Consider the following 107,973-nt stretch of genomic DNA (forward strand, 5'->3'; position numbering starts at 1 on the left):
GCCTGGTGTATCGCGCGTCTGGGAGGCTGGAACGGCTATGCAAAGGAGCGACCACCGGGGCCCATCACCTTCTGCAACGGCCTCACGCGCTTCCACGCCATCGCAGACGGCTTCGCCCTTGCCAAACCAAACTGACCCCGAAGCAAATGTGTGCGCACGCTAGCCCCCTTGTGGGAGAAGGGAAGAGCGCTCACTCCGTCTTCACCAGCACCGCGCTTTCGAACTCCAGGACCATGTCGCCGGTCGACTCAAAAGCCTCGCATCGCAGCGCCAGCAGCCGCCAGCCGGGGCGTGAGGCGATCGGGCGGTGCGACAGCGCGGTGCGCGTGAAGGTGATGGTTTGCCCGGCATGGACCGGCTTCAGCCATTTCAGGTTCTTGAAACCGGGCGAGGGGCCGAATTCCGGCATCGGACCGGGACCGCTCCACGCGGCAATCTCGGCATCCATGCGGTTTTCGAGATTGAGCTTCATCCAGATCGCCGCCGTGTGCCAACCGGACGCGCAGAGCCCGCCGAGCACGCTCTTCTTCGCTGCGTCCTCGTCGATATGGAAGATTTGCGGGTCGTATTTGCGGGCGAAAGCCTTGATCGCCTGGGGCTCGAATGTGTGCGAGCCGAGCGTCACGGTGGTGCCGATGCGGAAGAATTCGTCCAGTGTCATGCTTGGCCCCCCGCGGCATCGCGCGTGAGGAACATGACGGAATTCTCAAGCTCGAAGACGCTTTCGCCGCGCTGGTTGAACATCTCGCCGCGCATTGTCACGAAGCCGAGTTGCGGCTTCGATTTCGACAGGCGCTTGGCAACAACCACCAGGGTGCCGGTGAGCTGGTCGCCGGCCAGGACTGGCTTCTTCCATTTGACGTGGTCGACACCGGGTGCGCCCTGGCAGGTGGAGTCCAGCAGGAACGCATCGCACAGCATTCGCATGAACATGGCGCAGGTGTGCCAGCCCGAGGCGGCCAGCCCGCGCAGAATGCTGGCCTTGCCGGCTTCCTCGTCGAGGTGCATCGGCTGCGGGTCGAATTCTGTGGCGAATTCGACAATCTCGGCGGCGCTCACCAGCTTCGAGCCAAGATCGAGCGACGCGCCCTCGACGAAATCCTCATAGGCCCAGGTTTTTGGTTTTGCAGTCATGGTCTGAAATCCGGCTCACGAACCCGCGATCCCTATGGATCCAGGTTTCCGGATGCAGGCCGCGGTCCATTTGGTCAAGAGATTTCTATAACGCCAGACCCTGGCTGCACGGCCTTTGACAAGCGGGTCAGAGCCAGCCGCGGCGGCGGAAATACCAGAACGGCAGGATCGCCGACAGCACCATCATGGCAATGGCGAAGGGGTAGCCCAGTTCCCATTTCAACTCGGGGATGACGTCGAAGTTCATGCCGTAGATCGAGGCGACCAGCGTGGGCGGCAGGAAGATGACGGCGGCGACCGAGAAGATCTTGATGATGGCGTTCTGCTCGATCGAGATCATGCCAAGCGTGGCGTCGAGCAGGAAGGAAATCTTCTGCGACAGGAAGGTGGCATGGTCGGCGAGCGACAGCACGTCGCGCGACAGCGTCTTGATGCGCGCCTTGGTGTCCTTGCTCATCTTGGTGCGGGTCGAGGCATGCGCGAAAAACCCGGCCAGGCGCTGCAGCGAGATCAGGCTGTCGCGGATCGAGGAGGCGATGTCCTCCTTGCGGCCGATGGCTTTCAGGAGTTCCTGGAAGTCACGATTGCGCTTGGAAACCTTGGTCGACCGCGCCTCGAAGATGTCGCGCGAGATCGCCTCGATGTCGCGGCCGGCGCGTTCCAGAATATCGGCGAGGCGGTCGACGATCGCCTCCAGCAAGCCGACGAGGATGGTGTCGCCGCTGGTGCAGCCGGTCGCCACCTTCTCGGCGCGCTGCGGAAAGGTCTTGAAGGCCTTCGGCTCGTGGTAGCGCACGGTGATCAGCCTGGTGCCGGCGAGCACGAAGGTGACAGGCGACATCAGCGGATCGTCGATTTCCGTCTGGGCGGGCAGCGTGGCGGTCATGAAATAGGCGCCGTCCTCGACATAGAGGCGGCTCGAAATCTCGATCTCCTCCATCTCCTCGCGCGTCGGAATGGCAACGCCGAGCCAGGTCTCGATCGCCGCTTCCTCTTCCTTGGTCGGGTTGAGCAAGTCGGCCCAGACGACATTGTCTTGCAAGAGGTCATCGACGGCGCGCAGCCGATCATTGTCCACGACGAAGGCCTTGATCATCGCCGGTCTCCCTTGCTGGGGCCAAAGGGTGCGTTCGGATTGACGCGCTGTTTCGGATTGCACGGTTCTCGGCGCCAGCGCCGGCCGCGTGCCTGCCGCTTAAACCTGTGACGTGACAAAATCAAGACAAGCGGCTGTCCGGCGTATGAGCACCGGGAGCTCGGAAAACCTCGTCGATAAAACCTTCGTGGATAGCCCGCCGGGATGTTTTGGACACCCGGCCGATCGAGGCGTCAGGTGTTGAACTTGAACAGCAGGATGTCGCCGTCCTGGACGACATATTCCTTGCCTTCGTCGCGCGCCTTGCCGGCTTCCTTGGCCGCCACTTCGCCGCCAAGCGTGATGAAATCATTGTAGGCGATGGTCTGGGCGCGGATGAAGCCGCGTTCGAAGTCGGTGTGGATCACACCGGCCGCCTGCGGTGCCTTGTCGCCCTTGTGGATGGTCCAGGCCCGCGTCTCCTTCGGCCCGACGGTAAAATAGGTGATAAGCTGCAACAGCTCGTAACCGGCGCGGATGACCTTGTTCAGGCCGGGCTCGTCGAGGCCGAGCGAAGACAGGAACTCCATCTCCTCCTCGTCCGAAAGTTGGGCGACTTCGGCCTCGATCGCGGCCGAGATGACGACGGTGCCGGCGCCCTGCGCGGCGGCCATCTTCTCGACGGCCCTGGTGTGTTCGTTGCCGGTGGCGGCGTCGGCCTCCGCGACGTTGCAGACATAGAGCACGGGGTGCGAGGTCAGAAGGTTCAGGCCCTGCAGAATACGCAGGTCTTCCGCCGAAATGCCTTTGAGCAGGATGCGGGTCGGCTTGCCTGCCTGCAGAAGCTCGAGCGCTGCCTCCATCATCGGCAGCACGGTCGTCGCTTCCTTGTCCTTGCTGCCGGCGCGCTTGCGGAATTGCACGATGCGGCGCTCGAGGCTGTCGAGGTCGGCGAGCATCAGCTCGGTCTCGACCGTCTCGGCGTCGGCGACGGGGTCGATGCGGCCCTCGACATGGGTTATGTCGTCATCCTCGAAGCAGCGCAGCACATGCACGATGGCGTCGACCTCGCGGATGTTGGCGAGGAACTGGTTGCCCAGCCCTTCGCCCTTCGAGGCGCCGCGCACCAGGCCGGCAATGTCGACGAAGGAGATGCGGGTCGGGATGATCTCCTTCGACTTGCCGATGGCGGCGATCTTCTGCAGGCGCGGGTCGGGCACCGCGACCTCGCCGGTGTTCGGTTCGATGGTGCAGAACGGATAGTTGGCGGCCTGCGCCGCCGCCGTCCTGGTCAACGCGTTGAAAAGCGTCGATTTGCCGACGTTGGGCAAGCCAACGATGCCGCATTTGAAACCCATTTTTGTCCGGTCCTATCGGGAAAATAGAAATTTGATCAGGGCTATGGGCGATCGGGGTGATCAACGTCAAGCCCCGTGGCGCCGATCCCGCTCAGTCCTTGCCGCCGAACAGCTTCTTCAGCATGGCGGCCATCGGGCCGGTCTCAGGCAGTTTGGCGGGGGCCTGTTGCGGGCGTGCCTGGCGGATGTGACTCTGCTGTTTGGTGGCCTGCTGCTTGGGCGCCGGCTTTTCCGGTTCCGCGCCGCCCTTGCCCTGGACGGCGAGGCTGGCCTTGTTCATGAAGCCGGATTCGTCGCCCTTGGCGATCATCGCGGCATTGTCGGCGATTGCCGCGAGCAGCGGTTCGAGCCATTCGCGGTCGGCCTTGTCGAAATCGCCGAGCACATGGTGCTGGACCATTTCCTTGATGCCGGGATGGCCGACGCCGATGCGCACGCGGCGATAGGCGTTGCCGACATGGCCGTCGATCGAGCGGATGCCGTTATGGCCGCCGGCGCCGCCGCCGGTCTTGATGCGCAGCTTGCCTTCGGCAAGGTCGATCTCGTCATAGAAGACAGTGAGTGCGGAAAGCTCGAGCTTGTAGAAGCGCAGCGCTTCGCCGACCGACTGGCCGGACAGGTTCATGAAGGTCTGCGGCTTGATCAGGACGATCTTTTCGCCGCCGAGCGTGCCTTCAGAAATCAGGCCCTGGAACTTCTTCGACCAGGGCGAAAAGGAATGGCGGCGGGCGATTGCGTCCGCCGCCATGAAACCGACATTGTGGCGGTTGTTGGCATATTTCGCGCCCGGATTGCCGAGACCTGCAAACAGCAGCATCGCCTGCTCCGGGCGTGAAAGAGTTACTTCTCTTCGGCGACGGGAGCCGCTTCAGGTGCAGCCACTTCAGTCGTCTCTTCCGCCTCCGGCTTCATCGCCGACGAACCGGCAATGGTCGCGACGGTGAAGTCGCGGTCGGAGATCACAGGCTTCACACCAGCTGGCAGCTTGACCGCCGAGATGTGGATCGAGTCGCCAATGTTGGCGCCGGTGAGATCGACGGTGATGAATTCCGGGATCGCATTGGCCGGGCAGTGGAACTCGACTTCGTGACGCACGATGTTGAGCACCCCGCCGCGCTTGATGCCGGGCGACTTGTCCTCGTTGATGAAGTGGACAGGCACGTCGACATTGACCTGGGTGTCCTTGCCGATGCGCAGGAAGTCGACATGGACAGGGAAATCCTTGACCGGGTCGAGCTGAAAGTCCTTCGGCAGGACCTGGATCTTCTTGCCGTCGACATCGATCGTGGCGATCGTGGTCAGGAACCCGCCGCCATGGATCTTGTAGTAGATGTCCTTGTAGGTGAGCGCGATAGCCAGGGGAGGCTGCTTGTCACCATAGATTACTGCAGGCACTTTACCGTTGCGGCGAACTGCACGGGCGGACCCCTTACCGACCTGTTCGCGTGCTTCGGCCTTGAGCTCGTAAGTGTCGTGGCTCATGGCATTTCCTTTCGGTTTGTTCTGGAGCGCTCACGGTTGGCAGAGTGCCTGGACCGTAAACGTCGAAAGCCGCCGGGTGAGGCGGCCTTCCGCCGCGTTGCCTCCAAGGGTGTCTACGCGGGTGGCGGCTCTATAGCGGAAGGCGGCCGGAGGCGCAAGCCAAAGGCAATCGGCAGAAGTGCGCCTGAAATTCCGGCCTCATGTCATTTCCGGGCGAATGCCGAATCTAGCCCATTGGTTAAACCTTAATTAAAATATTTAGTATCATTTAAGTGTCTATTAGTCGGTGCCGGTGACCAAGGGGATGCTGTATGGCGCGAAACATGGACGCGAAGCTCGACGAGCATAGCCTGATAACGTCGAAACTGGTCAAGAGGCATCGCGGGACGTCGCCCGATATTGTCGATGCGGGCGAACTGAAAGAGCGATCCGCGGAACTCGCACTTGTGCTTGATCTTGCTTACCAGGCGTTCAGGAGGGAGGGGCCGGCTGGATTGGTAGTCGACCGTTTAGCGGGCCGGCTCCACGAGCTTCGCAGGCATTCCGCTCCCGCTATCTGGCAGCAACTCATTCCGTTGGCCCAGCAGCATCGCGTTGCAGAGTATCTGATGCAGGATCCGTTCACGCGCTGGTCGTTCGAAAAGCCGCGAGGGTATTCGGGCGACGCGAGCCTGCTGGACATTTACTACAAGCACCCCAGCGCAGACCAGGAGGTGGCTTCTTCGACCCCGCTTGGCCGGGAGATTTACGCCTACACCAGCGAGGCAGCGAGTTCCGCGGCTGGACGCGAGCGTCGCGACATTCTCGCCAGAACGGTGGACGAAACGGCCCTTCGGGTCGAGAATGCCGAAGTGCTTGCGATTGCCTGCGGCCATCTTCGCGAAGCGGAACTCTCCGAGGCGCTCGCCGGGGGAAAATTAAAGCGCTGGATCGGATTGGACCAGGACCCGATCAGCGTAGCCATCGTCAACCGCGATCTGGCCGGTACCGCGGTCGAGGCGGTGGATGGCTCCGTGCGTGGCATTCTTCGCCGCGCCTACAAACTTGGCACGTTTGATCTCGTCTATGCGTCGGGTCTCTATGATTACCTGCCGGCGGCCATTGGCATCCGCCTGTTTCAACGCGCCATGGAAATGGTCAAGCCCGGTGGCGAATTCCTTTTTGCCAATTTCAGCGACGAGATCACGACGGACGGTTACATGGAAACCTTCATGGATTGGCCGCTGATCCTGCGTTCGGCTGACGATATGTGGGACATCATCAAAGGCGCGGTCGACATGAATCATGTCGAAGCTGAAGTCTTCCATGGATCAAACCGAAACATCGTTTACGGCAAAGTCCGGAAAGTGTGATCCCCTTGGGATTCAGGCTTCGGTGCTTGTTTAGCGGTGGGTCGACGAAGATGTTGCTTGTCGAAGCTCACAGTCCGTCATTAGACCGTGACTTCAGGAGGACAATCGGGCAGCGGTCATCAATCTTAATTTAGGAAAGTTGTATGTATCGTGCGAAACATTCCGTAAGCGCGATGCATTATGGTGCTGATCTTGGGAGCCTTGGCGCGGCTGCGATGCGGAAATCGGGCCATCGATTGAAGGCAGGGCGGTGAATTCCTGTTTGGCCGGGCGAAACTAGGATCGGTACATGACCCACACGTTGGCCGATGTGGTTGAGGACGATGTCCCTCAGCAAAGGGAAGAGACCTGGTCGGAAGTGCGCCAGCTCTACCGACAGGAAGGTGAGCATGCCCGCAGAAAGGCTGCCCGGCAGGGGCTTTGGCTCGCGGTCGCGGTCTATCTGCAGTTCTCCATCATCGACATACTGCTGATTCCGGACGTTGCCGCTTACACGATCGCCGCCCGCTTCGCGGTCAGCGTGACGGCGCTTGCCGTCGTCGAAATACAGTCTCGCATGAATTTCAGGACGGAGTCAGTTGAGTTTGCCTGCGCGGGGGCCCTGGTCTCGGGCTATGTAGGTTGGCTGGTTCCGGCAATCATGACCGGATATGCCCAGAATTTCTCCTATTTCATGATTTTTGGCGCGATCTTCATGATGGGTGCCAACCTGTTCTTCCGGTTCCAGTTTCTTCTTTCAATTGTGTCGTCGGGCATAGTCCTGATGGCCTTCTTCGTCGCTCTGTATTTGTTTCCAGCGACCGGTTCCTATCAGATCGCAATGGGCACGTTTTACATTTCTTGTTTCACATTCACCTCGTATGTGAACTGGAAACTGAATGAGGAGCGCTACAACGTCTTCCTGAACGCCCTGGAAGCCAAGATCCAACACAACGAGGCGACCGAACGCGGTAAGGCCCTGCTGAGATTGTCGCGGACCGATCCGCTTACGGGTCTGGAGAACCGGCGGGCGATCGACGAGAAGCTGCGGGACTACTGGAATGATTGGCAAAAGGTTGGCACCAGTTTTGGGGCGATCCTCATCGACGTGGACTTCTTCAAGAAGTTCAATGACTGCTACGGCCATCAGGAAGGCGATCGCTGCCTGATCCATGTCGCCAATGCCCTTAGCGAAATGATCAGGCGGTACAATGGCTCCATCGGCCGCTACGGCGGTGAAGAGTTCATTATCCTGGCTCGCGTGGAGAACAAAGAGCAGATCCTGGAGATCGCGGAAGCCATTTGCAGCACGGTGGAGAACCTGGCGCTCACCCACGAGCTGCGGCGCGACGGCGTCTCGATCGTGACGGTGAGCGTTGGCGCTGCATTCACCAGGACGCAGACCGGGGCTAAGCTGGAGAAGATCATCCACGAGGCTGATCGCGCACTCTATCTGGCAAAAGCCGGCGGCCGAAACTGTGCCCGGCTGTTCGACCCAACCGATCCCCAGAGCAGCGACGAGAGCGAGAACATTGCGGCTTTGCTGAAGATCGCAATCGGCCAGAACCTCGTTTCACTCGTTTATCAACCTATCCAGGATGTCAAAACGGACCGGGTCGAAGCCGTAGAGGCTCTGATGCGCCTCAAAATGCTGGACGGTACATCGGTTCCGCCGAGCCTGTTCATTCCCGTCGCGGAACGAACCGGCGCGATCCTGGAACTAGGGCGCTGGGCAATAAGAACGGTGTGCGCCGAGCTCCTTGCGGACGACCACGTCCGTGTCGTCAGTGTCAACGTCTCTCCGATCCAGCTCAAGACACCCGGTTTCGCAACGTCTGTCGCGACCATTCTGGGCGAGACCGGCGTCGCTGGCAGCCGGCTGGCCTTCGAAATCACCGAAGGGCTGGAGATGGAGATGCATTCGGACATTCTTCGCTGCATCAGCGACCTGAAGCTGCTCGGGATCAAGATTTGGCTTGACGACTTCGGGACGGGCTTCGCGGGCCTTTCGTGGCTTCGCCTGATCGATTTCGATACGGTGAAGATCGACCGCTCGTTCCTGCACGACTGCAGCGCCCCCAACGGCAAGGCAATGCTCCAGGACATTATTACGCTGGTTCGAAATCGCGGCCACAAAATCCTGGTCGAAGGGGTGGAAACCGACGAACAGATGGCTCTCATGCGCGAATTCGGCATAGACAAGGTCCAGGGCTTTCATGTCGGCCGTCCCGCCCCCGCCGTCAGTTTCCAGGCAAAGCGGGCCATGCGCAAACGCCCATTTGCCGTGCTTAAGTCCGCATGATGACGGTGCGGGCGGTGGCACTGTGGCTTGTTCCCGACGTTTGGCTCGGACCGCTGCGTGACCCACCATGGGTCAAAAGCTGAAGTTTGAACCGCGCTCGTTTCCAGCGCCTGTTGATCGCCGCCGGCCGTTAACGAGGCGGGCCGGGCTACCGGCCACCGCTCAACGCGTTGCGCAGTGCCTGGATCTGCCGGTTCAGCGCGTCGAGCTCGCCCACCGTCATCCCTGAGCGCTCGATCAAGGTTTCGTTGAGGCAGTTGCACTGGACCAGCAGCGCGCGCCCGGCCGCGGTCAGATCGACCTGCACCTGGCGCTCGTCGACCTGGCTGCGCTGGCGGGTCACGAGTCCGGCCTGCTCCATTCGCTTTACCAGCGGCGTGACGGTGCTCGATTCCAGGGCGAGCCGGTGGGCGACCGTGCCGACCGACATGCCGTCCGCCTCTGCCAGCGCGTTGAGCACGAGGTACTGCGGGTATGTGATCCCCATCTCATCCAGCATCGGCTTGTAGGTGCGGTTGATCGCCATGCTGGTGGCGTAGAGCGTGAAACAGAGCTGATTGTCCAACGGGAGAGGCACGGCGAATTCCTTCTTGCCGACACGACCATTAATTCGATACCACGAAAAATGATATCGCGATATACATCTCTATAGACAGGAGTTTTGGGTTGCGCTATCTATTTCGTTGTCGCGATATTGTTTATCGCGAGAACAACAGAACGGAGATTGAGATGACCTCGCACACCAAGCCCAGCTCCGGCAGCGGCACGATCACCACCAAGGACGGGACGCAAATCTACTACAAGGACTGGGGGACCGGGCAGCCGATCGTCTTCCATCATGGATGGCCATTGAGCAGCGACGACTGGGACGCCCAGATGCTGTTCTTCCTGTCACAAGGCTACCGTGTCATTGCCCATGATCGCCGCGGTCACGGCCGCTCGACCCAGACGGATATCGGCAACGAGATGAATACCTACGCCGCCGATGTCGCGGAACTGGCCACTTATCTGGATCTCAAGGGCGCCATCCATGTCGGTCATTCGACCGGTGGCGGTGAGGTGGCGCGCTATGTCGCTCAATATGGCTCGGGTGGCCGTGTCGCCAAGGCGGTGCTGATCGGCGCGGTGCCGCCAATCATGCTCAAGACCGCGGCCAATCCCGGCGGCCTGCCGATCGAGGTTTTCGACGGCTTCCGCTCCGCCCAGGCAGCCAGCCGCGCCCAGTTCTTTCGCGACATTCCGGCCGGTCCGTTCTACGGTTTCAACCGACCCGGTGCGCAGGTCTCTCAAGGGGTCATCGACAATTGGTGGCGCCAGGGCATGATGGGCGGCACCAAGGCGCACTACGACTGCATCAAGGCCTTCTCGGAAACCGACTTCACCGAGGATTTGAAGGCGATCGACGTGCCTGTGCTGGTGATGCATGGTGACGACGACCAGATCGTCCCAATAGCCGACTCGGCGCTGTTGACGATCAAGCTGCTCAAGAAGGGCGAGCTCAAGGTCTACAAGGGCTTCCCGCACGGCATGGCCACGACCCATGCCGATGTCATCAATGCCGACCTGCTGGCGTTCTTCAAGGCCTAGAATCGTCCAGTTAGATAGACAAAGGCACCCGCCGTCAGGCGGGTGCTTTGTGCTTTCATCGAAATGTCCGCGGGACAGTGCCTATTTGGCGAGAAAACCAGTGATCAGCTTGACGGTGGCGTCGGGGTTTTCCTCCATGATCCAGTGACCGGAGTCGGGCACGATGCCGCCCGTGACGTCGGTGGCAACAAGCCGCAGGATATCGGCCTGCGTGGTGCCGGCGGATTTTTCCCCGCCAACTGCCAGCACCGGCATGGTCAGTTTACCGCCGGCGGCGAGCATCGCTTGGTTGTCGATCGCGTCCTGGTCAAAGGCCTTGAACTGCTCGAAAGCGTCATGCATCGCATGCGGGCGGGCATAAAGTTTGGCATAGTGACCGCGCGTTGCCTCGTCGATCTTCTTGGGGTTGGCCGACAGCTCGTTGTAGAAGCGGTCGAGATAGATGCGCTCGCGACCCGCGACCAGCCGCTCCATGTCTGGGCCGCGGAAGTTGAAGTGCCAAAGCAGCGGGCTTTGCTTGATCTTTTCCCAGTCGCCGATTCCGGGCAGCGGCGCATCGATGATGACCCAGTTGGTGATGCGCTTGGGATATTGCGCGGCAAGCGCATAGCCGACCATGTTGCCAATGTCGTGCGTGACCAGGTCAGCCTTGTCGATCTTAAGCGCGTCCATCACCCCGGCGATGTCGACGGCCTGGTTCTTCTTGGTGTAGCCCGCTTCCGGGTGAGCGGACAGACCCATGCCGCGCAGATCCGGCACGACGACGGTATGATCCTTCGCAAGTGCGGCCGCTGCCGCGCCCCACATATCTCCGGTATCGGCAAAGCCGTGCAGCAGCACGACGGCGGGACCCTTTCCGCCTACGCGCACATAGAGTTTGGTGCCATTGGTTTCGACGGACCGCGTCTTGAAACCCGGTGGAAAAGCAACGATGCGTGCCGTAGCCGGCAAGGTAACAAGAAGCACACCCAACACGGCCAACACGATCTTGCGCATATCATTCTCCAGAGACATTGAGTAACCAAACCTACAGTCTACAGCGCGCGGCTGACAAGCCGCCGTCAGGCGGTGCCTTTCTGCTGTCAGGCGATGCTTAAGCCGCCGTCGATCAGCATTTCCGCACCGACCATGAACGGGATTCGTCGGAGGCAAGAAACACCACCGCATTGGCAATTTCCTCGGCGGTTCCGAAACGGCCGGCAGGTACCAGGCCGACGACGGCTTTCGCGCGCGCCTTCGCCGCTTCGGGGTCCAGCCCAAGCTTGTCGTTGAGTGGCGTGTCGATCGGGCCGGGGCTGATCACATTGGCGCGGATGCCGCGCCCGTGCCGATGCCGCCGGTAATCAATGCGGCCTTGCCTTTCAGTCTGGACATGGCGATTGCCTTCCTGGCGCGGAGCCTTCATTAATCTCCTAACGGCTTTTCACCCGGCGTATGGTGAAAGAATCAAAGAGGGCGCAGCAAATGCCGCGCCCTCGTATCAATTCCGGAAGATAAGCTGATTTTTAGCTGGTCGCCGCCTGTGCCTTCCTGGCTTCTTTCATGTTCGGCAGGAACACGGTCAGCAGCCCAAGCAGCGGCAGATACGAGCAGATCTGGAAGACATAATCGATGCCCTTCACATCGGCGACCACGCCGAGCACGGCAGCCGCGATGCCGCCCACGCCGAAGGCGAAGCCGAAGAAGATCCCGGCGATCATGCCGACACGTCCCGGCACCAGTTCCTGGGCGAAAACGACGATGTTGGAGAAGGCCGATGACAGGATCAGCCCGATCAACACCGTCAGCACCATCGTCCATTCCAAGTTGGCGTAGGGCAGGGCCAGCGTGAAGGGCAGCACGCCGACGATGGAGAACCAGATCATGGCCTTCTGTCCATAGCGGTCGCCGAACGGGCCGCCGAGCAGGATGCCCAGCGCCGAGGCGCCGAGGAACAGGAACAGCATGACCTGCGACATCTGCACCGAAACCCCGAACTTATGCATGGAATAGAACGTGTAGTAGCTGGCGAGGCTGGCGATGTAGGCGTTCTTGGTCAGCACCAGCAAGGTCAGCACCGCCAATGCCCACATGACCTTGCGGCGCGGGAAGGGCGAGACGAAGCTTGCCGTCTTGCGGTTGCCCTGTGCGGCGCGCAGTCGGCTGTACCAGCCGCCGACCCGCCACAAAACGATGATGCCGATCAGCGAGCCGACGGCAAACCACGAAATGCTGGTCTGGCCGAAGGGCACGACGATGAAGGCAGCCAGCAGCGGCCCCATGGACTGGCCGAAATTGCCGCCGACCTGGAACAGCGACTGCGCCAGGCCGAAGCGGCCGCCGGAGGCGAAGCGGGCGATGCGCGAGGATTCCGGATGGAAGATCGCAGAGCCGATGCCGATCAGCGAGGCGCCGATCAGAAGCAGCGAATAGTGCCCGGCATAGGCGAGCACGACCAGGCCGATCAGCGACGACGCCATGCCATATGGCAGCGAATAGGGCATCGGCCGCTTGTCGGTGATCATGCCGATCATCGGCTGCAGCAGCGATGCGGTCACCTGGAAGGTGAAGGTCAGGAGGCCGATCTGCCAGAAATCGAGGCCGTAATTCTCTTTCAGCAAGGGATAGATGGCCGATAGCAGCGACTGCATGATGTCGTTGATGCAGTGGCAGAAGCTCACCGCCAGGATGACGGTGAAGGCCGTCGCCTGGGCTGAAGCGTGACTGGCGCTCGCCGGTGGGGCGACGCTGGCGGCTGTCGTATCGGTCAAGGTAGGCTCCGTGGTCTTTTTGGCGGGTAGGCCCGCAGCGCAAACTCGCGGCACTGCTGAAGGCCGCCTTAACGGACGCTCCCGTGGAGCGCCTTGAAGGACGCCCCTACGGAGCGCCTTGGGACGGTTGCCTTATAAGCTGCTTGCGGGGTGACTTCTTTCGTGGTTTGGTCCAATAGTTTCGCAAGTGGGCCATACAGGATGCCGCACGGCAAAGAAGTCTTTCACGCCGGTAGTGTCGATCTCGAGCAGTTGCACGAGCGCCGCTGGCAGTGGCTGGAGCAAGTCGCCGGGCCGGCGGTGGCGCTGCCGACCGAATATCCTGACGGTTACCGTGTGCCGCAGCACCGCCACAGCCGCAGCCAGTTGCTGCATGCGCTGGTCGGCGTCGTGCTGGTGACGACGCGCTACGGGCGCTGGATGGTGCCGCCCGACCATGCGATGTGGATTCCAGCCGGCACGGAGCATTCCGTCGAGATGCTGGGCGATGTCTCCATGCGTTCCGTCTATGTCATGCCGCAGGCGATCCCCGGCCTGCCCGAAGGCTTGCGCGTCGTCGGCGTCACCGACCTGATGCACAGCCTGATCGTGGAATCGGAAAAGCTGCCGCGGGGCAGCGAACTGGAAGGTCGCGGCGGGCTGATCATGAATCTCCTGCTGCATGAGATTCCGACCCTGCCGGAACGGCCGCTCGGGCTGCCGTTCCCGTCCGATCCCAGGCTGTCGGCTCTGTGCCGGCGCTTCGTCGCCGCACCTTCGCCGCACGCAACGATCGACGAGTGGGCCGATGCCGCCGGCATGAGCCGCCGCTCCTTCACCCGCGCCTTCCAGCGCCAGACCGGGCTGTCTCTGTCGACATGGCGCCAGCAGGCCTGCCTGTTCGCGGCCCTGCCCAGGTTCGCCGATGGCGAGCCGATCACCAGGGTGGCGCTCGATCTCGGCTATGACAGCGTGCCGGCCTTCATCACAATGTTCAAGCGCATGCTGGGCGCCTCGCCGCGCGGCTATATGCGCGGCGCACGTGAAAGCGGTGAAAGCGCGCGTCGCCTGATCAGTCCGGTTCGGCTGGAAAGCCCCGCGCCGTAGGGGCAGGTATCGGTCTTAGTCGAAGAGACTGGACACCGATTCCTCGGTCGCCGTGCGCGAGATGGCTTCGCCCATCAGGTCGGCGATCGAGATGACGCGGATGTTGGGCGCGTCGAGCACGCCTTGCGTCGGCTGGATGGAATCGGTGATCACCAGTTCCTGCAGCTTCGAGCCACTGATGCGGGCAACCGCACCGCCCGACAGCACGCCGTGCGTGATATAGGCGGTGACGCTGGTGGCGCCGTTGGCCAGCAGCGCATCGGCGGCATTGCAAAGCGTGCCGCCGGAATCGACGATGTCGTCGATCAGCAGGCAATCCTTGCCGGCGACCGCGCCGATGATGTTCATGACTTCCGATTCACCGGGACGCTCACGGCGCTTGTCGACGATGGCGAGCTGCGCGTCGAAGCGCTTGGCCAGCGCGCGGGCCCGCACCACGCCGCCGATGTCGGGCGACACCACAACGACATTGCCGAGCTGCTTGTATTTTGCCTTCACGTCGCGGGCCATGACCGGCACGGAAAACAGATTGTCGGTCGGGATGTCGAAAAAGCCCTGGATCTGGCCGGCATGCAGGTCGAGCGTCAAGACGCGGTCGACGCCGGCGCGGGTGATCATGTTGGCGACCAGCTTGGCCGAGATCGGCGTGCGGCCGGAGGCGCGGCGATCCTGCCTGGCGTAGCCGAAATAGGGGATGACCGCGGTGATGCGCTTGGCCGACGAGCGCATGAAGGCATCGATCATGATGAGCAGTTCCATCAGATGATCGTTGGTCGGGAACGAGGTCGACTGCAGGATGAAGACATCCTCGCCGCGCACGTTCTCCTGGATTTCAACGAAGATTTCCTGATCGGCGAAGCGCCTGACACTGGCCTTGCCCAGCGGGACGTTGAGGTACCGGGCGACCGCTTCGGCCAGCACCCTGTTGGAATTGCCCGCGAAGAGTTTCATGCACGGTTCCTGGTGGAGGATGGCGGGACCTGACGGACTCGCCTGCGCCCTTTAACCGGGCTTTTAGCGGCCCGCGCCGGTATTGCAAGCGCCGAGATCGGGAATCCGCCGGCTAATCTCAAGTAAAGCCTCGCGCCATCGCCGGTGGGCAACAGGGAGCAGCGGGCTTCCGCTGTTCCTTCTTCTCGTTGGGCATCGGATTTTCCCAAAACCGTCTCCACTTTTGGGTCCGATGCCTCTAGCCCGCCTTGCCGCCAAGCCAGGCCGCGAACTGGTCGATGGTCTGGTCGGCGATCGTCTGCATGGTGGCCGGCGAGACCGCCTTCCAGCTGTCGCCGCCGCTGCCGCCGGAATTGACCGAAGGCGCCTTCTGCTGGCCATTGATGCGGTGCAGGCGGTTGCCGGCCGGGTCATAGACGTCCCAGACATAGATGACGGTGGTGTCGGTGCCTTCAGACATCGTCGAGAAATAGCCTTTGAGCACATGCGTCGGGGTCTGGTCGGCGCTGCCGGCGAGCGTAATGCCGCGCTGCCGGGCGCGCGTCTGCAGCTCCGCCGTCAGCGGTGTCGCGGCCTCGACCGAGGCGCCGACGATCGGGGCGATCTGCAGACGGGTCTTCGCCAGGACGGCGGCGCTTTGCGCTGGTGTGACCGGTGTGGTGGCGGTTGTGGGAGCGCCCGCCACGGTGGTGGCAGGCGACGCCGGCGCCGGAACCGCTGCTGCCGTGTTGCCTTGCGTGGCGGGCAGCGTCTGGGCCGATGTCGCGGGCGGGGTGATGGCCGACGGTTCGAGCACGTCCTTTGCGTTGGTGCAGGCGCCAAGAGCCAATGCCACAAGCAATGACACGGTCGTCACATGCGATCGTCTCATTTGCCTTCTAACTCCTTGGCGAAGAACGCCTCTCATTATGGATTCACTGTACGATCAAGTCGAGATCATGGCGGGACAGCGGCTTGGGCTGGGATTCGGTGGTCAGGTAGGTGCGGCCAAGCGTCATCGCCGTCTCGGTTTCGGAATCCATGATGATCATGTGGGCGAACAGCGTCATGTTCGGCGCGATCGGTTCTGGGTTGCCCTGGTAAAACATCGGCATGTCCATCCAGGACGGCGTGAAACGGGCGCCGACCGAGTAGCCGCAGGCGTTCAGCCGGTGCTTGGTCAGGCCGTGCGCCTCCATGGTGCGGGCGTGGGCATCGAACACGTCGCCGAAGCTGTTGCCCGGCGCCATCGCCTTCTCGACGGCCAGAAGAGCGGCGCGGGCGGCGTCGAACAGCTCCTGATGGCGCTTCGAGACCTTGCCTGTCAGCACCGTGCGCATCATCGGTGCATGGTAGTGGTTGAAGACGCCGGCCCATTCAAGCGTCAGCTGGTCGTTCTTGGTGAGCTTGCGGCGGCCGGCCTTGTAGCGGCACAGCAGCGCGTCGACGCCGGAACCGATGATGAACTCGTTGGCCGGATAATCGCCGCCGCCGGCGAAGACCGCGCCCTGCATGGCGGCCAGGATCAGGGCTTCGTCGCCGCCCTGCTTGATCAGCGGCAAGGCCGCGTCGAGCGCGTCGTCGGAGAGATTGGCGGCTTTCTCGGCCTTGGCGATCTCGGCCGGACTCTTGAACAGGCGCAGCCGGCCGACGATGCCGGATGCATCGGCGATCTGGCCAAAGGTCTGCAATTGCTCATCCAAGCGGCGGCCGTTGAAGGCGGTCAGGCCATGGGTGTCGTATTCGACGCCGATACGGGCGCCGAGCAGGTCGAGCTCGTTGAGCAGGTTGCGCAGGTCGACCGCCGGGTTGGCGCCGTTGCGGTCGGTCCACAGAACGATGTTGTCGATGATCGAGGTCTGGCGCGCCTGGCGCAGATCGGCCGAGCGGGTCAGAAGCACCATCGAACCGTCGGCCTTCACCACCAGGCACTGGAAGAAGCAGAAGCCGAACGTGTCGTAGCCGGTCAGCCAGTACATGCTCTCCTGCGCGAACAGCAGGATGGCGTCGAGCTTCTTCTCGGCCATCTCGATCATCAGCCGGTCGCGCCGCGCGTCGAATTCGGATCGTTCAAAATGCAGCGCCATTATTCCCTCTCCAAAACGATTGCCGAAACCTGCCGGCCGTAATCGGGCTCCTTGCGGTGCGTGGCGCGCCGGTAGGAGTAGAACAGATCTTCCTCGGCATAGGTGCAGCGTCCGAGGCCGTCGGCTGCTACACCGGCCTTGGCCAGACGGTCGACCGTGTAGCGGTTGAGGTCGAACATCGCATGGCCGGCGTTGGCGGAAGGCGCGAAATAGCCGATGTTTTCGGCGTCGGCCTCGACAAAGCGGGCAACGAATTCCGGCCCGACCTCATAGTTATCAGGGCCGATCGAGGGGCCGAGCACGGCGACGATGTTTTCGCGACGGGCGCCGAGGCTTTGCATGGCGAGGATGGTGTTTTCGAGCATGCCTGTGAGGGCGCCTTTCCAGCCGGCGTGTGCGGCGCCGATGATGCGCGCCTGCGGGTCGGCGAACAGGACCGGACCGCAATCGGCGGTCGAGGCGCCGATGGCGATGCCCGGCCGGTCGGTGACGATGGCGTCTGCCTTGGGGCGTTCGCCGGCAAAGGGTTCCCGGGCAATGACGACATCGGGCGAATGGATCTGCCAGGCGGTCAAGAGATGGGTTGCCGGTACACCCATCCAGGCTGCGACGCGGCCGCGGTTCTCGGCCACCAGCGCCTGATCGTCATCCGATCCGGTGCCGATGTTGAGGCCATGATAGATGCCGCTGGAGACACCGCCAATGCGGGTGAAATAGCCGTGGCGGATGCCTTGTGCCCGCGCCTTGTCCAGCAGCGGCGACCGAACGGGATCCGGTTTGGTCTGATTCAGCATGCGGGCGTTGTTGTCCGTGTGGGCGGTTTCGTCAAGAAGAAGGTGCTTCGTCGAGAAGAAGGCGAGGCTGGCGGTCCGGCCGCTTTTTTTACCGGACGGGAGATTGGGAGGGGCGGCGGTGAAAAGTCAATCCGCCGCGAAGGGCGTTGTTGCGGAGAGTGGGGCGGCCACGCCGCGCGGCAGCACCGCAAGCACCTTGAACAGTTCGCCCATGGCGTGCGGGCCGGCGAGGCGCTCGACGGCTTCGGTAATCTTGTCGCGCGCCGCCTGGGAGGCATCGGCGCCGAGCCGGCCGGCGCGTTCGAGAATGCCCATGCCGAGCAGGAAATCGCCCTGCGTCGACAGATGGGCGCCGAGGCCCTGCGCGCGAACGGCTGCGGCAAGGGCGCCGAAATCGACATGGGTGGTGAGGTCGGCCCCGCCGGGATTGGCCAGCACATCTTCGTGATTGTGGCCGCGCAAGGCCTGCAGCGTGTCCCCGACGCCCGGCTGGAGATGGCCATAGTCGAGGAACAGGCCGGCACCGCCATGCTTGGATATGCGCTCGGCAATGGTCGCCATCAGCGCCGTGCGGGCCGGCGCCACTTCGACGATAGCGCCTTGCGGTGCGTCAGCGGCATCGGCGGGCAGCAGGGTCGGATCGACCGAACCGGCACCGGCGAAGAAGCGCAGCTCATTGGTGTCGTCGAGGCCGACCATGCGCTCGCGCCAGCCGGCGCCGGCGCGGACGAACTGGCGGACGGGCACGGCGTCGAACAGTTCGTTGCCGACTATGAACAGCGGCTGTTGCGGCAAGGTCTCGATGGTCTCGTGCCAGCCGATCACGAAGGGTGTGACGCCAAGCGTCTGTTTCTGCACCTCGGCCAGACGCGGGCTAGTCTCGATCATGGCGAAGGCGGCGCCGTTGGCCAGATCAGGATCAAGCCGCGACAGGGTGCGCAGCATGTCCTTCATCAGCGTGCCGCGGCCAGGGCCGATCTCGGCGATGGTGGCCGGCAGCGGCCGGCCGCTCGCCAGCCAGGCCTGGTACATCCACACAGCGACCAGTTCGCCGAACATCTGGCTGATCTCCGGCGCGGTTATGAAGTCGCCGGCCGTGCCGAAGGGCTCGCGCGTCGTGTAATAACCGTCCTGCGGGTCGAACAGGCACAGTGCCATGTATTCGTTGATCGGGATCGGCCCCAACGCCTCGATCAGGTCGACGATGCGGGTTTTCAGCCGTGTCATGCCGGCCGCGGCTGCGCCACCGGCTTGGCGGTCAGCATCGCCCAGATGCCGGCCAGCACCATCGGCGTCGACAGGATCATGCCCATGGTCAGCCAGTTGGTGCCGAGGAGATAGCCGAGCTGCTGGTCGGGCTCGCGGAAGAACTCGACGAAGATGCGCGACAGGCCATAACCGCAAATGAAGGCGCCGCCGACGAAGCGCGGCGTCTTCAGCTTGAGGCGCGAATGGGTGAGGATGCGCAGCACGAGGAACAGCGCCACGCCCTCGAGCAGTGCCTCGTAGAGCTGGCTCGGGTGGCGGGCAAATGGCCCGCCATTGGGGAATTCGAATGCCCAGGGCACGTCGGTTGGCCGCCCCCACAGCTCGGAGTTGATGAAGTTGGCGATGCGCACCAGGCCAAGGCCGACCGGCACGCCGGCGGCCACGACGTCAAACAGCGACCATGTGCGGATGCCGCGCTTGATGGAAAACAGCGTCATGGCGAGGATGACGCCAAGCAAGCCGCCATGAAACGACATGCCGCCTTGCCAGACCGCGAAGATGTCGAGCGGGTGGGCAATGTAACGCGCCAAATCGTAGAACAGCACATAGCCGGTGCGGCCGCCGAGCACGACGCCGATGGCCGCCCAGACGATGAAATCGTCGAGGTCTTCCGGCTTCATCGGCAGGACGCCATTCGGCCACAGCTTGGCATTGGCGGCGAGCCGCTTGGCGTACCACCAGGCGAACAGGATGCCGACGATGTAGCCGATGCCGTACCAGTGCACCGCCAGCGGTCCGATCTGGATGAGGATCGGGTTGATGTTGGGGAAGGGTAAGGAGGCCAGCGGCAGCAGGAAATATTCGTTCAACGGGGAACTCTCGATTGCGAACGCGTTTGGGCGCGGACCATGCGGCAGGCTTTTGGCAGGGTCAAGGCAAGGTGGGCGCCGTCAACTGTCGGGGAACAGGATCGGTCCAAGGTCCATCGCGCCGTGCAGGATGTGCAGTATCTCTATGGTTTCTGGGGCCAATGCGATAGAAAATCAGATAGTTGCCATGGACGCGCCGCCGAATGCCTGAGGATCGATGCCGCTCGAAGAGTGGATACCGCTCCGGCATGGGGCGCAGTTCCATGCAATCGCGGCGCAATTCCTGAATGAACGTCACCGCACGAAATGGGTTGTGCAGCGCGATGTAGTCACCAATGGCTGCAAGGTCCGCTTCAGCCCGACGGGTGAAGACCAGCCGCTTCACCTGTTCTTCTCTGCCATCGCCTTGTATTTGGCTTCGAGTCTGTCCAGCACCTCGTCGCCGGGTTTCACCCGGCCGGCGTCGGCATCTGCAATGCCTTCCGCTAGGGCTGCGTCGAGGGTGGCAAGGCGCTTTTCCCGCTCTTCGACGAGGCGGACGCCCTCACGCAGCACTTCGCTCTTCGAATTGTAGCGGCCGGTGCTGACGAGCTGGTTTACGATATCTTCGAGACGGGTGCCCAAGTCGGCGCTAATGGCCATGATGATGTTCCCAAAAAGACACCCCAGATAATAATAGTTATTGATCGAACTTGCCAGTGATTTGAGCAAGGGCAGATCCGACTTGATGCCGCAGCAGGCTTCAACGTTCTTGCATTCCGCGCGCAGCGCCACTACGTCATTTCGAGCAAGCGAGGATTTGCCATGTCGACCGGACCGAACCGCATTCTCGATGAATTCGCCAAGCTGATGACCGACGCCGCCGGGGCCGCGCAGGGCGTGCGTCGTGAGGTCGAGACCGCCTTCAAGGGCCAGGCCGAGCGCATTCTCAACACCATGGACGTGGTGCAGCGCGAAGAGTTCGAAGCCGCGCGCGAGATGGCCGCCAAGGCCAGGGAAGAAAACACCCGTCTTGCCGCCCGCATCGAGGCGCTCGAGGCGAAGCTTGCCGAACTGGCGGGTGACGCCGCACCGGCGGCGGCGGCCAAGCCCCGCGCAAAAAAATAATCGTTAAACTTTTCCACATAGCCCGATCCTGAAAAGCGCTTTGCCGTGAATCGCTTAACGGCATTGCATGAATCTTTGTGACAGCGGCTTTCCACATGCGAATGACGCAGTGCGAAAAATTGGGCTGTTCACGCGACTCCCGATCAATAGACTGAATTTGTTGCATGATTCGGAGCAGGGTCATGCAGCCGGGCGGTGGGTCCGGTCTGGGGTCTTTGCGCGAAGAAAGTCCTGGCCGTCCGAGTTCTAGACAAGATTGTTCGTTGTGTGTGCCCTCCCGCGGAGCGTGTGGCGGCGCTCGTACAGAACGACAGGAAGCATTCCATGGAACTTCTCGAACTCGAATTCTCCCGCGAAATCCATCCGGTGGATGTTATCGAGCAGGTGGCCCACAACAACGACTGGTCCTTTGAGCGGGCCGGCGACGACGAGATTTCGATCTCGGTTGCCGGAAGCTGGACCGACTATCACGTCTCCTTCTCGTGGATGGAGGATTTCGAAGCGCTGCACCTGGCCTGTGCCTTCGACATCAAGGTGCCGGAGACCCGCGCGCTGGAAGTGATGCGGCTGCTGTCGCTCATCAACGAACAGATGCTGTTTGGCCATTTCGACCTCTGGGAGCAGGAGGGCGCGATCATGTTCCGCCAGTCGCTGCTGTTGGCCGGTGGCGTCGAACCATCGAGCCAGCAGGTCGAAGTGTTGCTGTCGTCAGCGCTGGAAGCCTGCGAATGCTATTTCCAGGCTTTCCAGTTCGTCGTCTGGTCGGGAACCTCGGCCAAGGACGCATTGGCCGGCGTGCTGTTCGAGACCTACGGCAACGCCTGAACCACGGTAAGACGGAAGATGAGTTCGAGCAGCGCGCTTAAGCCCGAGATCAGTTTTGCCGATTTCGATCGTGTCGACATCCGCGCCGGCACGATCGTCGAAGCCGAACCGTTTCCGGAGGCGCGCAAGCCGGCATTCAAGCTGAAGATCGATTTCGGCGCCGACATCGGCATCAAGAAATCGTCGGCGCAGATCACCAAATACTATGCACCGGAGACGCTGATCGGCCGGCAGGTGTTCGCGGTGGTCAATTTCCCGCCGCGCCAGATCGGGCCGTTCATGTCGGAAGTGCTGACGCTCGGCTTTCCCGACGAGGAGGGTGCCGTGGTGCTCGGCGCCATCGAGCGCAAAGTGCCGGACGGCGGCAGGTTATTTTAGGCCGCCAGCTTCCGCGTCGTTCCCAGTGCTTCCTCGACCGTGTCGAGGAACATTTCCGCGCAAGCCTTCCAGCTGTAGCGCATGGCGCGTTCGCGCGCCTGCGCGCGGTCGACGTTGAGCGCGGCGAGCGCTGCCTCGCGCAGATCATTGGAAACAGCGCCGCCAAAGCCGTCGCCGACGATGTCGATCGGCCCTGTCACCGGATAGGCGGCGACCGGCGTGCCGCTGGCCAGCGCCTCGATGATGACGTTGCCGAAAGTGTCGGTGCGGCTCGGGAAGACGAAGACGTCGGCCGAGGCATAGATCTCGGCCAGTTCGTCATTGGGGCGGTGGCCTAGGAAATGCGCCTGTGGGTATTTCGCCTTCAGCCTGGCAAGCTCGGGACCCTCGCCGACGACCACCTTGCTGCCGGGCAGGTCGAGGTCGAGGAAGGCGCTCAGGTTCTTTTCGATGGCGACGCGGCCGACGCAGAGGAAGACTGGCCCGGGGAAGCCGAGATCCTTCTTCTTGTCCGGCCGGAAATGGTCGGTGTCGACGCCGCGCGTCCAGGGCCGCAGCTTGGTGAAGCCGCGCGCCGAAAGGTCGTCGGCCAGCGATTGGGTGGCGACCAGCGTGCCCTGGCCGGAATTGTGGAAATCGCGCAGCCAGCGATAGGCCCAGCTTTCCGGCACCGGCAGGCGGGCGCTGAGATATTCGGGAAAGCGCGTGTGATAGCTGGTGGTGAACGGCCGGCCGGCATTGCGGCAATAGCGCCGCGCCATGATGCCGAGCGGACCCTCGGTGACGATATGGATATGGTCGGCCCTGCCGGCCTTGATCAGGCGCGCGACATGGCCGGGCGTGGTCAGCGCCAGCCTTATGTCCGGATAGGTCGGTAAGGGCAGTGTGCGAAAGATGTTGGGCGTCAGGAAATCGACCGCGACATCGAAGGATTTCAGCGTTTCGGTAAGCCGCTCCAGCGTGTGGACGACGCCGTTGACCTGCGGGCGCCAGGCGTCGGTGACCATCAATATCCGCATGGCGGCCCTTTGCAGGAAAGGTCGATGGTTGCCTTGAGACGATGCCGGAACGGCGACCGGCCTGCTACCCTCGCTTCGCTCCGGCGCACCCGGGCGGGCACGGGGTCGAAGTGAGGCGGCAAGGCCGAATCAATTGAGGTCGCGCGTTTCATGCGCGCTCTTGATCATGGTTTCATGACGGGCGGATGAAGCCCGGTCCTCCGCGGATTATGCGGGAACCTTGATCACCGCTCGCAGGCCGCCGAGCGGGCTGTCGTCCAGGGTGATGTCGCCGCCGTGACTGCGGGCGATGTCGCGGGCAATCGACAGGCCGAGCCCGGTGCCGCTGGCGTCGAGGTTGCGCGCCTCGTCGAGCCGCACGAAAGGCTTGAACACGTCTTCGCGCCTGTCGGCCGGAATGCCTGGACCGTCATCGTCGATGGTGACCAGCAGCGAGCCGCGGCCATGGGTGGCGTTGACCTCCACCGCCTTGGCGTAGCGGAAGGCGTTGCCGATGACGTTGGACATCAGTCGGGCGAAGGCGTTCGGCCGCACATGCACATCGGGGTCGCCGGCAAGCGTCGTCGACAGCTTGCGCTTGCGCAGCCTGGCCTCCTCGCCCAGCTTCTCGAAATAAGCTTCGAGATCGAACCGTCCGGCGTCTTCCGAAGCCTCGCCACGGGCAAAGGCGAGATAGCCTTCGAGCATCGACTGCATGTCGTCGATGTCCTGGTCGAGTGCCGCCTTGGTCTCGGCCTTGCCGCCGGCCAGCGCCAACTGCAGCTTGAAGCGGGTGAGGATGGTACGCAGATCATGACTGACACCGGTCAGCATGGCGGTGCGTTGCTCGATCTGGCGTTCGATGCGCTCGCGCATCTGCATGAAGGCAAAGCCGGCGCGACGAACCTCCTCGGCGCCACGCGGCCGGAAGTCGCGCGGCATCGGCCGGCCCTTGCCGAAGCTTTCGGCGGCTTCGGCAAGCGTCAGGATCGGCCGGATCTGGTTGCGCAGGAAGGGGATGGCGATCATCAGGAGCACGAGCGAGGTGCCGACCATCCAGATCAGGAAGATGTGGGTATTCGAGGCATAGGCCTGGCTGCGGCGCACGAAGACGCGCAGCACCTTGTCCTCGAGCTGGACGCGTACCTCGATGATATTGGAATTGCCGACCGTGTCGATCCAGAACGGCCGGTTGATCTGGCGGGTGATTTCGGATGAGAGAACGTCATCGAGGATCGAAAAGAACGGCTTGGGTCCTGGCGGCGGCAAGGGATCGGGCGGCAGCAGGTCGACCTTCAACTGCATGCGGTCCTGGGCGATGCGGATGATGCTGGTGTAGTCGGCGTCGTGCGGGTAGGTCTCGATCAGGTCGACGATGGCGGCGATGTCGCGCACGGTGGCTTGCGACAGGCGCTGCGTCACGGTTGCCCAATGGCGCTCCATGAAGACGAAGGCGACGACCGATTGCAGCAGGATCATCGGCGCGATGACGATGATCAGCGAGCGGGCATAGAGCCGCTTGGGCATATAGAGCGAGACGAGGCGCCAGAAGCGGTTCCAGGCGCGTGGCACCGCCTTCAGCGGCCGCGTGGCGCGTGCGCTCAAGCCGCCATTGCCCGGCTGTTCCAGTTCCGTGGTTGCCATTCGCTCTTTTCGCTTGCCCGCGGCCGTTCAGCCGGCCGCAGGCGGCATTCTATTCCACGCTGAGCCGATACCCAATACCGCGCACGGTCTGCAGCCAGACCGGATTGGACGGATCGCGCTCGATCTTGCGGCGCAGCCGGTTGATCTGGACATCGATGGTGCGCTCGCCGACTTCCGAATCGTCGCCGACAAGCTCGTGGCGGGGTATCGTCTCACCTGCCCGCGCAGCGAAGATCGCCAGGATCTCCTGCTCGCGGTCGGTCAGCTTCAGCGCCTCGCCGCCACGCTTCAATTCGCGCCTGGCGATCTGGAAGGTGTAAGGGCCGAAAACCAACTGCTCGACCTTCGGCGTGGTCGCCGGGCCGCCGCGGCGCAGGATGTTGTTGATGCGCAGGATCAGCTCGCGCGGATCGAAAGGTTTCGGCAGATAGTCGTCGGCGCCGGCCTCCAGCCCGCTGATGCGGCTGTCGGTCTCCGACAGCGCCGTCAGCATCAGGATCGGCACGTTCTTTTCGGCGCGCAGCGACTTGGTCAGGTCGACGCCTGTCTCGCCGGGCATCATGACGTCGAGCACCAGAAGGTCGAAGTCGAGGCCGGCAAGTTTGCGCCTGGCTTCGTCGGCATTGCCGGCGACGGTGACGCGAAAGCCGTTTTCGGTCAGATACTGCTTGAGAAGATTGCGGATGCGGGTGTCGTCGTCGACCACAAGCAGATGCGGTGCGTCATCGTCCGGTGCGGCCGCGTGATCTACCCGTTCAGTGCTCTCCATGGTTTTTCCCTGACATTTTTGCGGACCCCAGGTCGATCTGCGCTCTCAGTTCCGGATCGACCATCGCTTCGAGGAACCGTTCCACCAAGGTCCGTTCGGTTATTCCGGAATCTTCCAATGCAGCATGGATGCGGCGCGACTGTGGCCGCGCCAGCGCCAGCGCCAGCGCACGGCCCTTGGCCGTCGGATAAAGCTCCCGCTGGCGGCGGTCGCGTGGACCTTGCAACTGCACGACATGATCGGTGTCGATCAACTGCTTGAGCACGCGGGCCAGGCTCTGCTTGGTGATCTTCAGCACGTCGAGCAGTTCGGCGACCGTCAGGCCCGGCCTGCGGTTGACGAAATGCAGCACCCGGTGATGGGCACGGCCGAAACCGTAATCGGCCAGGATCTGATCCGGATCGGAGGTGAAGTCACGATAGGCGAAGAAGAGCAATTCGATGATGGCGAAGTCGATGCCGTCCTCGTCTGACATCGCGGTCCTGATCGGTTTCCCGGCTACGTGGCTACGATCCGTCATCATTTCTCCGTGGGAAAGAGAGATTATGTCAGTACTATTGACGTAATTTCCCTGCAATGGTAATTTTTGACAAGCTTTTGGGCGCATTGCGAACGAAAAGGCAAGGCAAGCCGGTTTTTCCGGAACTTCCTTAGTTTGCCAGAGCGCAATTATCCGCCTACGCTCCTGAAAAAGCCGCCTTCGATAGGCGACAAGAACACACAACGACAAAACACTATGCGGGCTGCCGCCCGCGGGAGGTTACCATGGCATCCGTTCCCTTCGATCAACTGGAAGGCTTCATCTGGATGAACGGCGAATTCGTCCAATGGGGTGACGCCAAGATCCATGTGCTGACCCATGGTCTGCATTACGCCAGCGCCGTCTTCGAGGGCGAGCGCGCCTATGGCGGCGAGATATTCAAGCTCAACGAACACACCGAGCGCCTGCATGACTCAGCGCGCCTGCTCGGCTTCAAGATTCCCTATTCGGTGGCCGAGCTCAACGACGCCTCCACCACGCTTCTGAAGAAGCAGGGTTTCCAGGACGCCTATGTCCGGCCGATCGCCTGGCGCGGCAGCGAACAGATGGGCGTTTCGGCACAGAACAACCGCATCAACTGCGCCATCGCCATCTGGCAGTGGCCGAGCTATTTCGATCCGGCGCAGAAGCTGAAAGGCATCCGTCTCGACGTGGCGGAATGGCGGCGGCCCGACCCGCGCACCGCCCCGTCCAAATCGAAGGCCGCCGGCCTCTACATGATCTGCACCATGTCCAAGCACGCCGCCGAGGCCAAGGGCTATGCCGACGCCATGATGCTCGACTGGCGCGGCCAGGTCGCGGAAGCGACCGGCGCCAACATCTTCTTCGTCAAGGACGGCAAGATCCACACGCCCATGCCAGACTGCTTCCTCGACGGCATCACCCGCCGCACGGTCATTGGGTTGGCCAAGGATCGCGGTCTGGAGGTGATCGAACGCGCAATCCTGCCGGAAGAGCTGGAAGGCTTCCAGCAGTGCTTCCTGACCGGCACCGCAGCGGAAGTAACGCCGGTGTCGGAGATCGGACCTTACCGATTCGAGGTCGGTGAAATCGCCAAGAACCTTATGGATGACTATTCTGCCGCCGTTCAACCCAAGCACGCGATCGCCGCGGAATAACGATAGTCACAGCTTTTTTAGCAAGCAGGGGCGGTTTTAGCGCCGCCCCTTTTATTTAAGCATTCTTGCATTTGACTTTCGTCCAATTCGGCCTCTCATGATGCTGTCGGCCCGGGAGGCTGGCAGTTATGGAGGGACTAATCATATGGACATGAACACGCTTCTTCCGATCATCGTACAGGTGATTACAGGTATCATCGGTGGTCAGGCGGTCGGTGCGGCGCTCAAGACGGCGGCGATGGGTCAGCTTCCCAAAATCCTGGGCGGAGCCATTGGCGGCGTCGGCGGCGCGGCGATCCTCGGCAGCCTGCTTGGTGGCGGCGCGGTTGATCCGGCGGCTGCGGCAGCGGCAACGAGCGGTCTCGGCAGCGCGCTGAACCTGCAGAATATCATCGGCGGCGCCGGCGGCGGCGCGATCCTGACCGGCATTCTCGGCGCGGTCATGGGCGCGATGAAGAAGTAAGCAGGGGCCATTCGGTCTTCAAATGGGCGGCTTCGGCCGCCCATTTCCGTTTTGGGGCTACTGACTGTTCGCCCTTCGGGGGGTGGACGCCCTTTACCAGCGTCTCTAAATCACGGCTGGCATAGCGAAAGGACGATTATGGGTCAGCTCAATGCCGGCATCGTGCCGGTCACACCGTTCCAGCAGAATTGCACCATCCTGTTCGACATGGATGACAAGCACGGTGTGGTCATCGATCCGGGCGGTGACATCGACAAGGTGCTGGCGGCGCTGAAGGACAATTCGGTATCAGCCGATGCGATCTGGATAACGCATGGCCATATCGACCATGCCGGCGGCGCCATGGAGCTAAAGGAAGCGCTCGGCGTCGAGATCATCGGCCCGCATGAGGCCGATAAGTCGCTGCTCGACAATCTGGAAAACCAAGGCAGGCGCTACGGCATTGCCGGCGCGCGCAACTGCGTGCCCGACCGGTTCCTGACCGAAGGCGAGACCGTCTCGTTCGGCTCGCATGTGTTCGAGGTGTTGCACTGCCCCGGCCATGCGCCCGGCCATGTCGTCTACTACAACCGCGCGGCCAAGTTCGCCCATGTCGGCGATGTGCTGTTTCGCGGCTCGGTCGGCCGCACCGACCTGCCGGGCGGCGACCATGCGGCGCTGATCGCCTCGATCAAGGACAAGCTCCTGCCGCTCGGCGACGACATCGGCTTCATCTGCGGCCACGGTCCCGGTGGACGTTTTGGCGAGGAGCGGCGGACCAATCCTTTCCTCGTTTAGGGCGTGCCGATATCACCGGTCCCAAATCCTGCGATGCTCCAAACAAAAAAGCGCTGGCCTTGCGGTCAGCGCTTTTTGTTTTGGGGCAGGGAAGCCTCAGTTGGCGGTGCAGAAATGCTGTTCGCCGTCATTGCCGGTGAACGTGCCGGTACGGGAATTGAAGGTGCGGTAGCGGTCCGAGCAGTATTCGTACCAGTCACGCGTCCACGGCTCGGCATAACGATCGGCGTAGACAACCCTCGGCTCCGCATAGTAGCGGCGGACCGGGGCCGGGCGCACCACTACGTCACGATCGTAGTAACCGTCATCGTAGTAGCGGTCAGCGTAGGGCGGGGGCCGGTCATTGGCCAACGCGCCACCGATCAGTGCGCCGGCCGCGAGGCCGAGGACGCCGGCGGCGATCGCATCGCCATTGCCGTGATGGCCGTGACGGCGCCAGTCACGCGCATCGGCTGCGGGCAAGGTCGCGAGCGTGGTGGCGGCCACGGCAGCGGCCAGGACGGCGGTTTTGAAAATTCGGTTCATCTTGGTCTCCTTCGTGCCGGCCCGTGCAGTTTCGGGGGATGCGGTCCGGCTTTACCAAAGACTAATATGCGACCGTGGCTGAACGGGGGCTGAACGGATTTTGACGTGTTTATTCAAAAAAGACGTCAAAAATCACACGCTCTCAAGGGGCGAAACTGCCCGCCCACAGCCTGAAGCCGGCTCAGCCGACCGACAGGTTGACGGCCTTCGGTCCCTTGCCACGCTTGTCCGGCTCGGTGTCGAATGACACTTTCTGCCCATCCTCGAGACCGGGAAGACCGGACGCCTGCACGGCTGAAATATGGACGAAAACATCCTTCGCGCCATCATCGGGCGTGATGAAGCCGAAGCCCTTGGCATGGTTGAAGAATTTGACGGTGCCGGTCTGCGGCATGGGAAGCTCCTTTGTCCCATAAACTCCAGTCTCGGGCCGGCAAATGCCCGAGAGGAAATTTGTCCTTTATTTTAGCGTCATCGGCAAGAGAAAGTTTTACGGGCAGTCAAAGGGCGTCGCGGCGATCTTCGGGTCCTTGTTTTCATGCCTGTCGTTCCCCCAAACAGGCCACTTTTGGGCGACATGCATTGGTCCGCGTCTTCGGCACGAAAAAGGCACGACGAAGATCGCCGCGCCTTTCAAAATTCAGATCCCTCTCCAAGCCAGGTTCAGGCGTTGGAGCCTCCGTCGCGCGTCAGAGGACGTCCCGATAGCTCAGGCCGCGCGGAGATTGACAGCCTTGGGGCCTTTGCCCATGCGGTCCGGCTCGACGTCGAAGGTGACCTTCTGGCCATCGACGAGCGTGCGCAGGCCCGAAGCCTCGATGGCGGAAATATGGACGAACACATCCTTGGCGCCGCCATCGGGCGTGATGAAACCGAAGCCTTTGGTCGCGTTGAAGAATTTAACGGTGCCGGTCTGGGCCATTGGGGAAACTCCTTCACCCGTTCAGTCTTTGGTGGTTCTGCCCGCCGCCTGGCGCAAAGGGCAGTTCCTGGTGGTTGCTTCGGCAGTCATGCATTGGCGCATGGTCAAAACCCCCCGCCGAAAACGGGGCCGTCAGAGATTCACAGTATCGGGGAAAGGTCGTCCAAAACGTTCCGCTCTCCGGGTCGCAAATGCCCGAACACGGGATTTATCGCACGGAAACGTGATGGTTGCAAGATAGCGCCGCGGGCCGCCGCATTGGCGCATCCCGACGCATGGATCGACTGACCTGAGCATCGATCGGCTCGGCATAGGCTTGCTTGCCGGCCGGGTCATCGGCCAGAGCCGGGCCACGAATGGGCCAGATGTCGAGATGGCCGAGGAGGCTGATGCCGACCACGGCCGAGGCACCGTTTCCGGCTGAAAGGGCTGCAAACGGGGGTTGCAATTGGCAAGGGATTGGCGAGGATCGGCAACCGGGACGCGATCGTGGGAGATCATCATGAAATTTCTGGCGGCAATCTTTTCGCGGCAGGGTTTTGTCATCCTGTTGCTGTCGGCAATTCTTGCCGCCTGCGCCGTCGTCGTCGATGAAGGACCGGGGCCGCGTCCGCGTCAGCCACGGCCAGAACCGCAATATTGCAGCAAGCAGTACGAGCCGGTCTGTGCCCGGCGCGGCGGTGACCGCCAGACCTTCGCCAATGCCTGCCTTGCCGACCGGGCCGGCTATCGCATCGTGCGCGATGGTCCGTGCCGCGACGGCGGTGGCGGTGGCGAAGAGCAGACGTTCTGCACCCGTGAATACGCTCCCGTGTGCGCTCGTCGGAACGGCGAGATGCGGACTTTCCCCAACGCTTGCGAGGCCCGCGCCGCCGACTATCGCATCGTTGACGACGGGCCGTGCTGAGGGGCAGGGCGTATCTTGCCTTTACACCTTTTTGTGGGAGAAAGTGGCCGAGCAAGCTCGGTGCCGCCCGGCAATTCACCGATTGGGCGAGTCGGGAGTCTCGCCGGCTCTTCGGGCCCCCGCAAGGGAGAACCGAGGCGTTCGGTCATATTTCCGTCGGATAGGCTCCATCAGCCGGGCCGGCATAAAGCTCGCTGCCATTGTCGTCGGAAATGCGCAGGCGATCGGGGATTTGCGGCATGGCCAGCGTGTGGAACAGCGCGGTGGCACCCTGCAGCGCGGCGCGCAGGTTCGGCGCTTCCAGCGACACCTTGTCGAGCGTGGCTTCGTCGGCGTCGCGCGACCGATAGAACTCGATGAAGAAGTTCAAGCAAGCCTCCGTGGCAGAGCGTTGCGCGGGCCTGTTATGTCAGTCCGTCGCCTCACATAGGGCGACGGAGAGGGCGCACGAGGCGCCCTGGATGTCAGCTCAGCCCTTCGGCTTTGGCTTCAGGCTGCTCTCGGCCTGCTTGACCGACGAACCGAATGGGGAGGCGGGCTTGGCCACGACCTTGTCCTTCTTCGGCTTGCGCACTTCGCGGTTGCTTCGCTGTTGACCCTTGGACATGGTGTGCTCCTGCTGCGTGTTGGCTTGGCTTTGCGGTGGGGATCTCAGACGGTGACAACCGGGCTGTCGGCAACAACCGGATCGGCCGGTTCGAGATTGTCTTCGGTGGTGACCCGCTCATGGGTCTCCTGCTCACTGCGGATGCGGTATTGCGGCGAGCCGTCCTTGACCGGCAGCCGGCTCTTGATCTGGAACAGTTCGGCGGTCTTCTGGACCAGGCCGGTGCGGCTCTTCATCCGCACGGTCTGACCAATCGCAAACTGGTGCGCGGGCGTGTCGGTGCGCGGGCGCGCATTCTGCTGGAAACGGATCATGCTGCATTCTCCCTGTCGCGCTTCAGCGCTGTTTCGAGTTCGAGGTAATCGATGGCGACAAGCTGGCTGGTGGGCGGGTTTTTCACTGCCCTTGCCGGCAGATGGATGAAAGTGGCGATACGGCGCCAGGCAAGCCGTGACATGCCCTCGATCAGCTCTTCGTCGTGATCGATGTCGTAATCGCCGGCCGGCAGCTGCCCTTCCAGTCCGCCGAGCACGAAAGGTGCCGCGAAATGCGCGATGGAGTGTGTGGTGCGGTCCGGCATTGTCTTAACCTATGCAAAGCAGCGATGCTGAAAGCAAAAAAGCGGGGACGTGCCCCGCTTTCCTATTTCCGGCAGTCGCTGGAAATAAGCCGCTTTCGAGAGCTGCCAGTACATCCGTGGTCAGCGTTCATCGAATTCGGCCGGATCAGATCAATTGCAAATTGGCGGCCGACTCGCGGCCCTTGGTGTCACGCTCCAACTCGAACCGCAGCTTCTGGCCTTCGGCGAGGCCGGGAAAGCCGGCGCGCTCCAGCGCGCTCACATGGACGAAAACGTCCTTGCCGCCATCGGTCGGCTGAATGAAGCCAAAGCCCTTCTGGCCATTGTAGAACTTCACGGTTCCGGTGTTCATGTGGGTCTTTCGAAAAAATGAGACATGGCCGCAGAGCGAATAGGCGCGCCCGGTATCGATGATTGGAATGAGATTGGCGGGTCGAGAACTTCTGACGCCGCGAGATGCCAATTCTGGCCCAAAGCGATCCTGTCTATATAGGCTAATGGGGCTGATTGTTCAAGAAGATTCCTGAAAACCTCGGACGGCGGCAAAAAAATAGATCGCTGTAATTATTTAAAAAATTCTGATATGGATCGGCGACTTTCAAAAAAATGCTTAAATTTACGCTGGGCCGATTGTCCCAGAACTTGCATTTTATTTATTCACGGAAGGAAAAATCATGGTTTCTGTCAGAACCCCGAGAGGCACGACCGTAGCGACGATCATCAAGCCAACCATCATACACGCCGGTGCCGCTGGCCCGACCGGTAAGCCGCTGATCGTCAAGTCGGCGCGGCTGACCATCAGAAGCGATGAGGCGGCAAGGCGAACGATCGCCGATACCGATGGCACCGTGAGGCGGGCCAGACAGGTCGCCGAGACCAACCGCCTGATCTGACCTTCGCCGTTGATGGCAAGGGCGAGATACCAAGCGACGCCTTGAACCCGCCGCGCCGATGGCCTAGACCGCCACAGGCGGACAAAACACGGCAGGTTTCCCATCAACAGAGATCAGAGACGAGCGGCGGGCGCGGGAGCCAGATCTGGCGCTGGGGGTCAGCCACCGCTGGGGCTCGACCAGCGTGTGCAGCAGGCGCTGCAGCTGCATCAGGCCGGACGCCGGCAAGAGGCCGAGGCGATCTACCGGCAGGTGCTGGCGCAAAAGGCCAATCACGCCGCCGCGGCGCATTTCCTGGGGCTGCTGCTGCACCAGACCGGGCGCGGCGCCGAAGGGCTGGACCTGATCGAACAGTCGGTGCGCCTGCAGAGCGGCAATCCGGATTTTCAAAACAATCTCGGTACGGTGCTGCGCGACCTCGGCCAAGTCGCTGCCGCCGTCGACTGCTTCCGCAAGGCGGTGACGCTGCGGCCCGATCAGTTGGCGGCGCGCGACAATCTCGGTTCGTCGCTGAAGCAGCTCGGCCAGTTCGAGGGTGCCGAGGAGATCTATCGCGGCACGGTCGGGCGCAATCCCTTCCATGTCCGCGCCCGCATCGGTCTTGCCGAAACGCTGCAGGAAGCGGGACGCCTGGACGAGGCGCTTGCCGTCTTCCGCGAAGCGCTGGCGATCCGGCCTAAGGATGCCGACCTGCTGCATGGGCTCGGCGTCGGGCTGATGGAAAGGGGCAAGCTCGATGAAGCAGCCGACCTGTTCCGGCAGGCGCTGGCGGTCGATCCCGGCATGGCGAGAGCCTGGCTGATGCTGACGCAGGTCAAGCGCCAGAAGGAGCGCGACAGCGAACTCGCCAGCATGGAGGCTCAGCATGCCAAGACGCCGCAGGACAGCCTGGCGCGCATGCAGTTGTCCTTCGGTCTCGGCAAGGCCAATGACGATCTGAAGGATTATGGCCGGGCCTTCGACTATTTCGCCGAAGGCAATGCGATCCGCCGCAAGGGGATCGACTACGATGCGGCCAAGACGCGGGCCGAGTTCGAGGCGATGACGGCAACCTTCGACGCCGGCTTCTTCGAGAAACACAAGCCCAGCTCAATCAGCGACGACACGCCGATCTTCGTCGTCGGCATGCCGCGCTCGGGCACGACGCTGGTCGAGCAGATCATCGCCAGCCATCCCCAGGTCTACGGCGCCGGCGAGCTCAGCATCCTGAAGACGGCGGTCGGTAAGCAGTTTCCCCTGACCATGAAGGGCGGCTTTCCCGCAGGGATCGCCGATATGCCCGACAAGGCTTTCGCCGAGGCCGGCGAGGCCTATCTCGACATGCTGCACGCCCGCTATCCCGGCTTCAAGCGTGTCACCGACAAGATGCCTGGCAACTTCCTGCTGATCGGCTTCCTGCATCTGATGCTGCCGAAGGCCAAGATCGTCCATTGCGCGCGCGATGCGGCCGCCACCTGCCTGTCGATCTACAAGGTGCATTTCCGTGGCGATAGCCATCGCTATGGCTACGATCTCGGCGAACTCGCCGATTTCCACAATCTCTACACCGACATCATGGCGCATTGGCACACCGTGCTGCCCGGCGTCGTGCATGATGTACGCTACGAGGATTTCGTCGCCGACCAGGAAGGCCAGACGCGGGCGCTGATCGCTCATCTCGGCCTGCCTTGGGACGATGCGGCGCTGTCCTTCCACGAGACCGACCGGCCGGTGCGCACCGCATCCGCCGCGCAGGTACGCCAGCCGATGTATCAGGGCTCGGTCGATCTGTGGAAGCGCTATGGCGACCTGCTGAAGCCGCTGCTAGACAAGCTGGATTAGCGGCCTGGTTACAGTTTAGCCGAAGTCCCCAAGCTTCGTCATCCACGGGCGGAGCAGGCGCGCCTACAGCTCCATGAAGGGCTGGAAGCCACCGACGATCATGCGCTTCATATCGAACGGCATCGGCCCCCAATCGGGTGTCAAGCGCGGGTCTGCCATCACCTTGGCCATGACGGCATCGCGGCTCTCCCGCGATTCATAGACGGCCCAGGAGAAGACGACGATCTCGTCGTCCTTGGCCTGCACGGCGCGCGGGAACGAAGTGACCTCGCCATAGGGCACGTCGTCGCCGATACATTCGACATAGGCGAGCGCGCCATGTTCCCTCCATATAGGGCCCGCGAGGTTGGCCAGCCTCTTGTAGTCCTCGAGATTTGCCTTGGGCACGGCAAGCACGAAGCCATCGACATATGACATTTTGGGTCTCCTCCTGGAAGTTCACAGGGCCTCACCGACGCCAGCCGGTGAGGGGCTTCGCCATTGGCGGCAGATCAGGCTTTCTTCACCGGCGCGTTCATTGCCCACTCGACGCCGAACGGGTCGCGCATATTGCCCCACTGGTCACCCCAGAACATGACCTGGAGCGGCACGGCGACTTCGCAGCCGGCATCGACGGCGCGTTTCCACCAGGCGTCTATGTCGTCGCTGCCGAGGTGAAGCTGCATGGTGTAGCCTTGCGGCTTGACGGCGGGCATCCCGTTTTCGGGATAGAAATCGGAGAGCATCAACGTCGAGCCGTTGATGTGGAGGTGAATGTGCATGGTGCGGCCTTTTTCGTCCGCCGGATAGGCAAAGACCTGCTCGGCGCCGAAGGCCTTCTTATAGAATTCGGCGGCCTTGAAGGCGCCGTCCAGTTGCAGATAAGGGGTCAATCCGCCGAGCACCTTGGCCGCGGGCTGAACGGGGGTCTGATCAGTCATGTCTTGCTCCTCTTCGCGTTTGGCTTGGCCTTGCGGACCGTAGGACGCTTGAGGTGACGGCGATCCTACATGGCCTCGAATTTTTTTCGGACAAACTGGGCGACCGGCGGGCTTGAGCGAGAAGCGTGAAACGAACTTGCGTCGGCGCCCCCCAATGGGGCGATACGCATGACTGACCAGCGGCATAGTTGCCGGCCCCCGGCTGCATGGGTCAGGGTGCTCTGCGAATCCGGGGGCCGTTCCGCGCATCGATCACGATTTCCGGCCAGCCGATGTCCTTGCGCAACTCGATCGGCAGTGAAAGGAGGGCGCGCTCGCTGCGATAGCGGGCGCGGGCTTCCATGTAACGGGTGGTGATGCGGCCTATGGATGACAGGGTGAACATGATGCTTTGTCCTCGGTTGAAGCCGGCATCATTGTGTCGGCATTCCAAGGACGCGGTGCGTGGCGATCATCCGACAGACGGTCGAAAATTTTTGCGGCCACTGCAGGCGGCTCGATGCGGACTGCTGTGGAGCGCCTTGTATCAAGCAGCAGTTTCTAACCGCTCGATCGTCTCAAGGTCGGCTTTCTTGGCCTCTCCTTCCACGGCCAGATCGTAACTCGCCTGCATGTTCATCCAGAACTGCGGCGTGGTTCCGAAGAATTTCGCAAGACGTAGCGCGGTATCGGGCGTTACCGGTGTCGTCTCGCCGGCGAGGCGCTCGATGCGCGTGCGCGGCACATGCAGCTTTTTGGCCAGCGTGTAAGGCTTCAGGCCAAGCGGCACGAGATATTCCTCGCGGAGGATTTCTCCCGGATGAATAGGTGGGTTGATGTTCAGCATTTTGAAAACCTCAATGGTAGTCAGTTATCTCGACATCCTCGGCTTGTCCGTCCACCCAGCGAAAGCAAATGCGAAACTGATCGTTGATGCGGATCGAATGCTGACCGGCACGGTCGCCTTTTAGCGGCTCAAGCCGGTTGCCGGGAGGCGTCTTCAGGTCGGATAGTTCGGCGGCATTGTCGATCATGAACAGCTTCCGCTGGGCTGATCGAACAAGGTCCGACGGGAACCCCTTCGGAGCCTTGCCGTTCGAAACGGCCTCGCTGGTCTTGTCCTTGAACGAGCGTATCATCTGTCGTATCCGATCAGCGTACCTTCGCATGATACGCTTCGTAAAGTCAAGAAAACGTCTCGTGTTATGATACGAATTTTGACCTGTTATCGGCAGGCTGAAATTTCACAGGCATGGATATCGTCCCGCCACCAAAATCGTCAGCCGCCCGCTTCCGCTACCGAACGGAAGAAATCCTCCGGGTCCTCGACTTCGGTCAGTTTCCGCTTGTCGATCAGCCAGAAGCGGTTGCCGATGGCGCGGATGAAGGAGCGGTCGTGCGAGGCGAGCACGCAGCTCGCCTGATGCGCCAGCAGCTCGGCTTCCAGCGCTTCCTGGCCGTCGATGTCAAGATGGTTGGTCGGCTCGTCGAGCAGATAGAAGTTGGGATTGGCTAGCCTGAGCGTCAGCATCATCAGCCGCGCCTTCTGGCCACCGGACAACACGCCGATCTTTTTCTCCTGCATCTCGATGACCACGCCGGCGCCGGCCAGCAGCGACCGTGCACGCTGCTCGCCGACATCATAGCGGCGCGAGACCAGCGCCAGCGGTGTGTCGGCGCCGCTGATGCCGGACAGCGCCTGGTCGCTGTAGCCGAGCACCGTGGACGGCGTCACCTTCACATTCCGCACCGTGTCCGGTTCGACGATGGCATTGCGGATCAGGGTAACGAAGCGCGACTTGCCGACGCCGTTGCGGCCGAGCAGGACGATACGATCGCCCTGGCAGATGTGGCGCTTGCCGGTCCTGAACAGCAGCGTGCCGTCGGGTGTTTCGACGGCCGCGTCGTCGAGCGTGACCAGCACCTTGGCGTGGGTGCCGCGATTGGCCAGCCTGATTGCACCGGCCGATTTCTCGCGATGCCCCGGAGCCGCCGCCTCTTCCAGTCTTTCCGCGCGCTGGTTGAGCTGCTTGGTCTTCACCGTCAGCAGATCGCTGCCCGAATTGATGCCGATGTTGTTGAGCTTGGCCGCCTGCCGGCGCAATTGCTGCGCGACCTTCATGTCGCGCTGGAACTTGCGCTCCGCCGAGGCGTCGACATCGTCGAGCGCCTGCCTGGCGCGGGAATAGGGCAGGGCAAACACCGGCGACTGCTCCGGGCGCAGGAACAGCGTCCGGTTGGTGGTGGCGTCCAGAAAGGCGCGGTCGTGGCTGGCGATCACCACCGGCACCTCGCGCGGCAGCGTGTTGAGCCAGCTTTCCAGCTGACTGATGCGGGCAAGGTCGAGATGGTTGGTCGGCTCGTCGAGCAGCAGCACGTCCGGATCGGTCACCCAGACGCGGGCGATCAGCGCCAGCCGCTGCCAGCCGCCGCTCAGCGCCTGCATCTGCCGTTCGCGCATCGGCTCAGGTACATCGAGCGAGTCGAGAACCACGTCGACGCGCCACAGCTCGCTGTCGGCCTGCTCGGCCGGCAAGGCATCGGCCACCACCTGATGGAAAGTGTGGCTCAGAAGGGCAGGGGCAACGGACTGTTCAACATGGCCGACGCGCAGGCCGCGCGTGCGGGTGATGTCGCCGGAGGTCGGCTCCATCTCGCCGGTCAGGCATTTCAGCAAGGTCGACTTGCCGCGGCCGTTGGCGGCGACGATGCCGAGCCGATCGCCAGTGCCGATGGTGAGGTCGAGGTTGGAAAACAACGGCGCGCTCATGGTGACGCCGAGGGATTTGAGGCTGATCAGGGCCATTTTGATTTCTCTGGTCTTGGCCGCCTCTTTGTCGGAGCATGATCTTTTCCGAAAACCGGTTCCCACTTTTCGGGATCATGCTCTAGCGGCTCAATGCACTTTGACGGTGTGCGTGCCGGCCATCAGGCTCGGCGTTGCTGCACCACGAAGGGCAGACCAAAAAATCGAAGCGGGAAACCCCGGACCGTCCCTGGTCAGCCCTGCAAGAAAGCTCGCAGGGCGGAAATCGGGCCACGCTGACGATGGTGACGAGAAAAATCGAACACGTGAGCCCTCCTTTCAAGACGTTCGAGTGTGCGGACTGACTACACCAAGGGCGTGGCGGAAGGCAAGGCTACCGCTTTCACCCGGCGCGGGAACGGATCGAGCACCAGTATGCAGCCACCGATGATCGCGACTGCGCCTAAGCCCTGGATTACGGTCAGCGACTCCCCAAGCATGCTGGTGCCGACCAGCACCGCGATCACCGTAACGGCGAATTCGACGCTGATCGTCCTGGTCGCGCCTATACTGGCAACCAGCCGAAAATAGACGATGTAGGTCGACGCGCTCATCACGCAGGAGAGGACGGCGAGATAGAGAAAGTCGATGGCCCGAGGCATCGCCGGCACCGGTACGGCGAGAAGCAATGGCAGCGTCATCAGGCCGCCTAATAGGAACGCGGCACTGGTGAGTTCCCACGAGCCGGCCGAGCCCAGATGTCGGTTTGCGTAATTGCTGCCGAAGGCGGCCGAGAAGGAACTAAACAGCGAGGCGGCGCAGCCGAAAGCGAAGGATGCGGTGATCGGCACCGCGGGAAAACCGACCAGGACGATGATGCCCAAGGCGCCGAGCAGCAGTCCGGCCAGCCCGCGAACGGTGATGCGCTCAAGCCCCCATAGCTGGCCGAGGATCATCGAGAACAGTGGGATCGCGGCAACAAGGATGGCCGCCACCGCCGTGCCGATGCGCGGGGTGGCATAGGATAGGCCGACAAGCTGCGCGGCAACCGTCGTCGCGCCGACAACGGCGAAGCGCCGCCAGCCGGCGCTGAAATCGAGCCGGCGTCGGGTCGCGGCGGCAAGCAGCAGGAGCGTGATGCCGGCGATCAGCGACCGCAAGGTGACCGCGCCGACCCAGCCGAAGGCGTGCACCACCTTGAGCAGCACAAGGAACGACAAGCCCCAGGTGACGGCCAAGAAGATATAGGCGGCGATGTCTTTGGGTTTCATTGTGCGGGCGGCCGTTTCTTGCAGTTGGAAGCGGAGAAGCTGCCGTGGCCCGTATCGTTTCGACTGGCAACTGACAAGGGTGGGGCGTGGTCCAGCCAGTCGACAGTGTGACCCCAAGCTCTACCGTCCCGGTCTGCCTGTCTTCCCCGGCCGGCGCTTCTCCCGGCGGACATCGCCTGGATCCTCGTATGAGCCGATGCCGGCGCGCTCACGCTTGACCGGCTTGTCACCCTCGATCGGCGTCTCTGTTCGCCGCACGGTCATCTCATCGAGTGAGTTCTTCTTGAACAGCGGCTTGGTGGCGTCGCCGGGAATGCCGAAGTCGGAACCGTGCGCCTCTTCGGCCGACTGCTTCTTGAACAGCGAGCGCGACACCGCACCGGCCGGCGTCGGCATATCGGTGCCCGGCCCCATGGCGTCGAGCGAGGGTTTGGTGAACAGCGGCTTCTTCACCGGCACGGCGCCGTCGGCGCCCATTTCGTCGAGATCAGGCTTGCGGAAGAGGTTGGGCCGGGCAGCCTTGGCCGTTTCTTCGGCGGCACGTGCTTCGTCGAGCTTGCGGAAACGGTCCTGTTCCTCTGATGTACGATGTTTGGCCACGCCCTTGTTGTGCTTGCCCTTTTCACGGCCCGAGACCGGGCTTTCCATGTCGGCGTATTTGGCCAGCGGGTCTTCGGAAATCGACAGTTCCATCTCGCGCAGCCGCTTGATCTCGTCGCGGATGCGGGCCGCCTTCTCGAAGTCGAGATTGGCGGCGGCGTCGCGCATCTGCTTCTCCATGGCATCGAGATGGGCTTTCAGGTTGTTGCCCATCATGGCGCCGGCGCCGTCGGTGAACTGCGAGATGTCGGCGCGGACGTGGTCCTTCTCGTAAACCGAATCCAGAATGTCGGAGATGCGCGACTTGACCGATTCCGGCGTGATGCCGTTGGCCTCGTTCCACTCCATCTGCTTCTCGCGGCGGCGGTTGGTCTCGGCCATCGCCCGTTCCATCGAGCCGGTGACCTGGTCGGCATAGAGGATGACCTTGCCGTCGACGTTGCGGGCGGCGCGGCCGATGGTCTGAATGAGCGAGGTCTCAGAACGCAGGAAACCTTCCTTGTCGGCATCGAGAATGGCGACGAAGCCGCATTCGGGAATGTCGAGGCCTTCGCGCAAAAGGTTGATGCCGACCAGCACGTCGAAGGCGCCAAGGCGCAAATCGCGCAGGATCTCGATGCGTTCCAGCGTGTCGATGTCGGAGTGCATGTAGCGGACGCGGATGCCTTGTTCGTGCAGATACTCGGTCAGGTCCTCGGCCATGCGTTTGGTCAGCACCGTCACCAGCGTGCGATAGCCGGCCTTGGTGGTGTCACGGATTTCGCCGACGACATCGTCGACCTGGCTCTTGGCCGGGCGTACCTCGACAGGCGGGTCGATCAGCCCGGTCGGGCGGATGACCTGTTCGGCGAAGACGCCGCCGGCTTGTTCCATCTCCCAAGCGCCCGGGGTTGCCGAAACGGCGACGGAGAGCGGGCGCATGGCATCCCATTCCTCGAAGCGCAGCGGCCGGTTGTCCATGCAGGACGGCAGGCGGAAACCGTATTCGGCCAGCGTCGCCTTACGGCGAAAGTCGCCGCGATACATGCCGCCGATCTGCGGCACGGTGACGTGGCTTTCGTCGATGAAGACCAACGCATTGTCGGGAATGTACTCGAACAGTGTCGGCGGCGGATCGCCCGGCTGGCGGCCGGTGAGATAGCGCGAATAATTCTCGATGCCGGCGCAGGAGCCGGTGGCCTCCAGCATCTCCAGGTCGAAGCGGCAGCGCTGCTCCAGCCGCTGCGCCTCCAGCAGCCGACCAGCCCGTTCAAGTTCCACCAGCCGGTGCTTGAGCTCTTCCTTGATCGACTTGATCGCCTGGTTCAGCGTCGGGCGCGGCGTCACATAGTGCGAATTGGCGTAGATCTTGACGCTTTTCAGCTCGCCGGTCTTCTGGCCGGTCAGCGGATCGAATTCGGTGATCTGCTCGATCTCGTCGCCGAACATCGAAATGCGCCAGGCGCGATCTTCCAAGTGGGCCGGGAAGATCTCGATCGTGTCGCCGCGCACGCGGAACGAACCGCGGACGAAGTTGATGTCCTGCCGCTTGTACTGCTGGGCAACGAGATCGGCGAGCAGAGCGCGCTGGTCGAGCCGGTCGCCGATCTGCATTTGGAAGGTCATCGCCGTGTAGGTTTCGACCGAGCCGATACCGTAGATGCAGGACACCGAGGCGACGATGATGACGTCGTCGCGCTCGAGCAGAGAACGCGTCGCAGAGTGACGCATGCGGTCGATCTGCTCGTTGATCGAGGATTCCTTCTCGATGAAGGTGTCGGTGCGCGGGACGTAGGCTTCCGGCTGGTAATAGTCGTAATAGGAGACGAAATACTCGACGGCGTTTTCGGGGAAGAATTTCTTGAACTCGGAATAAAGCTGGGCCGCCAGCGTCTTGTTCGGCGCCAGGATCAGCGCGGGGCGCTGCGTCTCCTCGATCACCTTGGCCATCGTGAAGGTTTTTCCGGAGCCGGTGACGCCGAGCAGCACCTGGGTGCGGTCGTTGTTGGCGACGCCTTCGACCAGATCCTTGATCGCTGTCGGCTGGTCGCCAGCCGGCTCGAAGTCCGACACCATCTTGATGGCGATGCCGCCTTCGGATTTCTCCGGACGGGCAGGGCGGTGCGGCGTCCACAGCACGCCGTCCTTGTGCAGCGGATTGCCGGACTCGATCAGCGCCGACAGCGCGGCGACGGTAGCGGTGACGCTGCCCGAGGCCATCGTCTCGGCGTCTTCCAATGAAATGTCGAGACCGGCGACCGGATTGAGGCCGGCTGCCGTGCGCTCCCTGGCTGATGCCGCGCCACCCATCGAGGTGCCGCGCGCGCTGCGCCCCGGCGAGCTTGAGCGCTCAGGTATCTTCTTCGATGGCTTCGGTGGTTTGCCACCATCGCCCTTGCCGACGAGACGTCCTTCCTTTTCGGCTTCCTGCTCGATCTGTTCGGCCCAATCCGCGATCGAACCGGTCAGCGGCGTGCCCGACAACTCCGGCTGGGGCATCTCCGCGAAGCTGCCTCCGTGCAGCGGCTCGGAGGCGTCGAGGAAATCGGTCAGCGGACTGCGCCGCTTCGGTGCGGCGCGGTCGTCATTCGCCGTCGGCGGCGTTTTTTTATCGGGAGATCTGGCCATGTCCCGAATATGGGATTTCCTGGCCAAAATGGAAAGAGCGCGGTGGGTAGAGGCGTACCGGACAATGCGGCTCCTGACAGTAGGCTGTCAGGAGCCGGCGGGAAGGTGCGGCCGAATGCCTGTAGGTACTACGCGCCCCTGGCGGCGGATGCGACTTGCGTCGGCGAAGACGACAGGCGCGGCACCACAACGAGGCGTTTGATTTTGCCCTTCTTGAAGGCGGCGAGGAAGCGCGCATAGTCCTTGAAGGCGACGCAACCGCTCGACTGGGCGTAGCGGCCCCGAAGCAGATAGGTATGGGCCAGGAAGCCGTCGCGATTGTATTTGTTGCGGCCATCGACCGGTGTCAGGCGCAAGGCCTCCACACCATGAAAGCGCGACTCGCGCAGCGACAGATTGTAGGTGTTGGGCGGTGTCGGTCCGCGGTTCTTCTGGTCGGCATAGCGAGGCTGGTCCACCATGGCGCCGACGCCCGAATGCGCCTCGAGCCTCGAGCCGTCAGGCATGTAAACGGTCCCGGCGCTGATGTCGTAGACGGCGACGCCATTGCTGGCTCCGCTCCTGGGGTTCGGTGAATTGAACAGGTTCTTGAATGCCTTGCCGAGGCCACCCGAAGGCGTGTCCGGCTTGGCATAGGCCAGCACGTTGCCGCCATCGGCCGGCCGTCCTTGCCGAGCCGGTTTGGCCGGTTGGTCAGTCTGGACCTGCTGGACGGTCCCGCGAGCTGGATTCGGCTGCTGGACAGGCTTCGGCTGCTGAACAGGTTTGGACTGTTGTGCAACCTCGGGTTGCGGCTCTTCGATCCGAGGGCGACGGGTCGGCAATGGCACATCGTCGGTGAGCGCGTCCGGCAGCGAGGCGGCGTCGCCGGGCTGTCCCTGCTGAGTTTCGACAGGCGAAACCGCGACGTCAGCCGACGAATCCTCGATTGGCAGCGGTGAGGCAAACGCTTCGTCGTCGACCGGCAGCGACTGCACGAGGGCCAGCGCCAACTGCGAATTATCCGGCGTCGTCGCGTCCGACTGGGCAAAGCCCATCGGTTGCGGCGCGGTCTGAACGACGACCGAGCCGGTATCCAGCCGGGCGAAGCGTTCCGCCTCCGGAGCCGGCATGTCGTCCGACAGACTGGCCATCACCGTGACGGATGGCACCAGCGACGCCTCGGCAATTCGCGGCGCGACGGTGGAAATCACGGGACGGGCCTCTGCGGCGACGACGGGCTTTCCGGCGCCGGCAAAGGCAGCGGCGAGCTTCATCGGCGAAAGCGACGCTTCCATGCGCTCGAAACGCTCCTGCGACCTCGACTTCGCATCAGTGGGAACGGGCTTTGCCTGCGCCACGAGGCGCGCGGATTTCTCCGCCCGCGGGCTCAACCGGGCAAGCTTGAAGCAACTGGCGCCGCACTGCACGGCATGGTCGTGAAGGGCCTGCGTGCCACCATGGGCATTGGCAAGGGCGAAGGGTGCTCTCAGAAAATGCTGCTTGATCGGATCGGCAAGGGCGAACGAACCCGGCATCGACAGGCTCCGCGGCAGGCTACCTGATGTCGCCGACAGCGAGGCGCCGACGGAGCTGAGGCCGACCATGGTGCCGATCAGCCACAGGCCAACGGCAGCGCTGATGCCGGGCACGGCGACCCAGCGGACGATCCGTTCAGGAGTGAAGGAAGAGGAACATGGCGCGTCGCAGGCGGTCACGCCGTCCCTACGCTCGTCCCCGGAATTTTTTTTACGCAACAACGCCATGCAACCAATCTTGCTCCAACCGGTTTCCCCCGTACGTGGCCTTGAGAGCCGCGACGACCATTCTGTGAGTGATCCCAGGTGGTCCCCGACGCGTTTGCCGCGTCTGTCGTTGGTTGCCGATTGCTTCAAAATGGACAAAGTTGGTTAATTAATCCCTCTCAAAACCAACGACGAGATGTGGATTTAGGTCAAATCAGGCCTCGTCCACGGCCAGGAAAGTGGTGTTGTTGCCTCTCCGACGTCGTTTTGCTGCCCGCTTTTGATCGCCGAGTCAAGCAAAACAGCCGTTTCTAAATTTTTTCGCGGCACCTTCAGCGATAAATGCAACGAAGCGACCGCCGGTGAAAATTGCCCAAATAGGCGCCTGTCTCAGGTAAAACCGTTGCCTGCTTGTCACAATTTCTTCGCCTGGACGGCCGCCTTGAGTGGCACCCTCAATTGAACCAAAGCGCAAACGTCAGAAACCCGCCGCCGCCGAACTGGCGCTGGATCTGGTCGAAATCGTCGCTGGTCAGGATCCTGCCGCTTTCGAGATAGGGCGCGATGGCCGGGCCTGTGATCGACAACACCAGGTCAAAGTTTTTTGGCTCGTCGAAGAAGCGCTTCACGTTGATGCCCTTATCGGTGATGCGGAAATGCGGCAGCAGCACGCGGCCTTCGAGGAGATCCTCGGCCATGGTCAAGGCGGCGAGCCAGGCCTGCACCTGCTCCTCGCCGACTTCGAGGCCGGTGAGCGGGTTCTCGCCCTTCTGCCGCGGTCCCGGCAGCCATTCGCGGTCATTGTCGGTCTCGGCGCGGATCGCCTTCCAATCCTCGCGCGACAGCCGGATCATTTCCAGCAGATGACGGCGTGCCGCTTGCCGGCGCTCGGGTTCGACCACCGGCCAGTTGACGAGATGCACCAGCGAGATGAAATCGGCAATGCGCCACTCCGACGAGAATATGCTGCTGCCCGTGTCGCCGGCCGGCGGCACCAGGATATCCTGCAACGGCAGCTTGGCGCGCGGGAACAGCATGTGGAAGGACCCGTCGAAGGTGCTCCTGAAATCATGCGCCAGCCAGAAATCGGCCTGCGCCATGAGGAATTCGGCATAGCCCTGCAGCCAATAGCCATCGGCGCGATCGAAGCGGAAGGTCAAAGAGGGGGCTGCATCGTCTGGCGCGCTGCCGCCGCGCGACAGCGAGGCCATGATGGCGGCCATGCTTTCATCAGGCGCGATGGTGCCGTCCTCGTTGAGATCGATGCCGGTATGGGTGAGATCGATTGCCATGCCGGTATCGGCGCCCGCCGGCACCGACGCAAACGTGGCGGCGGATTTTTCGAGCCGGTCGCGGAAGGCGACCAGAATGGCGCGGAACTGCTCGTAGGTCAGCGGTTCGGGGTTCGGATTGTCGGGCACCGGCAGCCGCATCAGCGGCAGCATGAAGGATTGCGGGCTTTCGAAGCCATGACGGTGCAGGCCGCCGGCCAGGATTTCCAGTGCGGTGAAGAACTCGCCGGCGCCGGCGGCGTAAGCTGATGCCGGGTCTTTTGGCGCGGCGGCCTCCAGCGTCGACAGGGCGCTGTCGCGCGCGGCCACGGTCTTCGCCTCGAACAGAGCGGATGCCGCTTCGGGCATAGCCGCCGTCGCGGAAGACAGCGGCACAATCAGCATGAAAGCGGATGTCAGCAGGCTTGCCAGTCGTGTCATCTTTCCCCCCAAATATTTGTCGCGCGGAACAAACATACACCATTTGCAGCGTCGCGCTTCAACCCGTCCCGAGGACGGTCTACACAAGGCAAACAATTGGGCGCCGCGTGTCGAATTATCCGTTTTCCTACAAGCTGTCCTGGCTGCCGCGTTTTCTGAAGCCCTCGCTTGCCGGCGGCGCGCAAGACTTTGCGCCGATGGCGGGAACGCTGATGAATCCGCCACCAAGGGAGGCAGTGCGGCTGGCCTTCGTCGGCGACATCTCGGCGGTGGCCAACCGCACCGCGCCGGACTGCGACCCGGAGGTCAAGAGGCTGCTCGGAGCTGCCGATGTGGTGATCGGCAATTGCGAAAGCCCTGTCGTGGACAGACCAAGCGCGGCGCTGGGCACGAGGCTCGGCACGCATCATGCGATGAGCGAGCGGTTCCTGGCCGAGGCGTTGGCGGCGGCTGGTATTGCGCGCGAAAGGCTCGTGCTGTCACTGGCCAACAATCATGTGCTCGACCAGGGCGTCGCCGGTTTCGACGAGACGGTCGCGGCGCTGCAGCGGCTCGGCATCCGCACGGTCGGCCAGGCCGCCAATGGTCCGGTGGTGCCTGTCCAGGCCGGGCCGCTGGATATCGGCTTCGCCGCCTTCACGCTGTGGCGCAACGCCGATGAAAACCTGTTCGCCGGGCGCGTATCGATGGACAGCGATCCGGCCGGCTGGCCGCGCTATGGTGTCGATCTTCTTTGTGCCGTGCCGCATTGGGACTGGGAGTTCCGGCATTTTCCGCGCGCCGAGACGCGGGCGCTGGCCAGGCGGCTGGCCGGGCAAGGCGTCGGGCTGATCGCCGGCCATCACGCCCATGTCGTGCAGCCGGTGGAAAAGATCGACGGGACGATCGTCGCTTACGGGCTCGGCGATTTCCTTGGCACCGCCTTTGCGCGCCAGACATGGCCGGGCCGCATCGGAGGAATCTTCGTCGTCGATGTCAGCGCCGATGCCGGCACACGCGGCGCCATCGCGTCTTACCGGCTGCATCCCTTCATGCGCGTGCGCGCCGGCGACCATGAGCGGCTGGTGTTGGTGGAAAGGTTGAAGGGGCGAATGCGCGGCAGGGTGGAAGGTCGGCTGCGGGTGATATTTCCTTCTCCCCCAGGCGAAGAAGGTGTCACCGCTTAACCGTCTGGCGGCCCCTGCAAAACCGGCTATCATGCGCCGGCAGAGGCAGGCTTGCGGGGTGGCGATGGAAACAGCGGATTTCATGCCTGGCGCCGCGGTGATTGCCGGTATCCGGAAAGACATCGAGGCCTATGAGGCGGCAAGGGCCTCCGCGGCCAGCCAAGTGCGCTGGCGGGTGCCACTGTTCGTCGGCCTTGTGCTGGTGTTCGTGGCGCTGGTCGCCTGGCTGTTCAACAAGGTCGCCGACCCCAACGAGCAATGGTTCTCGACGCCACATGTGTTTCTCTATGGCATCGGCTTGGTGGCTTCGAGCGTGCTCTACTTCCAGGCCATGCAACCGGCGACGCGGCTGCAGCAATCGTTCCGCGAGACGCTGCTGCCAATCATCTTCGGCTTCATCGCGGATATGCGTTACCAGCATGGAGGGAGGCCGAACTCTTTCGACCGGCTGCCGCGCGAGGCGGTCGGCGCTTTCAACAAGCAGTCGTTCGACGATGTCGTTTCGGGCCGTTACGAAGAGTTTCCGTTCGAGCTTTACGAAGCAGAACTGCGAGTAGGGTCGGGCAAGGATTCATCGAGAGTCTTCAAGGGTGTCATTGTCGCTTTCGAAGCGATCGAGCCGTTCCCGGGGGTATTGGTGGCGACGCGCCGGACCAATGCGGTCGTCGGCTTCTTCCGCGGCATGTTCGCCAGCAAGATGCAGGACTTGTCGTGCGGCGTGCCTGAACTCGACGCCGCCTATGAATTCCGCACCGACAATGCCGAGGCGGCGCGGCCGCTGGTGACAGGCCGCCTGGCGCAGGCACTGAAATGGCTGGGCGAAACCTGGCCGGACGACCCGGCCCGCGTCGCGCTCAACGGCAGCGATGGTTTCCTGCTGCTGCCGCAGACGAAGAACTTCTTCGAACTGCCGGATATTTCGGTGCCGCTCGACTACACCACGCATGTCGCGCCGATGATATCAGACATGGGCGCGATGCTGGCGACGGCGGCGCTGGTGCGCAAGGTCGGCGCGAAGGACGAGATCGGTTAATCGCTGTCAGCAGTCGAAGCCGTATTGGTCGCGCATGAAGTCTGCCTCTTCTTTCGACATTTTCTTGAACATCACACAGACGGTGAAGCTGCCGATCTGATGGCCGCCGCGTGTGTATCCCCAGTCGGAAATATCGCTCCTGGTGAATTCTATGTTCTGCCCCAGGACGACGTTGTGCACTCCCTCCGGCTGGTTTGCCAATATGCCGACAAAGCCGGTTTCGGTGCGTCGGAACGGGATGACCCAGAAGTGTTCGCTGACATTCCCGTCCCGCACCTTGACCTTCAGTTTGAACCTGTCCGTGCCGGAGGGAGGAGCCTCGGACAGTGCCAGGAAGTCGTCCAGGCTGGCGAGTGCCTGCGCGGTCGCCGCCGCCATCTCTGGATCGTCGGGAGTAAAGATAACCGTCTTGTCGTCGCCTGGATCCGCGCCTTGTGCACCGGCCGATCCCGGAGCAAGCGCCAGCATCAGGGACATCATGGTCCGGACTGCGAGTTTCATGGAAGGCCCCCCTCACCGTGGTCGCAGCCATCATGGTGCATCCATTCCGGGTTTGCAACCGGAGCGCGAGTTTCATCCGCTTCAAGCGATGGTCGAGCCGACAATGGTTCATATCGATATCGATTTTCTGACGGAACGTTCTTCCGCGCGACCACTATGGTTTTTGCCAGCAGGCCGCGCTATCCCTTGGCCACGGGGGATACTCATGGCTGACGAACAAAAGGGATTTCGGCTGTCGCGGCGGCTGTTGCTGGGTGCGGCTGTCGTCGGCGGCGCGGTGCTGTGGGGCGGCAACACGGTGGCGCGGCTGGCGCGCGGGCCTTTGGGACCGAAGAACGCGGGCCGCATCGCCGATATCGACGGCATCGCGCTGCCGCTGAAGCCGCTGGAGAGTGCGCCGGCGTTTGACGCGTCGCTGCCCTGGTCGGCAAAAGGCGGCGACATCAACGATGCCAGCGGTCTCTCGAAGACGCCGGTCTATGGCGTGGTCGAAGTCAGCAAGGAGGAGCACATCGCCAAGGCGCTGGCCTTCGCGCGCGCCAATGGCTTGAAAGTGTCGCTGGCGGCCATCCGTCATTCGATGGGCGGGCACGCCTTCGACGACAATGCGCTGGTACTCGACCTCAGAAAATTCAACAAGGTGACGGTCGACGCCGCGGCGAAGACCATGACGCTGCAGCCGGGCGCGCGCTGGCACGATATCCAGAACCTCTTGCATCCGCGCTTCGCGGTGAAGGCAATGCAGTCCACCGACATCTTCTCGGTCGGCGGCTCGCTGTCGGTCAATGCGCACGGCATGGATCATCAGGCGGGTTCGGTGGCGAGCTCGATCCGCTCGATGCGGGTGATGCTTGCCGACGGGTCGGTGACGACCTGTTCGCCTGCCCAGAACACCGATCTGTTCCGCCACGTCGTCGGCGGCTACGGCCTGTTCGGCGTGGTGCTCGAAGCCACGCTCGATATCGTCGACAACGCCGTCTACCGGACCTCTCGCGAAATCATCAAATCCGACGATTTCCCGAAATTCTTCGCCGAGGTGCTGGAGCCGAACAGGGCGATCGGCCTGTTTTACGGCCATCTGTCGACGGCGCCGCGCAATTTCCTCGAGGACATGATCGTCTACCGTTATGACAAGGTGGCCGAGCAGCCGCCGGCGGATCAGCCCGCGATCGGCGAGCCGGGTTCGGTCGGGCTGAAGCGCGTGATCATCAACATGGCGAAATGGGGCAGCCTGTTCCAGGAGCTGAAGTGGTTCACCGAAAAGACGCTGGAGCCGAAATTCGAGAGCTGCACGGTGGCTCGCAGCTCGGCCATGGCCGAAGGCGAGGCCTGCCTCGTCACCCGCAATAACCCGATGCACGATTCAGTGCCGTATCTGTTCAACGACCTTTTGGATGAGACAGACATCCTGCACGAATATTTTATTCCACGCGCCGCCTATAATCCATTCATCGCGGAAGCCCGCGATATTCTGCGCAACCAGACGCTGCCGGTGCTCAATGCTTCGGTGCGCATCGTCCACAATGAGGATGTCGCACTGACCTACGCGCCGGAGCCGGCCTATTCGCTGGTGCTCTACATCAACCAGCCGACCGATGCCGACGGCAACGCCAGGATGCGGGCGCTGACCCGAGCGCTGATCGATGTGACCATCAAGCATGGCGGCCGTTTCTTCTTGCCCTACCAACTGCATTATACGGCCAAGGAGTTGCTGGCCTCCTATCCCGAGTTGCCGGCCTTCCTGGCGGCGAAGCGGCAATATGACCCGACGGAACTGTTTTCCTCGACCTTCTACCGTGCCATCAAGGCGCTGAGCGGGGTGGCGTAAAAAGCAGGAGAACAGCCATGCGCATGGTATCGGCGGCGGCACTCACCCTCATTGCGCTGTGCGCCGGACCTTCGGCAGCCGAGGATCTCAAGGCCTTCAAGCTGACGATCGACGGCGTGACCGTCGATATCGATCCCGGCGAGAGCACAAGCATGACGCTGCCCGGCGGCAGAAAGAGCAAGGTGACGCTCGAGCGCAACGACTTCGCCACCTTTTCCGGCGGCGATTTCTCCTTCGTCCATCCGAGCGATATTTCGGTGACCAAGACCGACCTTGGCGAGAACATCACGCAGTATCTGATGGCGTCGGCGCTGGGCACGATCGTTGTCGTGCAGGAATACGGCAAGATGAATCCGGTGTCGCTGAACCAGCTGATGCTGCAGGAGATGACCAAGGAATCGGTGCAGGCCGGTGCCACGCTTACGCAGGAGCCGACGACGCGCAAGCTCGCCGACGGCAAGGAATTGACCGGCATAAAGGCTGTCGTGAAGACACGCACCGACACGGCTGATTTCGAGATCGTCGGCTTCGGCGTTGCCGATCGGGGGCTGCTGTTCATCACCCGCATTGCCGGCGAGGACGTGGCTACCGAAAAGCCGCTGATCGACAAATTCTGGCAGAGCCTGAAGGTGAAGTTGTAGCTGTAGGGACTACAGCCCCTTCGGCACCAGTCCGGCCAGCCAGCTTACGGAGCGTTTCGCTGCGTCGGCGGTCGCGGAAGCGGCGCGGCCAAGGTCGGTCTTGACCACGGCGTAGCCGTTTTTCGTGCGATAGAGCACGCCGGTTCCGCCGTCGACCACCTGTTCATAGGCGACGGGCCGGGCGGCGTCGGCTTCCATGGCCGTCGTCGGCGAACCGACCGGGACGCTCGGCCGGTGGCTCAATTCAGGCGGCAATGGACTTTCGGTTCTGACAATCCGGCTGGCTGGCTTCAATTCCGGGCGCGACGCGGTCGCGGCCAGCTGCGAGGAGGACGACGAGCCCTTCGTGCGGCAGATGCCGGAGACGAGCGGATAGTTGAAATTGCGCTCGTGCAGCATCTGGCTTTTCATCGCGGCCTCGCACTCGGCGACGGTCGACCACTTGGCCGGCGTCTCACCGATATATTCGCACAGCTTGGCATCGCAGTCGCAGCCGACAATGGTCATGGCGACAAGGGCGGTCTTGATCACGGTCTCGTCCCTTCGAGATGCCCCCCGGCAACCCATTCAGGTTGATGTCGTGATCCCAAAACCGGATTCCACTTTTGGGCGACATGCAACACTCCATCGCGCGCGAACAAGGCGGGATTTGGCCGCGATTGTGGAATGGGCGTGGCGGAGCGCTCGAAACGCATAATCCTGGCCGGGCGTGGCCGAAAGGCCTCAGTAGTCATAGACATGTTCAAGCCGGGCGCCCGACTTGATCAGCGCCGGCAGCACGAGATGCAGCTTGCGCACGGCGACGACCATGCCGGTGCGGCGCGTTGCCGGATCGGCCGGCAGAGGATAGCTGAACAGGATGCGCATACCTTCGGGGATGGCCATCGAGTCGGTGGAGAGCATGGTGACCATGATCTCGTCGTTGCCGCCGATCTCGACGAACGACACGCCCTTGTCGATCAGGCGCGGAATCATTTCGGTGAACACCTGATAGCGCTTGGTGACGAAGATGGTGCCATCGGCGCCTAGGTCGCGTTCGAGCAAGGTGTCTGGCTCGTCGCGCGTGGCTTCACCGACCGGCCCCTTGGCCCAGACATGGATGTCGAGGAAGGCGGGGTTGGTCGTGGCGGCGAGGGCCTTTTTGATCAGGTCGGCGTAGCCTTGCTTGATGGTGTCGGCGAGGCCGAATGCCAGCTTGCGTTCGCTGGTGCGAATGGAACTGTCGCTCGGCGCCGGCTGCACCGCAAACAGGCCGGCGCGCTTGTCGGCATAGGGGAACTCGTACCACGGCACCTGGTCGAGGAAGGCGGCATAGTCGGCCGCCACCTTGGCCTGATAGATGTCGACGGCGGTTCGCTTGCCGGCTGTCGCCTCGGTGATACGGCCGACAGTGTTCTCGTAGGCCCACTGCAGCATATGCTCGATCGAGTGGCTGGTGCCGATGATGACCAGCATCTGCTGGTTGGCGTAGTTGAACTTGTAGGGAGAGCTGGCGCGGATCACCATGGCGTAATCCTGCCAGAAGCGTCCGACATAGGACCAGTAGGGGAAGCCGCTCGGCTGGTCCTTGTCGACGAAGCCGGCATATTCGCGCGCGGCGTAGACGATCGACCATTCCGGATAGGTGAGGAAGGTCGATTCCTCCGGCCGCTGGTAGCCGGGGATCTCGGCGCGGACCTTGTCGGCCAGCGCCTTGGGCGGAGCGCCGTCGGCAATGCCGGGCAGCGGCGTCTTGTCGAGAGACGACGTCGTCAGGAAGCCGTAGCTCAGCCCGACGATCGGAATGAGGATGACGATGACGATCAGCCAGAGGATCGTCTTGATGATGCGCTTCAGCCAGCGAAACAGGAACATGGCCGATCAGGCCGTGGCGAAGTGATCGTGTACGCGCTTCGCCAGCCAGAAGCCGACATAGACGGCGAAGCCGCCAATGACGATGTGCGGCAGGTTGGCGAAGAAGCGGGCCGGGAATTCGATATCGTTGAGGGAGCGGAAGCCGTTGATGAAGATGCCGGCATCGAGGCAGCCGGAACCGGTGATCAGCCCGAGCACGCCGTCGAACAGGTAGACCGAGCCGAACAGCTTGAAATAGAAAACCGCCTGGCGGTGCGAGATGAAGGCCGCGGCCAGCGCCCAGACGCCGGAGAAGGCGTGCAGCAGGTCGTCATACCATTGCAGCGAGAATAGGCCGAACAGATTGCCTTCGGCATCGTTGAACGGCGGTATGTAGCCGATAGCGACGACGCCGAAGAACAGGAAGGCATAGGCAACGGCAAGCTTCTGGATCAACGTCATGAAGTATCCCCCTTCTACGAGCCCGTTTCGCAAACAGACTCTGACGACGCGCCGATACTAACCGATTTTAACGCGCGGTGAAGCGGCGCTCGCAAGATCGCCGGCAAAGGGGAGAAAAGACAGTCGGCGCCGGGATTTCTCCCAGCGCCTCCCTGTCAGATCAGGACACGGTCGCGGCAGCAACTTCCGTAAAGTCGTCGCGCCTTGCCGGCCTTGATTTTGACGGTCCTGCCAGTCCGCCACCCGAAAGCAGCGTCCGTTCGGGACCACACCGGTCTCCACCCTTGCGGGCTTTGCCCTGCGCGCCATCGAAGGTTTTTGCCGTCCTTCATGGCAGCATCGGTCCGCCGTCGGCGTTGGCACGCTTTCCGCGGCCCCGTAGGTCTCGGCTCCGTCCCTCGAAACAGGCAAGCCTGCTCTCGCTTCGGTCCGTACGGGCCTCAGGAAATCCGCCTTTCACTTCGCCTTTCGGCTGGGTGATCGGTAGCCGCCTGAGATGGGTTTAACTTACGCTGGGAAAGGGCTTTGCGAAATGGCCGAGGGCCTGTGGATAGCGGGATTATCGGGGACCAACTAACGAGAATGCGATTTTCCGATCCGTCGTATGGTGGGCGGCATCGGTAGACATTCGGCCTTGCCCTGCCGACCGGTGCGGGCTTCAATGCCGGCAAGGATTCGAGGCGCTTCGATGTCCTTGCGGGAGGGTGCGCTTGAAAGTCGGGGTGATTCTCAATCCGATTGCCGGCGGCGGCCGGCTGAAACGGCATTGGCCTGATGTCGCCGCATCGCTGAAAAAGCATTTCGGCGAATTCGAACTGCGCGAAACGCAGGCCGAAGGTGATGCAGAAAGGCTGGCGCTCGATCTTGCGGCTGAAGGCTTCAATCTGGTGATCGCGGCGGGCGGTGACGGCACCGCCAGCGAAGTGGCCGACGGGCTGCTGCAGGCGATCCAGGAGGGCGGCAGGACGACCGAACTCGGTCTGTTGCCGTGCGGCGCCGGCATCGATTTCGCGCGCGGCCTCGGCCTGCCGAAGGAGGTGGACGCGGCGCTGAGGCGAATCGCCGAGGCCAAGGCGCGCAAGGTCGATGCCGGGCGCATCTGCTACATCGACGACCATGGCGCGCTGGCCAGTCGCCACTTCATCAACATCGCCAGCCTGGGCCTGTCCGGCGCCACTGACCGTGCCGTCAATGCCGACAAGCGCAAGGGCAGGATGCCGGCCAAGGCGCTGTTCCTGTGGCGCACCGTTGTCGAGTTCATCCGCTACCGCTTCCAGGATGTCAGGATCACTGTCGATGACGGCGCCCCGGTCGAGGCGCGCATGGCGCTGGTGGCGGTGGCCAATGGAAAATTCTTCGGCGGCGGCATGATGATCGCGCCGGATGCTGAACTGACCGACGGGCAGTTCGACATCGTCATCCTGCGCGCCGCCGGCAAGATGAAGCTGATCTGGGACATCCGCCTGCTCTATGGCGGCCGGCACCGCAATCATCCAGCAATCACCATCCTGCGCGGCAGGAAAGTGGTGGTCGAACCGCTCGGCGATGTGGAGAAGAACGGCGCGCTGGTCGACATAGACGGCGAGTCGCCCGGACGCATACCCGCGACCTTCGAGATCCTTCCCGGCGCGCTGACGCTCAGATACTGAATCAAGCCGTTAACAGACTGATTCAGATGGATCCGCCGATGGATACAACCATCTGATATTGCTTGATATCTAGCCGGCGTCAGATTTCGAGTTTGGCCGGAAAGCCGGGCGCGCGCAGGTCGGTGCCGACGGCATCTTCGAGCAATTTGACGATCTGGGTCGACCAGGCGCTGCCGCCATAGGCAGCCTTGCCTTGCTCGAAAATCGCGTTGACGCGCGATGCCAGGTCGAGCGGCACGCCTGATTGTTCGCCCATGGCGAGTGCGAAGCCAAGGTCCTTCAGCGCCAGGTCCATTGTGAAGCCGATGTCGTAGGAGCCGTTGAGAATAAGCTGGCTTTCGGTCTCGTGGACGAAGCTGTTGCCGGAGGAGGCCACGATGGCGTGATAGGATTGGGCGAGGTCGAGACCGCTCCGTTTGGCCAGCATCAGCGCTTCGCCGGCGGCGACAAGGTGGACGAAGGCGAGCATGTTGGTGATGACCTTGATCACCGCCGCCGAGCCGATTGGTCCCATCAGGAAGGACTTCGCGCACATCGCTTCGATCGCCGGGCGATGACGCTCGTAGAGCGCCGCATCGCCGCCGACCAGCGCGGTGATCTTTCCGGCCGCCGCCAGATGCACGCCGCCAGTGACCGGGCATTCCAACGTCTCGACGCCCTTGGCCGAGGCGAGGGCGGCGAGGCGAAGAATCTCGTCGCGGCCATTGGTCGACATCTCGATCCAGGTGCCGCCCTGGGGCAACCCTTCGAGCAAGCCGCCGGGGCCAGCCAGCACCGCTTCGCTGACCTTGGGCGACGGCAGGCAAGAGATGGCGTTGCCGGCCATCGCTGCGGCCTCGGCGGGACTGTTCGCAGCGGAGGCGCCGAGCGCAACGAGGCGCTCGACAGCGGCGGGATCACGGTCGAAGACAGTGACGGCAAAGCCGTTGCGGATCAGGCTGGCGGCAAGGTTGCCGCCGAGATGGCCCAGTCCGATGAAGGCGTAGCTTTCGCTCACGGCATCAACGGCGTCTGCATCATCTGCAGATGCAGCTCCTTGCCGGTGTAGGGATGGGCGTCGCAGACCGCTTCGTTGAGCTCGACGCCGAGGCCCGGCTCCTTCGAGGGGATGACGTTGCCGTCCTGCCACTCGATCTTCTTCTTCAGCAGCGTGGCGTGAAATCCATCCCACTGTTTCAGGGATTCCAGGATGAGGAAGTTTGGCAGCGTCACCGCCAGCTGGATGTTGGCGGCGCCGACGATCGGCCCGCAATAGCAATGCGGCGCGATCTGGATGTGATAGGCCTCCGCCATGGCGGCGATCTTCTTGGTTTCGAGAATACCGCCGGAGCGGCCGAGGTCCGGCTGCAGGATGGTCGCGGCGCGGTTCTCGATGACGCGGGCGAATTCGAACTTGGTCGTCAGCCGCTCGCCGGTGGCAATCGGGATCGAGGTCGCGCGGGCCACTTGCGCCATCACTTCGGGCATATCAGGCGGCACCGGCTCTTCGAACCACAGCGGATCGTAGGGCTCGATGGCGCGCGCCATGCGCAGCGCGCCGGACGCGGTGAACTGGCCGTGCGTGCCGAACAGGATGTCGGCACGGGTGCCGACAGCCTCGCGGATCGCCTTGACCATGCGGGTGGACAGGTCGATGTCGACAAGGCGCGGCTGGTGACCGTCGAAGGCGGTGTAAGGGCCGGCTGGATCAAGCTTGACCGCGTTGAAACCCTGCTCGACATATTCGAGCGCGCAAGCGGCGGCGAGATCGGGATCGTTGTAGACGTTCCTGCCGTGCGCGTCCTCGGAATGGACGCTGCCGCTGTGCGGGTAGAGATAGGTGTAGGAGCGCAGCGTTTCGTGCACCTGGCCGCCGAGCAATTTGTAGACCGGCTTGTTGGCCTCCTTGCCGATGATGTCCCAGCAAGCCATTTCCAGCGCCGAGAAGCAGCCCATGCCGGACACGTCGGGGCGCTGGGTGAAGCCGGAGGAATAGGCGCGGCGAAAAAAATTCTCGATGTCGTGCGGATCGCGGCCGACGAGATAGCGCTCGGCCATGTCCTCGACCATTTTCGCCGTGACATGGGCGGAAAAGGTGGCGTTGTAGGCTTCGCCATAGCCGACGACGCCGCCGTCTGTCGTGAGCTTGACGAAGATGAAATATTTGCCGCCGATGCCGGGCGGCGGATTGCCGACAACCCAGGTCTTGACGTCGGTGATCTTCATTCTTGGTCCTCCAGAACCAGTTCGGCGCCCTTCCAACCGGTCATGATCGAGGCGGCGTTGGTGTTACCGGTAATGTTGTCGGGAAAGATCGAGGCATCGATGACGCGCAAGCCTTCGATGCCGTGCACCTTGAGGCGCGGATCGACGACGGCGCGCGAGGGGTCCGGTCCCATGCGGCAAGTCGACACCGGGTGATAGACGGTCCCCGAGCGCTTCCTGAAATCCTGGATCAGATCGGCGTCGGAGGTGATCGACGGACCGGGCAGGACCTCTTCCTCGATGATCTCGGCCATCGCGGGCATCGAGGCGATCTTGCGCACGAACTTCACCGCGTCGAGCATCTCGGCGACGTCGGCCTCGGTCGAATAGGCATTGGCGACGATTTTGGGGTAATCGCGCGGGTTGGCCGAGCGGATCATGATCTCGCCACGGCTCGACGGACGGCAATTGGACAGGCCGATGGAAAAACCCGGCCATGGATCCGGCGTCAGGATCGGGCGCTCGCCGCTTTTGGGAATGACGGTCGAGAAGGCCTGGAAATAGAGCTGCATGTTGGGGCGGGTCGCCGCCGGGTCGGTGCGGAAGAAGCCGCCGGCATTGTTCATCGACAGCGACAGCGGGCCCGAACGCGTCAGGATGTATTGCATGCCGACCAGCAGCTTGCCCCACCACGGACGCAGGATCTGGTTGAGCGTCGGCAGCCGGCCCTTGAAGGTGTAGTTGATGCCGACATGGTCCTGCAGATGCGCGCCGACATTTTCGTTGGCATGGACGATGGGAATGCCCAGCCCCCCAAGCAGAGCGGACGGGCCGACGCCGGACAGCTGCAGCAATTGCGGCGAGTTGACCGAACCGCCCGACAATATGACCTCGCGGCCGGCACGCGCCATCTTCGTCTCGCCGTTCTGCAGATATTCGACGCCAACGGCGCGCTTGCCCTCGAACAGGACTTTTGTCACGAGTGCATTCATCTCGACGCGGACGTTCTTGCGCTTCATCGCCGGGCGCAGGAAAGCGCGCGCCGCCGACATGCGGCGGCCGTTGCGGGTCGAGATCTGGTAGACGCCGACGCCTTCCTGGACGGCACCGTTGAAATCCGGGTTGAGCGGCAGGCCAGCCTGCTGGCCGGCAGCGAGATAGCGCTTGGTCAGCGGGTGGACGGCATCGGCACAGTCGGTGATGTGCAGCGGGCCGCCGACACCGCGCCATGCGTCGGCGCCGGCCTGGTTGTCCTCGAGCGCCTTGAAGGCGGGCAACAGGTCGTCATAGCCCCAGCCGGGATTGCCGGCGGCGCGCCAGGCGTCGAAATCCTCGCGCGCGCCCCTGATCCAGACCATGGCGTTGATCGAACTCGAGCCGCCGAGCAGTTTGCCGCGCGGCCAGTGGTCGGCATTGCCGGCAAGGCCCGGGTCCGGCTCGGCCTTGTAGTTCCAGTTGACATCAGGATCGAAGAAGGTCTTGCCGTAGCCGAGCGGCATCTGCACGTAGAAGCGGCGATCGGTGCCGCCGGCCTCCAGCACCAGCACCGAAAAGCGTCCCGAGGCCGAGAGCTTGTCGGCCAGGACCGAGCCGGCCGAGCCGGAGCCGACGATGATGAAATCATAGGTCTGCATGATGGGTCTGCATGATTGGTTCGGGCGGCGCCGGAAATCTGGCGCAGCCTAGACGCCATGGCGTTCCCAAGTCGCTGTGCCTTCCGGCATCAGTTGTGAAAAAAGCGACCGTCGAACTGGCCGGGTTTGCAGGGATTCCCGACAATCGCGCTTGATATGCACCGGCTCGACGGCCTATGCGATGGCATCGACCAATTTGCGGAAGGCAGGAAATCACATGCGGACCCTTCCTGACGCGTTCATTCCCGAACTGCCGGGCCATTATAGCGGCAAGGTCCGCGAAAACTACGATCTGGCGGATGGCAGGCGCATCATCATCGCAACCGATCGCCTCAGCGCCTTCGACACCATCCTGACTTCGATCCCTTTCAAGGGAGAGATCCTCACCCAGACGGCACGGTACTGGTTCGAGGAAACCGCCGATATCTGCCCAAACCATGTTCTCGAATACCCCGACCCGAACGTCGTCGTCGGCACAAGGCTCGATATCCTGCCGGTCGAGATCGTCGTGCGCGGCTATCTGGCGGGAACCACCAGCACTTCGATCCTGACCCGTTACAAGCGTGGCGACCGGGAGATGTATGGGATGCGCCTGCCGGACGGCCTGCGCGACAATGAAAAACTGGCGGAGCCGATAATCACGCCGACCAGCAAGGCTTCCCACGGTGGTCATGACGAGCCTCTGTCCAAAGCCGAGATCCTTGAACAGGGCCTGCTCACGCAGGCGCAGTGGGATACCGTATCGGGCTATGCCTTGCGGCTGTTCGCCCGCGGCCAGCAGCGCGCCGCCGAACGCGGCCTCATCCTTGCCGATACGAAATACGAGTTCGGCACCGACAAGAACGGCACCATCATTCTCGCCGACGAAATCCACACGCCGGACAGCAGCCGGTACTGGATCGCGGCGAGTTACGAACAGGCGCTCGCCAGCGGCAGCCGGCCGGAGAGCTTCGACAAGGATTTCATCCGCTCGTGGGTCTCGGCGCGGTGCGATCCCTACAGCGATCCGATCCCAAAAATACCCGACGAGATCGTCGAACAGGCCTCGCGGGTCTATGCGCAGGCCTATGAGGCGATCACGGGCAAGGAATTTTCTCCCGACCTTTCCGGGGATACCGTGCTCGATCGTATTCGCTCGAACCTCGAGCGCTACTTTTAGCGGCCAAGTGAGCCTTCGCCGGGGGCAGTCTGCGTTGACCTGTCGGCGCCATGACGTTACGGGATCGAGGGCAACCGCTCTCGAAGGATTTCCCCCATGGTGCACTACGCTGAAGGACGGCCGCTCGGCGATCTGACGCTTCGCACGCTGGCCATGCCTTCGGATGCCAATGCCGCCGGCGACATTTTTGGCGGCTGGGTGATGGCGCAGATGGATCTGGCCTGCGGCATCCGCGCCGCTGAACGCGCCAAGGGCCGCGTGGTGACGGCTGCGGTGAAAGAGATGTCGTTCGCCAAGGCAATGAAGATCGGCGACACGCTCTGCATCTACACCCATGTCGAACGCGTCGGCCGCACCTCGATGACGCTCAAGGTCGAAGCCTGGGCGCAGCGCTACCTCTCGGACCTGATGGAAAAGGTCACCCACGCCGATTTCGTCATGGTGGCGCTGGACGGCGAGGGCAAGCCGAAGGCGGTTCCGGCCGAAGGCTGACGGGCGCCGTTCTCCCATGCATGGCCCCACGCTCGGCCGTTTGTAACAGCGCCCGTGCGGGAGGCGCGTTTCGCGACTTCCAATGGTTGCCTCCATGCCCGATTGTGCCGGCGTTGGAGGGGAGACAATGCGTCAACATATGCTGAACGGCTGGCTTCTGGCAGCGCTGGTCGTGACGACCTGCCTGCTCGGCGTGACCGCCTATGCGGAGGTGAAGGAAGACATCTCGCGCATCTCCTGCACGCATGATCACCAGGCCCTCGGCGAGCGGACCGCGCGGTGTGATATCTGTGCCGCGGTTCGATGCGATAACGGCACATCGGGAGCCTGAGCGGCAGCCGTCAGCGGACGGATCACGAAGGCATTCCGGCAGCCAACACAGCACGCGCAATCGGGCAACGATCCGCGCGGCCGAGCTAGAATCTCAGATCAGATCAAGCCAAGTCACGTGCGGGCGGCACCCCTTGCCCTGCAACGGTTTCAGGCATGCATACTATCGAATTTTTCGCGTGCCGCTCTGACGCGCGTGGTGTTCTTGCGCGCCCATTCGCCAAGCGCGCTGACCGGGATCAGCAGCTCGTGACCAAGCTCGGTCAGCTCATAATCGACACGCGGCGGAATGGTCGGAAACACGGTGCGGGTGACGAAGCCGTCGCGCTCCAGCCCGCGCAAGGTGGTGGTCAGCATCTTCTGTGAAATGCCGCCGACGGCTGCGCGCAATTCGTTGAAGCGCAGCGGTCCGTCGCCCAGCTTGCCGACGACCAGAACGGTCCATTTGTCGCCGACGCGCTGCAGGATTTCCGAGATGGCGCGACAATCCTCGGTGCGGTGCGGGTGCCTCAGTAACAAAAAGGTGCCTCCTTGCGTCTCGAGTTGACAGTATCTCATATAGCGCCGGTATCCAAACGATACCAGTACTTCCTGCAAGGAGAGCCCTTCATGTCCAAACCCAAGATCGCCATTGTCATCGGTTCGACACGCGCCGCGCGTTTCGCCGATGTGCCGACCGAATGGATCGCCAAGATCGCCAAGTCACATGCCGACATCAACGTCGAAGTCGTCGATCTGCGCGACTTCCCGCTGCCTTTCTTCGACGAGGTCGCATCCTCCGCCTGGGTGCCGTCGACGAATGAAGTGGCACAACGCTGGCAGAAGAAGGTCGCCGAATTCGATGGCTTCATCTTCACCGCCGCCGAATACAATCATGGTCCGACGGCCGTGCTGAAGAACGCCATCGATTACGCCGCCAATGAGTGGAACAAGAAGCCGGCCGGCTTCGTCGGCTATGGCAGCGTCGGCGGCTCCCGCGCCGTCGAACAGCTCCGCCTTCATGCGGTCGAACTGCAGATGGCGCCGGTCAAATCGGCCGTCCATATCGCCTGGGGCGATTTCCTCGCCGTTCGCCAGGGCGAGAAGAAGCTGGAAGATCTCGAGCATCTGAACCAGGCCGCGACCGCGCTGGTCAACGACGTTGCGTGGTGGGCCAAGGTGCTCAAGGCAGCGCGTCAGGCCGACGCCGTCGCCGAGGAAGTCAAGGCGGCCTGACCGCCGGTTCGAATTATCCTCCCAAGGATCCGGGGCGGCGCTTGCGCCGCCCTTTTCAATTGAGGGAAGCCGTGGCGTCGTGTTGCGCCTGCCTTGGTCGGATGATGCAGTCGGCGAGGCGATCCATCTCGTTGAGCTCGTCGGCATGATGCTGGCCCCATTGGCAGAGTGCCAGCAGGATCGGCTCGAGGCTGAGGCCAAGGCGCGTTGCCGAATATTCGACGCGCGATGGCACTTCGGCAAAGATCTCGCGGCTGACGAGGCCGTGCTCTTCCATTTCACGCAGCTGCTGGATCAGCACCTTCTGGGTGATGCCGGGCATTATCGCCTTCAGCGCGGACAGCCGCCGGGGGCCGTCGAACAGATGGTAGAGGATAACCGCCTTCCAGCGCCCCGCGATCACTTTCAGCGCCCGCTCCGCCGGCAGCATCGGCAGTCTCTTGATGGGCATTTTCTTGGGATTGGGCATGGTCACCTCCTGGTCAGCAGGGGACAAATGAGTGTGTAGTCGAAGCGCCGCAGATAGTGGCAAACCACGGCCGATGCCAGTGCGATCGGAGTTTGCCATGAGAGCCATTCAACCGAACCGCTTCGGCGGTCCCGAGGTGCTGGAGGTGATCGATCTACCGACGCCGGTACCGCAGGCCGGCGAGGTACTGGTCCGCGTCCACGCCGCCGGGATCAATTTTTTCGAAGTGCTGATGCGGGCGGACCGCTACGCGGTGACGCCGCAACTTCCCATGATCCTCGGTGTCGAGGCGGCGGGCGTCGTCGAGGCCGTCGGACAAGGGGTGGATGCACAGCTGCTGGGGAGCCGCATGGCCGCGCCGCTGTTCATGTCGCAACGCCCTTACGGCGGCTATGCGGAGCAGGTGACGATCGATGCCGACCTTGTCGTCCAATTGCCGGATAGTCTTTCGTTCGAGGATGCGACGGCGTTGATGGTGCAGGGGCTGACGGCCTTTCATCTGCTTCGGCAAAGCCCGCCGGACGGCAAGGCGGTGCTGGTGCCGGCCGCGTCGGGTGGTGTGGGATCGTTGCTGATCCAGCTTGCGAAGTGGAAAGGCGCACGTCGGGTGATCGCGACCGCCGGCGGCAGGGCCAAGCTCGATCTTTCCCTTTCCCGGGGAGCCGATGCCGCGGTCGATTACAACAATCTGGATTGGCCCGCCCGCGTCCGCGACGTCACGGACGGCAAGGGTGCCGACATCATCTACGACACCGTCGGCGGCGCGCTGACGGCTGCGTCACTGCAGGCTCTGGCGCCTGGCGGCGAACTGGTGTTCGCGGCACTCGGCCGCTATGGCCTCGCGGCTTCCGATCTGGAGGCGATGATCGGCCGCAACCAGTCGCTGAGAGGTTTCGCGCTGCTGCCGCTGCTGTCTCCCGACGTGCTGAAAGCCAGCCTTTCCGAGCTGTTCCAACTGGCTGCAAGCGGCCGGCTTCAGGTTGTGATCGGCGGCCGCTTCCCGCTCGACCGGGCCGGTGAAGCGCACCGGCTGCTGGACGAGCGCCGCTCGACAGGCAAGGTCGTGCTGGTGCCTTAGTGTCGTGGTGTCTCCGCCTTGCACCAGAAGAGCCTTTCGGCCTTGCTGGTTGCCTGCGCCGCCGCGGCGGACATGACGCCAATCGGGATTGGACCTCCATATGCGCGGTCCTGCCATCTGGTCCCGCTCCTTGCACTGCGATATCCGGCTGCAATCCGTCACATGAGTGTAGCCGTGAAGACATCCAGCCTGACCGGCGCCGTTTCCCCGATGATCCCGGTGCTCGTCTGCGCGCTCGGGATCTTCCTGCTGTCCGGAATGGATGCGGCGATGAAGACCCTGGTTATTGCGGTCGGCGTCTATAACACGGTGCTGTGGCGCAGCATGGTCGCGACCGTGGTCGCGGGTGCTGCCTGGTCGGCAGGGCCGCGCTCGAAGCCAACCCTTCCGGTGCTAAGGCTGCATGCGCTGCGTGCGGCAATTGTCGGCATCGTTTTGATATCCTTCTTTTGGGGGCTCGCCAGGCTGCCGCTGGCGGAAGCGATCGGGCTCAGCTTCGTCGCGCCTCTATTCGCGCTCTTCCTCGCCGCGCTGTTGCTGGGCGAGCGAATCCGGCGGCAGGCCGTCTGGGCATCGCTGGCCGGCATCGCCGGCGTCGCGATCATCATGGCCGGCCAGTTCGGGCAGGCAAGCTATTCGCAGGATGCCATGCTTGGCACGGCGGCGGTGCTCGTATCGACGGTGTTCTACGGCTACAATCTCATCCTCACCCGACAACAGGCGCAGTTGGCCAAGCCCATCGAGATCATGTTGTTCCAGAACCTTTGCGTTGCAATCATCCTTGGCCTCGCGGCACCGTGGCTCGCCGTCGCCCTGCCGACCAACCTTTGGCTGCCGCTGGCCGGGGTGACTGTGCTGTCGCTTGCCGGCCAATTCCTGATGAGCTGGGCCTACGCCCGCGCCGAAGCGCAATATCTGATCCCTGTCGAATACTCGGCCTTCATCTGGGCGGTCGCACTGGGCTGGTTCTTCTTCGGCGAGGAGGCAACCTGGACCACGCTGACCGGAGCATGCCTGATCGTCGCCGGCTGCCTGATCGCCGCGCGGGCAAATCCGAAGCTTGCCGAACCAATCGAAGCGGCGGTTTGAGGACGCAAGTCGTCCCCGCCAGGGAACCCTATTGGGTCACGCCTGCGCGTCACTCAGGAAGACCGGCCTTGCGGAAGCCATCGACGAAATGTTCCTGCATGGCGGCGTCGCGAAACGGCTCCGTCATGACCCAGTGGCGGGTTGTGAAATGCGGGTTGCTGATGAGGAACATTTCGACCTCCGCGCGCGCCTCCTCGAGCCGGCCCAGTTGCGCAAGACTTGCCGCCAGGAAACGGCGTGAGCTTGTGCGATAGGTCTCGTCCCTGCGCAGTGTCTCGACAGCGGCTTCGTATTCGCGCGCCGCGTATTGCGCCGCGCCGAGCGTCAGATAGTACCAGCTTGCGGGAAACGGGTTCAGCCGGAACGCCTTGCGAATGTGCTCCAGGCCCTCTTCGACCCGCCCGGCCAGGACCGCGATGTCGGACAATGTCGCCCAGGCGTCTGCCTCGTTCGGGTCGAGCTCGAACGCCTTGGCGAATTCTGCATCCGCCTCTGCGAAGCGGCGTTCATAGGCGAGCAGGTTGGCAAGGACCCAGTGGCAGCCGGCATCGTTGGGATCGATCGCCACGGCCTTACGCGCCAGCTCCAAGGCAACGCTACGGTTTGGCTCGATGGGTTCGCCCCAATGCACCCATCCCATCCAGTGGTTCATGGCAAGCCAGCGATAGGCCTCGGCATATTCCGGATCGAGCGATACCGCGCGCGTGAGCATGAGGTGCGCTTCCCGCGCCGTCTGTGGCGAATCATCGATCAGCTTGCGCGCCCGCACGCAGAGGTCGTAGGCCTCCAGATTTCGGGGCCGGTTGCGCGGCAGCGGTGCGCGCAGCCGGCCAAGCAACGCCTCGACGATCTTGGCCGTGACCTCGTCCTGAACGGCGAAGATATCCTCCAGGCCGCGATCGAAGCGTTCCGCCCATAGATGTTCACCGCTCACCGCGTCGACCAGCTGGGCGTTGATGCGCACGCGATCCGCGGCGCGTCTTGCGCTGCCCTCCAGCAGGTAGCGCACGCCAAGATCCCCGGCGATCTCGCGCACGTCCATCGCCTTTCCTTTGTAGGCAAAGGTCGAGTTGCGAGCGATGACGAACAGGCCGGAGATCCTGGACAGGTCGGTGATCAGGTCTTCGGTCAACCCATCGGCGAAGGAGTCCTGTTCGGGATCATTGCTGAAATTGACGAAGGGCAGCACGGCTATCGACGGTTTGTCGGGCAGGGGCAAAGATTTTCGCTTTGCGCTGCCGAGCTGTTCGACGGCGCCCGTGAAGCGGTAGCCGACGCGCGGAACCGTGGATATCCATTCACCGCCGTCGGCTGCCGGACCAAGCAGCTTGCGCAGTTGCGCGATCTGGACGGTGAGGTTGCCTTCCTCGACGGCCGTGCCCGGCCATGCCGCGTCCATCAACTCAGCCTTCCCCAGGATTTCGCCGGGCCGTCCGACGAGCGCCGCAAGCAGGTTGAGCCCGCGATAGCCAACGGCAACGGGGACATCGTTCCGAAGTAGCGTTCCCGCACCCGGATCAAGCACGAACGGACCAAAGGCAAAACGCGATCCCTGCATAGGGCGCATCTATAGAGCAATTCCAGGAAAAGCGTGAAACGGTTTTCCCGGGAAAAGCGCATAGTGCCTTCCCTTGGGAATTGCGTCAAAACAAAGAGTTAGAGCAGTTTGCCGGTTCCGTGAACCGGTGAACTGTTCTGGCCGGTTTGGAAGTTTTGAGAACTATTTGGGAGGGCTTAATTACGGCGCGGTTCGTATCGCGCAGAATTCAACCTCTTTCGAGAGCCCTCCGGGCCTCAAACCATAGGAGGTTGCCATGACCACCAATACCCTTGCATCGGCCCCGAATTGTGCAGCGCGGCCGGGAACGCTCGTGGCGCCGGCGTCGCGTCGGCTCCTGATGACCCTGCGAAGCATTGTCGCGACCTTGCGCGATCGGACCTGGCGCGAGCGGATACGCTTTCGCTGGCAACTCAGGCAAATGTCGAAGGACAACCCTTATCTGATCGACGATATCGGTCTGACGAGATGTGAGGTCGAAGCTGAGATCGCCAAGCCCTTCTGGCAACGATAGAGCGAATGCTGCACATCGCGTCGACAGTCAGCGCACCGCATGGCGGTGAGCACCGGGCAGGCGGGTGGCGATCAGCTTGTCGATGCGGCGGCCGTCGAGATCGACCACCTCGAAGCGCCAGCCCTGCGCGTCGACGCATTCGCCGGTCGCCGGCAGATGGTGCATATGCGACAGCACATAGCCGGCGACAGTCTCGTAGTCGCGGTTTTCCGGCAGGTCGATGCCGAGAATGTCGGCCATCTCGTCGGCCTGCATGTAGCCGGCGAGCAGCCATGAGCCGTCCTCGCGCTTGACGGCGTTTTCCTCGTCGCCGGCGTCGGTATCCGCCCGGAACACGCCGGTGATGGCTTCGAGGATGTCGGCCGGGGTGACGATGCCTTCGAAATGGCCGTATTCGTCATGCACCAGTGCCATCGGCACGTCGGATTCCTTGAGCTTCTGCAGCACATCCAGCGCGTCGGCCTGGTCGTAGACTATGGGTGCGGCTTGCACATGCCTGCGCGGGTCGAGCACGAGGCCGGCAAGCAATGCCGCCAGCACGTCGCGCGTCTGGACGACGCCGACCATGACATCGACGCCGCCGTCGCCGGCCGGCAGTCGCGAATGCTGGGTTTCCATCAAAAGCTTGCGGATGGCCGCCTCGTCGGATTGCAGATTGATCCAGTCGACTTCGGTGCGCGGCGTCATCACCGCGCGCACGGCGCGGTCGCCAAGCCGCATGACGCCGGCGATCATGCGCCGCTCGTCGGATTCGATGGTGCCGTGATGCTCGGCCTCGGCGACCAGCATCTTGATCTCCTCGTCGGTGACCTTCTCCTCGCTTTCGCCGCGCTGGCCGAGCAGCCACAGGATGACGCGGCCGGAAAAGTCGAGCAGAAAGACCAGCGGCGCCGAGACGGTTGCAAGGATGGTCATCGCCGGAGCGGCCTTGGCGGCGACCCGTTCAGGGTCACGCAACGCGATCTGCTTGGGCACCAGTTCGCCGACGATCAGCGAGAAATAGGTGATGACGGCAACGACGATGCCGACGCCGAGCGGATCGGCAACGGTCTCACGGATGCCGGCGGAGGCCAGGAACCGCGCCAGCCGTTCGCCGAGCGTGGCGCCGGAAAAGGCGCCCGACAACACGCCGACCAGGGTGATGCCGATCTGCACCGAGGACAGGAACTTGCCCGGATTCGAACCAAGCTCAAGGGCGCGGCCGGCGCCATTGATGCCGCGGTCGATCATCGCTTTCAGCCGGGCCGGGCGCGATGAGACGATGGCAAGTTCGGACATCGACAAAAGGCCGTTCACGCAGATGAGGACGACCACGATAGCGATTTCGACGTATAGCATCAGCGGTCAATAGCATTGCCGCGCGGTCTTCGAAAATAGTCCGGCGTGTTTTTTGACAAATGTCCGGTATTTAGGGTCAGACGGCATCCGCGGCGGTGAGGGAACCGTCAGGGATTTGGCATTGGTCTGAAGGGCCCAAAAGAGCCACGACCAGCGACAGCTTTCCCTGCTTGGAAACGCGGCACATGTCCATGCTGTCGGCGCCTCGAAATCCGTTTTCGCCTCTCCGCACCCAGCCAAAACGCAGGAAGTCATGATGGACATCGACCAAGGTCGTCCGTTCGAGCCAGAAGCCCGGGCGGGCTTTCACGACCTGATCGATGTGATGGAGCAGCGCCTCGGCTCCGGAGATATGTACCGTCGGATCGATGTATGTGCCTTCCGGTTCGAATGAGGCGAACAACAGCCGGCGACGCTCTTCAGGCTCCGGGTCGAACCAGGCCTTGCAGTAGCTATTCACCACACTTTCCGCGTCGAACATCGGAATCTTCCTTTGAAACCGCCCTTTTTGAACCGCTTGGCTGTCTCAGCTTGCAGGGCCGTGCGATCTACTGTTTGAGTATGCCGACGATCGCCTCGCCATCCGTGAAATAGGGATCGCCGCCGCCATTGCGCCCGGTGCTGGTGGCGCCGACGCCCGATATGTCGCCGGTCGAGATCAACACACCGGCGGTGGCTAGGTCGCGCATGAGGAAATCGCGCTCGGCGTCGATGTCGGGGCCGATATGGTGGGTGACGGCGCCGGTGTCGTGGCTCAGTCCCACGCCGCGATCGAAGCTGGCCGAACCCAGCCACAGCGGCCTGCCGTCATCGCCGGCAGCATTGGTCTGCCAGAAGCGGACATGATGACGCCGGGGGGGGCTGGCGCCGCCCGGCTTTTCGAAGGCGAGATCCTGGGCGCGGCCATCGAACAGCAGCCGGCTGACCGGCGCATCGGGGTAGGGGTGGTCGAACAACACGCTTTCGCCGATCTCGATCGCGGTCTTCAAGGTCACGGCGTCGGCGGTGTCCCAGCCGGCGACGGCGAAGGCATGGACCACCTCCTTCTGCGTGCCGACCAAGCCGACATTGATGGGGTCGCCCGGAATGCCCTGCGGCGTGTGTGTCACCATCTCGAAGTGCTGGGTGCGAAAGCCGCGGTCCCGGAACGTCCAGAATTCCGGCGCGGCGAAATAGGCGAGCGCCAGATAGGCGGCAAACAAGGCTGCCAGCCAGATTGCAATGCTTCGCCGAAAACTTCGCTGGCTCATGAATGCCGCTTCGATCTGTGCGTAGCTGTCGCCTGACAGACCTTGAAAATCAATGGCCAGCTGCATGCAGCTGGTCTATCGTCGGCCATCGTTTTTGCATTGGGGGCAGGAATGAAGCGAAAACCGCCAGGCCGCACTTCGATGGCGTTGACTGCCGATCTCGTCGCGCGAGTCGACCGTGTCGAACCAGACCCCGGCCCCGAGCCCGGAACCAGCGAGCATACCGAGGCTGAGTTCGACGGCCTTGTCGAACGGCTGCTTTCCTACCACCGGCCCGAAACGCTGTGGGTCTTTGCCTATGGCTCGCTGATCTGGAATCCCGAATTCGTCCATGTCGAACAGCGCCCGGCCACGGCGCCAGGGTGGCACCGCTCATTCTGTCTGAAGCTGACGCGCTGGCGCGGCACCCGCGATCTGCCGGCCCTGATGCTGGCCCTCGACCGTGGTGGCAGTTGCAACGGCATCGTTTACCGACTGCCGGCCGAAGATCATTTCGGGCAACTTGGCCTGTTGATGCGCCGCGAGATTGATGCGAACCCGCCAACCAACGTGCCGTGCTGGATCAAGGTCAGGACCAAGGATGGTCCGCTGCGTGCCGTGGCCTTCGTCGCCGCGCCAAACGGCAGGGCCTATGCCGGACGGTTGCCGCCAGAGCAGGTTGCGGACACGCTGGCGCGGGCCGCCGGACATTGGGGCTCATCGGCGCAGTATCTGTTCCGGACCGTCAGCAAACTGGAGGAAAGCGGTATTCGCGACAGGAATCTGTGGCGCATCCAGGATCTGGTGGCGCAACAAATCATCGCTTCCACCGGTAGCGCCCACCCTGTCTGATTTTCCTAGCGGCAGGCGCGATAACCGCTTTTGCGGTTCTTGATGTCGAAATGGAAATGGTTGCGGTGATCGTAATTGTAGCCGGGGCCGAGCACGGTGGTGAAGTACTGGCAGCCGTCGGCGCGCACATTGTTGAGGAAGCCGCGGGTGCGGAAGGCGAACAGGCCGGGCTTGCGCACGTCGATGTCGTCGCCATTGTTGAGCTCGATGCTCATGACGTCGAGCGCGTTGCCTTTGCCATGTTCCGACAAAACGCCTTCGCCCGCGATGTTGCGGCAGGAATAGCTGGAGCCCTGGTGGATGGTCTTGACGCCGGAGAAATAGCGCCAGCGGGCGGAGGGAACGAGTTCGTTCCTGGTCCAGCCGGCGAAGGTGGCGGCCATGTCGCAGGTCAGCGTCGCGGCGGGCTTCATCTGGATGTTGCCGATGGCCGAAACCTTGACCGGATAGTCGATGCCGCACTGGCCTTCATGGATCGGCGCCAGGTCGGTGAAGGCAACATCAAGGCGCTTCAATTGCTGGCGGCAGTCGGTTTCGCTGGCCGGCATCTGCTCGACCGGCGACATCGGCTCGTCCATGCGCGGATAAGCGGCCTGCGTCATGTAGGGGTTGGAGGGAACAAGCTTCTGCATGCCGGCATATTGCGGCACGGCTGAGGTGTGGGAGCCGACGTCGACAGCCGGTTCAAGTGACAGCACGCTGCCGGTGTTGCAGCCCGAAATCGCGACGAGGGCAAGGCCGGCGGCTGCCATCGCTGCATGTTTCGATTGGCGCGCGACGGCGAAGAACACGGCGCGAAATGTCCCGGCCATCGGCGGAATCCCTATTCCCGAACCTGATCCCGATCAGGTTCTACCTTTGCCTGACCACGATCTTTTCCGAAAACCGGTTCCCACTTTTCGGGATCATGGTTCAGATATCCGGCATTTTAACGATCAAGGGTAAAGGAAAACTCAGCGCCCGCGTTCATGCCTGCGGCCGAATTGGGGCACGTGGTCCGGCTAACCATGCTCACTGACAGAACGTTCCGCCATGCTGTCTAGGCTCGAGATCGAGATGGAAGTGCATGGAATGATCGGCATCGGCGCCCGGGCCAAGCACGGTCTTGAACGGCCCGCAGGCCGCCTTGCGCACGGCGTTGAGGAATTTGGCGTCCTTCTCGGGCGGCGCCGGACCGACCTCGATCTTCTTGCCATCCGACAGCGTGAAGCTGGCGATATCGAGCGCGTTGCCGAAGGCATGTTCCGACAGCTTTCGTGTGCCATTGCGTGGCCGGCAGATAAAGGCCGACGCCTGGTCGATCGATTTCAGGTCGGCGCCGAACTCAGCTTTCGCCGCCGGCTGGATGACATCGGCGGCAAAACGCGCCGTCGCCTCGGCCATCTTGCAATTGAGCTCGGTGCCGGGGCCGATGGCGACTGAATTTTCAAGTGTCTTCAGCACGATCGGGTAGGGGATCGAACAGCCGATTTCGGGGTTGCTTTCCGCCTTGTGCTCCTCGAATTCGACGCCGAGCGTCTTCAGCCGCTCGCGGCAGGCGACTTCCTCGGCGGGCATCTTTCCTTGGGGCCGGTCAGCCGAGCGCGGATCGGCGAGCATCCTCTCGTCTGCATCGGCGGGCTTTTGCGGCGGCTGCGGGGCGACCACCGGAGGCTCAACCACGGGCTCTTCTTCGACGTCAGGTTTTGGTGTCGGCGTCGGCGCAACGGCTGGCGGCTCCGGCTCGCTTTCCGTATTGGCTGACGGTTCTGGGGCGGACGGCTCGGGGCGTGCCTGCTTTTTCTGACGGGATTTTTCTTCATTGAACCGATCGGGTCCGGTGGTCTTCGGACCTTCCGTCTTTTGCCCTTCCGGCGCCGCGGCATCGGTCTTCGGAGCATCCGCCGGGCGCGGCTCGGGCACCGGAATACCGGGCCCTGGCACCGGAATACCAGGCCCGGGCATCGGAGCATCGGCAGGCGAGGGAAGCGGTTCCTGCGTTTTCTGCCGTGTCCGGTTCGGTGCGAGCTGCCGTTTACCCCGCGATTTCAGGCGCTGTCCGCCTCGCGGTTTCAGGGGCTGATCGACCCGCGGTGTCAGCGGCTGCTCCGCCCGCGGCGTCAGCGGCTTGTGATGCCGATGGCGATGTCGAGCGTCGGCCGGCACCACCAGCAAGGCCGTGACGGCCATGACCAACGCAATCCTGCATGTTCGGGAAAAGACAAGCGACCGCATGGCCGTCAACGGCGCCGACGCAAGGAGGTTGCCTGCGCCGCATCACGAACGGTAACCACGTCGTTACGCGCCGATCGCTTCCAGCCCTTCCTCCAGCCAGTCGGCAAGCAGCGGCATGCCAAGCAGGTATTTTGCGGTGCGCTTGTTGGCGCGTTCGCGCGCCGTGGCAAGCGCGTCCGCCCATTCGGTGGCGTCGTAGTCGCCGCGACCGACCCAGGCCAGCGCGATCAGTTCGGCTGCTTCATCGACATTGAGGTCATTGATCAGTTCGCGCAGCTCTTCCTCGGTAAGGTTTTCGGAGCTCTCCTCGGCGAGGCCGTCATGGTGATGGTTGGCATGGGACTCGCCGTCGAACTCGACCTCATGCTCGGCGCCATCGGCATAGTCTTCGTTGACGGCAGCGCTCAGCGCCTTGGCCTTGAGGATGAACAGGCGCACGGTATCGGGGCCGATCGAAAGCTCCCAGTCCTTTTCAAGCCGCCGCTGCACGAGCAGTCTCCCAGTGCCGAAATCCTGGCTGATGATAGCGGATTTGCGGCATCCGTCACCTGATGTTCTTCGGCACGCATTTTTCCGGGATGAAATGCAAACCATCCGGCGTTAGTGTTGCATTCTCACCCTCAAGGAGGCTTCGATGCATAAAAGAATGCTGATCCAGGCGGCGACTGCCCTTGTCGCGCTGCAGTTCCTTGCCGTTCCGGTGTTCGCCGCCGGCAGTGGTGGCAGCGATGAGACCGTCACCCAGTGCAAGAAGGGCGAGGTCTGGGACAAGAAGAAGAAAAAGTGCGTCGCACCCCAGGAAGGCATGCTCGACGACGACAGCATCTATGACGCAGGCCACGCGCTGGCGATGGCCGGGCGTTATGACGAGGCGATTGCCGTGCTTAGCCTCGCCGTCAACAAGCAGGATCCGCGCATCCTCAACTATCTCGGCTATTCGCACCGCCATTCCGGCCGCGTTACCGTCGGCCTCGGCTATTACGAGGAAGCGCTGCGCATCGATCCCAACTACACGCTGGTGCGCGAATATCTCGGCGAAGCGCATCTGCAGATCGGCGATCTGGCCGGCGCCCGGCAGCAGCTGGTGGAGATCGAGAAGCGGACCGGTAAGGGTTCGCGCGAATACGGCATGCTGGCCGAGCAGATCGACCATTTCACGAGGAGTTGAAGGGGCCTCCAGGGCTCTTCGAAGCGGCCGCGAGCGCTCGCGGCCGCTTTTTTGTCTACCCCTCAGTCTCATTAGCCGCACCGACTGATGAAAGCGGGGATGATTTTTGCAAAACCAATTTTTGGGCGTGAAAAACCCGCGAAGATTGCTATATTCAGGGAAATTGCGGTGACACGGTTCCGTTAGCCCGAGGCTGCCGGACCGTTTTCTTTTTGTACCCATCGACAAGGCTTCCCCCGAAACGCGGGGGTGGCGGCAGGAAAGGTCAGGTATCATGAACAAGGTCCCGATGACAGGCGAGGGGTTCGCGTCATTGAAGGAAGAACTGCGCTGGCGCCAGCAGGAAGAGCGGCCGCGCATCATCGAGGCGATCTCCGAAGCGCGCTCGCATGGCGACCTGTCCGAAAATGCCGAATACCATGCCGCCAAAGAGGCGCAGAGCCTCAATGAGGGCCGCGTCAACGAGCTTGAAGATTATATCGCGCGCGCCGAGGTGATCGACGTCACCAAGCTCAGCGGCGACAAGATCAAGTTCGGCGCCACCGTGGTGCTGGTTGACGAGGACACTGAGGAAAAGAAGACCTACCGGATCGTCGGCGACCAGGAAGCGGACGTCAAGTCCGGCCGCATCTCGATCTCCTCGCCGATCGCGCGAGCGCTCATCGGCAAGGAAGTCGGCGACGCCATCGAGGTCAATGCGCCGGGCGGTGCAAGGGGCTATGAGATCGTCCAGGTGCAGTTTATCTAAGGGATTACCAACGCTTGCGCTGCCCCTCATTGCCCTGCCGGGCATTTCTCCCCGTATAGTGACGGGGAGAAAGACGCCTTCACCGGTGATTTCGCTAATTTCCCAGGCCGTAAGAGCGCCGAGGCTGCCTCATCTCTCTTCTCCCCGTCACTATTACGAGGAGAAGGTGCCGGCAGGCGGATGAGGGGCAGTGCCAACCTTTCCGATTGAATTGATTGAATAAATCAATTCTTGCCAGTGACGGCCTCATCACGCGCCTGGCGCTCCAGCAGCCTGTCAGCCTCCGCCATCACATCAGTCGGCGCAACACGCCCCCCAGGTGCCGCCAAGAGCGTCGATGCATATGGGCCGCGCGGGCCGGTAAGGCCGGGCTCGGTCGCCAGGAACACCGCGACCGTCGGCAGGCCGAAAGCGCTGGCGAGGTGGGTCAGCCCGGTGTCGGCGCCAATGACCAGCGTCGAGCGGCCGATGATGGCGGCGATGTCTGCCAGCGATGATTTGGGCACCACGACCGTTGACGGCACAGCTTTCGCGATCGCTTCGGCCACGGCTTTTTCGCGGTCGTTCGACCAGGTGGTGACCGGCGTCAGGCCGCGCTCCACAAAGAGGCGGGCGGTTTCGATCCAGTCCTGGATGGGCCATTTCTTGTCTTCGCGGCTGGTGCCGTGCAGCAGGAAGGCGGTTTTTCCAGCGATGCCGGCCAGAGTGCCTGCCGGCGCCACAATGCCGGAGTCCAGCCTCGAAAGATCGGGCTGATAGCCGAGCGCCAGCCCGAACAGCCGTCGCGTCCGTTCGATGGCGTGCAGGTTGCGCGGCACGGCATTGGTGACGTCGTAGAACAGAGTTGCCGACGGTTCGCGCGCGCTGGAGCGGTCGAAGCCGGCAATCGGAGCGCCGGCTTGTCGCGCCACCAGGGCCGATTTCAGCAGGCCTTGTGCGTCGATGACCAGATCGTAGCGGCAATCGCGCAAGGCTCGGCGCAAGGTGGCCGCTTCGCGCCAGGTGCCGCCGTCGAACAGCGCCTTGCGCCAGCGCCGGATCGCCACCGTGTGAATTCTGTCGATCGCCGGATGCAGCCCGACGATGCCGGCGAACGCCTCTTCGACGCACCAGTCGAAGGTCACGTCCGGCCGGTTAAGGCTGGTATCCTCGACAGCCGGAAAGGTATGGATGACATCGCCCATCGAGGATGTCTTGACGATGAGGACCTTCATGCCGCGGCCGGGATTTCCAGCAGGCGGCCCGCCGCCGCCGCGACCTGGTCGACTTCAAGCGCCTTCAGGCAGTTGAGGTGGCCGAGCGGACAGATTTTCTGGTGGCAGGGCGAGCACGACAGCCCAAGCCAGACCAGTTCACGGTGCTCGGCCAGCGGCGGCGTATTCTCGGGCGAGGTCGAGCCATAGACGGCCACGATCGGCGTGCCGACGGCAGCGGCGACATGCATCAGCCCGCTGTCGTTGGACACCGCCAGCCTTGCGGCAGCGATCAGGTCGATGGCGTCCTCCAGCCGCGTCTGGCCGGCGAGATCGACGACGCCAGGGGCGAGCGCGGCGATCTCCGCCGTCACGTCGCGGTCGTTCTTCGAGCCGAACAGCGCGACCTTCAAGCCCTTTTCCATGAAATCGCGGGCAAGGCCGGCGTAGCTTTCGCTCGGCCAGCGCTTGGCCGGGCCGAATTCCGCACCAGGCATCAGTGCCGCGAATTTTTGCGGCGTCAGCCCGAAACGGTCGAGCAGGTCAACCTGGTTTTTCGTGTCCACGCTCAGTCGAGGCGCCCGGAAACTGCCGCCCTGGGCGAGGCCGAAATAGGCCTGCGCGGTGCGTCGTTTGAGGCTGTCGGGCAGCGGTACGATGTCGGTCAACAGACCATAGCGCATCTCGCGCAGATGACCGACACGGCGCGGAATGCGGGCAAAGAACGGGATCAGCGCCGACTTCCAGCTGCCCGGCAGGATATAGGCCATGTCGTAGCGGCCGTGCAGCAGGCGGCCGAAGCGGCGACGATGGGTGAATTCGAGCGCACCGGGTTTGAGCGGAAAGTCGATCTGCTGGCGGATTTCGGGCATGCGCTTGACTAGCGGCGCGGCCCATGCCGGTGCCAGTACGTCGATGGCGGCGTTGGGATGCAGCTCCTTCAGCGCCGAAAACAGGCACTGCGCCATCACCATGTCGCCCACCCAGCGTGGGCCGATCACGAGGATCGTTGGGCTTTCAGCCATTCGACATAGTCTCTGACGCCGGTTTCCACTGTCCGGAATTGGCCATTGTAACCGGCCGCGCGCAAACGTGACATATCAGCTTGCGTGAAGCTCTGGTAGCTGCCCTTGAGGTGATCGGGGAATTCGATGAACTCGATTTCGCCCTTGCCCAGCGTGTCGATCACCGTTTCGGCGATGGCGCGAAAGGGCTGGGCGCGGCCGGTGCCGCAATTGAAGATGCCGCTCAGCTCCCGCTTCCACAGCCACAGATTGACGTCGGCGACATCGCCGACATGGATGAAGTCGCGGCTTTGTTCGCCAGGCCCGAAGCCGTCATAGGCGCCGAACAGTTTCGGGTTTTCGCCGCGTTCGACCTGGTTGAACAGATGGAACGCGACCGAGGCCATGGCGCCCTTGTGCGCTTCGCGCGGGCCGTAGACGTTGAAATAGCGCAGGCCCGCGACCTGCGAATGGTCGGTATCGAAGACCGTGCGCCCGGCGAACACCGTTCGCCTGACATAGTCGTCGAACAGCTTCTTGGAATAGGCGTAGACGTTGAGCGGCCGCTCGAGCGCCGGATCCTCGCGAAACTCCGAGCCGCCGCCATAGACGGATGCGGAGGAGGCGTAGAGGAAGGGCACGCGCAGCGCCTGGCTTGCATGCAGCAGCCGTTTCGAGAAGGCGTAATTCACCTCCATCATGAATTTGCCGTTCCACTCGGTGGTGGTCGAGCAGGCGCCCTGGTGGAAGACGGCCTCGATGCGGCCAAGCGAGCCGGCCTCCATGCGGGGCAGAAAATCATCCTTGTCGAGATAGTCGGCGATCCGCAGGTCGGCGAGATTGGCGATCTTGTGGCCGTCGGTGAGATCGTCGACGATAAGGATGTCGTCATGGCCTTCGGTATTCAGAGCGGCGACGATGTTGGAGCCGATCATGCCGGCGCCGCCCGTGACGATGATCATGTTGCTGGCCCTGATACGCGTTTCACTTGCCGATTCCGGCCCTTATAAGGGAGGCTGGGTGGGCTGTCGATAAAGCAGGCGTGGTCGCCAGATCTGCATTCCTTACGCTTGTCTGTTTTGTCTGTTTTGTCTATTATGTGCAAAACGGAGTGGCCTATGAAGCGCTATCCATCGACCGATCTGAAACAGAATCTTGGAGACGTGCTCGCGGCTGCCAGCCAGCAGCCCGTCTCCATCACTCGTCACAACAAGCCGAGATACGTCCTGATGAGCATAGAGACCTACGAAGCTCGCTTCGTCAACGATAGCCGCCGCGTCTACGCGACCGAAGACGCCCCACCCGAACATGTCGAGATGCTTGAGGAATACATGGCGGAGTTGGATCGTGATTAGACCCATCGCCGCCGACGTCTGGAGATATCCATATCTGTGGTATCGCCAACACGGAGACGGCGAGACCGAAGGCCGCAAGACACGACCTGTCGCCTTCGTGGCCGTCCTTCCTGGGAAAGCCGGCGTACGAATCTCTTCATCCTTGCAATCACTTCCACGCAGCCGGGCCGCGATCGCATTGCCGCCAGCATCCCGGAAATTGAACGCCGCCGCGCAGGCCTCGACCCTATCCCTCTTTGGGTAATGGTCGATGAGTACAACCACGATATTCTAGAAACGTCAGCCTATTTCGAACCGGGTGCGCGCATCGGCGCATTCAGCCCATCATTCCATAAGAAAATCATGTCCGCTTTTATCGCGGCCGTCCGCACGGGTCAGTCCAAAGCCATCCCGCGCGCGGACTGAACCGACAGGACAGAGGCATGATCGTGAGGGACCAATAATGCCGTCGACCGAACTGCTCCTGGCGTTTTTCGCCACCACGGCGATCTTCGCCTACATCCCAGGCCCCGCTATGCTTTATGCCGCCGCGCAGACGATGGCACGCGGCCGCTGGTCCGGCCTCACTGCGGCACTTGGCATCCATCTGGGCGGTTACGTGCATGTTTTCGCCGCTGCCGCCGGTCTGTCGGTGCTGTTTCACGCCGTGCCGACGCTCTACATGGCGGTCAAGCTGGTCGGCGCGCTCTATCTGATCTGGCTCGGCGTCTCGCTGTTGCGCAAGCGTGCGGAGGGCGATACGGCGCTGCCCGCGATCGAGCGCAAATCGGCACGACGTGCCTTTTTCGAGAGTATCACCGTCGAGGTGCTCAATCCCAAGACGGCGATCTTCTTCATGGCGTTCCTGCCGCAGTTCATCGATGCTTCGGCGGCGTTTCCGGTCTGGCTGCAGTTCGTCGTGCTGGGCACGATCGTCAATCTGATGTTTTCTTCGGCCGATGTCGTCTGCGTGTTCCTGGCGGGTGCCGTGATCGGCCGCTTGCGGCGTTCGAGCCGCGCACAGCGGCTGATGCAGCGGGCCGGCGGCGCGGTGCTGGTTGGTCTCGGTGTCCATGTCGCCTTGCAGAAGAGCTGACCGCCCGGGCCGTCGCGGCCATGCCCTGCCGTTGCGCTGCATGGAATTGCGGTATATCGGCTTCGCCGTGACCGACCGACCTCGCAATTCGAGCACTGTGACCTATCTGAGATCGACTTTTCCCGCGCGCCGCAGATGACATGATCAAGCACAATCCTCCTTCTCCCGAGCCCCTGCACCGCGCCATTGCGCGGTTCGGCCAGGCCACCGTGCTGGTGGTCGGCGACTTCATCCTCGACCGTTTCGTCAATGGCGTCATCGAGCGGATCTCGCCGGAAGCGCCGATCCCGGTGCTGCACGGGCGCGGCGAGACCTCGACGATGGGCGGCGCCGGCAATGTCGTGGCCAACATCGTTTCGCTCGGTGCCACCGCTGTTCCCGTCTCGGTAATCGGCACCGATGCGGCGGGCGACAGCCTGGTTCGGATGCTTGGCGAGCTTGGCGCCGACACGACCGGCCTGGCGCAGGAGCGCGGCCGCATGACCTCATCGAAGAGCCGTTTCAGCGCGCTCAACCAGCAGGTACTGCGCTTCGACGAGGAGGAGATCAAGCCGCTGGGTGCCGCGGAGCGCGCCGGCTTGATCAGGCATTTCCGCGCCGCGCTGACACGCGCCGACATCGTCATCCTATCCGACTACGGCAAGGGCATCCTGCTTGACGGCGTCGCCGCCGACCTGATCGCCATCTGCCGCGAGGCGGGAAAGCCGGTGCTGGTCGACCCGAAGGGTCGCGATTATGCGCGCTATGCCGGGGCGACCGCCATCACCCCCAACCGTAAAGAGCTTGGCGAAGCTGTCGGCCATGCGGTGTTCGCCGATGACGAGATCGTCGGCGCGGCACGCCAACTGATTTCGGCGCACGGCTTCGACTTCGTCGTCGCGACGCGCAGCGAAAAGGGCATGAGCGTGGTCGGACCGGCCGAGGCGCGCCACATCGCGACCCAGGCGCGGGAAGTGTTCGACGTTTCGGGCGCAGGCGACACGGTGATCGCGAGCTTCGCGCTGGCGTTGGCCGTAGGCGCCGATACCGTCATGGCCGCCTCGATCGCCAATGCCGCCGGCGGCCTCGTTGTGGGAAAGCGCGGCACTGCCCGGCTGACGGTCGAGGAACTCACCGGCGCGCTGTTCCGCTCGCATGGACCGACCGCCCATAAGGACGCCATCCTCGATGCCACATCGGCCGCACGCATGGTCGCGGCGTGGAAGGAAGAGGGCCTGAGCGTCGGCTTCACCAATGGCTGTTTCGACATCCTGCATGCCGGCCATGTCAGCCTCTTGCATGCGGCGCGCAGCCAGTGCGACCGGCTGGTGCTAGGTCTCAACAGCGATGCCTCGGTGCGGCGCCTGAAGGGCGCCGGGCGCCCGGTCAACGACCAGCACGACCGCGCCTGCGTGCTCGCGGCCCTTGCCTCGGTCGATGCGGTCGTGGTGTTCGAGGAGGATACGCCGCTGGCGCTGATCGAAGCGCTGCTGCCCGACATACTGGTCAAGGGCGCCGATTACACGGTCGACACCGTGGTTGGCGCCGATGTGGTGCGGAAGGCCGGCGGACGGGTCGTGTTGGTCGATCTCGTCGCAGGCAAGAGCACCACCGGCACGATTGGCAAATTGCGTGCCGGCGGCACCACAAACTGAGGTTTTCATGTCCGACTTGAACGATTACCTAGTCCGCTCGGCGGCTGCCATATCAGCCATGGTCGAGCGCGACCTCACCAGCGAGATGGAGCGGGCGGCGAGCGCTGTGGTGACGGCGCTTTCCTCGGGGAAAGCTTTGCTGATCGCCGGCAATGGCGGCTCGGCCAGCGATGCCATCCACATCGCCGGCGAACTGGTCGGCCGCTTCCTCAAGGAGCGTAAGGCCTACAATGTCATCGCGCTGCCGGCCAACGCCGCGGTGCTGACCGCCTGGGGCAACGACTATGGTTTCGACACGGTGTTTTCGCGCCAGGTCGAGGCGCATGGCGCGGCCGGCGGCGTACTGCTGGCAATCTCGACCAGCGGCAATTCGCCGAGCATCCTCGCCGCCGCCGAACAGGCGCGAATGATGGACATGACGGTGATCAGCCTGACCGGCGACACCGGCGGCAAGCTGAAGCCGCTCACGGACATCCTGCTCAACGTGCCATCGACCTCGACGCCGATCATCCAGCAGGGGCATCTGTGCCTCTATCATCATCTGTGCGAGATCGTCGAAGCGCGCCTCAGCAATGGCTGACCCCACGACGTCTGGCCGCTATCCGCTGGCGGAACCCGGCCTGTGGGTCGAGCGGGTCGGATCGAGGGTGTTTTCCGCCGGTACACCGGCGCTGTTCCTCGACCGCGACGGCACCATCAATCTCGATACCGGTTATCCTGACGATCCGGGCGAAATAGTACTGCGCGAGGATATCGCCGCGGTGATCGCTGCCGCCAACCGGGCAGGCATTCCCGTCATCATCGTCACCAACCAGTCGGGCATCGCGCGGGGCTATTACGGCTGGGCCGATTTCGCCGCCGTCAATGGCCGCGTGCTCGAGCTGCTACGCGCCGACGATGCGTGCGTGGATATGGTCCTCGCCTGCGCCTATCACGAGGCGGGCTCCGGCCCGCTCGCGGTCGCCGATCATCCGATGCGCAAGCCCAATCCGGGCATGCTGCTGGAGGCGGCCAAACGCCTGGGGCTCGATCTGCGGCGTTCGCTGATCGTCGGCGACAAGCCGGCCGACATGGAGGCTGGACAGCGCGCCGGCCTCTCGCGGGGTTGGCTGGTCGACGGGCAAGCGGCTGTTCAACCGGGCTTCACCGTCAGGCCCTTGCGCGACCGCGAGGATTTCGACGGCCTGCTCGCCGCGATAGCGGCACTTGGCGCCGTGTCGGGCCAGCCGTGACGGCTCACACTGGATCGTTGTCTCGCCAGGCTTCATAAAGCTTGGCCTCGGTGGCGAACGAATACACCATCACCATCATCGAATAGACGAAGCCGTGCCGGCCGCACAGGAAGTAGCGCTTGGCCAGGTAGAACTTCAGGAAGTTGCCGAACGGCGACAGCACAAGCTTTACGAGGCCAGGCTTCTTGCCTCTTTCGAGCAGCGTGGCAACCTTGAGACCGGAATAGGTGTTGGCCCTTGCCAGGTCCTCCGCGACGGTCATTTCGCGGCGATGCAGCAGCACGCCATTTTCAATCGTGCCGGTTTTGCCCGGCACCTCGAACGATTCGTGGACCCGCAAGTTGAGGTCCATGGTGGCCTTGTCGCGGCGGAAAAGACGCAGCAGCCTGTTGTGCAGCACCCAGCGGTGCGCATAGCCATAGCCTTTCAGCTTGTCGCGGCGTCTTATGTACCATCCGTCGATGGCGTCATTGCGAGGCTGCGTCACGTCCCTGATCGACTGCCTGAGCAGATCGTCGATGGCCTCGTCGGCTTCAATCGAAAGGCACCATGGCCGCGTGGCCTGATCGAGCGCGAATTGCCGCTGGCGTGGAAAACCCGGCCAATCGTTGTGAAACAGCCTTATCGGGTAGCCCTTGGCGATGAACTCCTGAACGACATCCAGGGTGCTGTCCGTCGAGCCTGAATCGACGACGATGATCTCGGCGCAGAAGTCGACGCTTTCCAGGCACTGGCCGATCATGTCGGCTTCGTTCATGCAAATGATGAGCGCCGATACCGGGCTAGCAAATCGAGTCATGGTCCCACCCCCGCGGCACAATGTCCTCGGAATTCGCGTTGCTTGCGCCATTTGTTTTTACGCAATTCCCGACGGAAAACCGTTACACACTTTTCCTGGAATTGCTCTAGGAAACCAACAGGGCGGGCCATGGCAGAACGATCCGGCTTTCTACACGAGAGCCTATCGAATGCCAAAGCGGCCCTGATATGGCGAAGCCGGGAATTCGCATCGCCATTCGACCGGCTCAAGCCTGTGCGAACGAGACCAGCCCTTCATCCTTGACCCGGCGGATTGTGAGCGCGGTGCGCACCGTGTCGACATTGGGGGCCGAGGTCAGCTCCTCGATGACGAAGGTCTGGAAGGCGCCGAGGTCGCTCGCCACGCAATGCAGCAGGAAATCGGATTCGCCCGACACCATCCAGGCGTCGCGCACGATCGGCCAGCCTCGGGTACGCTCGGCAAAGGTGCGCAGTTCGGCGTCGGCCTGGTGATGCAGGCCGATCAGGCAGAAGGCGACGACATCAAGGCCTAGCGCCGGCGCGTTGAGCAAAGCGCGGTAGCCGCGGATGATGCCGGCTTCCTCCAGCCGCTTGACGCGGCGCAGGCATGGCGGCGCCGAAATGCCAACGCGGTTCGACAGTTCGACATTGGTCATGCGACCGTCGCCCTGCAATTCGCGCAGGATCTTCCAGTCGATGGCGTCGAGATCGGCCTTGAGTGGCATGAGAGCTCTCGAGAAGTCAGCGGCAACGCGCAAGAATCTTGCGTGATTTTGTAATTAAACGACTTCGCTGTCCATTCCATCCCTCGCCCCGGAATATTTCGCAGGATCAAGCGGGGGGAAGGGTGCGACAAAGCTTTCCGGGGACGAACGCCAACTTGCCTTGCTGGCGTCGTGGGCAACACTTACATTACGCGCGATAGCGACGAGTTTTCCATGCCGCAATTGCCGGCGGCCCCTCCACAGAGGCTTTAGATGACCACCAAGCACGCGCCCGTTCTCATCATCGGTTCCGGCCCGGCCGGCTATACGGCGGCGGTCTACGCCGCCCGCGCCATGCTGAAGCCGATGCTGGTCGCCGGCCTGCAGCAGGGCGGCCAGCTGATGATCACCACCGATGTCGAGAACTATCCCGGCTTCGCCGACCCCATCCAGGGTCCGTGGCTGATGGAGCAGATGCTGAAGCAGGCCGAGCATGTCGGCACCGACATCGTCAACGACATCATCACCGAGGTCGACCTCAACGTGCGGCCGTTCCGGGCCAAGGGCGATTCCGGCACCACCTACACCGCCGACGCGCTGATCATCGCCACCGGCGCGCAGGCCAAGTGGCTGGGCATCCCGACCGAACAGACCTTCATGGGTTTCGGCGTCTCGGCCTGCGCCACCTGCGACGGTTTCTTCTATCGCGGCAAGGATGTCGCGGTGATCGGTGGCGGCAATTCGGCGGTGGAAGAGGCGCTCTACCTGTCCAACCTCGCCAAGAGCGTGACCGTCATCCATCGGCGCAGCGATTTTCGAGCCGAACGCATCCTGCGCGAGCGGCTCTTGAAGAAGGACAATGTCCGCGTCATCTGGGACACGATCGTCGACGAGATCACCGGCCGTCCCGGCAAGACGCCGCTGCCGCCTTCGGTCGAAGGGCTGAAGCTCAAGCATGCGGTGACCGGCCAAGAAACGCACCTCAAGGTCGACGGCGTGTTCGTGGCGATCGGTCACGCACCGGCGGTCGAGCTGTTCGCCGGCAAGCTGAAGCAGAAGCCGAACGGCTATCTGTGGACGGCGCCGGATTCGACCCGCACCGACGTGCCCGGCGTGTTCGCGGCCGGCGACGTCACCGACGACATCTACCGCCAGGCGGTGACGGCGGCGGGGCTCGGCTGCATGGCCGCACTCGAGGCGGAGAAGTATCTGGCCGGTATCGAAGTGCACCGCGAAGCGGCCGAGTAGAGAGTTCAGAAAGCGGCTTGGAAACGCCGTGTAAAAGCCTGATTTTTCATTCAGACGCCAAAACAGAACGAGGGGAATCATGGCGTTGGACTGGGACAAGCTACGCGTGTTTCACGCTGCGGCGGAGGCAGGGTCTTTTACCCATGCGGCCGAGACACTGCATCTGTCGCAATCGGCGATCTCGCGGCAGGTCAGCGCGCTCGAGCATGACGTCGGCGTGCCGCTGTTCAACCGCCATGCCCGCGGGCTGGTGCTGACCGAGCAGGGCGAGATGCTGTTCCGCACGGCGCATGACGTGCTGATGAAGCTGGAGACCATCAAGTCACGGCTGACCGAGACCAAGGACCGCCCCTCCGGCGTGCTCAGGGTGACGACGACGGTGGGACTGGGCGCCGGCTGGCTGACCGAGCGGGTACAGGAGTTCATCGAGCTCTATCCCGAAATCAGCCTGCAGCTGATCCTCGCCAACGAGGAACTCGACCTCACCATGCGCCAGGCCGATTGCGCCATTCGGCTGCGCCAGCCGCAGCAGCCGGACCTGATCCAGCGCCGCCTGTTCACCGTGCATTTCCATCTTTACGCGGCGCCTTCCTATGTCGCCAAGCACGGCAAGCCGGCTTCGGTCGCCGAGCTGAAGGCCCATCGCATCGTCACCTTCGGCGTGCCGGTGCCCGCGCATCTGTCGGAGCTGAACTGGCTGGAAACGGTCGGCGATTTCGAAGGCGGACAAAGGGTGCCGACGCTGCAGATCAACGACATATTGTCGATCAAGCGCGCGGTGGAGGGTGGTGCCGGCATCGCCATGCTGCCCGACTACGTGATCAGCAAGGACTCCGACCTGGTGCAGTTGCTGCCGGAAACCGAGGTGCCGTCCTTCGACACCTATTTCGCCTATCCCGACGCGATGAAGAACCAGGCCAAGCTGCACGTCTTTCGCGACTTCATCATTGCCAAGGCCCGAAGCTGGTCCTTCTGAGGGGCATATCGATATTCAGGTGATGCCGGCCTGCGAACGAGGGCTTCCTGCGCTTCCGGTACTCACGGACCCAAATGTCCGCTCCGTTCCGGTTCTCGGAATCCCCCGCTCTCGGCTCGGCCTGACCTGAATCTCAACATGCCCCATGTGGCTCTGCTTTGACCTAATTTAGCTCCCGCCAGGGTGTCAGCCGAGGCAGCCAGCCCGGGACATTGCGGCGGTAGGTCTCGTATTCGGCGCCGTAGCGGCGGGCCAATGTCGGCTCCTCGTAGAGCCGCACGAAGGAGCCCATGGCGATCGCGCCGATGACGGCATAGGCGACCAGAATCCAGCTCGAGAACAGCAGTGCCTGGCCGAGGATGATCGACAGCACGGCGACATACATCGGGTTGCGGACATGGCGGTAGATGCCGCCGATCACCAGTCTCTCGGTCGGCGCGACCGGAGCGGGCGTGCCCAGGCCTTCGAGCGCAAAGCGGCCGAACGCATGCAGGAGTGCTGCGATCGCGGCGACGATCAGAAGCCCGCCAGCGGAGACAAAGCCCGGCAGGTTCGACCACGGCAAGCCCCAGCGGTCGGTCAACAGCCAAGGCACCAGCCCGGCAACCACGCCGGGGACTGCAATGAAGAAGGCCGCACTGCCGGCGATCGCCGAAAACGTCCGCATTGGCTGCCTCCTCTCCAATTGCCTTAGAAATGAACGCCCGCTGCCCGCTTCCACGCCATTACGCAGTTTTGGCATTTCGAGCCGAGAACCAGCGACGATTGGGATTCTGTAGTGGCAATCGCCCAGTTCATGGCTCCATTTGGACGATTTTGCTGGTCCTATTGGCTTCTGGAACGGGTTAGACCACAGCCTGTGTCTTTTTGCATGCGTGTGTTGCAAAATAGATGCTTGTTTCTTGGGCATGATGAGCACATATATAGATCATCTCCTGGGCGCGTTCTCCTCCCATTAGCGCCCTTGAGTGTTCCCCTCTGGAGGTTAGCCTTAACAGGCACTTCCAATCAAACTCAGCCGGATCTTCGTTGATCCGGCTTTTTTGTTGCCTGTTCCCTGCTGGGCTGGCCAAAAAATCCATCACAATTGCCACGTAACAGTGACATGTAACCTCTGGTAACATATCGCGGACGTCCGCGACCTGCTACGCCGATCATAGGACGCGGTGTGGTTCGGACGGGAGATGGGGGCATCACTCGGACGGCCCGGGCTCAGGCGGCTACCGCGTCCGAACCGTTTCTTCCGCCGACGTTCGGCGGCACCAAATGCGGCGGACCTCCGTTACCTCCCAAGGAAACGGTCCGCAAACAAAACGACGCCCGGTCCCCGCCGGGCGTCGTTTCTTTTTTGCCCCTCGAACCGGGTTCGAGGGGCGTGTGACGGTGCTATGGGTCAGGCAGCCTTGCCGTTGGTGTTCATCGCCTCGTCGGCCAGACGGCCGGTGAGTTCGGCCATGTGGTCGAAGACGGCACGGTAGCTGGCGACGCCCGAAGTTGCAGAGCGCAGTTCGATGATCAGGTCGCCGATCTCGGCCTGCGGCATGGTTGCCTCGACGACATCCCAACCAGGCCAGCCCGGCCTTGCGTCGTAACCAAGGATCTGGCCGCGCCGCTGCGGGATGAGCGCGATGATCTTCGAGGTGGCATCGGACGGCGTGACGATCTCGACCTTCATCACAGGTTCCAGCAGCACCGGCGAACAGGCGGCCATGCCTTCCCTCATCGCCAGCTTGGCCGCCATCTGGAAGGCCATGTCGGAGGAATCCACCGCGTGATACGAGCCGTCCGACAGGTTGACGGCGACATCGACGACGGGAAAGCCGAGCGGCCCGGACTTCAGATAATCGCGCACACCGGTTTCGACCGACTGGATGTAGGTCTTCGGCACGACGCCGCCGGTAATGGTGTCGGTGAACTGGAAACCGGAGCCGCGCGGCAGCGGCTTGATCTCGATCACCACGTCGCCGAACTGGCCATGGCCGCCGGACTGCTTCTTGTGACGGCCGCGCTGCTGCACCGGTTTGCGGATCGTCTCGCGATAGGGCACCGCCGGCGCATGGCCTTCGACCGGTATCTGGTTCTTGCCTTCCAGCCGCTCGCGCACGACCCGTAGATGCATCTCGCCATGACCCGACAGCACGGTCTCGGCCGAGTCCTGGTTGTGGCGCAGGCTGAGCGAGGGATCTTCCTCGGCCAGCCGCTGGATGGCGGCCGACATCTTCACTTCGTCCTTGCGTTCCTTGGGGCGCAGCGCGAAGGCGAAGACCGGCTGCGGAGGCTCGAGCTGGATCAGCGGCTTGATGCCGCCCTTGGTCGAACTCAGGGTCTGGCCGGTCTTGACCTCGTCCAGCTTGCCCAGCGCCACCGTGTCGCCGGCCTTGGCGATGGTCAGCTTGACCTGGTCCTTGCCGAGCATTCGGTAAATGCCGGAGACCTTGGCCGTATCGCCGCTGGGCAGCCAAAGTTCGGAGCCGTCGACGACCTGGCCGGAGAGGATGCGCGACACCGACAGTTTGCCGCCATGCGGCGTGTGGATGGTCTTGATCACCTGGACCACGGTGGCCGCGCCGTCGGGTGCGCCGAGCCGCTTGCGGGTTGCCTCGATGTCGGGTGCGTCGTGGCGGATCGCCTTCAAGAGGCGCAGCACGCCGTTGCCTTTCTCGGCGGTGCCGATCAGCACCGGCGTCACCGCACCATCGCGCAGATCGGCGGCAAGGTCGTCGAAGACGGCATCCTTGGGCGGCTCGATTTCTTCGAGCAGCTGTTCCATCAGCTGGTCATCATGGTCGGCCAGCGTCTCCAGCATGGAGAAGCGTGCCTCGAGTTCGCGCGCTTTGTCGTCGCCCGGTATCTGAGCCACTTCGCTCTCGGCATATTCGCGATAGATGTAGGCACGCTCCAGCGCCAGGTCGATCGAACCGATTACGACGCCGTCCTTGCGCAACGGAATCTGGCGCAGCAGCAACGGCACCGAGCTTGCCGGCTGCAGCATCTTCAGCGTGTCGCGCACACCGGTGATTGCCTTGTCGACCTTGTTGAGAAACAGGATGCGCGGCACGCCGAGATCGTCGAGCTTGCGCATGATCAGCTGCAGGGCAGGGATCTTCTTTTCGTCGGCCTCGGCAACGACCACAGCAAGGTCGCAGGCTGCCAGCACCGGCTCGGCCTCGAAGGAGAATTCGATGGAGCCGGGACAATCGACGAAGGTAATCTGCTCGCCCATGAATTCGGTGGTGGCGATTGTCGCCTCGACGCTCATGGCATGAGCCCGCGCCTCGGGCGAATAATCTGAAACGGTATTGCCTGATGAAACGGGATTTTGTCGGGGAATTGAGCCCGTACGGGCCAAAATGGCTTCGAGAAGTGTCGTCTTACCGCTTGCGAAGGGACCGACTATGGCAATGCATTTCGGTCCCGTGCGTCGTCCTCCGGCGCGAGTACCCATGACTGACCTCCACTCAGGCGTTTCCCGTAGGACCGACTGGCATTCATGGTTCAGGCGTGGTCAATCGGTCCTGGAGCGGCGGCCGGCCTGTTCGACCGTCGCGGGCGGTTCTTTTCGTCGCTACCTGCCCAAAGCCATCGTCCCACTTGTTTGCCGGCAGGGCAAGAAAAATAGAAATCCGGCACTCGGCCGCGGACACGCGCTGCTCGGACGCTGGGCGTCTGGCGGTCGAACACTGTTGCACGTTGGCCGATATCGGTCGAAACTGGGGATGGGCGACCCGTCGCCCTCCGTTCAAGGACCATAGACCATGAAGATCATTGCCTGCGGCAGCGTGCCGACCATCGTAGCGCCAGACAAATATTTCACCGGCCGGGTATTGCAGACGCCGATCATCGAGAAAGAGGCGCCGGCGCGGCTGCGGGCCACGCTGGTCAGCTTCGAGCCGGGCGCGCGCACCCACTGGCATACGCATCCGCTTGGTCAGACACTCTATGTCACCGTGGGCGCCGGTCTCGCGCAGACATGGGGCGAACCGATCCAGGAGATCAGGGCCGGCGACGTCATCTCGTTCGCCCCCGGTGAAAAGCACTGGCACGGCGCGGCGCTTACATCGTCGATGACGCATATTGCCATGCAGGAGGCAATCGACGGCGTCCATGCCGATTGGCTGGAAGCGGTGACCGCGGAGCAATATGGCGGCTGAGTGCCGAGCCCGGCGGGTTCCGCGCGGCGATGCCGACAGCGGCGATTGCCGCGTTCCTCACCACCCACCGCACGGCTGGTCGCCGTGCTGGCTCCGGTCGAGGCGCACTCGGGCAAAGAGGCGAGAAGGCTCACAGCGCGATCAGAAACCCGGCGGTGAAGCCGGGTTTCTGTTTCAGGTGCTGGCCTGATCAGGTCAGCGATGCCGTGAAGCGCTGGATGCGCGTGCAGGCTTCCTCCAGCAGCGTCTCCGAGGTGGCGTAGGAGATGCGGAAGTTGGGGCCAAGGCCAAAGGCCGAGCCGAATACCACGGCGACGCCCTCGGCCTCGAGCAGTTCCGAACAGAAGGTCTCGTCGGTGTCGATCAGCTTGCCGGCTTTAGTCTTCTTGCCGATCAGCTGGGCGCAGGAGGGATAGACGTAGAAAGCGCCTTCCGGCGACGGACACGTAATGCCGCGCGCCTGGTTGAGCATCGAGACAACGAGATCGCGCCTGCCTTGAAAGATCGCCTTGTTCCTGGCGATGAAGTCCTGCGGGCCGTTGAGTGCCTCGACGGAGGCCCATTGCGCGATGGTGCAGGCGCCCGATGTCTGCTGGCCCTGGATCATGTCCATCGCCTTGATCAGCTGGACGGGACCGGCCGCATAGCCAATGCGCCAGCCGGTCATGGCGTAGGCTTTCGACACGCCGTTCATGGTCAGCGTGCGTTCGTAGAGTTTCGGCTCGACCTCGGCGATGGTCTTGAAGACGAAGTCGCCATAGGTCAGGTGCTCGTACATGTCGTCGGTCAGGGTCCAGACATGCGGGTGCTTCAACAGCACGTCGGCCAGCGCGCGCAGTTCGGCTTCGGTGTAGGCGGCGCCCGACGGGTTCGACGGCGAGTTCATCAGCAGCCACTTTGTGCGCGGCGTGATCGCCTTTTCCAGCACAGAAGCGGTCAGCTTGAAGCCGTTGTCGATGGAGGTGTCGGCAAATACCGAGGTGCCGCCGCAGATCGCCACCATCTCGGGATAGCTGACCCAGTAAGGGCGGGGGATGATGACCTCGTCGCCCGGGTTCAGCGTCGCCATGAAGGCGTTGAACAGGATTTGCTTGCCGCCGGTGCCGACGATGGTCTGCTCGGGCTTGTAGTCGAGATTGTTCTCGCGCTTGAATTTCTTCGAGATCGCCTCGCGCAGCGGCACGATGCCCGAAACCGGCGGATACTTGGTCTCGCCCCGGCGGATCGCCTCGATCGCAGCATTCTTGATGTTGTCGGGCGTGTCGAAATCCGGCTCGCCGGCGCCGAGGCCGATAATGTCACGGCCGGCATTTTTCAGCTCGCGCGCCTTCTGCGTCACCGCGATGGTGGCGGAAGGCTTTACGCGGGAAAGGGTGTCGGCAAGAAAGGCCATGACCTTGAACGTCTCCATGGAAGATCGGTGCGACCGGGAGCGGCCGCGGCGCTTCTCATGTCGCATGATTTCGCGCAGTGCAAGCATTGTCGGCTGATCCAGCCGTCAATGACCCGTGATCGGGACCGTGATCGGCAACAATAAATTCATTAACGAGCGGTAGAGGCTTGAGTGGCAGGATCGCAGACCAATTCCGCCAGGTCGCGGAGCGAGGAACCGTGTCGCGCAGCATCGGGCTTGCCCACATCATCCGTCAAGACGACGGCACCTCCACCGGTGTCTGGAGCATCTACACGCTGCGGAGTGCCTTCCAGCCGATCTTTGCCTTCAACGAAGGCAAGCTGTCGGTGGTCGCGTTTGAAGGGTTGATCCGGCCGTTCCGCGACGGCGAGCCGCAATCGCCGATGAATTTCTTCTCGACCTGCCCAGCCGCCGACCGTTTGCATATCGAGGCGCTGACCAGGACGCTGCATCTTCTGAACGCCGGCGCCTGCCTGCCACAAGAGGCGTCGATCTTCGTCAATTTCGACCCGTCGGTGTTCACTGAACGCCCCGTTGCCGACGCCGCCTTGCGCGAAATGCGGCTGGTGCTGCATGAGGCCGGCATCGATCCACGCCGGGTCGTCTGCGAAGTGACCGAGCAGCGCTCGGCGTCGCAGGAAACCCTGCACAGTTTCGTCGCGGCACTGAGGGCCAACGGCTTTCGCATCGCCGTCGACGATTATGGCGCCGCCGATTCCGACATCAACCGCGTCAAGGAGTTGAAGCCGGATATCGTCAAGTTCGATGCCTATTGGATCACGCAACTGATGGAATCCGGCGCCGGCTTCGCGCTCTTGACCACCATGGTGAAAAGTTTCGAGGCACAAGGCATCCGCACGGTGTTCGAAGGTATCGAGGAGAGCTGGCAATTGGAGCTTGCCGAGAAATCGGGAGCGTCGATGGTGCAGGGTTTCGTGCTGGCGCGGCCCGAACTGGCGCCGACCAGTTTTGGCGTCCTCGACAAGAAAAGGCAGGCACCAGTCGCCGCTGCCGCCGACACGCCTGCTCCTGCTCCGGCACCGCATTCGGCGCGGCAGGTGAAGGCGTTCGGACGCAGGGTGGCGCCATGAGGCTTGAGCGGCGGCGCAATGTCGGCGATGCGATCTGGGTCGACGAAGTCGGCATCGCATACGGCATTCATGGCGAGTTCCGGCTGCGCAGCGCCTATCAGCCGATTTTCGCGCCGCGTGGCCGGTTCCTTCACGCGGTCGCGGTCGAAGCCCTGATCGAGCCGCACCGCGCCGGGCGCCCCGGTGCGCCACGGGTTTTCTTCGACAGCATTGCCGCCTCGGATCGGCTGTTCGTCGAGACCATGTGCCGGGCGCTGCACCTCAGGAATTTTTGCAACATCGGCGTCGACGGGCTCGACCTGTTCTTCAACTACAATCCGCTGATCAACGACCATCCCGGGCGGGCGCTGGCCGAGATCCGGCTGATGACCAGGCACCTCGGCGAGTTCGGCCTCGCGCCGGGCATGCTGGTCTGCGAAATCACCGAACAGGCGGCCGATGACACGCTTCTTGCCCGGTTGGCGCGCGAAATGCGGCGCGACGGCATCCGCATCGCCATCGACGATTTCGGCACCGGGCACTCGACCGAGGAGCGGGTGAACCTGCTCAAGCCCGACATCGTCAAGATCGACGGCACATGGTTCGCGGAGTTCTGCCGCCACGCCGCCGCCGAACGGTTCTTCCGCCCGCTGGTTTCCAGTCTGCATGACCGCGGCGCCAAGGTGCTGGTCGAAGGCATCGAGCACCCCACCCATCTTCGCGTCGCGCTCGAAGGCGGCGTCGATCTTCTGCAGGGTTTTCTTCTCGCCCGTCCGGCGCTTGCCGGCACGATATTTGATGAAAAGCCGCTGCACATCGACACGCTGCTTGGCAATATAGGCAATGTCATCCCGCTGTTTGGCTAAAGCGCGTCGCGTTTGAACGGATTCAGGCGAGCGCTCCGGGGAACAGCCATGATACTTTACGGCATGATCGACAGCGGCAATTGCTACAAGCCGCGCCTGCTGATGGCCAAGCTTGGCCTTGCCTTCACCAATGTCGAGGTGAGTTCGCACACCGGCGATACGCGCAAAGCCGATTTTGTCGCCAAGAACCCGAATGCCATGGTGCCGCTGCTCGAACTCGACGACGGCCGTCGCCTGGCCGAGTCCAATGCCATCCTGCTCTATCTCGCCGAAGGCACGCGCTTCCTGCCGGTCGACAGATACGAGCGGGGGCTCGCTTATCAATGGCTGTTCTTCGAGCAGTACAGCCACGAGCCCTACATCGCCGTGCGCAAGGCGCTGCTGACCTTTCCCGAAAGAGCAGGGGATGCGGACTCCGGAGCGGCTGGCAGTGACGCTGGAGCGCGGCAACAAGGCGCTCGGTGTGATGAACAAGCATCTGGAAGACAATGCTTTCTTCGCCGGCGGGGCGCTCAGCGTCGCCGACATCGCGCTCTATGCCTATACGCATACGGCGGAGCAGGGCGGCTTCCAGCTCGACGCCTATCCGTCTGTCGCCGCCTGGCTGAAAAGGGTGGAGGCCGATCCGGGGCATGTGCCGATCGAGTGGCTGGGGTAAGCTTTTCGGCGATTGGCGAAAACCTCGGCGAGGCGTCCTTCTCCCCGTCTCTATACGGGGAGAAGATGGCGGCAGCCAGATGAGGGGCGGCGCCAGCCTTCGGTTGTGTGCTTGGCTCTGCGATCGTCCCTCTTGAAGCGTCGGCGCTGCCCCTCATCGCCCTGCCGGGCACTTCTCCCCGTATAGAGACGGGGAGAAGGACGCTGTCTCGCCGGTTTCGCCAATTGTCGCCACCTAAACCCCAGACAGCAAAAAGGCGGGAAAAATCCCGCCTTCCATGCTTGGTAGCCTGATCGGGAGCGTCCGGTCCGGGCTGGCAGCTATCTGCTGATCCAGCTTGTCGGGTCTTCCGCTCCGGCGCGCTTCTCGCGCGACTGTCAGTACATCCGTGACTTGCCGCGCGCCCCGGGCTCTCGCCCGGCGCGCGCTATCGCAAAATCAGGCTGCCTTGCTCAGAGATCCAGCGGACGACTTGCCAGTGCGGCGGTCCTGCTCGATCTCGAAGTTGATCTTCTGGCCTTCGACCAAGGTCGACAGCCCAGCACGCTCAACAGCGGAGATGTGGACGAAAACGTCCGCGCCGCCCGCGTCAGGCTGAATGAAGCCGAAGCCCTTGGTGGCGTTGAACCACTTGACCGTTCCTGTTGCCATTTTAGATAGTCCTTCAACATTTGCTTTAGATTGACCGGACCGAAGTCCAGCCGGTGTGCATCGAGATTTTGGAGATAGACGTCAGCAAACGCGAAGATCGCGAGGCCCGGATCGATCGGCCGAAATATCAATGGAAGGCATATAGGCTGGTTTCGCATAAAATACAAGACTGCGTGAGAAAACCGTGATCGAGGGGCTGCCCAACGGCTGCCCCAATCTGCTGAAAACGTTGCGGCAGGTCGCGCTGTCCTCGAGCGGCGGATCAGGGGGAGAGGACCATGAAAACCATTCTACTTGCCGGCTGCCTGACGCTGGTGGCGGCCGAGGCGCAGGCGATCTCGCGCTACGATCCGACGCGTATGAGCTGCGGCAAGGTTCAGGCGACGATAGCCCGGCAAGGCGCCGTCATCCTGCGCTACCAGTCGACGCGGGTGCCGGGATTGCCGCTTTACGACCGCTATGTGCAGAGCCAGCAATTCTGCACCATGGGCGAGGTGAGGACGCGCGCCTACGTGCCCAGCGCCGACACCAAGTCCTGTTCCGTCTATAACTGCAAGCGCCCGGACAATGACCGGCATTTCCGCAGGCGGTTCTTCCACAACAACTAGAACTTGTCCGCGTCAGAACCCGAAGGAAACCTGCGCCGGTGGCGGCGGGCCGACGCGCACGCCTTCCATGGCCAGCATCTTCTCCTTGGTGACCGAGCCGCCGGGCGCCGAGAAGCCGCCGATTTTGCCGCCGGCGGCAAGGATGCGATGGCAAGGAATGACCAGCGGCACCGGATTGGCGCCGAGCGCCACCCCGGTTTCGCGGGCGAGCCCCGCATGGCCGGCGGTTTTGGCCAGCTCGCCATAGGTGGTGGTTTCGCCGAAGGAGAGTTTTCGCGCCGCGTCATAGATGGCGAGGCGGAAATCGTCGACGCCGTCGAGATCGACCGGCACGCCGGAGAAATCGACGTCCTCGCCCGCCGCATAAGCCTTGATCGAGGCGATCAGGTCGACCACCCATGGCGGCTGGGCCGTGGAGGCGGAAACGCCTCCATGGCGCAGCAGGCGCCGCTCCACCGCTTCGCGGCTGCGTTCGGGCAGGCAGAGCCGGATCAGGCCCTTTTCGCTCCACGCGATGCCCATGAAACCGATCACTGTTTCTAACACTGCGTGGCCGGCCGTGATCGAAGATGTCGTGTCCATGCCGCGTTCCTTTCCGCAAAGTGGCGAAAACCGGGATTCGTCCCGGTACATATCCAGAACAATATGGCATCAGAGGCCAAGTCTCGCCACCCGAAAACCACCTGATGGCCCCGATTGCCGCTCATGAATCGGTGGTGTAAGGGATTTCTTAACAACCCGACAAATCGGACCCGAGCGCGGCTTGCCAGCAAAACTCAACCTTATCGCGATCGGCGTGATCCTGGCCGCCGCCGGCGTCAGCGGCTGCACGTCGACCTCGCAGATGAAGTCCGCGCCTGCTCTTACCGAAACAACAACCGCCGCCGGCGCTGATGCCGGCTTCACCGTGCCGCTGCCGGAGACGGTTTCAGTGCTGCCTGAATCCTCCGGTATCGCTCCCGTTCAGACGGCCGCGCTACCGCTCGATCCCGCGGCACAACCGGCGGCAGTGACCGCCGCCTTTGCCGGTTCGACGCCGGCGGCACCAGCCGTGATGACCGCCAATGCCTGGCAGGCGCCTGCGCCAGCCAATGCGGGCGAGCCGGTCCAGGCTGCCGAGACCTATACGACCGCGGGGCTGGTGATGCCGGCGACCGCCAAGGGCGACCGGATGCCCGGCGTCCAGCAGGTCGCCTATGTCGTGCCGCAGAACCGGGCTGCCCTGGTGCAGGGTCCCGTCGGGCCGACGGAAGAACATGCGACGGGCGTGCGTGGCGATGTCGAACGGCTGATCGAGAAATATGCCGCCCTCTACCAGGTGCCGGTGGACCTGGTGCGCCGCGTCGTCAACCGCGAGAGCACCTTCAACCCGAAAGCCTACAACAATGGCCATTGGGGGCTGATGCAGATCAAGCACGCGACGGCGCGCGGCATGGGCTATGACGGACCGGCCAAGGGCCTGTTCGACGCCGAGACCAATTTGAAATACGCGGTGAAATATCTGCGTGGCGCCTGGCTGGTGGCCGGCGGCAACGCCAAGAAGGCCGACTGGCTCTACCAGACCGGCTACTATTTCGACGCCAAGCGCAAGGGCCTGCTCGAGGCGACCGGCCTTGGTGTCGACCGTCAGCGCCGCCGCCTGCAGCCCGACGCCTGAGCGCGATGCCGGAACCGCGTCCGCCGGCTTTGAACGACATCCGGCTGCGCAAGATCCTCGACGAGACGCTGGTTCCGCCGCACTGGCCGGACGGTTTCGTCATGCGCTGCTTCGAGCCCGGTGATGCGCTGCCCCTGCATGCGCTGTTGACCGAAGTGTTCGACGACGGCGCCGATGGCCCGTTCGACGAATGGTGGCCGCGTATCGCGGATGATCCCGAATTCGACCCGGCGCTGTGCTTCCTCGTCATCGATGCCAAGGGTCGGCTGGCGGCGGCGGCGCTGTGCTGGACCCGCGCCTTCGTCAAGGACCTCGCCGTTCATCCCGAGGCGCGCGGCAAGGGCGTTGCCGAGGCGCTGATGTGGCACGCCTTCGCCATTTTTCGCGAACGCGGCGCCGACCATGTCGACCTCAAGACCAACACGGTCGAGAACGCCGCCGCCGTCCGGCTCTACGAGCGACTGGGAATGATGCCTGTCGCCTGGGAAGGCTGAAACCATTCCAGCCGCGCGAATCGGCCCGATCGCCGATCACAAGGAATGACTCGCTTTGGGAACCCAAAGCGCCGCTTCGCATTCATTGCAGGGTGGGGTCTGACAAGCTGCCGGCGGGGGGGAGGATTTTCCGTCGCCGGCCGCGGAGGGACATCCGCCATCATGAATCTTTTTCACGCATTTCTGGCACTCGGTGTCGCCGCCATGCTGGCTGCTGCTCCGGCGCGGGCCGTCGAGTTGTCGATCGTGTCGGGCGATACGGGCGACGGCATCAAGGTGCTGCGCGAGATCCTCGACCGTTACGAGAAAGACAGCGGCAACAAAGTCGGCATCGTCGTCATGCCGACGTCCGGGACCGACCAGTTCGGCCAATACCGGCTTTGGCTCGCCGCGGGTAACAGCGACATCGACGTCTATCAGACGGACGTGATCTGGGCGCCGCAGCTCGCCAGCCAGCTCGTCGATCTGACCGCCGCGACCAAGGATGTCGTCGGCGCCCATTTCCCGTCGATCATCCAGTCGCAGACGGTCGATGGCAAGCTCGTCGCTCTGCCGATCTTCACCGATGCGCCGGCGCTCTACTACCGCAAGGATCTCCTCGACAAATACGGCGCCAAGGTGCCGGCCACCTGGAAGGAACTGGCGGACACCGCCAAGCTGGTCATGGACAAGGAGCGTGCGGCGGGCAATCGGGATATCTGGGGCTTCGTCTTTCAAGGCAACGCCTATGAGGGGCTGACCTGCGACGCGCTCGAATGGGTGATGTCGAATGGCGGCGGCCAGATCATCGAGCCGGACGGCTCCATCTCCATCAACAACCCGAACGCGGCGGCGGCGCTCGATATGGCCAAGGGCTGGGTCGGGACCATCGCGCCGCCCGGCGTGCTTGCCTACCAGGAAGAGGAATCGCGCGGCGTGTGGCAGACCGGCAACGCGGTGTTCATGCGCAACTGGCCCTATGCCTACGCGCTTGGCAACGGCGAGGGCTCGCCGATCAAGGGCAAATTCGACGTGGCGCCGCTGCCGGCCGGCACGGGCGAAGGCGCCCGACCGGTCGCGACCCTGGGCGGCTGGAATCTCGCCGTCTCCAAATATTCGAAGCATCCGGATGCCGCGATCGAGCTGGTCAAGTTCATCGCCTCGCCCGCGATGCAGAAATACCGCACGCTGAAGACGTCCAACCTGCCGACCATCCAGGCGCTGTATGACGATGCCGACATCGCCAGGCAACAGCCGATTGTTCCGCGCTGGAAGCAGATATTTCTCAATGCGGTGCCGCGCCCCTCTGCCGCGACCAGGATCAAATACAACGAGGCGTCGAGCCAGTTCTGGAACGCCGTTCACAACACGCTCTCGGGCGACGGTACTGCCGCCGACAATCTGGCCGACCTCGAAGCGATGCTGACCAAGCTGAAGGGCCGAGGCTGGTGACGCGACGATGCCGGGGCATCCGCCCGGCGGAACCGCAACGAGCGGGTGCGAGATGACAGGAATGGAACCGGTACCCGAAACAGCCAGGGCTGCGCATACGCCGCTGAAGGCACAGCGCGTTCGCTCGGCGTGGCTTTTCCTGGCGCCAATGCTTCTGGTGCTCGCTGCGGCGGCCGGCTGGCCGCTTGCCCGCACGGTCTATTTCAGCTTCACCGACGCCTCGCTGGCCGACCTCGACGCGCGCCAATGGGTCGGCTTCGCCAATTATTTCTCGGCGTTCAGCATGCCGAGCGGGCGGGTCCTCTACGATGGTCTGCTCGTTGACCCGGTCTGGTGGCGTGCCGTCTGGAACACGATGCGCTTCGCGGTGGTCTCCGTGACCTGCGAGACGATCCTCGGCACGATCGTTGCGCTGGTTCTCAATGCCAAATTCCCGGGCCGCGGCATCGTCAGGGCGGCGATCCTCATCCCCTGGGCCATCCCGACGATCGTCTCGGCGAAGATGTGGCAGTGGATGCTCAACGACCAGTTCGGCATCATCAATGTCGTGTTGCTGAACCTCGGCCTGATCAGCGGCAAGATCGCCTGGACGGCCAACGCCGATACGGCGATGGCGGCGATCCTCATCGTCGATATCTGGAAGGCGACACCATTCATGACGCTGCTCATCCTGGCCGCGCTGCAGATGCTGCCGAGGGAGATCATCGAGGTCGCCAGGCTCGACGGTGCCAACCCGTGGCAGATCTTCTGGCGGGTGACCTTGCCGCTCATCCGCCCGGCGGTGATGGTGGCGGTGATCTTCCGCGCGCTCGACGCGCTGCGTATTTTCGACCTGATCTATGTGCTGACGCCCAACAATGTGCACACCAAGTCGATGTCGGTGTTTGCCCGCGAGAACCTGTTCGAGTTCGACAAGTTCGCCTATGGCTCCGCCGCCTCGACCTTGCTCTTCCTCATCCTCGCTTTGCTCACCATCGTCACCATCCGGGTCGGCCGGATAAGCCTGGACGGAGGCCGCTGACATGTGGATCCTGAAGCGCACGGCCTTTTATCTGCTGGTCGGCGGAATCGTCTTCGTCGCGGTGTTCCCGTTCTACTACGCCATCGTCACCAGCCTGAAATCGGGGACCGACCTGTTCCGGGCCGATCTGTGGCCGACGACGGTCAGTTTTGCCAACTACCGGAATGTGCTGACCGAGGGCAGCTTCGTGCGCAATCTCATAAATTCGCTGTTCGTCTCGGGCGCGGTCGTCGCGCTGTCGCTGTTGCTCGGCGTCACATCAGCCTATGCGCTGGCACGCATCCGCTTTCGCGGCCGCTCGGCCCTGCTGTTCACCATCCTGTCGGTCTCGATGTTCCCGCAGGTGGCGCTGCTGGCCGGGCTGTTCGAACTGGTCCGCATGTTCGGCCTCTACAATTCGCTGTTCGCGCTGATTTTCTCCTACATGATCTTCACCTTGCCCTTCACCGTCTGGGTGCTCACCACCTTCGTCCGCGATCTGCCGGTCGAGCTCGAGGAGGCGGCGATCCTCGACGGCGCGACGCCGTGGATCATCATCACCCGGGTGTTCCTGCCGCTGATGTGGCCGGCGCTGGCGACCACCGGGCTGCTGGCCTTCATCGGCGCATGGAACGAGTTCCTGTTTGCCCTGACATTCACCTCCAACAACGCGCAGCGGACCGTGCCGGTGGCGATCGCGCTGCTCTCCGGCAACTCGCAGTTCGAGATCCCGTGGGGCAACATCATGGCCGCATCGGTGATCGTCACGGTGCCGCTGGTGGTGCTGGTCCTGATCTTCCAGCGCAAGATCGTCTCCGGCCTCACGGCCGGTGGCGTCAAGGGGTGAGGCGGTGTCATCGTGCGGCGCGTTTGCCGAGCTGCCGCGAGAATCAGGCAAGTAAAGGAAATGTCCACCAACGCGGCAGGCCGCATCTTGCCTGCACTCGTCCGGTTGCTAAGCTTCGCCTGCGTGGGGCGTTGCTGAACCGGAGGAAACGTGATGCGGTTTCTGCTCTCCAGCCTTGCCACCCTGATACTTGCCGCCCCGCTCTTTGTGAACACCGCGCGGGCCGCCGACGACTGCGCCAATGCGCAGGACCAGGCGACCATGAACGAGTGCGCCGGCAAGGATTTCGCGGCGTCCGACAAGAAGCTCAACGACGCCTACAAGCAGATCGAGGGCAGGCTGAAGGACAATGCCGCGTCGAAGAAGCTGCTGGTCAATGCGCAGCGCGCCTGGGTCGCTTTCCGTGACGCCGAATGCAATTTCCAGGGCGGCCCGCCCGAAACCGCCGGCAGCATCCGTCCCATGGTGATCGCCAATTGCCAGGCCGGATTGACCGAAAAACGGCTGAAGGATTTTCAGGGTTACCTCCATTGCGAGGAAGGGGTGATGGACTGCCCGGTGCCGGCGGCGCAGTAGCGTTCGCCGGTCCTGCGAAAGGTTCCGCCGTTGTCGTCTTGCCGCGCGCAAAAATGTCGGAGTCGATCGTCGCCAGACGTCCTTGGGTCGTAGAGCAACCGCGCCGGGACGCCGGCGCGACGACCAAGGAGACGATCATGATCACCTTTCCCAACGAGTCCGCCAGATACCGCACCGCGCGTGAAAAACTGCTGCGGAAGGAAATGGAGCTGCGCCGCGCCATGGAGGACGTGGCCGAGGCACGGCGGGCGCTGCCTCCCGGCGGACTGATCCGCCAGGACTATGAGTTCGACGGGCTGGATACCGATGGAAGGCCAGCAAGGGTCAAACTTTCGGAGCTGTTCGCGCCGGGCAAGAACTCGCTGATCCTCTATAACATGATGTTTCCGCGCCATCCCCAGGAGACGCGCGAGGTGGCCACCAGCGGCGGCACGGCGAGGCTTGCGCGACAGGACCAGCCATGTCCATCCTGCACCGCGCTGCTCGACCAGTTCGATGGCGCGGTCGGGCATCTCGAGGCGGCCGGCTTCAATTTCGCGGTGGTCGGCAAGACCGCGCTCGAAAACCTGGTCACGCTCGGCCGCGACCGGGGCTGGCACAACATGCGGCTGGTGTCTTCGGCCAACAACAGCTTCAAGCGCGACTACAATGCCGAGGATGCCGACGGCGCGCAGATCCCGCTGCTGTCGGTGTTTCATCGCGATGCCGACGGCATCCGCCATTTCTGGTCGTCCGAGTTGGGCTTCGCGGCACCGGAGCCCGGCCAGGACCCGCGCGCCATCGGCACCTGCGAGATCCTGTGGAACCTGATGGATTTCACGCCGGAAGGCCGGCCGAACTGGAACGAACAGCTGCAATATGGCGAGGCGTGTTGCAATTGAGGGCCAAGCGAAGCGCAACTTCATTCTGTCTGCCGCGTTGGGCCTTTGGGACCCAACACGGAGAGTTCAGATGAGACCCTATCTCACCATCGCCACGCTGGCCCTTCTGGCCGGCGCGCCCACGGCTTTCGCGCAACAGGCAGCACCCGCCGACGTGCCGCCGCTTTCGGAAAACAAGGTCGACACCGAGACCTTCTCCAGGACGCTGGCCAGCGCCAATCGTTTCGAGATCGAGAGCAGCAAGCTGGCTGAGGAGAAGGGCGTTGCGGCGGACGTGAAGGATTTCGCCGGGCTGATGGTCAAGGACCACACCAAGGCCGGCCAGGATTTCAGGATGGCTCGGGAAAAGAGCCAGACCACCGCGTCGGTGGCACCCGAAGGCCCACCGCTGCTGCCGAAGGATCAGGCGATGCTGGACCAGCTCAAGGCTCTGGATGGCGAGCCCTTCCAGGCCAAATACATCGCCCTGCAGACCGAAGCGCACAAGCAGGCGGTGGCGCTGTTTTCCACCTATGCGCGGTCAGGCGACGACCCGGCGCTGAAGGAATTCGCCAAGAAGACGCTGCCGACGCTGCGGATGCACGAGAAGCACGCGAAGGAACTGGCGGTCGCGCACCAGGGTTGAAGGCGGTTCAAGGTCGGCGCCTACGGCGCCCCCCTCTGTCCTGCCGGACATCTCCCCCACAGGTGGGGAGATTGGCAGCTTCGGCGCCGGCGCTCTTCTTGCAACGGTGAAAATTAGCGAAGGCCGCAGTGACGGCCAATCTCCCTCCTTGTGGGGGAGATGTCCGGCAGGACAGAGGGGGGCGCCGTAGAGTGCCACGTTGGATGCTAGCCTGTTGGCAAACCACTGCCGCAAGCTGGCCCTGTGCCTCCGTCCTCCATGAATTAGACTGCGGCAATCAATCCGAGGGAGACACCCATGCCCAAGGTCGATCTATCAGCCGTCCCCATCCGCAAGGGCTCTGGCTACCCCGCACCCTTCGATGCCCCCTGCGCCGAGCGCGCGCGCCGCCGCCTGGGCGATGCAGGCGGCCTCACCGATTTCGGCGTCAACCTCATGACCCTGCCACCCGGCGGCTGGTCCAGCCAGCGGCACTGGCACAGCCATGAGGACGAGTTCGTCTATCTGCTGGAGGGCGAACTGACGCTGGTCGAGGATGACGGCGAAACGCTGCTCGGGGCAGGCGACTGCGCGACCTTCGCCAAGAACAGCGGCAACGGCCACCACCTGATCAACCGTTCGTCGACGACGGCGCTCTATCTGGAGGTCGGCTCGCGCATCCCGGACGATGTCATCACCTGCTCCGACATCGACATGATGAGCCCAAGCTCCGACGGACGTTTCCTGCACAAGGATGGCACGCCATATCCGGGGCAGGGGTGAGCGCAATCGCAAATGGCGGCGACAGCCCTACGACATTCACCAGGACCGCGACGAGGTCCGGCTCTGGACCATGCGCCGGCGCTGGCGTTCGGCCAGTGGCACGATAAGCTCTCTGCAAACCCAGGGAGATTGCCATGAAGAAGGAAATCATCGAAGTGCCGGTGCTGTCGGCGGCCGTGCGCGCCTTGGGCGTGCCTCTGTCGCTGGTGACCAGGGCCGCCGGGCTGGTCTTCGTGTCCGGCACGCCGCCGCTCGATATTGCGACCGGCAGGCTGGTCAAGGGCGATATCGAAACACAGACCGAAGCGTCGCTGAAGGCGCTGAAGCATTGCCTGGAAGCGGCCGGCACCTCGCTGGACAATGTGGTGATGGTGCGCATCTACGCCGTCAATTCCGGCTTCTACAACGCCATCAACCGGGTCTACGCCAGGCATTTCCCCGAAAACCCGCCATCACGGACCTTCGTGCCAGTGGCGTCATGGCCGATGGAGTTCGATATCGAGATCGAGTGTGTGGCGACGGCTTGATCTTCCCTTCTCCCCTTGTGGGCCCACAAGGGGAGAAGGGAGGCGCGCTCCCCATCACTTGCTCTGACATCAGTCTGATGAACTGCAACGCCGACATCCGCTTTCTGCACGCCGCATCCGGGCAGGGGTGAGCGGCTGGCTCTGGACCATGCGTCGGCGCTGGCGTTCCATTGGCGCCGGGATAAGCTCCCTGCAAACAAAGGGAGGATTGCCATGAAGAAGGAAATCATCGAAGTGCCTGTCATGTCGGCCAAGGTGCGGGCGCTTGGCCTTCCCTGCTCGACAGCGGTGAGGGCCAACGGCTTCGTGTTCATCTCGGCGACGCCGCCGGTGGACATGGTGACCGGCGAGATGGTGCGCGGCGACATCGAAACGCAGACCGAGGCGTCGCTGAAGGCACTGAAACATTGCCTGGAAGCGGCCGGCACCTCGCTGGAAAACGTGGTGATGGTGCGCATCTACGCCGTCAATTCCGGCTTCTACAACGCCATCAACCGGGTTTATGCGAAGTACTTCAGCGTCAACCCGCCGGCGCGGAGTTTTGTGCCGGTGGCTTCATGGCCTATGGAGTTCGATATTGAGATTGAGTGCGTGGCGGTGGCTTGATAGGACTTGCGGAAAGATAATCGCCATGTCTGCATGGCAGGAGAATTGTTAGCAGACCGCCACCCGACGATCTAGGCAACGGACGGTAGGATCCTCAACGAGCTTCACCAGCTAATCGCCAAAATTCCCGGGGTGATCAACAAATAGGGCTAACCAAAGGCCTTTAGCACAGTCGGATGAATCAAAACTCGGCCGTCCCTATGGAAACTTCGATTCCCGCGATGGTAAGTTTGGACGATAGGTTGACCTGTTGCGTCGTCGCGCATAGTTCCAAATATTCCTAATATGTAAATCAGCTCGATAAAGTGCTCAAGGCTGTAAAAATTCGTATTATTTCCTTTGGCTATTTCGTATATTGGGCGTAGTACCTTTGTAAAGCTTTTGTAGTTGTATGTGATGTGTTTGTCGATCACGCTAGGCACTATCTTTCTAAATTCGTTCTCAAGCGCAGCAATGGATGCCGAATTCATAAATGGACTAGCGGAAGATTTTATCTCGCTCCAAGACAGCTGTGCGTAAATTCTCCAAATTGCGTTTATTTCGGACGAGCTTAATTGTGATCTTTTTGAATAAAGCTCCTTTGCGCATTTAAAGAATCTTACAAAATCGCGCGGCTTGACCCATGTTCTGTGTAGAAATTCTTCAGCGTCTATATTTGCCATGTATACGCGAAAAAAGTCTCCTATTGAGAAATTTGACTCTATAGAAGCCTTAAATCTTTCGAATATAAATTTAAACAGAGGGTGATCTTTATTTTGTGGGAAGGATGACCAAGTTAAATTATATCCAACCGACTCGACAGAGTGGTTAACGTCAGCAGATGAGATTATTGGGTGCTCAAGATATTCTGATCTAACGGCCGAGTAAATTCTTAGGTCAATCTGTTCTTCTGAAAATCTATCATTAAGACTATGCATTGCGAGTATACAATCCCTTACAAGCATAGCATCTTGCTGTAAGGCTTCTTCCGATCGCGAAATGAATCTCGTCAACAAAAATGCACGCTTTGATCCCTAGGCGCTTCGCTCGACGTACCAAGAAATTCAGCAGATCATCGTTGTTCCTCTTAAGTAATTTTCCGGCATCTAGGAGTGCGGTTCCAACAGTCACTTTATCAAGGTTGACTCCGGCTGCGTTAAAAATTGCAGTAATAGAATCGAATCCTAGAGAGATCAGTTCACCCAGCGTGGAGTTTTTAATTTTTTCCACCCAAGTCGCGTCGTTACCTGGCCTGTCTTCATCATATGTTCCTGAGGACGCAAAAGTCTGCTTTATCAATATAAATATTAGTATCCTTTTAATTGCATGATGAAAATGCTTGAACCTCTCGATATTTACCTCGTCGAGCATCAGTGGCAGTTTTGAGAACGCGTGAAGGTCGCTCTCTTCCAAAAAGGATCTTCGAAACACGAGAAAATAGGTAGAAAATTCGTTCTTCAGGCGATTTTCCAAATATCGGATCGCCGCCGTTTTACCCGTTCCCTTTTGGCCATAAATTAAGAATTTTTCTCCACTCAGGAATTGGTCAAGAGGAAAATTTGGAATTGCAAAAAAGGTATCTAAAAATATTGGTGTCCGTTTGGCTTTGATAGCGCTGTAGTATTCGACATTGGCATCCGGCTCGCCAATCCTTATGTCACCGAAAGTTGGATAAATTGTTGTCATGACGGATAGTCCCCCCAAAAAGGACAAGCTTGAAACAATTCGTACTCACGTGTCTAGGAAAAAATTGAGTTCACGACGATAGCGTTCCAACACGACGACAGGTGTTCGCCAGTATCGCTGCGTGTAGAACATTTCACTCTCATCCAATTTGGAGAGAAGAAGGCCAAGCGTCTACGCAAAATACTCCTGCAGCGGCCTCACTTCGAGGCTCCCCGCTTTCAACGCCGCAATCGCCTCCGCCACGGCCGCCGCACCCGACAACGTCGTATAATACGGCACCTTCTGCATCAGCGTGGCGCGGCGCAGCGATTTGGAGTCCGACACCGCCTTCTGGCCATCAGTCGTGTTGAAGACGATCTGCACCTGTCGGTTGCGGATGGCGTCTTCGATGTGAGGGCGGCCTTCCAGCACCTTGTTTATTTTCTCGGCGACGACGCCGTTTTCGGCGAGGAAGCGGGCGGTGCCGGAGGTCGCCATGACCTTGAAGCCGAGGCCGGCGAGGCGCTTGACCGCCGGCAGGATGCCCTTCTTGTCCTCGTCGCGCACCGAGACGAACAGGGTGCCGGAGCGCGGCAGGTCGACGCCGGCGCCGAGCTGGCTCTTGGCGAAGGCCAGCGCGAAGTCGCGGTCGAGGCCCATGACCTCGCCGGTCGAGCGCATTTCCGGGCCGAGCAATATGTCGACGCCGGGGAAGCGGGCGAAGGGGAAGACGGCTTCCTTGACCGCGATGTGGCCGGGGTTCCTGGGGTCGGGCATGGCGCCGTAATGGGCGAAGGCGTCTTCCAGGCTCTCACCTGCCATGATGCGGGCGGCGATCTTGGCAATGGGACGCCCGATGGTCTTGGCGACGAAGGGCACGGTGCGCGACGCGCGCGGATTGACCTCCAGCACATAGACCGTGCCGTCCTTGATCGCATACTGCACGTTCATCAGGCCGCCGACATTGAGCGCGCGGGCAAGCGCGGCCGTCTGGCGCTCCAGCTCGTCGACCAGCTCCGAAGGCAGCGAGTGCACCGGCAGCGAGCAGGCACTGTCGCCCGAGTGGATGCCGGCCTCCTCGATGTGCTCCAATATGCCGGAGACGAAGGTCGACTTGCCGTCGCAGAGGCAGTCGACATCGACCTCGATGGCGCCACTGAGATAGGTGTCGAACAGCAGCGGGTTCTTGCCCAAGAGCGTGTTGATCTGGCCGGTCTTGTCGTTGGGGTATTTCTGCTTGATGTCTTCCGGCACCAGGCCGGGCACGGTGTCGAGCAGGTAGGTTTGCAGCATGCCCTCGCTGTGGATGATCTGCATGGCGCGGCCGCCCAGCACATAGGACGGGCGCACCACCAGCGGGAAACCGAGCTCGCCGGCGACGAGGCGGGCCTGCTCGACCGAATAGGCGATGCCGTTTTTCGGCTGGCTGAGGCCGAGCTTGTGCAGCAGCTTCTGGAAGCGGTCGCGGTCCTCGGCCAGATCGATCATGTCG

The 107,973-nt window shown here is 62.6% G+C and carries 119 protein-coding genes and 1 pseudogene (1 of these 120 only partly in view); 51 read left to right on the forward strand and 69 right to left on the reverse strand.

The annotated features are described in order from the left end of the window. Positions 1-190 precede the first annotated feature (190 nt). The 6 genes from NKH19_RS15860 to NKH19_RS15885 all read right to left on the reverse strand — a co-directional run bounded on the left by NKH19_RS15860 (position 191) and on the right by NKH19_RS15885 (position 5,049). A complete protein-coding gene (locus tag NKH19_RS15860; RefSeq protein WP_352863948.1) occupies positions 191-661 on the reverse strand; it encodes a MaoC family dehydratase in 471 nt (156 codons plus the stop codon). After that, positions 658-1,134 (reverse strand): MaoC family dehydratase, encoded by a 477-nt coding sequence (locus NKH19_RS15865; RefSeq protein WP_352863946.1) that lies wholly within the window; start codon positions 1,132-1,134, stop codon positions 658-660. Before NKH19_RS15865 ends, NKH19_RS15860 begins: the two co-directional genes overlap by 4 nt. Before the next feature lie 127 nt (positions 1,135-1,261). Next, a complete protein-coding gene (gene corA / locus NKH19_RS15870) occupies positions 1,262-2,230 on the reverse strand; it encodes a magnesium/cobalt transporter CorA (RefSeq protein ID WP_352863944.1) in 969 nt (322 codons plus the stop codon). A 233-nt stretch (positions 2,231-2,463) separates the two neighbouring features. Then, positions 2,464-3,567, reverse strand: coding sequence for a redox-regulated ATPase YchF (ychF, locus tag NKH19_RS15875; protein WP_352863942.1), 1,104 nt, complete (start codon positions 3,565-3,567; stop codon positions 2,464-2,466). Between the two features lie 91 nt (positions 3,568-3,658). Next, on the reverse strand, positions 3,659-4,384 hold the full coding sequence (gene pth / locus NKH19_RS15880) for an aminoacyl-tRNA hydrolase (protein WP_352863940.1): 726 nt from the start codon (positions 4,382-4,384) through the stop codon (positions 3,659-3,661). A 23-nt stretch (positions 4,385-4,407) separates the two neighbouring features. Next, positions 4,408-5,049, reverse strand: coding sequence for a 50S ribosomal protein L25/general stress protein Ctc (locus NKH19_RS15885; protein ID WP_352863938.1), 642 nt, complete (start codon positions 5,047-5,049; stop codon positions 4,408-4,410). A 311-nt stretch (positions 5,050-5,360) separates the two neighbouring features. Here NKH19_RS15885 and NKH19_RS15890 point away from each other — a divergent pair, with 311 nt between their 5' ends. Together NKH19_RS15890 and NKH19_RS15895 are read left to right on the forward strand one after the other, a co-directional pair. Further along, positions 5,361-6,401 (forward strand): class I SAM-dependent methyltransferase, encoded by a 1,041-nt coding sequence (locus tag NKH19_RS15890; RefSeq protein ID WP_502910943.1) that lies wholly within the window; start codon positions 5,361-5,363, stop codon positions 6,399-6,401. Positions 6,402-6,690: 289 nt separating this feature from the next. After that, positions 6,691-8,682, forward strand: a complete 1,992-nt coding sequence (locus NKH19_RS15895; RefSeq protein ID WP_352863934.1) for a putative bifunctional diguanylate cyclase/phosphodiesterase — start codon at positions 6,691-6,693, stop codon at positions 8,680-8,682. Between the two features lie 148 nt (positions 8,683-8,830). On the opposite strand, the gene NKH19_RS15900 is transcribed toward NKH19_RS15895, so the two are convergent. Beyond that, complete coding sequence (locus tag NKH19_RS15900) at positions 8,831-9,259, reverse strand: MarR family winged helix-turn-helix transcriptional regulator (RefSeq protein ID WP_352863932.1); 429 nt, start codon at positions 9,257-9,259, stop codon at positions 8,831-8,833. 152 nt (positions 9,260-9,411) lie between these two features. On the opposite strand from NKH19_RS15900, the gene NKH19_RS15905 reads away from it, so the two are divergent. Further along, on the forward strand, positions 9,412-10,269 hold the full coding sequence (locus NKH19_RS15905; RefSeq protein ID WP_352863930.1) for an alpha/beta fold hydrolase: 858 nt from the start codon (positions 9,412-9,414) through the stop codon (positions 10,267-10,269). A gap of 81 nt (positions 10,270-10,350) precedes the next feature. On the opposite strand, the gene NKH19_RS15910 is transcribed toward NKH19_RS15905, so the two are convergent. The 3 genes from NKH19_RS15910 to NKH19_RS15920 all read right to left on the reverse strand — a co-directional run bounded on the left by NKH19_RS15910 (position 10,351) and on the right by NKH19_RS15920 (position 13,019). Beyond that, on the reverse strand, positions 10,351-11,265 hold the full coding sequence (locus NKH19_RS15910; protein WP_352863928.1) for an alpha/beta fold hydrolase: 915 nt from the start codon (positions 11,263-11,265) through the stop codon (positions 10,351-10,353). A gap of 112 nt (positions 11,266-11,377) precedes the next feature. Beyond that, entirely contained in the window at positions 11,378-11,674 is a 297-nt protein-coding gene (locus tag NKH19_RS15915; RefSeq protein WP_352863926.1) for an SDR family oxidoreductase, read from the reverse strand. Positions 11,675-11,774: 100 nt separating this feature from the next. Continuing rightward, positions 11,775-13,019 carry an MFS transporter gene (locus tag NKH19_RS15920; RefSeq protein ID WP_352863924.1) on the reverse strand — a complete coding sequence of 415 codons (1,245 nt, stop codon included), beginning with the start codon at positions 13,017-13,019 and terminating at the stop codon, positions 11,775-11,777. A 201-nt stretch (positions 13,020-13,220) separates the two neighbouring features. Here NKH19_RS15920 and NKH19_RS15925 point away from each other — a divergent pair, with 201 nt between their 5' ends. Next, positions 13,221-14,105: an AraC family transcriptional regulator gene (locus tag NKH19_RS15925; protein WP_352863922.1), complete on the forward strand. Its 885-nt coding sequence runs from the start codon at positions 13,221-13,223 to the stop codon at positions 14,103-14,105. Positions 14,106-14,120: 15 nt separating this feature from the next. Here NKH19_RS15925 and NKH19_RS15930 read toward each other — a convergent pair whose 3' ends face one another. The 8 genes from NKH19_RS15930 to NKH19_RS15965 all read right to left on the reverse strand — a co-directional run bounded on the left by NKH19_RS15930 (position 14,121) and on the right by NKH19_RS15965 (position 20,636). Continuing rightward, the gene (locus tag NKH19_RS15930) at positions 14,121-15,056 is read right to left on the reverse strand and encodes a ribose-phosphate pyrophosphokinase (RefSeq protein WP_015316090.1); all 936 of its coding nucleotides are present in this window, start codon (positions 15,054-15,056) and stop codon (positions 14,121-14,123) included. 238 nt (positions 15,057-15,294) lie between these two features. Next, positions 15,295-15,927, reverse strand: a complete 633-nt coding sequence (locus NKH19_RS15935; RefSeq protein ID WP_352863920.1) for a hypothetical protein — start codon at positions 15,925-15,927, stop codon at positions 15,295-15,297. Positions 15,928-15,970: 43 nt separating this feature from the next. Continuing rightward, complete coding sequence (locus NKH19_RS15940) at positions 15,971-17,122, reverse strand: M24 family metallopeptidase (RefSeq protein ID WP_352863918.1); 1,152 nt, start codon at positions 17,120-17,122, stop codon at positions 15,971-15,973. Continuing rightward, a complete protein-coding gene (pgeF, locus tag NKH19_RS15945) occupies positions 17,122-17,916 on the reverse strand; it encodes a peptidoglycan editing factor PgeF (RefSeq protein WP_352863916.1) in 795 nt (264 codons plus the stop codon). Before pgeF ends, NKH19_RS15940 begins: the two co-directional genes overlap by 1 nt. Before the next feature lie 126 nt (positions 17,917-18,042). After that, positions 18,043-19,143, reverse strand: coding sequence for a class I SAM-dependent methyltransferase (locus NKH19_RS15950; protein ID WP_352863914.1), 1,101 nt, complete (start codon positions 19,141-19,143; stop codon positions 18,043-18,045). After that, positions 19,140-19,994: a prolipoprotein diacylglyceryl transferase gene (gene lgt / locus NKH19_RS15955; protein ID WP_352863912.1), complete on the reverse strand. Its 855-nt coding sequence runs from the start codon at positions 19,992-19,994 to the stop codon at positions 19,140-19,142. Before lgt ends, NKH19_RS15950 begins: the two co-directional genes overlap by 4 nt. Before the next feature lie 61 nt (positions 19,995-20,055). Beyond that, a complete protein-coding gene (locus tag NKH19_RS15960) occupies positions 20,056-20,379 on the reverse strand; it encodes a type II toxin-antitoxin system RelE/ParE family toxin (RefSeq protein ID WP_352863910.1) in 324 nt (107 codons plus the stop codon). Next, positions 20,376-20,636: a type II toxin-antitoxin system ParD family antitoxin gene (locus tag NKH19_RS15965; protein ID WP_352863974.1), complete on the reverse strand. Its 261-nt coding sequence runs from the start codon at positions 20,634-20,636 to the stop codon at positions 20,376-20,378. Before NKH19_RS15965 ends, NKH19_RS15960 begins: the two co-directional genes overlap by 4 nt. A 162-nt stretch (positions 20,637-20,798) precedes the next feature. Here NKH19_RS15965 and NKH19_RS15970 point away from each other — a divergent pair, with 162 nt between their 5' ends. The 3 genes from NKH19_RS15970 to NKH19_RS15980 all read left to right on the forward strand — a co-directional run bounded on the left by NKH19_RS15970 (position 20,799) and on the right by NKH19_RS15980 (position 22,304). Further along, a complete protein-coding gene (locus tag NKH19_RS15970; protein WP_109659791.1) occupies positions 20,799-21,101 on the forward strand; it encodes an accessory factor UbiK family protein in 303 nt (100 codons plus the stop codon). A gap of 324 nt (positions 21,102-21,425) precedes the next feature. Beyond that, positions 21,426-21,926: a type III secretion system chaperone family protein gene (locus NKH19_RS15975; protein WP_013893499.1), complete on the forward strand. Its 501-nt coding sequence runs from the start codon at positions 21,426-21,428 to the stop codon at positions 21,924-21,926. Between the two features lie 18 nt (positions 21,927-21,944). Beyond that, positions 21,945-22,304: a tRNA-binding protein gene (locus NKH19_RS15980; RefSeq protein ID WP_352863908.1), complete on the forward strand. Its 360-nt coding sequence runs from the start codon at positions 21,945-21,947 to the stop codon at positions 22,302-22,304. Here NKH19_RS15980 and NKH19_RS15985 read toward each other — a convergent pair. The 4 genes from NKH19_RS15985 to NKH19_RS16000 form a co-directional block, all read right to left on the reverse strand. After that, entirely contained in the window at positions 22,301-23,323 is a 1,023-nt protein-coding gene (locus NKH19_RS15985; RefSeq protein ID WP_352863907.1) for a glycosyltransferase family 4 protein, read from the reverse strand. The genes NKH19_RS15980 and NKH19_RS15985 overlap by 4 nt on opposite strands. Positions 23,324-23,530: 207 nt before the next feature. Further along, entirely contained in the window at positions 23,531-24,946 is a 1,416-nt protein-coding gene (locus NKH19_RS15990) for an ATP-binding protein (RefSeq protein WP_352863905.1), read from the reverse strand. 49 nt (positions 24,947-24,995) lie between these two features. Beyond that, positions 24,996-25,715: a response regulator gene (locus tag NKH19_RS15995; protein ID WP_352863903.1), complete on the reverse strand. Its 720-nt coding sequence runs from the start codon at positions 25,713-25,715 to the stop codon at positions 24,996-24,998. Next, on the reverse strand, positions 25,702-26,235 hold the full coding sequence (locus NKH19_RS16000; protein ID WP_352863901.1) for a MarR family winged helix-turn-helix transcriptional regulator: 534 nt from the start codon (positions 26,233-26,235) through the stop codon (positions 25,702-25,704). Before NKH19_RS16000 ends, NKH19_RS15995 begins: the two co-directional genes overlap by 14 nt. 245 nt (positions 26,236-26,480) lie before the next feature. Between NKH19_RS16000 and NKH19_RS16005 the strand changes: the two genes are divergently transcribed. The 3 genes from NKH19_RS16005 (at position 26,481) to NKH19_RS16015 (ending at position 28,614) form a co-directional block, all read left to right on the forward strand. Then, positions 26,481-27,374, forward strand: coding sequence for a branched-chain amino acid aminotransferase (locus tag NKH19_RS16005; RefSeq protein WP_352863899.1), 894 nt, complete (start codon positions 26,481-26,483; stop codon positions 27,372-27,374). A 145-nt stretch (positions 27,375-27,519) separates the two neighbouring features. Further along, a complete protein-coding gene (locus tag NKH19_RS16010) occupies positions 27,520-27,837 on the forward strand; it encodes a hypothetical protein (protein WP_352863897.1) in 318 nt (105 codons plus the stop codon). A 138-nt stretch (positions 27,838-27,975) separates the two neighbouring features. Further along, entirely contained in the window at positions 27,976-28,614 is a 639-nt protein-coding gene (locus NKH19_RS16015; protein WP_352863895.1) for an MBL fold metallo-hydrolase, read from the forward strand. Between the two features lie 96 nt (positions 28,615-28,710). Here NKH19_RS16015 and NKH19_RS16020 read toward each other — a convergent pair whose 3' ends face one another. The 3 genes from NKH19_RS16020 to NKH19_RS16030 form a co-directional block, all read right to left on the reverse strand. Next, positions 28,711-29,139, reverse strand: coding sequence for a BA14K family protein (locus NKH19_RS16020; protein ID WP_352863893.1), 429 nt, complete (start codon positions 29,137-29,139; stop codon positions 28,711-28,713). Between the two features lie 181 nt (positions 29,140-29,320). Then, positions 29,321-29,533, reverse strand: coding sequence for a cold-shock protein (locus NKH19_RS16025; RefSeq protein WP_013530020.1), 213 nt, complete (start codon positions 29,531-29,533; stop codon positions 29,321-29,323). 315 nt (positions 29,534-29,848) lie between these two features. Further along, a complete protein-coding gene (locus NKH19_RS16030) occupies positions 29,849-30,061 on the reverse strand; it encodes a cold-shock protein (RefSeq protein WP_006202520.1) in 213 nt (70 codons plus the stop codon). 502 nt (positions 30,062-30,563) lie between these two features. On the opposite strand from NKH19_RS16030, the gene NKH19_RS16035 reads away from it, so the two are divergent. After that, the gene (locus tag NKH19_RS16035; RefSeq protein ID WP_352863890.1) at positions 30,564-30,968 is read left to right on the forward strand and encodes a Kazal-type serine protease inhibitor family protein; all 405 of its coding nucleotides are present in this window, start codon (positions 30,564-30,566) and stop codon (positions 30,966-30,968) included. Positions 30,969-31,113: 145 nt separating this feature from the next. Here NKH19_RS16035 and NKH19_RS16040 read toward each other — a convergent pair whose 3' ends face one another. The 5 genes from NKH19_RS16040 to NKH19_RS16060 all read right to left on the reverse strand — a co-directional run bounded on the left by NKH19_RS16040 (position 31,114) and on the right by NKH19_RS16060 (position 32,507). Then, the gene (locus NKH19_RS16040; protein WP_352863888.1) at positions 31,114-31,338 is read right to left on the reverse strand and encodes a hypothetical protein; all 225 of its coding nucleotides are present in this window, start codon (positions 31,336-31,338) and stop codon (positions 31,114-31,116) included. 99 nt (positions 31,339-31,437) lie between these two features. Next, positions 31,438-31,575 (reverse strand): hypothetical protein, encoded by a 138-nt coding sequence (locus NKH19_RS16045; protein WP_352863886.1) that lies wholly within the window; start codon positions 31,573-31,575, stop codon positions 31,438-31,440. Positions 31,576-31,619: 44 nt separating this feature from the next. Further along, positions 31,620-31,889: a hypothetical protein gene (locus NKH19_RS16050; RefSeq protein ID WP_127265761.1), complete on the reverse strand. Its 270-nt coding sequence runs from the start codon at positions 31,887-31,889 to the stop codon at positions 31,620-31,622. Beyond that, complete coding sequence (locus NKH19_RS16055; RefSeq protein WP_352863883.1) at positions 31,886-32,155, reverse strand: hypothetical protein; 270 nt, start codon at positions 32,153-32,155, stop codon at positions 31,886-31,888. The genes NKH19_RS16050 and NKH19_RS16055 overlap by 4 nt, the downstream gene beginning before the upstream one ends. A 145-nt stretch (positions 32,156-32,300) precedes the next feature. Further along, a complete protein-coding gene (locus NKH19_RS16060; protein WP_352863882.1) occupies positions 32,301-32,507 on the reverse strand; it encodes a cold-shock protein in 207 nt (68 codons plus the stop codon). A gap of 322 nt (positions 32,508-32,829) precedes the next feature. On the opposite strand from NKH19_RS16060, the gene NKH19_RS16065 reads away from it, so the two are divergent. Continuing rightward, entirely contained in the window at positions 32,830-33,048 is a 219-nt protein-coding gene (locus tag NKH19_RS16065; protein WP_352863880.1) for a hypothetical protein, read from the forward strand. A gap of 186 nt (positions 33,049-33,234) precedes the next feature. After that, a complete protein-coding gene (locus tag NKH19_RS16070; protein WP_352863878.1) occupies positions 33,235-34,869 on the forward strand; it encodes a tetratricopeptide repeat-containing sulfotransferase family protein in 1,635 nt (544 codons plus the stop codon). A gap of 63 nt (positions 34,870-34,932) precedes the next feature. On the opposite strand, the gene NKH19_RS16075 is transcribed toward NKH19_RS16070, so the two are convergent. From NKH19_RS16075 to NKH19_RS16120, 10 genes are all read right to left on the reverse strand, one after another. Further along, positions 34,933-35,286, reverse strand: a complete 354-nt coding sequence (locus NKH19_RS16075) for a DUF1428 domain-containing protein (RefSeq protein ID WP_352863876.1) — start codon at positions 35,284-35,286, stop codon at positions 34,933-34,935. A gap of 74 nt (positions 35,287-35,360) precedes the next feature. After that, positions 35,361-35,789 (reverse strand): VOC family protein, encoded by a 429-nt coding sequence (locus NKH19_RS16080; protein WP_352863874.1) that lies wholly within the window; start codon positions 35,787-35,789, stop codon positions 35,361-35,363. A 211-nt stretch (positions 35,790-36,000) separates the two neighbouring features. Then, a complete protein-coding gene (locus NKH19_RS16085) occupies positions 36,001-36,174 on the reverse strand; it encodes a hypothetical protein (protein ID WP_352863872.1) in 174 nt (57 codons plus the stop codon). Between the two features lie 141 nt (positions 36,175-36,315). After that, positions 36,316-36,615 (reverse strand): HigA family addiction module antitoxin, encoded by a 300-nt coding sequence (locus NKH19_RS16090; RefSeq protein WP_023768797.1) that lies wholly within the window; start codon positions 36,613-36,615, stop codon positions 36,316-36,318. 10 nt (positions 36,616-36,625) lie between these two features. Further along, positions 36,626-36,907 carry a type II toxin-antitoxin system RelE/ParE family toxin gene (locus tag NKH19_RS16095; RefSeq protein WP_352863870.1) on the reverse strand — a complete coding sequence of 94 codons (282 nt, stop codon included), beginning with the start codon at positions 36,905-36,907 and terminating at the stop codon, positions 36,626-36,628. Positions 36,908-37,047: 140 nt separating this feature from the next. Beyond that, on the reverse strand, positions 37,048-38,574 hold the full coding sequence (locus NKH19_RS16100; RefSeq protein WP_352863869.1) for an ABC-F family ATP-binding cassette domain-containing protein: 1,527 nt from the start codon (positions 38,572-38,574) through the stop codon (positions 37,048-37,050). A 305-nt stretch (positions 38,575-38,879) separates the two neighbouring features. Next, positions 38,880-39,785: a DMT family transporter gene (locus tag NKH19_RS16105; protein WP_352863867.1), complete on the reverse strand. Its 906-nt coding sequence runs from the start codon at positions 39,783-39,785 to the stop codon at positions 38,880-38,882. A 120-nt stretch (positions 39,786-39,905) separates the two neighbouring features. Then, complete coding sequence (gene uvrB, locus NKH19_RS16110) at positions 39,906-42,992, reverse strand: excinuclease ABC subunit UvrB (RefSeq protein ID WP_352863865.1); 3,087 nt, start codon at positions 42,990-42,992, stop codon at positions 39,906-39,908. 128 nt (positions 42,993-43,120) lie between these two features. After that, positions 43,121-44,689, reverse strand: a complete 1,569-nt coding sequence (locus tag NKH19_RS16115; protein WP_352863863.1) for a DUF2778 domain-containing protein — start codon at positions 44,687-44,689, stop codon at positions 43,121-43,123. 482 nt (positions 44,690-45,171) lie between these two features. Then, on the reverse strand, positions 45,172-46,428 hold the full coding sequence (locus NKH19_RS16120) for a hypothetical protein (protein ID WP_352863861.1): 1,257 nt from the start codon (positions 46,426-46,428) through the stop codon (positions 45,172-45,174). Between the two features lie 107 nt (positions 46,429-46,535). Between NKH19_RS16120 and NKH19_RS16125 the strand changes: the two genes are divergently transcribed. Together NKH19_RS16125 and NKH19_RS16130 are read left to right on the forward strand one after the other, a co-directional pair. Continuing rightward, complete coding sequence (locus tag NKH19_RS16125; RefSeq protein WP_352863859.1) at positions 46,536-47,594, forward strand: CapA family protein; 1,059 nt, start codon at positions 46,536-46,538, stop codon at positions 47,592-47,594. A gap of 64 nt (positions 47,595-47,658) precedes the next feature. Next, positions 47,659-48,627 (forward strand): hypothetical protein, encoded by a 969-nt coding sequence (locus tag NKH19_RS16130; protein ID WP_352863857.1) that lies wholly within the window; start codon positions 47,659-47,661, stop codon positions 48,625-48,627. Between the two features lie 6 nt (positions 48,628-48,633). On the opposite strand, the gene NKH19_RS16135 is transcribed toward NKH19_RS16130, so the two are convergent. Next, on the reverse strand, positions 48,634-49,095 hold the full coding sequence (locus NKH19_RS16135) for a YegJ family protein (RefSeq protein WP_352863855.1): 462 nt from the start codon (positions 49,093-49,095) through the stop codon (positions 48,634-48,636). Between the two features lie 238 nt (positions 49,096-49,333). On the opposite strand from NKH19_RS16135, the gene NKH19_RS16140 reads away from it, so the two are divergent. Then, positions 49,334-50,956 (forward strand): FAD-binding oxidoreductase, encoded by a 1,623-nt coding sequence (locus NKH19_RS16140; protein WP_352863853.1) that lies wholly within the window; start codon positions 49,334-49,336, stop codon positions 50,954-50,956. Positions 50,957-50,973: 17 nt separating this feature from the next. Next, complete coding sequence (locus NKH19_RS16145) at positions 50,974-51,597, forward strand: hypothetical protein (protein ID WP_352863851.1); 624 nt, start codon at positions 50,974-50,976, stop codon at positions 51,595-51,597. Between the two features lie 9 nt (positions 51,598-51,606). Here the strand turns inward: NKH19_RS16145 and NKH19_RS16150 are convergent, their stop codons facing one another. From NKH19_RS16150 to NKH19_RS16160, 3 genes are all read right to left on the reverse strand, one after another. Continuing rightward, positions 51,607-52,128, reverse strand: coding sequence for a hypothetical protein (locus NKH19_RS16150; protein ID WP_352863849.1), 522 nt, complete (start codon positions 52,126-52,128; stop codon positions 51,607-51,609). A gap of 192 nt (positions 52,129-52,320) precedes the next feature. Beyond that, the gene (locus tag NKH19_RS16155; RefSeq protein WP_352863847.1) at positions 52,321-53,451 is read right to left on the reverse strand and encodes a hypothetical protein; all 1,131 of its coding nucleotides are present in this window, start codon (positions 53,449-53,451) and stop codon (positions 52,321-52,323) included. Positions 53,452-53,457: 6 nt separating this feature from the next. Beyond that, positions 53,458-53,892, reverse strand: coding sequence for a DUF4383 domain-containing protein (locus tag NKH19_RS16160; RefSeq protein ID WP_352863845.1), 435 nt, complete (start codon positions 53,890-53,892; stop codon positions 53,458-53,460). Between the two features lie 710 nt (positions 53,893-54,602). Between NKH19_RS16160 and NKH19_RS16165 the strand changes: the two genes are divergently transcribed. Continuing rightward, positions 54,603-55,541: a diacylglycerol/lipid kinase family protein gene (locus NKH19_RS16165; RefSeq protein ID WP_352863843.1), complete on the forward strand. Its 939-nt coding sequence runs from the start codon at positions 54,603-54,605 to the stop codon at positions 55,539-55,541. 79 nt (positions 55,542-55,620) lie between these two features. Here NKH19_RS16165 and NKH19_RS16170 read toward each other — a convergent pair whose 3' ends face one another. From NKH19_RS16170 to NKH19_RS16180, 3 genes are read right to left on the reverse strand one after another with little or no spacing between them, the layout of a single operon-like run. Further along, positions 55,621-56,538 carry an NAD(P)-dependent oxidoreductase gene (locus NKH19_RS16170; protein WP_352863841.1) on the reverse strand — a complete coding sequence of 306 codons (918 nt, stop codon included), beginning with the start codon at positions 56,536-56,538 and terminating at the stop codon, positions 55,621-55,623. Then, positions 56,535-57,746, reverse strand: coding sequence for a mandelate racemase/muconate lactonizing enzyme family protein (locus NKH19_RS16175; RefSeq protein WP_352863839.1), 1,212 nt, complete (start codon positions 57,744-57,746; stop codon positions 56,535-56,537). Before NKH19_RS16175 ends, NKH19_RS16170 begins: the two co-directional genes overlap by 4 nt. Then, positions 57,743-59,359: a GMC family oxidoreductase gene (locus NKH19_RS16180; RefSeq protein WP_352863837.1), complete on the reverse strand. Its 1,617-nt coding sequence runs from the start codon at positions 59,357-59,359 to the stop codon at positions 57,743-57,745. The genes NKH19_RS16175 and NKH19_RS16180 overlap by 4 nt, the downstream gene beginning before the upstream one ends. A gap of 217 nt (positions 59,360-59,576) precedes the next feature. On the opposite strand from NKH19_RS16180, the gene NKH19_RS16185 reads away from it, so the two are divergent. The 3 genes from NKH19_RS16185 to NKH19_RS16195 all read left to right on the forward strand — a co-directional run bounded on the left by NKH19_RS16185 (position 59,577) and on the right by NKH19_RS16195 (position 61,341). Next, on the forward strand, positions 59,577-60,518 hold the full coding sequence (locus NKH19_RS16185; RefSeq protein ID WP_352863835.1) for a phosphoribosylaminoimidazolesuccinocarboxamide synthase: 942 nt from the start codon (positions 59,577-59,579) through the stop codon (positions 60,516-60,518). A 96-nt stretch (positions 60,519-60,614) separates the two neighbouring features. Continuing rightward, a complete protein-coding gene (locus NKH19_RS16190; RefSeq protein ID WP_024504171.1) occupies positions 60,615-61,010 on the forward strand; it encodes an acyl-CoA thioesterase in 396 nt (131 codons plus the stop codon). Positions 61,011-61,137: 127 nt separating this feature from the next. After that, positions 61,138-61,341 (forward strand): hypothetical protein, encoded by a 204-nt coding sequence (locus tag NKH19_RS16195; protein WP_352863833.1) that lies wholly within the window; start codon positions 61,138-61,140, stop codon positions 61,339-61,341. Between the two features lie 149 nt (positions 61,342-61,490). Here NKH19_RS16195 and NKH19_RS16200 read toward each other — a convergent pair whose 3' ends face one another. Beyond that, positions 61,491-61,859, reverse strand: a complete 369-nt coding sequence (locus NKH19_RS16200) for a winged helix-turn-helix transcriptional regulator (RefSeq protein WP_352863831.1) — start codon at positions 61,857-61,859, stop codon at positions 61,491-61,493. A 90-nt stretch (positions 61,860-61,949) separates the two neighbouring features. On the opposite strand from NKH19_RS16200, the gene NKH19_RS16205 reads away from it, so the two are divergent. Beyond that, the gene (locus NKH19_RS16205; RefSeq protein ID WP_352627661.1) at positions 61,950-62,555 is read left to right on the forward strand and encodes an NADPH-dependent FMN reductase; all 606 of its coding nucleotides are present in this window, start codon (positions 61,950-61,952) and stop codon (positions 62,553-62,555) included. Positions 62,556-62,610: 55 nt separating this feature from the next. On the opposite strand, the gene NKH19_RS16210 is transcribed toward NKH19_RS16205, so the two are convergent. Continuing rightward, positions 62,611-63,024 (reverse strand): winged helix-turn-helix transcriptional regulator, encoded by a 414-nt coding sequence (locus tag NKH19_RS16210; protein ID WP_352863829.1) that lies wholly within the window; start codon positions 63,022-63,024, stop codon positions 62,611-62,613. Between the two features lie 97 nt (positions 63,025-63,121). Here NKH19_RS16210 and NKH19_RS16215 point away from each other — a divergent pair, with 97 nt between their 5' ends. Then, on the forward strand, positions 63,122-64,102 hold the full coding sequence (locus tag NKH19_RS16215; RefSeq protein ID WP_352863827.1) for a quinone oxidoreductase family protein: 981 nt from the start codon (positions 63,122-63,124) through the stop codon (positions 64,100-64,102). A gap of 162 nt (positions 64,103-64,264) precedes the next feature. Then, a complete protein-coding gene (locus NKH19_RS16220) occupies positions 64,265-65,191 on the forward strand; it encodes a DMT family transporter (protein ID WP_352863825.1) in 927 nt (308 codons plus the stop codon). A 49-nt stretch (positions 65,192-65,240) separates the two neighbouring features. Here the strand turns inward: NKH19_RS16220 and NKH19_RS16225 are convergent, their stop codons facing one another. After that, positions 65,241-66,758 carry a winged helix-turn-helix domain-containing tetratricopeptide repeat protein gene (locus NKH19_RS16225; protein WP_352863823.1) on the reverse strand — a complete coding sequence of 506 codons (1,518 nt, stop codon included), beginning with the start codon at positions 66,756-66,758 and terminating at the stop codon, positions 65,241-65,243. 247 nt (positions 66,759-67,005) lie between these two features. Between NKH19_RS16225 and NKH19_RS16230 the strand changes: the two genes are divergently transcribed. Continuing rightward, positions 67,006-67,263 (forward strand): DUF1127 domain-containing protein, encoded by a 258-nt coding sequence (locus NKH19_RS16230; RefSeq protein ID WP_352863822.1) that lies wholly within the window; start codon positions 67,006-67,008, stop codon positions 67,261-67,263. Positions 67,264-67,290: 27 nt separating this feature from the next. Here the strand turns inward: NKH19_RS16230 and NKH19_RS16235 are convergent, their stop codons facing one another. The 3 genes from NKH19_RS16235 to NKH19_RS16245 all read right to left on the reverse strand — a co-directional run bounded on the left by NKH19_RS16235 (position 67,291) and on the right by NKH19_RS16245 (position 69,851). Continuing rightward, on the reverse strand, positions 67,291-68,601 hold the full coding sequence (locus NKH19_RS16235) for a hemolysin family protein (RefSeq protein WP_352863820.1): 1,311 nt from the start codon (positions 68,599-68,601) through the stop codon (positions 67,291-67,293). Positions 68,602-68,677: 76 nt separating this feature from the next. Continuing rightward, a complete protein-coding gene (locus NKH19_RS16240; protein ID WP_352863819.1) occupies positions 68,678-69,082 on the reverse strand; it encodes a hypothetical protein in 405 nt (134 codons plus the stop codon). A gap of 67 nt (positions 69,083-69,149) precedes the next feature. Next, positions 69,150-69,851, reverse strand: a complete 702-nt coding sequence (locus NKH19_RS16245) for an LssY C-terminal domain-containing protein (protein WP_352982400.1) — start codon at positions 69,849-69,851, stop codon at positions 69,150-69,152. Positions 69,852-69,962: 111 nt separating this feature from the next. Between NKH19_RS16245 and NKH19_RS16250 the strand changes: the two genes are divergently transcribed. Then, the gene (locus NKH19_RS16250) at positions 69,963-70,682 is read left to right on the forward strand and encodes a gamma-glutamylcyclotransferase (protein WP_352863817.1); all 720 of its coding nucleotides are present in this window, start codon (positions 69,963-69,965) and stop codon (positions 70,680-70,682) included. Between the two features lie 5 nt (positions 70,683-70,687). On the opposite strand, the gene NKH19_RS16255 is transcribed toward NKH19_RS16250, so the two are convergent. The 3 genes from NKH19_RS16255 to NKH19_RS16265 form a co-directional block, all read right to left on the reverse strand. After that, complete coding sequence (locus tag NKH19_RS16255) at positions 70,688-71,494, reverse strand: extensin-like domain-containing protein (protein ID WP_352863815.1); 807 nt, start codon at positions 71,492-71,494, stop codon at positions 70,688-70,690. 199 nt (positions 71,495-71,693) lie between these two features. After that, positions 71,694-72,857, reverse strand: a complete 1,164-nt coding sequence (locus NKH19_RS16260; RefSeq protein WP_352863813.1) for an extensin-like domain-containing protein — start codon at positions 72,855-72,857, stop codon at positions 71,694-71,696. 102 nt (positions 72,858-72,959) lie between these two features. Next, positions 72,960-73,385 (reverse strand): DUF3775 domain-containing protein, encoded by a 426-nt coding sequence (locus NKH19_RS16265; RefSeq protein ID WP_352863811.1) that lies wholly within the window; start codon positions 73,383-73,385, stop codon positions 72,960-72,962. 145 nt (positions 73,386-73,530) lie between these two features. On the opposite strand from NKH19_RS16265, the gene NKH19_RS16270 reads away from it, so the two are divergent. Together NKH19_RS16270 and greA are read left to right on the forward strand one after the other, a co-directional pair. After that, positions 73,531-74,064 carry a tetratricopeptide repeat protein gene (locus NKH19_RS16270; RefSeq protein WP_352863809.1) on the forward strand — a complete coding sequence of 178 codons (534 nt, stop codon included), beginning with the start codon at positions 73,531-73,533 and terminating at the stop codon, positions 74,062-74,064. 274 nt (positions 74,065-74,338) lie between these two features. After that, positions 74,339-74,812, forward strand: coding sequence for a transcription elongation factor GreA (gene greA / locus NKH19_RS16275; protein ID WP_292183751.1), 474 nt, complete (start codon positions 74,339-74,341; stop codon positions 74,810-74,812). Between the two features lie 224 nt (positions 74,813-75,036). Here greA and waaC read toward each other — a convergent pair whose 3' ends face one another. The 3 genes from waaC to rfaD are packed head-to-tail and all read right to left on the reverse strand — an operon-like array spanning position 75,037 to position 77,971. Then, positions 75,037-76,026 (reverse strand): lipopolysaccharide heptosyltransferase I, encoded by a 990-nt coding sequence (gene waaC / locus NKH19_RS16280; protein ID WP_352863807.1) that lies wholly within the window; start codon positions 76,024-76,026, stop codon positions 75,037-75,039. Continuing rightward, entirely contained in the window at positions 76,023-77,030 is a 1,008-nt protein-coding gene (gene waaF / locus NKH19_RS16285) for a lipopolysaccharide heptosyltransferase II (protein ID WP_352863805.1), read from the reverse strand. The genes waaC and waaF overlap by 4 nt, the downstream gene beginning before the upstream one ends. Then, entirely contained in the window at positions 77,003-77,971 is a 969-nt protein-coding gene (gene rfaD / locus NKH19_RS16290; RefSeq protein WP_352863803.1) for an ADP-glyceromanno-heptose 6-epimerase, read from the reverse strand. The genes waaF and rfaD overlap by 28 nt, the downstream gene beginning before the upstream one ends. A gap of 156 nt (positions 77,972-78,127) precedes the next feature. On the opposite strand from rfaD, the gene NKH19_RS16295 reads away from it, so the two are divergent. The 5 genes from NKH19_RS16295 (at position 78,128) to NKH19_RS16315 (ending at position 82,305) form a co-directional block, all read left to right on the forward strand. Continuing rightward, the gene (locus NKH19_RS16295) at positions 78,128-78,364 is read left to right on the forward strand and encodes a type II toxin-antitoxin system Phd/YefM family antitoxin (RefSeq protein WP_352828900.1); all 237 of its coding nucleotides are present in this window, start codon (positions 78,128-78,130) and stop codon (positions 78,362-78,364) included. A 442-nt stretch (positions 78,365-78,806) separates the two neighbouring features. Then, positions 78,807-79,439 carry a LysE family translocator gene (locus NKH19_RS16300; protein WP_352863801.1) on the forward strand — a complete coding sequence of 211 codons (633 nt, stop codon included), beginning with the start codon at positions 78,807-78,809 and terminating at the stop codon, positions 79,437-79,439. A gap of 140 nt (positions 79,440-79,579) precedes the next feature. Then, entirely contained in the window at positions 79,580-81,073 is a 1,494-nt protein-coding gene (rfaE1, locus tag NKH19_RS16305) for a D-glycero-beta-D-manno-heptose-7-phosphate kinase (protein ID WP_352863799.1), read from the forward strand. 7 nt (positions 81,074-81,080) lie between these two features. Beyond that, positions 81,081-81,653: a D-sedoheptulose-7-phosphate isomerase gene (locus NKH19_RS16310; protein ID WP_352863798.1), complete on the forward strand. Its 573-nt coding sequence runs from the start codon at positions 81,081-81,083 to the stop codon at positions 81,651-81,653. Next, on the forward strand, positions 81,646-82,305 hold the full coding sequence (locus NKH19_RS16315; RefSeq protein WP_352863796.1) for an HAD family hydrolase: 660 nt from the start codon (positions 81,646-81,648) through the stop codon (positions 82,303-82,305). Before NKH19_RS16310 ends, NKH19_RS16315 begins: the two co-directional genes overlap by 8 nt. A gap of 4 nt (positions 82,306-82,309) precedes the next feature. On the opposite strand, the gene NKH19_RS16320 is transcribed toward NKH19_RS16315, so the two are convergent. Both NKH19_RS16320 and NKH19_RS16325 read right to left on the reverse strand, forming a co-directional pair. Beyond that, positions 82,310-83,104 (reverse strand): glycosyltransferase family 2 protein, encoded by a 795-nt coding sequence (locus NKH19_RS16320; RefSeq protein WP_352863794.1) that lies wholly within the window; start codon positions 83,102-83,104, stop codon positions 82,310-82,312. 226 nt (positions 83,105-83,330) lie between these two features. Then, a complete protein-coding gene (locus NKH19_RS16325) occupies positions 83,331-83,810 on the reverse strand; it encodes an Lrp/AsnC family transcriptional regulator (RefSeq protein ID WP_352863792.1) in 480 nt (159 codons plus the stop codon). A 252-nt stretch (positions 83,811-84,062) separates the two neighbouring features. On the opposite strand from NKH19_RS16325, the gene trxB reads away from it, so the two are divergent. Continuing rightward, complete coding sequence (gene trxB, locus NKH19_RS16330; protein ID WP_352863790.1) at positions 84,063-85,037, forward strand: thioredoxin-disulfide reductase; 975 nt, start codon at positions 84,063-84,065, stop codon at positions 85,035-85,037. A gap of 79 nt (positions 85,038-85,116) precedes the next feature. After that, complete coding sequence (locus NKH19_RS16335) at positions 85,117-86,013, forward strand: LysR family transcriptional regulator (protein ID WP_352863788.1); 897 nt, start codon at positions 85,117-85,119, stop codon at positions 86,011-86,013. 163 nt (positions 86,014-86,176) lie between these two features. Here the strand turns inward: NKH19_RS16335 and NKH19_RS16340 are convergent, their stop codons facing one another. Beyond that, positions 86,177-86,680, reverse strand: a complete 504-nt coding sequence (locus tag NKH19_RS16340; RefSeq protein ID WP_352863786.1) for a methyltransferase family protein — start codon at positions 86,678-86,680, stop codon at positions 86,177-86,179. Positions 86,681-87,406: 726 nt separating this feature from the next. Further along, positions 87,407-89,458 (reverse strand): elongation factor G, encoded by a 2,052-nt coding sequence (locus NKH19_RS16345; protein WP_352863784.1) that lies wholly within the window; start codon positions 89,456-89,458, stop codon positions 87,407-87,409. Between the two features lie 310 nt (positions 89,459-89,768). Between NKH19_RS16345 and NKH19_RS16350 the strand changes: the two genes are divergently transcribed. Further along, positions 89,769-90,164 carry a (R)-mandelonitrile lyase gene (locus tag NKH19_RS16350; RefSeq protein ID WP_352863782.1) on the forward strand — a complete coding sequence of 132 codons (396 nt, stop codon included), beginning with the start codon at positions 89,769-89,771 and terminating at the stop codon, positions 90,162-90,164. Positions 90,165-90,354: 190 nt separating this feature from the next. On the opposite strand, the gene NKH19_RS16355 is transcribed toward NKH19_RS16350, so the two are convergent. Next, positions 90,355-91,557 (reverse strand): pyridoxal phosphate-dependent aminotransferase, encoded by a 1,203-nt coding sequence (locus NKH19_RS16355; RefSeq protein WP_352863779.1) that lies wholly within the window; start codon positions 91,555-91,557, stop codon positions 90,355-90,357. A gap of 218 nt (positions 91,558-91,775) precedes the next feature. Between NKH19_RS16355 and NKH19_RS16360 the strand changes: the two genes are divergently transcribed. From NKH19_RS16360 to NKH19_RS16370, 3 genes and pseudogenes are all read left to right on the forward strand, one after another. Further along, positions 91,776-92,669 carry an EAL domain-containing protein gene (locus NKH19_RS16360; protein WP_352863777.1) on the forward strand — a complete coding sequence of 298 codons (894 nt, stop codon included), beginning with the start codon at positions 91,776-91,778 and terminating at the stop codon, positions 92,667-92,669. Continuing rightward, complete coding sequence (locus NKH19_RS16365) at positions 92,666-93,514, forward strand: EAL domain-containing protein (protein WP_352863775.1); 849 nt, start codon at positions 92,666-92,668, stop codon at positions 93,512-93,514. The genes NKH19_RS16360 and NKH19_RS16365 overlap by 4 nt, the downstream gene beginning before the upstream one ends. Positions 93,515-93,562: 48 nt before the next feature. Further along, positions 93,563-94,172: pseudogene (locus NKH19_RS16370) on the forward strand (glutathione S-transferase family protein). Positions 94,173-94,610: 438 nt separating this feature from the next. On the opposite strand, the gene NKH19_RS16375 reads toward NKH19_RS16370, so the two are convergent. Next, the gene (locus NKH19_RS16375; protein WP_010910991.1) at positions 94,611-94,823 is read right to left on the reverse strand and encodes a cold-shock protein; all 213 of its coding nucleotides are present in this window, start codon (positions 94,821-94,823) and stop codon (positions 94,611-94,613) included. Between the two features lie 278 nt (positions 94,824-95,101). Between NKH19_RS16375 and NKH19_RS16380 the strand changes: the two genes are divergently transcribed. Next, positions 95,102-95,431, forward strand: a complete 330-nt coding sequence (locus NKH19_RS16380) for a hypothetical protein (RefSeq protein WP_352863773.1) — start codon at positions 95,102-95,104, stop codon at positions 95,429-95,431. Between the two features lie 12 nt (positions 95,432-95,443). On the opposite strand, the gene NKH19_RS16385 is transcribed toward NKH19_RS16380, so the two are convergent. Beyond that, positions 95,444-96,013 (reverse strand): methylated-DNA--[protein]-cysteine S-methyltransferase, encoded by a 570-nt coding sequence (locus NKH19_RS16385; RefSeq protein WP_352863771.1) that lies wholly within the window; start codon positions 96,011-96,013, stop codon positions 95,444-95,446. Positions 96,014-96,194: 181 nt separating this feature from the next. Here NKH19_RS16385 and NKH19_RS16390 point away from each other — a divergent pair, with 181 nt between their 5' ends. The 11 genes from NKH19_RS16390 to NKH19_RS16440 all read left to right on the forward strand — a co-directional run bounded on the left by NKH19_RS16390 (position 96,195) and on the right by NKH19_RS16440 (position 104,837). Beyond that, complete coding sequence (locus NKH19_RS16390; RefSeq protein ID WP_352863769.1) at positions 96,195-97,088, forward strand: transglycosylase SLT domain-containing protein; 894 nt, start codon at positions 96,195-96,197, stop codon at positions 97,086-97,088. A gap of 5 nt (positions 97,089-97,093) precedes the next feature. Next, positions 97,094-97,582 (forward strand): GNAT family N-acetyltransferase, encoded by a 489-nt coding sequence (locus tag NKH19_RS16395; protein WP_352863767.1) that lies wholly within the window; start codon positions 97,094-97,096, stop codon positions 97,580-97,582. A 162-nt stretch (positions 97,583-97,744) separates the two neighbouring features. After that, positions 97,745-99,013, forward strand: coding sequence for an ABC transporter substrate-binding protein (locus tag NKH19_RS16400; RefSeq protein WP_352863765.1), 1,269 nt, complete (start codon positions 97,745-97,747; stop codon positions 99,011-99,013). 52 nt (positions 99,014-99,065) lie between these two features. After that, positions 99,066-100,034 (forward strand): carbohydrate ABC transporter permease, encoded by a 969-nt coding sequence (locus tag NKH19_RS16405; protein WP_352982391.1) that lies wholly within the window; start codon positions 99,066-99,068, stop codon positions 100,032-100,034. 1 nt (position 100,035) lies between these two features. Then, complete coding sequence (locus tag NKH19_RS16410) at positions 100,036-100,860, forward strand: carbohydrate ABC transporter permease (RefSeq protein ID WP_352863761.1); 825 nt, start codon at positions 100,036-100,038, stop codon at positions 100,858-100,860. A 153-nt stretch (positions 100,861-101,013) separates the two neighbouring features. Beyond that, positions 101,014-101,436 (forward strand): lysozyme inhibitor LprI family protein, encoded by a 423-nt coding sequence (locus tag NKH19_RS16415; protein WP_352863759.1) that lies wholly within the window; start codon positions 101,014-101,016, stop codon positions 101,434-101,436. A 137-nt stretch (positions 101,437-101,573) separates the two neighbouring features. Next, positions 101,574-102,317, forward strand: a complete 744-nt coding sequence (locus tag NKH19_RS16420; RefSeq protein WP_352982393.1) for a DUF899 family protein — start codon at positions 101,574-101,576, stop codon at positions 102,315-102,317. A 70-nt stretch (positions 102,318-102,387) separates the two neighbouring features. After that, the gene (locus tag NKH19_RS16425) at positions 102,388-102,942 is read left to right on the forward strand and encodes a DUF4142 domain-containing protein (protein ID WP_352863755.1); all 555 of its coding nucleotides are present in this window, start codon (positions 102,388-102,390) and stop codon (positions 102,940-102,942) included. 297 nt (positions 102,943-103,239) lie between these two features. After that, on the forward strand, positions 103,240-103,704 hold the full coding sequence (locus NKH19_RS16430) for a cupin domain-containing protein (protein WP_352863753.1): 465 nt from the start codon (positions 103,240-103,242) through the stop codon (positions 103,702-103,704). A gap of 134 nt (positions 103,705-103,838) precedes the next feature. Continuing rightward, the gene (locus NKH19_RS16435) at positions 103,839-104,231 is read left to right on the forward strand and encodes a RidA family protein (RefSeq protein ID WP_352863751.1); all 393 of its coding nucleotides are present in this window, start codon (positions 103,839-103,841) and stop codon (positions 104,229-104,231) included. A 213-nt stretch (positions 104,232-104,444) separates the two neighbouring features. Continuing rightward, positions 104,445-104,837 carry a RidA family protein gene (locus NKH19_RS16440; protein ID WP_352863749.1) on the forward strand — a complete coding sequence of 131 codons (393 nt, stop codon included), beginning with the start codon at positions 104,445-104,447 and terminating at the stop codon, positions 104,835-104,837. Positions 104,838-104,986: 149 nt separating this feature from the next. Here NKH19_RS16440 and NKH19_RS33550 read toward each other — a convergent pair whose 3' ends face one another. The 3 genes from NKH19_RS33550 to carB all read right to left on the reverse strand — a co-directional run. Beyond that, a complete protein-coding gene (locus NKH19_RS33550) occupies positions 104,987-105,781 on the reverse strand; it encodes a P-loop ATPase, Sll1717 family (protein WP_502910946.1) in 795 nt (264 codons plus the stop codon). Then, positions 105,747-106,502: a hypothetical protein gene (locus tag NKH19_RS16445; RefSeq protein WP_352982396.1), complete on the reverse strand. Its 756-nt coding sequence runs from the start codon at positions 106,500-106,502 to the stop codon at positions 105,747-105,749. Before NKH19_RS16445 ends, NKH19_RS33550 begins: the two co-directional genes overlap by 35 nt. A gap of 171 nt (positions 106,503-106,673) precedes the next feature. Continuing rightward, positions 106,674-107,973 carry the 3' portion of a carbamoyl-phosphate synthase large subunit gene (gene carB, locus NKH19_RS16450; protein ID WP_352863745.1) on the reverse strand. 2,204 nt of this gene lie beyond the right edge of the window, so only the last 1,300 of its 3,504 coding nucleotides appear in the window; the start codon falls outside the window, past its right edge; it ends in the stop codon at positions 106,674-106,676.

This window comes from Mesorhizobium sp. M1338 (assembly GCF_040318045.1).
GTDB lineage: Bacteria > Pseudomonadota > Alphaproteobacteria > Rhizobiales > Rhizobiaceae > Mesorhizobium.

What these genes read in the sequence shown, in the direction of transcription:
- NKH19_RS16175 (WP_352863839.1), bottom strand. Translation starts at nt 57,746, where the DNA reads ATGAAGATCACCGACGTCAAGACCTGGGTTGTCGGCAATCCGCCGCCC.
- NKH19_RS16375 (WP_010910991.1), bottom strand. Translation starts at nt 94,823, where the DNA reads ATGGCAACAGGAACGGTCAAGTGGTTCAACGCCACCAAGGGCTTCGGC.
- waaC (WP_352863807.1), bottom strand. Translation starts at nt 76,026, where the DNA reads ATGAAGGTCCTCATCGTCAAGACATCCTCGATGGGCGATGTCATCCAT.
- NKH19_RS16095 (WP_352863870.1), bottom strand. Translation starts at nt 36,907, where the DNA reads ATGATACGCTCGTTCAAGGACAAGACCAGCGAGGCCGTTTCGAACGGC.
- NKH19_RS16225 (WP_352863823.1), bottom strand. Translation starts at nt 66,758, where the DNA reads ATGCGCCCTATGCAGGGATCGCGTTTTGCCTTTGGTCCGTTCGTGCTT.
- NKH19_RS16445 (WP_352982396.1), bottom strand. Translation starts at nt 106,502, where the DNA reads ATGACAACAATTTATCCAACTTTCGGTGACATAAGGATTGGCGAGCCG.
- NKH19_RS16160 (WP_352863845.1), bottom strand. Translation starts at nt 53,892, where the DNA reads ATGACGTTGATCCAGAAGCTTGCCGTTGCCTATGCCTTCCTGTTCTTC.
- rfaD (WP_352863803.1), bottom strand. Translation starts at nt 77,971, where the DNA reads ATGATCATCGTCACGGGCGGCGCCGGCATGATCGGCTCCAACATCGTC.
- NKH19_RS16060 (WP_352863882.1), bottom strand. Translation starts at nt 32,507, where the DNA reads ATGAACACCGGAACCGTGAAGTTCTACAATGGCCAGAAGGGCTTTGGC.
- NKH19_RS15885 (WP_352863938.1), bottom strand. Translation starts at nt 5,049, where the DNA reads ATGAGCCACGACACTTACGAGCTCAAGGCCGAAGCACGCGAACAGGTC.
- trxB (WP_352863790.1), top strand. Translation starts at nt 84,063, where the DNA reads ATGACCACCAAGCACGCGCCCGTTCTCATCATCGGTTCCGGCCCGGCC.
- NKH19_RS16425 (WP_352863755.1), top strand. Translation starts at nt 102,388, where the DNA reads ATGAGACCCTATCTCACCATCGCCACGCTGGCCCTTCTGGCCGGCGCG.
- NKH19_RS16255 (WP_352863815.1), bottom strand. Translation starts at nt 71,494, where the DNA reads ATGGCCGGGACATTTCGCGCCGTGTTCTTCGCCGTCGCGCGCCAATCG.
- NKH19_RS15935 (WP_352863920.1), bottom strand. Translation starts at nt 15,927, where the DNA reads ATGAGACGATCGCATGTGACGACCGTGTCATTGCTTGTGGCATTGGCT.
- NKH19_RS16250 (WP_352863817.1), top strand. Translation starts at nt 69,963, where the DNA reads ATGAAGCGAAAACCGCCAGGCCGCACTTCGATGGCGTTGACTGCCGAT.
- NKH19_RS16120 (WP_352863861.1), bottom strand. Translation starts at nt 46,428, where the DNA reads ATGACACGACTGGCAAGCCTGCTGACATCCGCTTTCATGCTGATTGTG.
- NKH19_RS16395 (WP_352863767.1), top strand. Translation starts at nt 97,094, where the DNA reads ATGCCGGAACCGCGTCCGCCGGCTTTGAACGACATCCGGCTGCGCAAG.
- NKH19_RS16145 (WP_352863851.1), top strand. Translation starts at nt 50,974, where the DNA reads ATGCGCATGGTATCGGCGGCGGCACTCACCCTCATTGCGCTGTGCGCC.
- NKH19_RS16140 (WP_352863853.1), top strand. Translation starts at nt 49,334, where the DNA reads ATGGCTGACGAACAAAAGGGATTTCGGCTGTCGCGGCGGCTGTTGCTG.
- NKH19_RS33550 (WP_502910946.1), bottom strand. Translation starts at nt 105,781, where the DNA reads ATGCTTGTAAGGGATTGTATACTCGCAATGCATAGTCTTAATGATAGA.
- pth (WP_352863940.1), bottom strand. Translation starts at nt 4,384, where the DNA reads ATGCTGCTGTTTGCAGGTCTCGGCAATCCGGGCGCGAAATATGCCAAC.
- rfaE1 (WP_352863799.1), top strand. Translation starts at nt 79,580, where the DNA reads ATGATCAAGCACAATCCTCCTTCTCCCGAGCCCCTGCACCGCGCCATT.
- NKH19_RS16415 (WP_352863759.1), top strand. Translation starts at nt 101,014, where the DNA reads ATGCGGTTTCTGCTCTCCAGCCTTGCCACCCTGATACTTGCCGCCCCG.
- NKH19_RS16050 (WP_127265761.1), bottom strand. Translation starts at nt 31,889, where the DNA reads ATGATCCGTTTCCAGCAGAATGCGCGCCCGCGCACCGACACGCCCGCG.
- NKH19_RS16350 (WP_352863782.1), top strand. Translation starts at nt 89,769, where the DNA reads ATGAAGATCATTGCCTGCGGCAGCGTGCCGACCATCGTAGCGCCAGAC.
- NKH19_RS16195 (WP_352863833.1), top strand. Translation starts at nt 61,138, where the DNA reads ATGCGTCAACATATGCTGAACGGCTGGCTTCTGGCAGCGCTGGTCGTG.
- NKH19_RS15975 (WP_013893499.1), top strand. Translation starts at nt 21,426, where the DNA reads ATGGAACTTCTCGAACTCGAATTCTCCCGCGAAATCCATCCGGTGGAT.
- NKH19_RS16340 (WP_352863786.1), bottom strand. Translation starts at nt 86,680, where the DNA reads ATGCGGACGTTTTCGGCGATCGCCGGCAGTGCGGCCTTCTTCATTGCA.
- NKH19_RS16065 (WP_352863880.1), top strand. Translation starts at nt 32,830, where the DNA reads ATGGTTTCTGTCAGAACCCCGAGAGGCACGACCGTAGCGACGATCATC.
- NKH19_RS16400 (WP_352863765.1), top strand. Translation starts at nt 97,745, where the DNA reads ATGAATCTTTTTCACGCATTTCTGGCACTCGGTGTCGCCGCCATGCTG.
- NKH19_RS15990 (WP_352863905.1), bottom strand. Translation starts at nt 24,946, where the DNA reads ATGGCAACCACGGAACTGGAACAGCCGGGCAATGGCGGCTTGAGCGCA.
- NKH19_RS16000 (WP_352863901.1), bottom strand. Translation starts at nt 26,235, where the DNA reads ATGACGGATCGTAGCCACGTAGCCGGGAAACCGATCAGGACCGCGATG.
- NKH19_RS16430 (WP_352863753.1), top strand. Translation starts at nt 103,240, where the DNA reads ATGCCCAAGGTCGATCTATCAGCCGTCCCCATCCGCAAGGGCTCTGGC.
- NKH19_RS15890 (WP_502910943.1), top strand. Translation starts at nt 5,361, where the DNA reads ATGGCGCGAAACATGGACGCGAAGCTCGACGAGCATAGCCTGATAACG.
- NKH19_RS16185 (WP_352863835.1), top strand. Translation starts at nt 59,577, where the DNA reads ATGCGGACCCTTCCTGACGCGTTCATTCCCGAACTGCCGGGCCATTAT.
- corA (WP_352863944.1), bottom strand. Translation starts at nt 2,230, where the DNA reads ATGATCAAGGCCTTCGTCGTGGACAATGATCGGCTGCGCGCCGTCGAT.
- NKH19_RS15985 (WP_352863907.1), bottom strand. Translation starts at nt 23,323, where the DNA reads ATGCGGATATTGATGGTCACCGACGCCTGGCGCCCGCAGGTCAACGGC.
- NKH19_RS16355 (WP_352863779.1), bottom strand. Translation starts at nt 91,557, where the DNA reads ATGGCCTTTCTTGCCGACACCCTTTCCCGCGTAAAGCCTTCCGCCACC.
- NKH19_RS15925 (WP_352863922.1), top strand. Translation starts at nt 13,221, where the DNA reads ATGCCGCACGGCAAAGAAGTCTTTCACGCCGGTAGTGTCGATCTCGAG.
- NKH19_RS16005 (WP_352863899.1), top strand. Translation starts at nt 26,481, where the DNA reads ATGGCATCCGTTCCCTTCGATCAACTGGAAGGCTTCATCTGGATGAAC.
- NKH19_RS16345 (WP_352863784.1), bottom strand. Translation starts at nt 89,458, where the DNA reads ATGGGTACTCGCGCCGGAGGACGACGCACGGGACCGAAATGCATTGCC.
- NKH19_RS16105 (WP_352863867.1), bottom strand. Translation starts at nt 39,785, where the DNA reads ATGAAACCCAAAGACATCGCCGCCTATATCTTCTTGGCCGTCACCTGG.
- NKH19_RS15905 (WP_352863930.1), top strand. Translation starts at nt 9,412, where the DNA reads ATGACCTCGCACACCAAGCCCAGCTCCGGCAGCGGCACGATCACCACC.
- NKH19_RS16210 (WP_352863829.1), bottom strand. Translation starts at nt 63,024, where the DNA reads ATGCCCAATCCCAAGAAAATGCCCATCAAGAGACTGCCGATGCTGCCG.
- NKH19_RS16080 (WP_352863874.1), bottom strand. Translation starts at nt 35,789, where the DNA reads ATGACTGATCAGACCCCCGTTCAGCCCGCGGCCAAGGTGCTCGGCGGA.
- NKH19_RS16230 (WP_352863822.1), top strand. Translation starts at nt 67,006, where the DNA reads ATGACCACCAATACCCTTGCATCGGCCCCGAATTGTGCAGCGCGGCCG.
- NKH19_RS15910 (WP_352863928.1), bottom strand. Translation starts at nt 11,265, where the DNA reads ATGCGCAAGATCGTGTTGGCCGTGTTGGGTGTGCTTCTTGTTACCTTG.
- NKH19_RS16075 (WP_352863876.1), bottom strand. Translation starts at nt 35,286, where the DNA reads ATGTCATATGTCGATGGCTTCGTGCTTGCCGTGCCCAAGGCAAATCTC.
- NKH19_RS16205 (WP_352627661.1), top strand. Translation starts at nt 61,950, where the DNA reads ATGTCCAAACCCAAGATCGCCATTGTCATCGGTTCGACACGCGCCGCG.
- NKH19_RS16435 (WP_352863751.1), top strand. Translation starts at nt 103,839, where the DNA reads ATGAAGAAGGAAATCATCGAAGTGCCGGTGCTGTCGGCGGCCGTGCGC.
- NKH19_RS16100 (WP_352863869.1), bottom strand. Translation starts at nt 38,574, where the DNA reads ATGGCCCTGATCAGCCTCAAATCCCTCGGCGTCACCATGAGCGCGCCG.
- ychF (WP_352863942.1), bottom strand. Translation starts at nt 3,567, where the DNA reads ATGGGTTTCAAATGCGGCATCGTTGGCTTGCCCAACGTCGGCAAATCG.
- NKH19_RS16015 (WP_352863895.1), top strand. Translation starts at nt 27,976, where the DNA reads ATGGGTCAGCTCAATGCCGGCATCGTGCCGGTCACACCGTTCCAGCAG.
- pgeF (WP_352863916.1), bottom strand. Translation starts at nt 17,916, where the DNA reads ATGCTGAATCAGACCAAACCGGATCCCGTTCGGTCGCCGCTGCTGGAC.
- NKH19_RS15930 (WP_015316090.1), bottom strand. Translation starts at nt 15,056, where the DNA reads ATGAAACTCTTCGCGGGCAATTCCAACAGGGTGCTGGCCGAAGCGGTC.
- waaF (WP_352863805.1), bottom strand. Translation starts at nt 77,030, where the DNA reads ATGGCTGAAAGCCCAACGATCCTCGTGATCGGCCCACGCTGGGTGGGC.
- NKH19_RS15940 (WP_352863918.1), bottom strand. Translation starts at nt 17,122, where the DNA reads ATGGCGCTGCATTTTGAACGATCCGAATTCGACGCGCGGCGCGACCGG.
- NKH19_RS15915 (WP_352863926.1), bottom strand. Translation starts at nt 11,674, where the DNA reads ATGAAGGCTCCGCGCCAGGAAGGCAATCGCCATGTCCAGACTGAAAGG.
- NKH19_RS16085 (WP_352863872.1), bottom strand. Translation starts at nt 36,174, where the DNA reads ATGTTCACCCTGTCATCCATAGGCCGCATCACCACCCGTTACATGGAA.
- NKH19_RS16240 (WP_352863819.1), bottom strand. Translation starts at nt 69,082, where the DNA reads ATGTTCGACGCGGAAAGTGTGGTGAATAGCTACTGCAAGGCCTGGTTC.
- NKH19_RS16365 (WP_352863775.1), top strand. Translation starts at nt 92,666, where the DNA reads ATGAGGCTTGAGCGGCGGCGCAATGTCGGCGATGCGATCTGGGTCGAC.
- uvrB (WP_352863865.1), bottom strand. Translation starts at nt 42,992, where the DNA reads ATGGCCAGATCTCCCGATAAAAAAACGCCGCCGACGGCGAATGACGAC.
- NKH19_RS16045 (WP_352863886.1), bottom strand. Translation starts at nt 31,575, where the DNA reads ATGTCCAAGGGTCAACAGCGAAGCAACCGCGAAGTGCGCAAGCCGAAG.
- NKH19_RS16155 (WP_352863847.1), bottom strand. Translation starts at nt 53,451, where the DNA reads ATGTTCCTGTTTCGCTGGCTGAAGCGCATCATCAAGACGATCCTCTGG.
- NKH19_RS16270 (WP_352863809.1), top strand. Translation starts at nt 73,531, where the DNA reads ATGCATAAAAGAATGCTGATCCAGGCGGCGACTGCCCTTGTCGCGCTG.
- NKH19_RS15980 (WP_352863908.1), top strand. Translation starts at nt 21,945, where the DNA reads ATGAGTTCGAGCAGCGCGCTTAAGCCCGAGATCAGTTTTGCCGATTTC.
- NKH19_RS16215 (WP_352863827.1), top strand. Translation starts at nt 63,122, where the DNA reads ATGAGAGCCATTCAACCGAACCGCTTCGGCGGTCCCGAGGTGCTGGAG.
- NKH19_RS16055 (WP_352863883.1), bottom strand. Translation starts at nt 32,155, where the DNA reads ATGCCGGACCGCACCACACACTCCATCGCGCATTTCGCGGCACCTTTC.
- NKH19_RS16325 (WP_352863792.1), bottom strand. Translation starts at nt 83,810, where the DNA reads ATGCCACTCAAGGCCGATCTCGACGCCATCGACTGGAAGATCCTGCGC.
- NKH19_RS16235 (WP_352863820.1), bottom strand. Translation starts at nt 68,601, where the DNA reads ATGCTATACGTCGAAATCGCTATCGTGGTCGTCCTCATCTGCGTGAAC.
- NKH19_RS16190 (WP_024504171.1), top strand. Translation starts at nt 60,615, where the DNA reads ATGGTGCACTACGCTGAAGGACGGCCGCTCGGCGATCTGACGCTTCGC.
- NKH19_RS16335 (WP_352863788.1), top strand. Translation starts at nt 85,117, where the DNA reads ATGGCGTTGGACTGGGACAAGCTACGCGTGTTTCACGCTGCGGCGGAG.
- NKH19_RS16295 (WP_352828900.1), top strand. Translation starts at nt 78,128, where the DNA reads ATGAAGCGCTATCCATCGACCGATCTGAAACAGAATCTTGGAGACGTG.
- NKH19_RS16035 (WP_352863890.1), top strand. Translation starts at nt 30,564, where the DNA reads ATGAAATTTCTGGCGGCAATCTTTTCGCGGCAGGGTTTTGTCATCCTG.
- NKH19_RS16010 (WP_352863897.1), top strand. Translation starts at nt 27,520, where the DNA reads ATGGACATGAACACGCTTCTTCCGATCATCGTACAGGTGATTACAGGT.
- NKH19_RS16030 (WP_006202520.1), bottom strand. Translation starts at nt 30,061, where the DNA reads ATGGCCCAGACCGGCACCGTTAAATTCTTCAACGCGACCAAAGGCTTC.
- NKH19_RS15865 (WP_352863946.1), bottom strand. Translation starts at nt 1,134, where the DNA reads ATGACTGCAAAACCAAAAACCTGGGCCTATGAGGATTTCGTCGAGGGC.
- NKH19_RS16410 (WP_352863761.1), top strand. Translation starts at nt 100,036, where the DNA reads ATGTGGATCCTGAAGCGCACGGCCTTTTATCTGCTGGTCGGCGGAATC.
- NKH19_RS16300 (WP_352863801.1), top strand. Translation starts at nt 78,807, where the DNA reads ATGCCGTCGACCGAACTGCTCCTGGCGTTTTTCGCCACCACGGCGATC.
- NKH19_RS16180 (WP_352863837.1), bottom strand. Translation starts at nt 59,359, where the DNA reads ATGCAGACCTATGATTTCATCATCGTCGGCTCCGGCTCGGCCGGCTCG.
- NKH19_RS15970 (WP_109659791.1), top strand. Translation starts at nt 20,799, where the DNA reads ATGTCGACCGGACCGAACCGCATTCTCGATGAATTCGCCAAGCTGATG.
- NKH19_RS16220 (WP_352863825.1), top strand. Translation starts at nt 64,265, where the DNA reads ATGAGTGTAGCCGTGAAGACATCCAGCCTGACCGGCGCCGTTTCCCCG.
- NKH19_RS16385 (WP_352863771.1), bottom strand. Translation starts at nt 96,013, where the DNA reads ATGGACACGACATCTTCGATCACGGCCGGCCACGCAGTGTTAGAAACA.
- NKH19_RS15965 (WP_352863974.1), bottom strand. Translation starts at nt 20,636, where the DNA reads ATGGCCATTAGCGCCGACTTGGGCACCCGTCTCGAAGATATCGTAAAC.
- NKH19_RS15995 (WP_352863903.1), bottom strand. Translation starts at nt 25,715, where the DNA reads ATGGAGAGCACTGAACGGGTAGATCACGCGGCCGCACCGGACGATGAC.
- NKH19_RS16130 (WP_352863857.1), top strand. Translation starts at nt 47,659, where the DNA reads ATGGAAACAGCGGATTTCATGCCTGGCGCCGCGGTGATTGCCGGTATC.
- NKH19_RS15895 (WP_352863934.1), top strand. Translation starts at nt 6,691, where the DNA reads ATGACCCACACGTTGGCCGATGTGGTTGAGGACGATGTCCCTCAGCAA.
- NKH19_RS16025 (WP_013530020.1), bottom strand. Translation starts at nt 29,533, where the DNA reads ATGCCGCAGACCGGCACCGTCAAATTCTTCAACCATGCCAAGGGCTTC.
- NKH19_RS16315 (WP_352863796.1), top strand. Translation starts at nt 81,646, where the DNA reads ATGGCTGACCCCACGACGTCTGGCCGCTATCCGCTGGCGGAACCCGGC.
- NKH19_RS16310 (WP_352863798.1), top strand. Translation starts at nt 81,081, where the DNA reads ATGTCCGACTTGAACGATTACCTAGTCCGCTCGGCGGCTGCCATATCA.
- NKH19_RS16320 (WP_352863794.1), bottom strand. Translation starts at nt 83,104, where the DNA reads ATGACTCGATTTGCTAGCCCGGTATCGGCGCTCATCATTTGCATGAAC.
- NKH19_RS15860 (WP_352863948.1), bottom strand. Translation starts at nt 661, where the DNA reads ATGACACTGGACGAATTCTTCCGCATCGGCACCACCGTGACGCTCGGC.
- NKH19_RS16135 (WP_352863855.1), bottom strand. Translation starts at nt 49,095, where the DNA reads ATGCTGGCGCTTGCTCCGGGATCGGCCGGTGCACAAGGCGCGGATCCA.
- NKH19_RS16245 (WP_352982400.1), bottom strand. Translation starts at nt 69,851, where the DNA reads ATGAGCCAGCGAAGTTTTCGGCGAAGCATTGCAATCTGGCTGGCAGCC.
- NKH19_RS16020 (WP_352863893.1), bottom strand. Translation starts at nt 29,139, where the DNA reads ATGAACCGAATTTTCAAAACCGCCGTCCTGGCCGCTGCCGTGGCCGCC.
- greA (WP_292183751.1), top strand. Translation starts at nt 74,339, where the DNA reads ATGAACAAGGTCCCGATGACAGGCGAGGGGTTCGCGTCATTGAAGGAA.
- NKH19_RS16405 (WP_352982391.1), top strand. Translation starts at nt 99,066, where the DNA reads ATGACAGGAATGGAACCGGTACCCGAAACAGCCAGGGCTGCGCATACG.
- NKH19_RS16440 (WP_352863749.1), top strand. Translation starts at nt 104,445, where the DNA reads ATGAAGAAGGAAATCATCGAAGTGCCTGTCATGTCGGCCAAGGTGCGG.
- NKH19_RS16090 (WP_023768797.1), bottom strand. Translation starts at nt 36,615, where the DNA reads ATGCTGAACATCAACCCACCTATTCATCCGGGAGAAATCCTCCGCGAG.
- NKH19_RS16420 (WP_352982393.1), top strand. Translation starts at nt 101,574, where the DNA reads ATGATCACCTTTCCCAACGAGTCCGCCAGATACCGCACCGCGCGTGAA.
- NKH19_RS16380 (WP_352863773.1), top strand. Translation starts at nt 95,102, where the DNA reads ATGAAAACCATTCTACTTGCCGGCTGCCTGACGCTGGTGGCGGCCGAG.
- NKH19_RS15950 (WP_352863914.1), bottom strand. Translation starts at nt 19,143, where the DNA reads ATGACACGGCTGAAAACCCGCATCGTCGACCTGATCGAGGCGTTGGGG.